A 115,343-nucleotide genomic window follows, 5' to 3' on the forward strand; every position below is an offset into this window, starting at 1 on the left:
GGCGATCGGACCCGCGGGAACGACGATGCCGCCGATCGTCTTCGTCGCCACGTCCGGGCAGGTCGGGGTGGCGTTGGCGGTGACGGACTTCGCGGCGCCCGTCAGGGAGTTCACCGCGATGACGACCACCACGATGACGCCGATGCCGATAGCGACGACGCCAGCACCGAACACCGACGCGAGCGTGATGCCGACGCGGCGCATGGCGGGTCCTTCCGGGCGGGGCGGGTCAGGCGGAGCACGAAGAGGCTACGTGCGCCGCCTGGGAACCGCACCCGCCCGATCGGGGGTGTCGCGGCCCGGTTCAGACGTCCCGGTGCTCGTGGTCGTGCTGCCGCTGCACTTGTGTCGGCTCGGTGACCAGGCCCGTCGGAGCCTTCTCGGCCTGCTTCCGGCCGTGCGTGAACCACGTGACGATCCAGAGCAGGACGCCGAGCGCCAGCAGCGCACCGGCGATCTGGTACTGCTGCGGGTCGCGTCCGGAGGAGAACGGCAGCACGAGCCAGAGGCACGTCACGACCCCGATGACCGGCACGATGACCCCGGCGCGGAAGTGCCGGTGGTCGACCTTGTCCCGGCGCAGGACGAGCACGGCGGCGTTGACGACCGTGAACACCGAGAGCAGCAGGAGCGATGTGGTGCCACCGAGGACCACCACGATCGGGGAGTCGGGGTCGAGCGACACCCACCCGATCAGTGCGAGCGAGATGAGCGTGGTGAAGACGATCGCGGTCGAGGGGGTGCGGCGGGTCGGCGAGACGCGGGCGAGGAACCCGGGCAGGACGCCCTGCTTGCTCATGCCGTAGAGCAGTCGCGACGCCATCATCATGTTGATCAGGGCCGTGTTGGCGACGGCGAACATCGAGATGAACGGCAGCAGGTCGGCGATCGGGAAGTCCGGCGCCGCAGTCTGCACGACCGTGACGAGCGGCGTCTCGTTGCCGGCGAGCTCACCGATCGGGACCACCGCGACGGCGCAGATCGACACGAGCACGTAGATCACGGCGGTGATGCCGAGGCCGGTGAGCATGACCTTCGGGAAGATCCTCGACGGATCCTTGGTCTCCTCGGCCATGTTCACCGAGTCCTCGAAGCCGACCATCGCGAAGAACGCGAGCGAGGTCGCGGTCGACACCGAGAGCAGGAGCGTCTTGTCCTCCGGGGTGTCGAACATCACCACGCGGGAGAAGTCCGCGTTGCCCCCGGCGATCGCCCAGAACCCGATGAGGATCACCATCACGAGCCCGGACAGCTCGACGAGCGTGAGCACGACGTTCGTCTTCACGCTCTCGCTGACGCCCCGGAAGTTGATCGCCATCACGGCGAGCATGAAGCCCATCGCGATGAGCATCACGACGCCGTTCGGCAGCTCCAGTCCGAAGCCCGCGCCGAGGTTCGCCGCGAAGGCCCGGGACGCCGTCGACGCCGACGTGATGCCCGAGCACATGACGATGAACGTCACGATGAAGGTGACGAAGTGGATGCCGAAGGCCTTGTGGACGTAGAGCGCCGCCCCCGCGGTCTGCGGGTACTTCGTGACGAGCTCGAGGTACGAGAACGCGGTGAGCAGGGCGACGGCGAACGCGATGAGGAACGGGAGCCACGCCGCTCCGCCGACCTCGGCCGCGACCTGGCCCGTGAGTGCGTAGACGCCCGTGCCGAGGATGTCCCCGACGATGAACAGCAGCAGCAGTTTCGGACCGATGACGCGCCGGAGTTCGGTCTGCTCCTGCGGCGGGCGCTCAGTGTTGGTGGTGGCCATGCGTCAGCCTCTTCCGGGGGACACCATCCTGTCCGCTTTCACAGGAAGCTCCCCGCTGATCGCAACACGGTCGTGTCCTCCTCGACACGCTGACCCCGGACGTCCTCGGGGTCGGACCGCTACGCTCCGAGCCATGTACGACGAGTCGACCACGACCGAAGAACCCGTCGAGTTCGCGGACTTCAACGCGAAGCTGCTCGTGCTCGACGTCCTCTGCTACGACCTCGACGTCCTCGAGCCCTACGCCGGCGACGACGAGGACGAGACCGACGAGGACCTCGACGTCGAGGGGCAGGACGACCGGGCCCGCGAGTACTACGACGACCTCGAGCTCCTGCCGTCCCAGTTGTCCCTCGTGACCGAACTCACCGTCGACACCGACCTCGAGGTCCTGCAGGACGTCCACCCCGGGTGGGAAGGGTCCGACGACCGCTACGACCCGCAGAACTGGGACGACGTGCTCGACCTGCCGGCCCTGACCACCGTGTACGCCGCCGCACCACTGCCGGCGCACGTCGCCGAGCGTCTCGCCGCCAAGGGCGTCGAGGTCCGCTCCGCCTGACCCCGCCGGTCGCTCGGCGGCCCGGCCCCCGCGCTAGTGGTCGAGCGCCAGCAACTGCTCGGTGAACTGCCGCGCACCGCCCTGCGCCGGGTGCCGCACCGCCACCGCGTCGATGCCCGCGAGCGCGAGCGCCCCCTGCGCCTTCCGCCCCACCGCGACGACCCGCACCGCAGCCGCACCGCCGAGGGCGTCCAGCAGCGCGAGCGCGACGGGCGCCCCGTCCCGCACCTCGGCCGGTCGCGGCGTCCGGTTCGTCAGCCGGTCCGGAGCGGCGAACGGGTGGTGCGGGAAGATCGCCCACGCCAGCGGCAGCGCCCCCTGCCAGGACTCGAGCGCTGCCTGCACGACCCGGGAGGACGCCTCCCACGGCGCGGTCGGAGCGGGCGGTACGAGGTACTCCCGCCCGAGCTCCCGCATGCTCGTGAACGGCACGCCCGTGTTCGTCATGCCGCGCCAGCCAGGGGCCTCGGCGACGAGCAGCGTGTCCGCGCCCTCACCGACGAGCGACAGGTACCGCGACAGGTTCGATCGTCGCAGCCGACCCTCCTCGGACTCGACGTCGTACAGCGCCTCGGCGTCGTCGGCCACGGGCACCGCGTCGAGCGCCCCCCAGAACCCGTCGAAGCGCCCGGTCCCGCTCACGAGCGTCCGAGCACCCGTCGGTACACGCCCTCGAGACCGGCGGCCGAGCGCTCCCAGCTGAGGCGCTCGGCGTGCTCCCGCCCGGCAGCCGCGAGCGAAGCCGAGTACGCCGCATCGGTCAGGATCCGTTCGATCTCCGCCGCCCAGACGCCCGGGTCGCGGGACTCGAGCACGACGCCGGTCTCGCCGTCGACCACGGCCTCCCGCAGGCCACCGGCAGCGGCGGCGACGACGGGCACCCCGGAAGCGGAGCCCTCCAGCGCCACGAGCCCGTACGTCTCGGAGTGCGACGGGACCAGCACGGCTGCCGCGCCGCGGAACAGGAACGCCAGGTCGGCCCGCGACTGCGGACCGACGAACGTCACGCGGTCGGCGATCCCACGCTCGGCGGCGAGCCGACGCAGTTCGTCCACGTAGTCGCCCGCTTCGCTCGAGGCGTCCCCGGCGATGACGAGGGTGGGTCGCGCCTCCTGGCTGATGCCGGCGATCGCCTCGATCGCGAGGTCCAGGCCCTTCAGCGGCTGGACCCGCGCCGCTGCGACGACGTACCGGACGTCCGCACGGCGCGCGCCGGCGGCCGCGGGACGGAAGACGGACCCGTCGACCCCCGGCGGGACGATCCAGATCCGCGCGGCGTCCCCGCCGAGCCGCGTCCGGACGGTGTCCGCCTCGGCCGATGACACGACGACCACCGCGTCGGACTCGCGGGCGAGCAATGCTTCGCCGGCCATGCGACCCGCGGACTCCGGGCGCTCGCCCTCGGACAGCGGGGTGTCGCTGTCGGCCGCGATCGAGTGGAAGGACTGCACGTGCGGGATGCCGCGCTCGCGGGCGACGGGCAGTGCGGCAGCGCCCGAGAACCAGTGGTGCGAGTGCAGGACGTCGAACGCGCCGAGCTCGGCCAGCTCGTGGCGGAACGGCTCGATGAAGGCGTCGTGCTCGCCCTTCGGCACCGTCTCGGCAGGCCCGGCGGACAGGAACCGCAGGCACACGCCGGGTACGAGTGACACCGAGTCGGGCTGGGTCGGGGACGAGCGGCGCGTGATGATGTCGACGTGGTGGCCGCGGTCGGCGAGCGCCTCGGCCTGGTGGCGGACGACGACGTTCATGCCGCCGACCTCGCCCGAACCCGGTTCGTCGCCGGGGGAGGTGTGCAGCGACACCAGCCCGATGTGCAGGGGTTCGGTGGTGGTCGTCACCGGTCAAGACTAGCCGCGGGGGCGCCGCTGGGACGGGCGCGCCGGGGCCACGATGACGGGCCGTCCGCCCGCCTCGTCCAGCGGGTCGGACGGGAGGCTCGGGTCGGCTCCCAGGATCTGCACGCGGTCGTCGCCGTGCCGCTCCCAGAACGCGGCCGTCCAGGCGCACAGGGCACCGTCGAGCAGGTCCTCCCGGTGCTTGTGCGTCGGCCCGTGCAGCACGGAGGCATCGGCGAGCCCGGCGGTGAGCGGGTGCGTGTCGAGGAGCAGCGGCGGGTCGAGCGGCGTCGTCCGGAGCCGGTCGACCAGGTCGTCGAACGCCTCCGCCCGCCGGGCACGGCCCGTCGCCGGTGGCAGCTTCAGGTCGAGTCGCTTGTACCGGGGCCGCTCGACGTCGTAGCCGAGCTCCTCGACGCCCACGAGCGTCGTGTACGGGTAGCACTCGAACACGGTCGGACCGGTGCGCTCTCGCATCGTGGCCGTGCTGTCGGCGTACCCGACGCCGAGCGCGGTCAGGCGCTCGAGCAGGCGGGCGCCGGCGCTCGCCGCCGAGGCGAGGTTGGTCGGGTTCGCCGCGACCTTCCACCGGCCGTAGCGCTGACCGACCTGCCGTTCGGCTTCGCGGATCCCGGTCGGGTTCGTCACGACGAGGGAGGCGTCGACGGCGATCAGGGAGCGCTCGCCGAGGTGCGCTGCGATCCAGGCCGTCACGGCGTCGACTCCGCGGGCCCATCCCGCGTCGGTGATCGTGCCGTCCTCGGCCATCGCCACGAGGCCGGTCTCGTTCGCGGGCTTCCGGTCGGTGCCGAGTCCCCACGCCAGGTCGACTCCGAGGTACGCGCTCACCGGCCCATCGTCTCGCACGGCGGCCGGGCCGGCACGCCGTGGGCGCTCCGTGGGCCGATCCGCCGAGCGGGCGGAACACGCCGCGGGCGTTCCGTGGGCCGATCCGCGAGCGGGCAGAACACGCCGCGGACGTTCCGTGCGCCGATCCGCCGAGCGGGCAGGACACGCCGCGGGCGCTCCGCCGAGCGGGCGGAACCGGCCGCCGCGGTGCGGCGAGCGTGACGTACTTCGCCCGCTCGGGGAGCGGGCGCCCCGCCAGCCGAGCGGGCAGAACACGCCGTAGGTGGACTGCCGAGCGGGCGGAACCGGCCGCCGGGGTGCGGCGAGCGGGACGTACTTCGCCCGCTCGGGGAGCGGGCGGGACCGGGCGGGCCCGGGCGGGCTCGGGCGGCGCCGTGTACGGTCCGCTGCATGGCGAGCGACGCGACGACGCTGACGGTGCCCGGTCCGGACGGCGACCGGGAGGTCCGGATCAGCAGCCCCTCCCGCGTGCTCTGGCCGGAGGCCGGGATCACGAAGCTCGACCTCGCGGAGTACCTCGTCGCCGTCGGCGCCGCGTTCGTCCGGGCGAACGGCGACCGACCGATCTCGCTGCAGCGGTTCCCGGGCGGCGTGGACGGCGAGCAGTTCTTCTCGAAGAACCCGCCGAAGGGCGCACCGGACTACGTCCGCTCCGTCACGGTGACGTACCCGAGCGCACGGTCGCACCCGCAGCTCGTCATCGACGAGCCGGCGGTCGCGGTGTGGGCGGCGCAGATGAACACCGTCGTGTTCCACCCGTGGGCGTCCCGCGCCGAGGACTCCGACCACCCCGACCAGCTCCGCATCGACCTCGACCCGCAGCCGGGCACCGACTTCCGCGACACCGTCCCGATCGCCCACGAGCTGCGGAAGGTCCTCGCCGAGGCCGGGCTGACGGCGTGGATCAAGACGAGCGGCAACCGCGGCCTGCACGTGTTCGCGCCGATCCGGCCGGAGCACGAGTTCCTCGACGTCCGGCACGCGGTGATCGCCGCCGCTCGGGAACTCGAGCGGCGGATGCCGGACCGGGTGACGACGGCGTGGTGGAAGGAGGAGCGCGGGCAGCGCGTCTTCGTGGACTTCAACCAGGCGAACCGGGACCGGACGATGGCGGGTGCCTACAGTCCCCGAGCGCTGGCCCACGCGAGCGTCTCCACCCCGATCGGCTGGGACGAGCTGGACGCGACGGACCCGAAGGCCTTCACCGTGCGGACGGTACCCGAGCGGCTGGTGACGACCGGCGACCCGTGGGAGGACATGCACGCCGAACCGGCGAGCATCGCACCGCTGCTGGAGTGGTGGGAGCGTGACTTGGCCGACGGCGAGGGCGAGCTGCCCTTCCCGCCGGACTTCCCGAAGATGCCGGGCGAGCCGCCGCGTGTGCAGCCGTCCCGCGCGAAGAAGGCCTAGGGGTCAGGCGACGCCGGACTCGTCGCCGAGGAGCTTCGGCTGGAGGACCCGGGTGGTCTGGGTCGGCAGGGCCACACTCGCGGTGTGCAGGCGCGTCAGACGCGACCAGGTCGCGCGGTGAGCGTCGCTGATGCCGTCGATGATCATGTCCCGCTCCCGTCAGTCGTCGCGGTTCGTCCGCGCCCCGAAACTACTAGGCAGCCTAACTAATCCGGACCAGGAGCGTCAATCGGACAGCAGGACATCCCGCAGGTCGTAGGCCGACGGCACCTCGAGCTGCTCGAACCCGCAGGACGAGGCGTCCCGGTCCGGACGCCACCGCTCGAACTGGACGGTGTGCCGGAACCGGTCGCCTTCCATCTGGTCGTACCGGACCTCGAGCACCAGGGACGGCTCCAGCCGGACGAACGACGTGTCGCGCCCCGACGAGAACCGGGACCGTTCGCCTTCGCCGGTGACCGCAGCGCCGTCGTCATCGCGGACGACCACGGGCTCGAGCTCGTCGATCAGCTGCGCCCGACGCTTGTCCGAGAACGCCGAGACGCCGCCGACCTGCCGGAGCTCCCCGTCGTCGCCGTACAGGCCGACGAGCAACGACCCGACCCCGGTCCCGCTCTTGTGCACCCGGTAGCCGATCGCGACGACGTCGGCGGTGCGGTGGTGCTTCACCTTGAGCATCGAGCGCTTGTTCGGTTCGTACGGCTTCGCCCGAGGCTTCGCCACGACGCCGTCGAGCCCGGCGCCCTCGAACGTCGTGAGCCATTCGCGCGCGAGGTCGACGTCGAGCGTGGTGCGGGTGACGAACAGCGGGTCGACGAGGTCGGCGGAAAGTGCCTCGAGCCGCTCCCGGCGCTCGTCGAACGGCCGGTCGAGCAGCTCCGCGCCGTCGACGGCGAGCAGGTCGAACGCGACGAACTGCGCCGGCGTCTCGACGCTGAGCTTCGCGATCCTCGACGCGGCGGGGTGGATCCGCTGCGACAGGGCTTCCCAGTCGAGCCGCTCGGCACCGGGCTCCCCGGAGCGCAGGACCACTTCGCCGTCGAGCACCACCGGGTGGTCCCGGCCGCCGAACTGCGCACGGAACGCCTCGACCAGCTCCGGGAAGTACCGGGTGAGCGGCTTCGCGCCGCGGCTGCCGATCTCGACGTCGTCGCCGTCGATGGTGACGATGCCGCGGAAGCCGTCCCACTTCGGCTCGTACCGCAGGCCCCCGCGGACGCTGTCGGGTTCGGGGACAGTGGCGACGGCCTTCGCGAGCATCGGTGCGATCTCCATGCGCCCTGTCTACACGGCCAGGAGGCGCGGCTCGGCAGATCGCGCCGCCCCTGTGGACGACGTGGTCGGCGAATAGGCTTGTGGAGTGACGACCGTGCCACCGCCGGCAGCCCCGGCACCGGAACCGATCAGCCCCGTACAGGCCGCCGCGCTCCGCGACGGCGTCCTGCCGCCCGTCGAGGAGGTCCGCCCCGGCGTCTGGACCCTGTCCGTGCCGTTCCGGTTCGGCGTGCCCGACGCCACCCTCGTCTACGTCGTCGAGGGGTCGGACGGGTCGCTCGCGCTCATCGACCCGGGCTGGTCGTCCGACGACGGGCTCGAGGGGCTCCGCACCGGCCTCGCGACGATCGGCCGGACGCTCGACGACGTCGCCCTCGTCGTGGTGACGCACCTGCACGCCGACCACCTCGGCGCGGCCGCCGCGATCCGACGGGCGAGTGGCGCCCGCGTCGCGATGCACCGGCTCGAGGTCGAGGCACTCCGTCGGGAGCGGGACGACGCCGCCCGGAACGACGTCGACATCGCCACGTGGGGGCTGCCGGAGGACCTGCGGGCCGGCGTCGTCGAGGCCTGGGGGAGCGGGCGGCGCATCGGGCTGGGGCGCACGTCCGAACCGTTCGCGGACCTCCTGCTCGAGGACGGCGACGAACTCCCGGTGGTGGGCAGGTCGATCCGGACGCTCTGGACGCCGGGCCACACTGCCGGGCACTGCTGCTTCGTGGACGAGGCCGACGAGCTGCTCTTCACCGGCGACCACGTGCTGCCGCGGATCAACTCCGGCATCGGCCTCGGCGGGCGGACGGCGACGAACCCACTCGGTGACTACCTCGCGTCACTCGGACGGCTCGACGGGTACGCCGACCTCGAGGTCTGCCCGGGACACGAGTACCGCTTCCGGGACGTCGTCGGCCGTGCCCGGACGCTCGCCCGGCACCGGGAGGAGCGGTCGCGGCACGTGGCCGAGGCACTGGACGCCCTGCAGGACCCGACGCTCGTCGAGGTCGCCGCGCGCGTGCCGTTCAGCGGCGGCATCGAGTCGATGACCGGGTTCCTGCTCGCCAGCGCGCTGACGCAGACGGCGTTCCACGCGGACCTGCTCGGCCGGGCGGACGAGATCCGCCCCGCCTGACCCGCCCGCCGGAGCCCGCCGGGCCGCCCCGCGCCCGCCCGCGCCCGCGCGGGGTCGAACCACGAACACGACGACGAACCAGCGCGCCGCCGTGGTTCCACGTCGGATCCGTGGTTCGACCCCGGCGACACGACACGACACCACACTGCGCGCATCAGCCGAGCGTCGCCGCGAGCCGCTCCAGCGTCGTCTTCGCGTCCGCGAACTCCGCCGCCGCGTGGTCCGCGAGCGGCGCGAGGTCGGGCAGCCGGTCGGCGAGGGTGGCGCTCACCGTCACCGGGTAGAGCTTCATGCCGAGCGCCGTGCCGAGGATGAGGTGCAGCACGGGTGACCCGTGGTCCCAGCCCTCGGTCGGCGTGCCGGCGTCGTACGTCCCGCCCCGGCTGACGACCGTGACGACGGGACGCCCGGCGACCGGCTGCACGTCGCCGACCAGGACACCGGGGACGTGGACACGGTCGATCCACGCCTTGAGCGTCGACGGCACCGTGTAGTTGTAGAGCGGCGCCCCGACCACGACGACGTCGGCGGCGAGGAGTTCGTCGATGACCTCCTGCCGGAGCGCGTCGGCCTCCGGGGCCACGACCTCGTCGGCGGTGCGGTCGGCCGCGGCCCAGTGCAGCGCCGAGGTCTCGAGGTGCGGGAGCTGGTCGACGTGCAGGTCACGGCGGACCACGGTGTACTCCGGGCCGCGCGCACGCCAGGCGTCCGCGAAGGCCGCGGTCAGTGCGCGGGAGCGGGAGTGCGCGAGGTCGGCCGAGGAGTCGATGTGCAGGAGGGTGGGCATGGCCCCACGCTACCGACCGACGGCCGACGACGAGGACGGCCCCGCCGCGCCGGTGACGGGCGGGGCGGGGCCGGGGTGGGCCTCCCGTCAGCCACGCGGGCACGCGACTGACGGGAGGCGTCCGTGGCGTCAGCGCTGGGCGCGACGGCGGCGCACCGAGCGGGCGCCGATGAGACCGACACCGGCGAGGACGAGTCCGAGGGCCCAGGGGAGGGCGCCCGTCGCGTCGGTGCCCGTGTAGGCGAGCTGCCGACCGGTCGTCCCGGTCGTCCCGGTCGTGACGGTCGGCCCGGTCGCGACCGTGGGGACGGTCGTGGTCGCCGGGGTCGGGACGACCTGCACGCCGAACGACGTGGCGAAGGCTCCGGACGCGACGGTCAGGGTGTGGATCGACGCGTGCGGGAAGCGGACGTCGACGAAGCCGAAGTCACCGAGGTCGGGGTCCGGCGTGATGATGTCCGAGGCCACGTCCGAGGTCACGGTCGGCAGCGCGTACTCGCCGGAGCCGTCGTCGACCGAGTTGCCGTAGCGGTCGACGAGGTCACCGGAGACGAACAGCGACTGGCCCTGCCGCACGGTGGGACGGCCGCCCTCGGTGATCTCCGTGGAGGACCCGTCGTCGGTCTCCTCGGTCGTGAGGGTGTAGATCGAGCCGTCGGTGTCGACGATCCACGCGCGGGAGTCGGTCGGGCCCTCCGAGGTCAGCAGCGACCGGTCGCCCGTGAGGACCTGGATGCCGAGCGGGGCGGCGGCGTCGACAGTGAGCTCGACGTACTGCGTGACGGACTCGGTGCCGCTCGTCGCCGTGATCGCGAAGTCGTAGTACGTGGCCCAGTCCGTGGTGCCGCTGAGGACACCGGTCGTCGGGTCGAACGTGATGCCGTCCGGGAGCTGGTCGGTCGGGGTGCTGTCGTCCTCGGGGTCGGTGTCGTCGGACTCCTCGTCCGGGTAGAACCACGAGAGGGACAGCTTCGGCGTCGGGGAGCCCGTGGCGCGGAAGGTGTACGAGAACGCCTCGCCCGCGGTGCCGCTCAGCGCGAGGGGTTCGTCGGAGGACGCGCCGTCGGTGACGGGCTGGCCGTCCGCGTCGACGAAGACCGGGGTCTGGGTGACCGCGGTGTCGGTGGTGTCGGTCGCGGTCTCGCCCGGGAGCGAGCCCGTGACGAGCACGGTGATCGTCTTGCCGACCTCGGCCGCGCCGATCGTGTAGGTGCCCGAGTGCGACAGGACCGTCGCGTCCTCGTCGGTCCAGAGGTACGTGTAGGACGACCCGTCGTCGAAGCCCGTGACCGTGACACCGAGGGTCTCGCCGACCTTCGGCGTCCCGGTGATCGTCGCGGTGTACGGGGCGGCGGCGACGGAGACGTCCGTGCCTGCGTCCGTGGCGGCGGGTCGGTGCGGCAGCGTGATCGCCCTCGGCGGCGCGGTGACGGTGTCGGTCGGCTGCGTGGCCGATCCGCTCGGGTCGGCGGCGGGCTCGCTCGGGTCAGCGGCGGGAGCGCTCGGGTCAGCAGTGCCGGGGTCGGCGGCGGGCTCGCTCGGGTCGGCTGCAGGTGTGCTCGGCGCGTCCGTCGGCGTCGAGGTGCCGGGCGTGGCCGGAGCCTCGGCGCCGGTGCCCCCGGCGACCGGGTCGAGCCCGTCGGCCGAGGCCGACGTGGCGGTCATGATGCCCAGCCCGGTCGTGAGACCGATGAGCGCGACGGTGGTGCCGACCGCGCACGCGCGGCGGACGGTGGAGGTGCTTCGGCGCACGCGTTCCCCCAGGTGTTCAGGTCCGGTCGGGTGCCGGATCGTAAGAATCTGCCGAGAATCCTCGGCCCTGCTCGGATCGTAGGGCCTGGCGATCCCGACCCCGCCGGTCGCGATCGAAATGTGACCCGGCTTGGGGGTGCAGACGGGAGGCGCGGTGCCAGCTGGCACCGCGCCTCCCGTCCGTCAGGCGGTCACCTCACACGCGACGGCGACGGCCTCGCAGGCGGACCAGCAGGAGCGAGGCGCCGGCGGCGAGGAGCCCGAGGGTCCAGGCCAGCGGGGTCGTCTCGTCGGCGCCGGTGTACGCGAGCGTCGGCGTCGTCCCCGTGCCGGCCGACGTGTGGGTGGTCGTGGTGACCCCCACCGCGACGGTCGTGCTGACCCGGACCAGGAAGGTCGTCGACGCCCCGCCCTGGGTGATCGTGATCCGGTGCTCCGACGCGTGCGGGAACGTGATCCGTGAGACGACGCCGGATGCGTCCCGGACGATCTGGTCGGACGCGACCGAGCTCGTCACGGTCGCCGCTGCCGGGTGTCCCGTCGAGCCGGGTGCGGTCAGGTTGCCGAAGCGATCGACGGCCAGGCCGGACACCTCGAGCGTGCTGCCCGTCGACGCCTCGATCGCAGCGATGGTCCCCAGCGAGTGTCCCTCGGGGTCGAAGGCCGTGATCGTCCCGCCGGGCGCGACGGACCAGAGGACGTGCGACGGTTGCGCGGTGTCGACGATCGCCAGGACCCCGACGGGCGCCGCCGGCAGCACGGTGAGCCGGACGTGCTCCGTCGCGGTCGCCGTGCCGCGGAGGGCGACGACCTCGAAGTCGTACGTGCCCGCCGCGGTCACGGTGCTCGTCAGGACGCCGGTCTCAACGTTGACGGTGAGGTCCTGGGACGGGGAGTCCTGGATCGCGTACGCCAGCGAGCCCGTTCCTCCGGTCGTGCTGAACCTGTGCGTGAACGTGGTGCCGGCCGTGGCGGTGAGGGCGAGGGGCGCGGCCTTCGTCGACGGCTCCGTGAAGACCAGCGGGGAGGGTGCGACGGTGAGCCGGACGTACTCGGTGATCTGGGTCGAGCCGCTGAGGGCGACGACCTCGAAGTCGAACGTCCCGGCGGTGGTCGGGGTGCCGCTCAGTACGCCGGTCTCGACGTTGACGGTGTAGTCGGCGTTCGGGGCGTCCTGGATCGCGTAGGCCACGGTGCCGGTGCCCCCGGTGGTGTGGAACGTGTGGCTGAACGGCGTGCCGACGGTGGCGGTGAGGGCGAGCGGGGCGGCCTCGGTGGACGGCTCGGTGAAGGCGAGGTCGCTGCCGTCGCTCGGGGCCTCCGGGGCGGCTGCGGCGGCTGCGTCTGCGGCGGTCGCGGCTGCGGCGGCGGCGGCGGTGCGGCCGGTCGTTGCGATCGTGCTCGGGCTGGCGGTCGGGCTCGCGGTCGCGGCCGGGCTGGGGCTCGAGGCCGGGGTCCGGCTCGAGGAAGCGGCCGGGGTCCCCGTCGGGGAAGCGGTCGGGGGCGCGCTCGCCGTTGCGGCCGGGCTCGCGGTCGCCGGCGCGGTGGCCACGGGTGCGGCGGACGCCACCGTCCCGACACCGAGCACGGAGGCGACGGCGGTCGCCGCGATCGACACGGCGATCGTGACGGCCCGGCGGACGGGCGGCTTGCTGGACTGGTGCATGGATTCCCCCCTGGGAACGTGATCGGGACTCGCGGACGTGCGTTCCCACCACGGCTGAAGGTAACCCCGTCGCGGGCTGTCCGACCCGGCACGAAGGTTGCAGTTCCATCACGGAACTACCGGCCCTCACCTGGGGTTTTGTACAGAATCGCGCACGTGGAGGACGGGGGGCGCGGTGCGGGCCGGCACCGCGCCTCCCGTCCTCGGCGGTTCGCGTCTCAGGCGCGACGCCGACGCAGACGGTGCACCAGCAGACCGCCGCCCGCGGCGAGCAGGCCGAGCGCCCACGCGAGCGGACCGGACGTGTCCGCACCGGTGTACGCGAGCCTCCCCGAGGACGTGTTCGTCGTTGATCCGGCCGGCGCCGCCACGGGCTGGACGGCGAAGGGGATCGCCTGCGTCCGGTCCTGGTACGCGACCGTCACGATGTGCGGCGAGGCGTGCTCGAACGTGACCCACGTGGCCGCGGTGTCCGGGTCGTACGCGATCCGGTCGGTCGCGACGTCGCTCGTGATGGTGAGGTCGTCGTGGTCCGCGACCGCGTTGCCGTAGGCGTCGATCGGGACGGCGAGGACCAGCATCCGGTCGCCCTGCCGGACCGGGATCGCGTCGACCCGCTCCGGTTCGGCTCCGTCGACGAAGTGGGTGACCGTGTCACCGTCGACACCCCATGACTCCGACCCGGTGCGGTCGGTCGCCATGACGCCCACCGTGAACCCCGCGAAGGCGGCCGGGGAGACGGTCAGCTCGACGTGGGCGACGGCCTCCTGTCCGCCGCTCGTCGCGACGACCTCGAACGGGAAGGAGCCCGCCGTGGTCGCCGTCCCGGTGAGTACGCCCGTCGTCGGGTCGACCGAGACCTCGGGGCCGTCGGGCGCGGACGAGTCGTCGAACGGCTGGCCGCCGGCGCTGCGGAGCTCGTAGCGGACCTCCTCGGCGGCGCCCGAGACCGGGAACGGGCGGGTGAAGGGCTCGCCGGCCGTGGCACCGACGGCGATCGGGTGGTCGGCGGAGGAGCCGTCCTCGAACGCGAGCTGCTGCGCCGTGACGACGGCGGTGAACGAGGTCGAGACCCCGCCCTCGGCGACCGTGATCGTCCGGGTGCCCGGCTCCGTGAAGGTCACGGTGTTCGAGCCCGTGTCGCTCCACACGATCCGGTCCGAGGCGACCGTGCTCGTGGCGATCGACCGGGGGTACGGGTCGTCGTCGCCGCCCGGGGTGGTGCGGTTGCTGAACGCGTCGATCGCGAGACCCGCGAGGGTGAGCGACGAACCGGTGACAGCGGGGACGTCCGGGACGATCCTGACGCGGCCCTGGCCGATCGCCTGCTCCCAGACGACGCCGTCCGCCTCGACCTGCCACATGCCGACGTTGTCCGACGACGAGACCGAGTAGGTGACGCCGACGGGTGCGCCGGGCTTCACCGTGAGCTGGACGTACTCGGTGGCGCGCTCGGAGCCGCTCGTCGCGACGATCCGGAACGAGTACGTCTGCGCGATCCTGGCGGTACCCGAGAGCACGCCGGTCGCCTGGTCCAAGGAGAAGTCGTGGGCGAACGAGCCGTCGCCGACGGTGGTGCCGGTCTTCCCGAGGACCCAGTAGCGCACGGGCTCGCTGCCCCCGGTCGCGGTGAAGGTCCGGCTGACGGTGTCGCCCGCGGTGGCGGTGAGGGCGAGCGGGGCGGCGGCGCTGGTGCCCTCGGGGAACGCGAGTGCCGGGGCGGCGGCGGCCTGCGCGTCGGGGGTGGTGGTGTCGGTGTTGGTGGTGCGCGTGCTCGGGGCTTCCGTCGCGGCGGGTGCGGTGGGCGCGCCGGTGCCGGTGTCGGAGGCGGGCGGCGTGGGCGTCGCGGCCGGGGTGTCGGACGGGTCCGGGGCGGGTGCCGCGGCAGACCCGTCCGCCGGGGCCGCGGGGGGAGTGATGACCGTCTCGTCGGCGGGGGCGGCGGTGTCGACGGAAGCCGCGCCTCCCGGCTGCTCGCTGCTGGTGCTGGTGCTGGAGCCGGTCGTGATGGTCGTGGTGGGTGTGCTGGCCGTGGGGCCGTCGTCGGCGACGGCCGCGGTGGCGCCGATGCCGAACGCGGACGACGCGGCCACGATGGCGACGGCCGCGCCGACGGCGGCGCTCCGCCGGAAGCCGGCGGTGCAGGACTGGTGCATGGGATCCCCCTGGATGCTCGGTGCTGGACGGAGCACCCGGGAGGTGCCCTCACCCAGGAGATGTCGCGCGCCGACGGATCCTGACGGGGGCCGACGTCTCGGTCCGGTAACGGGGCCGCCGGTCAGTCGCCGACGGCCGCCGCCGCTCGCTCGAGCTCCTCGCGCAGGGCGCGCACCGCGGGCGACGACGACCCGGCAGCACGGACGACGGTGAAGATCGTCCGACGAGGGTGCTCCGGCAGCTCGACCAGCCGACACGTCGTCGTCCGCCCGGTCCACATGAGGTCCGGCATGAGGCTCACGGCGTTCCCGGACTCGACGAGCCGGATCTGCGTCTGCAGGTCCGCGGTCTCGTAGCGGACGTCCGGCTCGAAGCCCCACCGTCGGCAGACCTGCTCGGCGAAGTGCCGCGACGCCGTCCCGCGCGGCTCCATCACCCACGGGAGCGCGTGCGCGTCCTCGATCGACGACACCGCCGTGAGCGCGGTGTCCACCGGGGGCAGGGCGAGCCGGACGGCGTCGGTCGTCAGGTCCTCGCGGTGCAGCCCGGGCAACCGCGGGGCAGCGTGCGCGGGGTACTGCTCGGCGATGACCATGTCGAAGTCGCGGGCCCAGGTCTCGTGGAGCGCCGTCTCCGGTTCCCGCTGCACCATCTCGATGCGGACGTCGGGGTGCGCGGTGGCCATCGCGTGCAGGGCGTTCGGCATGAGTGCGAGGGCCGCCGACTGGAACACCGCCACGCGGACGCGGCCCTGCACGGCGGGCATGGAGTCCTCGACCTCCGACTGCGCGCGTTCCAGGACGTCGAGCACGGTGCCGGCGGCCTCGACGAGGACCTCGGCCTGCGGGGTGAGCTGGAGGCGACGGCCGGCCTTGCGGAGCAGGGGGACCCCGGCCTCGCGTTCGAGTGCGGAGAGCTGCTGCGACACGGCCGAGGGGGTGAAGTTCACCGCCTCGGCGACGGCGGCGATCGTGCCGCGGATCGAGAGCTCCCGGAGGAGGACGAGGCGTCGGACGTCGAGCACGGGTACACGGTAGCTCAGCTGACGGGTATCCATCACGAACCGTTGCTTCCGCTTCGCCTTCGTGGCGCAGCACACTGATCGCATGACGAACCTGTCCGAGCAGCCGGTGACCGCCAACGACGCGCACGACGCGCACGACGCACTCGCCGACGAGTCCGTCGCCCTCGTCCGCCAGTGGCTCGCCGAGGCCGAGACGTACCCGGTCGACGGCTCCGCGAAGCAGCTCGCTGGCGTCCTCGCCGACCCCGCCGGTCTCGACTTCGCCGTCGGGTTCGTCGACGGTGTCGTCCGTCCGGAGGACCTCGGCGTCGCCGCCCGCCGACTCAAGCAGATCGCGCCGAACGCCCCCGGCTTCCTGCCCGCCGCGCTCCGCGGCCTCGTCCGCCTCGGCGGCGGCATGGCCCCCGTGCTCCCCGGGGTCGTCGTCCCGATCGCCCGCCGCGTGCTCCGGGACATGGTCGGCCACCTCATCGTCGACGCCACCGACGCCAAGCTCGGCCCGGCCATCGCGAAGATCAAGCGCGACGGAGTCCGCCTCAACGTGAACCTGCTCGGTGAGGCCGTCCTCGGCGAGGGCGAAGCCGCCCGCCGGCTCGAGGGCACCCATGCGCTCCTCGCCCGCGACGACGTCGACTACGTGTCGATCAAGGTCTCGTCGACCGTGCACCCGCACTCGCCGTGGGCGTTCGACCACGCCGTCGACGACATCGTCGAGAAGCTCCGCCCGCTGTTCCAGCGCGCCGCCGCGTCGAGCCCGGCGAAGTTCATCAACCTCGACATGGAGGAGTACAAGGACCTCGACCTCACCATCGCGGTCTTCACGAAGCTCCTCGACGAGCCGGAGTTCCTGCACCTCGAGGCCGGGATCGTGCTGCAGGCGTACCTGCCCGACGCGCTCGCCGCGATGCAACACCTGCAGGAGTGGTCCGCGGCCCGCCGAGCCCGCGGCGGCGCCGGCATCAAGGTCCGGCTCGTCAAGGGCGCGAACCTGCCGATGGAGCAGGTCGAAGCGTCCGTGCACGGCTGGCCGCTCGCCACCTGGCACACCAAGCAGGACTCCGACACGAACTACAAGCGCGTGCTCGACTGGGCGCTCACCCCGTCGCGCGTGGCGAACGTCCGGGTCGGCGTCGCCGGGCACAACCTGTTCGACGTCGCGCACGCCTGGCTGCTCGCCGGGTCGCGGGGTGTGCGGGACGGCATCGAGTTCGAGATGCTCCTCGGCATGGCGCAGGGCCAGGCCGAGGCCGTTCGTCGCACCGTCGGCTCGCTCCTCCTCTACACACCGGTCGTGCATCCGGGGGAGTTCGACGTCGCGATCGCGTACCTCATCCGCCGACTCGAGGAGGGCGCGTCGCAGGACAACTTCATGTCCGCCGTGTTCTCGCTCGCGTCTTCGCCGACGCTCTTCGCCCGCGAGGAGGAGCGGTTCCGGGCGTCCCTGGAACCCCTGTCGCAGCCCGGCGGACTGGATGCCCCGGCAGCCCACCGCGTCGCGGACCGCTACGCGGCCGTCGACCGCCCCGGACCCGGCCACTTCGAGAACACCCCCGACACCGACCCGTCGGTCGCCGCGTTCCGTGAGTGGGGAGCCGCCATCACCGCCCGCGTCGCGTCGTCGTCCTTGGGCGTCACAGCCGTCCAGGAGGCGCGGCTCACCTCCGCCGCGTCGCTCGAGTCGATGCTCGGTCGCGTCCGTGCCGCGGGCGCCGCGTGGGGCGCGTGGTCGGGAGCAGCCCGTGGCGCGGTCCTCCACGCCGTCGGCGACGCGCTCGAGGCGAACCGCGCGGCCCTCGTCGAGGTCATGGCCTCCGAGACCGGCAAGACCATCGACCAGGCCGACCCCGAGGTGTCCGAGGCGATCGACTTCGCGCACTTCTACGGAGAGCTCGCGGCGCAGCTCGACGAGGTCGACGGCGCGACGTTCACACCGGCGGCCCTGACCCTCGTCGCCCCGCCGTGGAACTTTCCCGTCGCGATCCCCGCCGGGTCCACCCTCGCCGCGCTCGCCGCCGGGTCCGCCGTGGTCCTCAAGCCCGCGCCGCCCGCCGAGCGCAGCGGGGCCGTCCTCGCCTCGATCATCGAGACGGCCCTCGACGCGACGGGAGCGCCGGCCGACGTGCTCGCGTTCGTGCAGGTCGCGGAGGACGAGCTCGGGCAGCAGCTCGTCGCGTCGCCGCTCGTCGACCGGGTGATCCTCACCGGCGCGTACGAGACCGCCGAGCTCTTCCGGTCGTTCCGACCCGACCTGCCCCTGCTCGCCGAGACCTCGGGCAAGAACGCCATCATCGTCACGCCGTCGGCCGACCTCGACCTCGCCGTCAAGGACGTCGTGGCCTCGGCCTTCGGGCACGCCGGGCAGAAGTGCTCGGCGGCGTCGCTCGTCGTGCTCGTCGGCTCCGTCGCCAGATCACGCCGGTTCCGGTCGCAGCTCGTCGACGCGGTGTCCTCGCTCACGGTCGGGTACCCGAGCGACCCGACGACGCAGATGGGACCGGTGATCGAGCCCGCCGCCGGCAAGCTCCTCGACGGCCTGACGACGCTCGGCGCGGGGGAGTCGTGGGCCGTGCAGCCCGCCGCGCTCGACGACTCCGGCAAGCTCTGGAGCCCCGGTGTCCGCGAGGGCGTCCGGCGTGGCTCGGCGTTCCACCGGACGGAGTACTTCGGTCCGGTCCTCGGCATCATGACCGCTTCGACGCTGGACGAGGCGATCACGATCGTGAACGAGGTGGACTACGGCCTCACCTCGGGCCTGCACTCGCTCGACACCGCGGAGATCGGCACGTGGCTGTCGACGATCGAGGCCGGCAACCTCTACGTCAACCGCGGGATCACGGGCGCGATCGTCCGCCGGCAGCCGTTCGGCGGGTGGAAGAAGTCGGCCGTCGGCGCGGGGACGAAGGCGGGCGGGCTGAACTACCTGCTCGGGCTGGGGTCGTGGGCGCCGGCCGAGTCGTCGGTCGGTGCCGGTGCGACGGTTTCGGCTCCGGTGTCGGCGTTCGTCCGCGCTTCCGGCGTCTCGTCGCCGTCGCTCGACCGTGCCGTCGCCTCGGACGAGCAGGCCTGGACGTCCCTGTTCGGCACGGCCACCGACGTGTCGGCGCTGACCGCGGAGCGGAACATCGCCCGGTACCTGGCGTACCCGGGAGTGCGGGTGCGCCTGGCGTCTTCGGGTGAGGACGCCGTCGTCGAGCTCGTCCGGGTGGTCGCCGCGTCGCTGCGTGCCGGGACGACGATCGATGTCTCCACCGTGTCGTCACTGCCGTCCGCCGTCGTGTCCGCGGTCCGGGCGCTGCCCAACGTCCGGTCGCTCACGCAGTCGCAGTCGGACGCCGCGTTCGCCTCGGCGGTCCGGAGTGGTCCGTCCGGGCGGGTGCGGCTCATCGGCGGCGACACGTCCGCCCTGTACACGGCGATCGGCGGTCGTCCCGACGTCGCGGTGTACGGCGAGCCGGTGACCGAGGCCGGGCGGCTCGAGGTGCTCCCGTTCCTCCGGGAGCAGGCGGTGTCGATCACGGCGCACCGCTTCGGCACGCCGAACCACCTCACGGACGCGCTGATCTAGCCCGCGCCGGCCCGGGCTGTCCGGTCGCCGCACGGCCGCGGGTGATGATCAGGGGTGCGGAGTTTCGTCGAGGAACACACCCCGACGCACCCGAGGAGCACCACCATGACCGAACCGTTCGCCCGACCCAGCGCGCTGGCCCACGTCCGCGTGACCGTGACCGACATCCACCGCAGCAAGGCGTTCTACCAGCAGCTGCTCGGGACCGACCCGGCCATCGACTTCAGCGACCAGATCGACGAGCCGGGGATCCGTGAGGACCGTGCGCGCTTCTACGGCGGCAGCGTCTTCCGGCTCGGCGACCAGGTGTTCGGACTCCGACCGGTCGCACCGGCCGGTCAGCGCTTCGACCCGGACACGGTGGGGCTCGACCACGTGAGTTTCGTGGTCGGCTCGGTCGACGAGCTGCACCAGGCGGCGGAGCGACTCGACGCCGCTGGTATCGAGCACGGTGCGGTGACCGACCTCGGCGACGCCGGCATGGTGATCCTGTCGGTGCAGGACCCCGACGACATCAACCTCGAGCTGGCGGCGCTGCGGGGCTGACGAGGTCAGTCGGAGACGGCGGGCGCTGCGGTCATCGTCTCGGTGACGAGGGCACGCAGCGACGCCGGCAGGGGGATCGGGCGCCGGGCACCCTCGCGGTCGATGATGACGTGCGCGAACTCGCCCGTCGCCAGGAGCGCCCCGTCGGACTGCCGGAACAGCCCGAACTCCCACGACAGACTCGTGGTGCCGAGGTGCTTCGACCGCATCCCGACCTCGATGACGTCGGGCCACACCGCGGACTCGACGAACCGGCAGCTCGACGACACCAGGACGGCGATCCACTCCGACGAGAACGGGTCGAGATCGGCCTCCTCGCGGAACCAGTACGTCGCGGCGTTGTCCATCGCGGAGTAGTAGATCGTGTTGTTCACGTGGCCGAACATGTCGTTGTCGTTCCACCGGGTGGGGTAGAGGCGTCGGAACGGGTATTCGTCGATGGTCATCGGACTCCAGTCGTGCGGGTGGTGGGCGTGGGGCTGGTCGTGGGGCGCAGCACGTACTCGAACGTCGCCCGTGCGCGGACGGGGTCCGGCGTCTGGCCGGAGATGAGGTCCGCGTAGGTGAAGGACTCGGAGATCCGGACGAGCAGCCGGGCCAGCTCCTCCGAGGACAGCGGGGCGGGGTCGAAGTCGCCGGCGGTCCGTTCCTCGTCGACGAGCGCCGTGACCCGACCGACGAAGCGGCTCTGCACGTCGCTCTCGGTCGTCGTCAGGAGGCGGAGCGCCCGCGCGGGCTCACGGGTGAGGAACGCCCGGAAGTAGGGCGCCTCGATCAGGTCCGCCGTGAAGCGGTCGAGCACGTCGACGATCCGCGCCGCTCCGGACGGGGCAGCCGCGGCGGCAGCCGCGTCGAGCGTCGGGACGGCGAGTGACCAGAGGACCTCGGACAGCAGCCGGTCCCGGTTGCCCACCCACCGGAACAGCGACGTGCGGTCCACGCCGAGCGTGCTGGCGAGGGTGCCCATGTCGATCCGTGAGCCGCCGATGAAGGTGTGGCGCGCCTCCCGGAAGGCGCGGAGCGCTGAATCCGATGTGTACACGCCGTCCTCCCTTGCAACGTTTTCGAGAATGATGCACGATCAACACTATGTCAACGACGGCATCTCCCACCGCGCTCCTCGAGTCCGACTTCTACCGTTTCCAGGAGGGGCTCACCGACCAGGAGCGCGAGTCCCTCGGACGGTTGCGTGCGTACCTCGAGGCCGAGGTGCGTCCCATCGCGGACGAGTACTGGGCCCGCGCCGAGTTCCCGATGCAGGTGATCAAGCCGCTGTCCGAGCTCGGCATGTACGGCGCCGGCGTCCCGCTCGTCCGGCACTTCGAGAACTCCGCCGTCTACCGCGGATGGGCCGCGCTCGAGCTCGGGCGCATCGACGCCAGCGTGGCGACCTTCATCGGTGTGCAGTCCGGGCTCGCGATGAACTCGATCGCGGTGGCGGGGAGCGACGAGCAGCAGCGCGAGTGGCTGCCGCGGATGGCCTCGGGCGAGCTCGTCGGGGCGTTCGGGCTGACCGAACCGCTGTCCGGCAGCGACTCCGCACGCGGGCTCCGGACGACCGCTCGGCGGGACGGCGACACCTGGGTCCTCGACGGTGAGAAGCGCTGGATCGGCAACGCCACCTTCGCGGACGTCGTCGTCATCTGGGCGAAGGACGTCGCCGACGGGCAGGTCAAGGGCTTCCTCGTCACCACGGACACACCGGGCTTCTCGGCGAAGAAGATCGAGGACAAGATCGCCCTCCGCGGGGTGCAGAACGCCGACATCGTGATGGCCGGGGTGCGGGTGCCGGAGTCGCGCCGACTCCAGCGCGCCGACTCGTTCCGGGCGACCGCCGAGGTGCTCCGCCTGACCCGGACCGAGGTCGCGTGGCAGGCCGTCGGCATCGCGGTCGGGGCGTACGAGGCAGCGCTCGACTACGCCCGCAACCGGGTCCAGTTCGGCAAGCCGATCGCGGCGCACCAGCTCGTGCAGGACCTCCTCGTGAAGTCGCTCGCGAACATCACGGCGTCGATCGCCCTGTGCACGCAGGCCTCGGCGATGCAGGACGCCGGGACCGGGGGCGACGAGCACTCGGCGATGGCGAAGGCGTTCGCGACGGCGAAGATGCGCGAGACCGTGGGGTGGTGCCGCGAGGTGCAGGGCGGCAACGGGATCGTGCTCGACAAGGGGGTCGCGCGCTTCTTCGCCGACTCCGAGGCGATCTACTCGTACGAGGGCACGCGCGAGGTGAACACGCTCATCGTCGGGCGGGCGATCACGGGGCAGGCCGCGTTCGTGTGAGGCCGCGGGGCCGCGGCGCGGCGGCCGGGCGGGGCCGGCGCCGGGCGCCGGGCGGGGCCGGGCCGGGTCTCGCGGCCCGGCGAGGGCGCGGGCGCGGCTGCGGGCGTGCGACACCGCACGCGTCGATCGACCGGTGCGGTGTCGCGGACGGGCCGCCGCGGTCCGTGCGTGTGCACCGTGCGACATCGCGCGCGTCGATCGACACGTGCGACGTCGGAGAGCGCGTGCGACCGCCCGACGGCCGGGCCGCGCCGCCCGCGCCCGCGCTACCCCAGCAGCTCCGGCCGCTCCCACTCCTCGCCGAGCACGTGCTGCGCCAGGAACGCGAACACCGTCTCGTACCAGACCACGGCGTGCTGCGGCTTCAGGACCCAGTGGTTCTCGTCCGGGAAGTACAGGAACCGGTGCGGCATCGACCCGTCCTCCGCCGCGTGGTGTTCGGCGAGCTCGGACCACAGTCGCAGCCCCTCGCCGATCGGCACCCGGTAGTCCTTGTCGCCGTGGATGACGAGTACCGGTGACGTGATGTCCGCGACGAACCGGTGCGGGTCGTTCTCGTCGAGGCCGGCCTGGTCGAAGATCGACTGCCAGTACTGCGACATGTCCGTCGTGCCGTTGAACTGGTCGAGCGCCCACAGGCTGGCGTGCGTGACGACGGCCCGGAACCGGTCGGTGTGGCCGGCGACCCAGTTCGCCATGTACCCGCCGAACGAGCCGCCCATCGCAGCGGTCCGGGTCTCGTCGATGTCGTCCCGCGCGACGACCGCGTCGGTGATCGCCATGAGGTCGGTGTACGGCGCCTGTCCCCACGCGTTCCACCCGCGGTTGATGAAGTCGAGGCCGTAGCCCGTCGACAGCGCGGGGTCGGGCAGGAGCACGGCGTACCCGCGGGCGGCGGCGAGCTGCGGGTTCCACCGCCACGACCACTGGTTCCACGAGTTGAGCGGCCCGCCGTGGATCCAGAGCAGCAGCGGGTGCGGCCCGTCGCCGGCCTCGGACGAGGGCAGGACGAGCCAGCCCCGCACGCGGGAGCCGTCGGCAGCCGTGGTCTCCACTTCCTCCAGCCGGCCGGGGACGTCGGGGAGCGCAGCGGGCGTCGCGAGCGGGGTCACCGCCCCGTCGCTCGCGATCTGCACGGGGTGCAGCGGGGCCGCCCAGGAGGCACGGAGCGCCACCACGACGCCCGTCGCTTCCGCCACGCGCAGGCTCGAGTACGCCCAGTCGTCGTCGGTCAGCTGCTCGACGGCGCCGCCGTCGAGGGGGATGCGGAAGACCGGCGCTCGGCCGTCCTGGTCGGCCGTCGCCAGGAGCGCACCGTCGCCGTGTTCGAAGACGAGCTCGTTCGGCCAGCGGTCCCAGTCGGTGGCGATGCGCCGGGCCCCGGACACCGTGGTGCCGTCGAGCGTGGCGACCCAGACCTCCTGCGGCGTCGCACCCTGCGGCGTGAAGCGCGCCGTCCGGACCCACGCGAGCGTCCGGCCGTCGTGGCTGAGGGTGGGCACCTCGTGGTCGACGGCGTCGTCGTCGAACAGCACCGTGCTCTGGCCGGTGGCGACGTCGAAGGCGACGATGGTCGAGCGCGAACCACGCGCCTCCTGGACGGCGACGGTCGCGACGACCACCGAGCCGTCGGGGGTGACCACCCCGTCGACGTGTTCGAGGGAGCGCGCCGGCGCCGGCGTGAGGTCGACGGGCGCGGGGAGGTGCGGCGGGTACGCCGGCTTCGTGTCGCCGTCGGGGCCGTCGTCGGACAGTGCCGGGGTGGTGTCGGCCTCGCGCAGCGTGCCGAGGTCGAGCGCCAGCACGTGCGTCTCGTCGGGGCCGAGGTCGTGGTCCCAGAAGCGGACCGGGTAGGTCTCGTGCAGGATCGCGGCGACCCCGCGGTCCTTCCGACGACCCCGGAGTTCGGCGTCGGCAGCGACGACACCGGTCCGGTCGCTGCCGGCTCCGGGGAGCAGGCCCGCGGTGACCGCGACGGTGTCGGCGGCGGACGCGACCCCGAGGACGCCTCCGACGCCGCCGGCCAGCCGCGTGACCGGGCGGGCTTCGCCACCGCCGGCGGGCAGGACCCAGAGCTGCGGGGCGTCCGTGTCCTTGTCGCCCTCGCCGTCGGGACGACCGGACACGAACAGCAGGTCGCCGCTCCGGGTGAAGGAGACCTCGCCCTCGCCCTTGGCGGATCGGGTGAGCCGGACGGGCGTGCCCGCACCTGCGGCGTCCGCGGCCGACGGCCCGGGCACCGCCCAGATCGACCGGCGGTACCCGGTGCGTTCCGCGTTCAGCACGCTGACCGTGAGCGCGACCCGGGAGCCGTTCGGGCTCACCGCGATCCCGTCGACTCGGGGGAGGGCGGTGTACTGGTCCAGGTCGGAGAACGGCGTCGTCATGCCCCCACGCTATCGGCGCGGTCCACGCTCACGCCCAGAACGCCGCGATGCCGTCCGACAGCGCCGACCCCTGCGCGTGACCGGCTTCGGCCGACGGTCCCTGCGTCGCCAGCGACAGCGAGTTCGTGCCGAACGCCTGCTGCGCGGTGCTGTCCGCCACGACGACCTCGACGGAGCTGCCCCCGGCGCGGAGCCCCTCCACCGCGACGTCGAGCCACGGCCCGAGCGGTGACGGACCCTCGGGTCCGCAGGCGACGACGAGGACGCGTTCGTACCCGGCGGCGATGTCCGCGTTCGTCGCGGAGCGGAGCCCGCCGTCCATGTACGGCCGACCCTCGAGCGTGACGGGCGACCAGACGAGCGGTACCGAGCAGCTCGAGGCGACGGCGCGGGGGAGCGGGATGCCGTCGGCGGCGGTCAGCACCCGGAACGTGCCGTCGGTGGCGTCGATGGTGGTGAGGGCCAGCGGCTTCGCGGGCCACTCGACGGACGGCAGCGTCTCGGTGAAGGTCGCGACGCGCTCGTCGTCCGTCTGCCCCGTGGTGACCTGCTGCGCCGCGTGGCCCAGGCGGGCGCGGGCGTCCTGCTCCGAGGTCGCGCCCTCGAGTGCGGCGCCGAGCCGCGCCTGGAAGTCCTCGGCGTCGATCGCGACGGGCTCCTCGTACGTGGTGGGGACGGGGGCGTGCTGCTGCTCGTACGCCTGCTGCACCCCGCCGGACCGGACGAACGTGCCGACGACACTGCCGGCGCTGGTGCCGACGACGAGGTCGGCGGCGTCGAGGTCGACCCCGGCTTCCTGGAGCGCGGTCAGCACCCCGAGTTCCCACGCGATGCCGGCGACGCCGCCACCTCCGAGGACGAGTGCTCTGGTTCCGGGGGCGGGCGTCGAGACGTCGGTCATGGGACCTGCTTACCAGGCTGCGGTGACGCGGTGGTCGCGACACGTGTCGGACGGGAGGCGCGGTGCGGGCCCGCACCGCGCCTCCCGTCCGACAGGTGGGGACGTTCCGGGCCTGCTCAGGCCGCGCCGTGGCTGGCGCGGCTCCGCCGCGAGAGCGAGTCGATGATGACGGCGAGGAGGAGGACCGCGCCGGTGATCATGTAGCGGATCGAGGAGTCCAGGCTGAGCAGGGTCAACCCGTTCGAGATCGACTGGATGACGATGATCCCGAGCAGTGCCGACCACGCGCTGCCCCGACCGCCGAACAGGCTCGTCCCGCCGATCACGGCCGCGGCGATGGCGTTGAGGTTCGTGTCGCCGGCGCCCGAGGACAGGCTCGCCGAGTTGAGCCGGGCGGCCGCGAGGATGCCGCCGATCGTGGCGAACAGCGAGGTGAGCACGAAGACCGAGATGTAGATCCGGTTCACCCTGATGCCGGAGCGGCGTGCGGCCTCGACGTTGCCGCCGACCGCGAACACCGAGCGCCCCCAGCGGGTGCGCTTCAGCAGGAAGTTCATCAGGACGACGAGCACGACGAAGAACACGAACGAGGTGCCGGTCCCGAAGTCGCGGGACAGGTACCAGACCATCACGCCGAGACCGATGAAGAGGGCGACGGACTTCGCGATCGTGAGGGACATCGCGCCGGTGGACAGGCCGGCCTTGCGGCGTCGGGCAGCTCGACGGACCTCCGTGAAGAAGAGTCCTCCGGCGGCGATGGCGGCGAGCAGGTACGCGAGCCACGGTGGCAGGTACGACGCCGAGGCGAACTGCACGATCAGGGACGAGTACGGCAGGTTGATCGAACCGTTCGGGCCGAGGATGAGCAGCTGGAGGCCGAGGAACCCGAGGAGCCCGGCGAGCGTGATGACGAAGCTCGGGACACCGAAGCGGGTGAACAGCAGCCCGTACAGCAGGCCGGCGGCGGCGCCGACGGCCAGGGCGACGACGAGCACGAGCCAGAGCGGCCAGCCGAGTGTGGTGAGCCCCTGGCCGAGGATCGCCGCCGCCAGGCCGCTGACGCTGCCGACGGACAGGTCGATCTCGCCGAGCAGCAGCACCAGCACGATGCCGATCGCGATGGTGCCGACGGCCGCGCACTGGAGGGCGAGGTTGACGAGGTTGCCCGGGGAGAGGAAGTCGGGGGAGAGCGCCTGGAACACCGCCCAGATGACGATGAGCCCGACCACGACCGGCAGCGAGCCGATGTCGCCGCCGCGGACCCGGCGGACGAACGCCTTCGCGGCGCCGCCGATCCCCTGGTCGCGCAGAAGGCGCTCGTCCTGCAGGTCGGCGGCCGAGGGGGTCGGCGTCGCCGCGGTGAGGGTCTCGTCGGTCTTGCTCATGCGGAGGTCTCCTGCTCGGTCCGGGCGGCCGCGCGTCGCGTGACGGCGTTGTCGGTGGCACCGGTGATCGCTGCGATGATCTCCTCGTAGGAGACGTCGTCGATCCGGAACGTGCCGTTGTTGCGGCCGAGACGGAGGACCGCGACCCGGTCCGCCACCGCCTGCACGTCCGCGAGGTTGTGGCTGATGAGGATGACGCCGAGGCCGCGCTCGCGGAGGCGCTCGACGAGGTTGAGCACCTCGGCGGTCTGCGCGACACCGAGGGCGGCCGTCGGTTCGTCGAGGATGACGACCTGCGGGTCGCCGATGAGCGATCGGGCGATCGCGACGGTCTGCCGCTGGCCGCCGGACAGCGAGGCGATCGGGATGCGCACGGACGGGATGCGTGCTGCGAGCTGCTGCAGGAGCTCCCACGAGCGGCGCTCCATCTCCTCTTCGTCGAGGAGCGGGTGCGCGATCTCGCGTCCGAGGAAGAGGTTCGACACCACGTCGAGGTTGTCGGCGAGGGCGAGGTCCTGGAAGACGGTGGCGATGCCGAGCGACTGCGCAGCCGCGGGGTTCGGGACGCTGACCTCGTCGCCGTTGAAGGTGATCGTGCCGCCGTCCGGCGTGTAGACCCCGGCGAGGATCTTCACGAACGTCGACTTGCCGGCGCCGTTGTCGCCGACGATCGCGACCACCTCGCCCGGGTACACGTCGAAGTCGATCTCGCTGAGGGCCTGGACGGCGCCGAACCGCTTGGTGATCCCACGGAGGGACATCACCGGGTCGGCGGTGGGGTGTGCTGCTGGTGACTCGTTGCTCACGGGTGTCGTGCTCACGGGTGTCGTCCTCCACGAAGGTGGTGCCCGCCCGGTCCGTGTCGGACCGGGCGGGCGTCGTTGTCGGGGCGTGCTGGCCTGGGACCTACTTGACGCCCGCGGCGTCACATGCGGACGCGTACTGCGTGGTGCAGATCTGCGTCACCTTGTAGAGCCCGTCCTTGACCACCGTCGACTCGACGTTCTTCGTGGTCACGGCCACCGGTTCGAGCAGCGTCGACTGGACGCTGTCGCCCTTGGCGGTCTTGACCGTCGTGTCGCCCTTCGGTGACTTGCCCTTCGCGAACTGGATCGCGAGGTCGGCAGCCTTCGAGGCCTCCGGCTTGAAGGCCTTGTAGACCGTCATGTACTGCTCTCCCGCGAGGATCCGCTGGATGCCGGCGAGGGAGGCGTCCTGCCCGGTGACCGGGGGCAGCGTCTTCACGCCGGCCGACTTCAGCGCCGCGATCACGCCACCACCGGTGTCGTCGTTCGCCGCGTAGACGCCCGTGATCTTGTCCGCACCGAGCTTGCTGATCTGTCCGGCGGCCCAGTCCTGCGCCTTGGCGGGGTCCCATCCGGGTGTGTCGTACTCGGCGAGCACCTTGTAGCCGCTCGAGTCGATGACCGAGTGCGCGCCCTTCTTGAACTGCGACGCGTTGTTGTCGGTCGGGGAGCCGTTCACCATGATGATCCCGGAGCCCGACGGCACGTCCTTCGCCTTCAGGGCGTCGACGAGCGCCTGGCCCTGGAGCTCGCCCACCTTCTCGTTGTCGAAGGAGATGTAGTAGCTGAGGTCCGGGCTGTCGATGAGCCGGTCGTAGGAGATGACCGGCACCTTCTTCGCCTTGGCCTGCTGCACGATGGAGGCCGCTGCCTCACCGTCGAACGGGTCGAGGACGAGGACCTTGACGCCCTGCGTGAGCATGGACTGGGCCTGCTGCAGCTGCTTCGACGCGTCGCCGTCGGCGTTCGCGTAGATGACGGAGCAGCCGCTGCACTGCTTCTTCACCTCGGCGGTGAAGAGCGGACGGTCGGCGCTGGCGTAGCGAGCGGTGACGGAGTCGGGGAGGAGCAGACCGATCTTGGCCTTCGAGGCGTCGCCGCCGCCGGACCCGGTGCTCGCGTCGGAGCCGTTGGAACACCCCGCCAGGGTGGTGATCGCGAGCAGCAGGGCGCCGACGCCCAGCATGGCTCGTGTGGTGGATTTCTTCATTGAAACGTCCTCCAACAGGTGGACCGCCCACGGTGGCGGTGACCCGAGTGTGCCAGCGGGCGTTCTTGGCTGCAAGAGTTGAACGCAAGGGTCGCGCTCCGTGACGAGATCGTTATCTGCGGGACCTGTCTCAGCGCGGCCGGGTGACGTCGACCGCCTCGATCGCGAGCGCCAGTGCACCCGTCACCGCCGCCTTCTCGCCGAGCTGTCCCTGCACCACGTCCGGGGTGCCGTCGGCGTCGACGATGAGCATCGACTCGAGGGCGTGCCGCATCGGACCGAGCAGGAGCTCCCCGGCGCGAGCGAACTCCCCGGTGACCACGACGCGCTCCGGGTCCAGCACGTTGCAGAGCCCGACCGCCGCCGTGCCGATCGCGTGCCCGGCGTCCGCCACGGCGCGGATGCAGACCTGGTCGCCGCCCATCGCGCGGAGGATGAGGTCCGCCAGCTTCAGGGTGCCGACCTCGTCGCGGATGCCCTCGAGCACGGCCGGGGCACCCGCCACGGCCTCGAGGCAGCCACGGTTCCCGCAGCGGCAGATCGGCCCGTGCGGCGCGACGGGGGTGTGCCCGAACTCGCCGGCGACGCCGTGGTGCCCGCGGAACAGCCGACCGTCGAGCACGAGCCCGGCGCCGATGCCGTTGCCGACGTCGAGCGTGACGACGGTGTCCCGGCCCCGCGCGGCGCCGCTGCGGTGCTCGGCCAGGGCGGCCAGGTTGGCGGAGTTGTCCACCTGCACGGGCTTGTCCGTGCGGCGCGCGAGCGACTGCCCGAGCGGGATGCCGTCCCACCCGCGGAGGATGCCGCCGCGCGCCGTCATCCCGGTGCGCCGGTCGATCGGTGCCGCGATCGCCAGTCCGATCGAGAGCACCTCGTCCATCGTCGACTCGATCGACTCGACCATGTCCATGATCAGCAGCGCCGTCTTGTCGAGCTCGGCGTCGGCCCGGTGGTCGCGCGCGAGGGGCATGTGCCGCTCGGCCAGGACGGTGCCGCCCAGGTCGGACAGCGCCAAGCGGAGGTGCCGGGGCGAGACGTGCACGCCCGCGACGAGGCCGAGCCCGTGCGGCAGGGTCACGCGGAGCGCTCGACGGCCGCTCGAGGTGCTCGGCGTGGCGTGCAGGGCGCCGGTCGCGACGAGCTCCTTGACGATGTTCGAGACGGTCGCGGGGGAGAGGCCGGTCACGCCGGCGAGTTCGACCTGGGTCAGGCCGCCGTGCCGCTTGACCGCGCTGACGACGCGACCCCGGTTGGCTTCACGCAGTGAAGCTTGGTTCCCCGGACTGCGGCGCGGCTCTGACACGGGGACAGCGTAACCGGCGGCTCGAGAACGCGAGTCGGGACGCGACTGGAGGCGCGTGGCGGCGGTGCCACGCGCCTCCAGTGGCGGAGGTGGGTGCGTCTCGGTCAGACGCCCGCCGTCGACCGGATCCAGCTGGCGCTCTGCGCGAGCACCGCGTAGTTCGACCCGGCGTGCGTGTTCGCGGCCGGGTCGGCCACGTCACCGGTCGAGCAGACGCCGACCACCTTGCCGTTCACGAGCAGGGGGCCGCCCGAGTCGCCGTGGTTCGAGGCGCCGGAGACGCCCGTGACGTGCTGCGCGCGACCGCCGTACGCGTCCGTCGTCGTGCCCGTCAGGTTCACGCTCGCCTGGTAGAGCCCGGTGGTCGGGACGCTGTTCGCCCGGTTGCCGTAGCCCATGATCGTGCCGGTGCCGGAGGACTTCGTCGCGTACGCGAGGTCGAGCGGGGCGTACGAAGCGAGCGACTTCGCGGTGCGGAGGTGCACGAGCGCGATGTCACCGGTCGGCGCCGAGTAGAGGCGGTCCGCGGCGGTCGCGGTGCCCCGGTTCGTCGTGCTGTTCGAGTGGTACACGTTCATCGCGGTCGTCCCGTCGACGCAGTGCTTCGCGGTGAGGACCCACGAGGCGTTCAGCTGCTCGCCCGTGCACCCGTAGGTGTCGGTGCCGCCCTGCTGGAAGATCAGCTGGACCTCCCACGGGGTGCTCGGGGCTTGCGTGCCGCCGATGACCTGTGGTGATGCGGTCGCGGCGTTGGCGGCCGTGGCGCCGAGCGATCCGCCGAGGAGGGCGAGGGCTGCCGTGGTGACGAGGGCGAGCCCCCGGTACTTCGTTCGCTGCTTCATGGGCCGATCGTGCTCGGCCCCCGTTCGGGGGTCAAGTCAGCGTTGCGGAGGACAACACCGTCACCCGGTCCGGCCTGTGGACAACTCCGGCGGCGTCGGTGGCAGGCCCTACCGTCGAGGGATGGGGCAGGAACGGGAACGACGCCGGACGCGTGCCGGACGGGTCGGTGCGGTGGTGTGGCCGATCGTGGTGACCGCTGCGCCCACCGCGGCGTTCCAGCTCCCGAACCTCGTCCAGTCGTCGGCGGTGCGGGCGTCGCTCGTCGTGTTCGGGCTCGTCGTCCTCGTCGGCGCGGTGCTCGTGCAGGTGGTGCGCGCCCGCCGAGCCGAGGCGTCTCGGACCGCTGCGGAAGACGACTACGCGGCCGTCGAGCTCGAGCAGGGGACCGCGGTCCGGTACGCGTTCGGGCAGCTCGCCACCCGGCTCGTGCGGTTCACCGAACTCCGGCGACGTGACCGGCGGAGCGAACTGCCGGCGTTCGCGGACCGGGTCGCGGTGGCCCTCGCCTTCTACCTGCTCCCCAAGGTCCCCGACGTCCGCGCCAACGTGTACCAGCTCTCGGCGGACCTCAACGCCCTCGAACCGATCGGGCACGGCGGGGCGGGTGACACCGCCGGGGTGTTCCGCGCGGGCACGCCGTACGGGGACCGCAACCTCGAGTGGGTGCTCGTCGGCGGTGCACCCCGGATCGTCGGCGACCGTGCGGCGGACGTCGACGTCGACGAGGACCTGCCGGACTTCGAGCCCCGGTACCGGTCGTACGTGTCCGTCGTCATCCGGTCGCACGAGTACTCGTTCGGCATGCTCACCGTCGACTCTCCGGCTGCCGATGCGTTCACCGATCTCGACGCGAAGAACGTCGCCGTGGTCGCGGCGTTCATGGCGGTGGCGTTCTCCCTCACGTACTCGTCCCCGGAACGGGACCGCGACCCTCGGAAAGGCCCGTGATGCTCACACGATTTGTCGGACGCTCGACGTACCATCCCCCCATGACCATCGTGACCCCCGAACCGAGGCCCTTCGGACGTTCACGGGTGTACACCCCGAACTGGACCGACGACACCACCGACGCCGACTACGAAGACCTCGAGGTCATCACGGCCAACATCGAACGGGAACGCGCAGCGGCGCGACGCCGGATCGAAGCTCGGATCGCCGCCCGGCTCGCTCGCTGACCAGGGCGTCGGGTACCGCGGGCGTCATCCGGCACTGACGTCGATGAGCACCTTGCCGACGGTGTCGCCCTCGACGGCGTCGTGCGCCGCGGCGGTGTCCTCGAGCGGGAACCGTACGAGCGGCAGGCCGGCGTCCTCACCGACCGGCAGCGCCCCGTCGCGCAGCGCTGCGGTGACGTCCTCGGCCGCGGCGGAGAGCGCTGCGTCCCCGATCGTGTAGAGCAGCAGGAACTGGTAGCGGGCGTTGATGCTCATGTTCGGCCGGATCGGCAGCACCGCGTCGTCGCCACCGTTGTTCGCGTAGATCGACACGACCCCGTGGTTGGCGAGCACGTCGGCGACGAGTGCGGCGTTGTGCGGGATCGACACCTCCACGACGATGTCGACGCCGTCCGGGGCGATCTCGCGGATGCGGGCGGCGGGGTCGTCGTCGCGGTAGTTGACGACGTGGTGCGCGCCGGCGGCGGTCGCGAGCGCGGCCTTCGCGTCGGAGCTGATCGTGCTGATCACCGTCGCACCGGCCCATCGAGCGAGCTGGATCGCGGCGTGCCCGACGGCTCCGGCGCCGCCGGCGACGAGGACGGTCTTGCCGCTGAGCGCCCCGGGGGCCAGCCGGGCGGGGCCGTCCTCGTGGGTCGTCAGTGCTCGGTGCGCGGTCATCGCGGGCACGCCGAGCGAGGCGCCGACGTCGAACGAGGTCCCGTCGGGCAGGGGAACGGCGCGGGCGGCGGGCACGACCGTGTACTCCTGTGCGGTGCCGGTCGGGCGACTGGCGGCGGACATGTAGAGCCAGACGTGGTCGCCGGGGTGCAGTCCCTCGACGCCGTCGCCGACCGCGTCCACCACTCCGGCGCCGTCCTGGTTCGGGGTGATCTCGGGGAAGGGCAGGCCGTCGCCGTAGGTGCCGCCCTGCCGGGCCTTCCAGTCGGTCGGGTTGACGCCGGAGACGACGACACGGACGCGGACCTCGCCGGGGCCGGGGTCGGTCACCTCCCGCTCGACGAGGTCGAGGACGCTGCTGTCACCGGGCTTCGTGTAGACGACTGATCGCATGCCTCCAGGCAACCACGCGGTGCCGGTCCGGATTCCGGGCGACGCCCAGCGACCGCGCTCCGGGCCGCGTTCAGCGACCGCGCGCGTCGTACTCGTCGCGGGACACCGCGACGTCGTCCATGTGCGAGGTCGCCCAGTCCTCGAGCGGCTCGAGGACCGCGCGCAGGGAACGGCCGCGGTCGGTCAGCTCGTACTCGACGTGCGGCGGGATCTCGGGGTAGACGGTGCGGGTGACGAGTCCGTCGCGCTCGAGCGCCCGCAGCGTCTGCGTGAGCATCTTCTGCGAGACGCCCTGCACGCGCGTCGCGATCGCCGAGTACCGCGCGGGTCCGGCGGCGAGCGTGCCGATCGTGAGGACGCTCCACCGGTCGCCGATCCGGTCGAGCAGCTGGCGGGAGGGGCACTCCGCGCCGTAGGGGCTGTACTCGAGCGCTGTCATGACGACCTCCGTTACGCACTCTCAGGTGCCTACTTACTGAAAGAGAGTAACGCTTGTACGGTGAGTGTCAACGCTCCACGAAAGGAACACCCATGACCAACATCGTCGTCTTCGGTGGCACCGGCTACGCCGGCTCCGCCATCACCCGCGAAGCCCTCTCCCGCGGCATCGCCGTCACCGCCGTCGCCCGCGACACCTCCAAGCTCGACGCAGCCGAGGGCCTGACCCTGGCGCAGGGCGACGCGCTCGACGCCGACTTCGTCACCGAGGTCACGAAGGGCGCCGACGTCATCGTCATCGCCCTGCACGCGGTGCAGGCCGACGGCAGCGAGCTCAAGGACCGGTTCCAGCACTTCGTCGACGCCGCAGCGGCAGCCGGCGCCCGACTCGGCATCGTCGGTGGTGCGGGTTCGCTGCTCGTCGCCGACGGTGGCCCGGCGCTGTTCGACACCGCCGAGTTCCCGGACGCGTTCAAGGGCGAGGCGAAGAGCCACGCGCAGGTCCTCGAGGGGCTCCGCGCGAGCGACACCGAGGTCGACTGGTTCTACGTGAGCCCGGCTGCGGCCTTCGGTGGCTACAACCCCGGCGAGCGTCGCGGCACCTACCGCACCACCGACGAGGTGCTGCTCACCGACGCCGACGGCAACTCGGACATCTCCGGCGAGGACTTCGCGCTCGCGTTCGTCGACGAGATCGCCTCGCCGGCGCACCACCGCGCGCGCTTCGGCGTCGCGTACTGAGCTGCGCCCGGCACGGACGGGAGGCGCGGTGCGGGCCCGCACCGCGCCTCCCGTCCGCCTGCGGTGCGTCCCCCGGCCGGAACCAGGTTCCGGGGGACGGCGGCCGCGCCGCGCGCGGCGCCGCGGCGCGCGCCGCGTCAGCGGTGCCCGACGATCGACGGCACGGGCATGTGGTGCCGCATCCGCACCGCGACGTGCAGGCCACCCCGGCGCGCGAGCACCATGCCGACGACGGCCGCCGCGGCCGCGGGCACCCCGCCGGCGACGACCATGCCGACGTGTGCGCCGAAGTGGTCGACGATCTGCCCCATCAGCGGGCCGCCGATCGCCTGTCCGCCCAGCAGCACGAGGACGTAGAGCGACATCACCCGGCCCCGGATCGCCACGTTCGACGACAGCTGCACGAGTGAGTTCGACGCGGTCTGGAACAGCAGTTGCGACATCCCGACCGCGACCAGCGCCACGGTGAACGGCGCGATCACCGGGATCGACCCCGACACCACGAGCAGGACGCCCGTCCAGAACACCCCGCCGACGATGGTGCGGAGCCGCACGACCGCCCGTCGCGTGGAGAGCAGTGCGCCGACGAGGGCGCCGATCGCCACCGCGGAGTTGAACACGCCGTACCCGCCCGCGCCGACGTCGTACACCTGGGACGCGAAGGCGGAGAGCAGCACCGGCATCGTGAGGGCGAACACCGAGAAGAACGCGACGAGGACCACCGGCACGATGATCGTGGGTTTCCGGACGGCGTAGCGCAGGCCCTCGACGAGCTGTCCCTTGCTGCGCGGTGCCGGCGGGGTGCGGTGGAGCTCGGAGACGCGCAGGAACCCGAGCGTCACGACGACGGCGACGCAGGCGATCGCGTTGACGCCGAACGACCACCCCGCTCCGACCGCGACGAGCAGGGCGCCGGAGAGGGCCGGGCCGATCATGCCGCCGAGCTGGAACACCGACGAGTTCACACTGATGGCGTTCCGCAGGTGCTCGTGCCCGACGATCTCGGTGACGAACACCTGGCGCGCCGGGTTGTCGATCACGGTCACCAGCCCGACCACGAACGCGATCGCCCAGATGTGCCATGCCTGCACCACCGCGGCCAGGGTGAGCACGGCGAGGAGCGCCGAGAGGACCGCGAAGGACCCCTGGGTGATCATCATGAGCGCGCGCTTCGAGAACCGATCGACGATCACGCCGCCGAAGAGCCCGAACAGCAGCATCGGCGCGAACTGGCACGCCACGGTGATGCCGACCTGCGCCACGGACCCGGTCAACTGCAGGACGAGCCAGTCCTGGGCGATGCGCTGCATCCACCCCGCGGTCATGGCGACGAGGTTCGTGGCGGTGAAGAGCCGGAAGTTCGGCACCGACAGGGCGATCAGGGTGTGCCGCCACGGCGGTCGGGTGGCCTGGATCGGGAGCGGTTCGGTGGGCGGGGGGAGGGTCGTCGATGACGCGCTCACGGTGGGGGATCTCCGGACGTCGGCTGCGGAAGTGGTACCCCTACGAAACTAGGTGGTCGGGACCCATTCGATACCCCTATGGTGGCTATCACTCCATTGCGAAGTCGAATGGCCCGCTCCTACGAAGGGGACACCGTGCTCGATCCGGTCCTGCTGCAGACGTTCCTCGCGGTCGCCGAGACCGGCAGCTTCACCCAGGCCGGGTCGCGCCTCGGGATCAGCCAGCCGACGGTGTCCCAGCACGTGCGTCGGCTCGAGACGGCGGTCTCCCGGACCCTCGTCGCGCGGGACACCCGGGGCGTGGCGCTCACCGACAACGGGGACGCGATGGCCGGGTTCGCGCGGACGATCCTCGCGGCGCACGCCACCGCCGACGCGTACTTCTCCGGTGCGGCGACCCGGGGGCGGCTCCGGTTCGGGGCGGCCGACGACCTCGCGATCACCCAGCTGCCGCGGATCCTCCGGGACTTCCGGCGCCTGCACCCGCAGGTCAACCTCGAGCTCACGGTCAACCAGTCGTCGCCGCTGCTCCGCCGGGTGCACGCCGGCCAGCTCGACCTCGTGTTCATCAAGCAGACCGCGGGGGAGTCCGCCGAGGGCACCAGGGTCGCCACCGACCAGATGGTGTGGATGGCGCAGGACGGCATCGCGCTCGAACCCGGGGAGCCGGTGCCCCTCATCGCGTACCAGGCGCCGAGCATCAGCCGGCAGATGGCGATCGACGCGCTCGAGGCCGCTGGCCGCACCTGGCGGATCACCTGCAACACCCGCGACGTGAACGGGGTGCTCGCCGCGGTCCGGGCGGGGATCGGGGTCGCGGTGTTCCCGCACTCGCTCATCCCGGCGGACCTCGTGAAGGTGTCGCAACGCCTGTCGTTGCCCGACCTGCCGGCGGTCGACTACGTCCTCATCGCCAATCCGACGGTCCAGCGGGAGCCGATCGACGCCCTGACGAACGCGATCCTGTCGCGCGGGGTCGTCCGCGCGGTCTGACCCGGCGCGCCGGGACCCGACCCTGGACCCACCCGGACCTGGACCCGGACTCTGGACCTCGACCGAGCGCTACGGGGCGAGCGTCGGGGTCGCCCCCGAGCCGGTGACGTCGGGCAGCGTCACCCCGACGAGCGGCAGCACCGCCGAGGCCACAGCCCAGAGCAGCACGAGCGTTCCCACCCCGCCGAGCACGGCGCCGAGCAGCGCGATCGGCCGCTGCCACGTCGCGGCCGGGTTCCGCAGGATCACGACCGAGAGCGCCACCGCGAGCAGGCCGAGCACCAGCCCGACCCCGTGCACGGTCGCGGGAGCGAGGAACCACCAGGCAGCGAGTCCGAGCGTGCCGAGTCCGGCGATCGCTCCGAGGACGGCTCCCGGGGTCACGCCGACGAGCGCGCTGCGGCCGGCGTCGGCGTGGGCGTCGTCGTCGGCCTGGAGGCGCGCCGCGGCCCCGGCGGACGAACTCGCACCGGTGGTCGGTGCGGGTCCGGCCGCGGGTGCGGCGGACGCGGGTGCGGCGGGCGCAGGCGCGGCGGACGCGGGTGCGGCGGCCGCAGGCGCGGCGGACGCGTGCGCGGCGGGCGTCGGTGCGAGTGCGGCGTGCGCGGCGGATCCTTGCGGGTGCGCCACGGGAGCGATTTCCGGCACGGTGTGCGTCGGCGCGGCGATCACGGCGTCGAACGAGCGGGTCGGCGCGGCTGCCGGTCGCTGGTGCGCGAAGCGGGCGGGGGTCCGGTAGCCGATGGGGCCGGAGGGTTCCGGTTCGGCCCCCTCGACCACGACGTGCTCGAGGCCCGGGACCGAGAACCGGGGCTGCCCGACCACCGGGACCGCGGGGACGGCCGGGACGGCGGGGACGACCGGGACCGCGGGGACCGACCGGGCGGGTGCAGTGCGGGGGGCGACGTCGATCGGCGGGACCGGAGCCGGCGTGGCACCTGCCCGGTCGAACGGCAGGGTGTGCACCGCCGGGGACGTCGGGGCCGGCGGGAGGAGGTCCTCCTGCGGCGGGTAGTCGGGCACCACGACGGCACCGCCGACGAGGGGTGGTGCCGCCAGGGGTGCCGGGACCGTGCCGGCGGAGGCGACCGCCTCGGGGGCGGAGGCCGACACGGTGAGCGGGAACGACTCGGGGACGGGAGCCGGTGCGGCGGGGGCGGGTCGCGCCTCCAGGCCGGCGACCGCGCTCTCCGGAGGGGCGGTGACCCAGGCGGGGACGGCTCGACGCGGCCGGTCTTCGTCCGGCAGGCGGTGCGATGCCACTGCGGTGCTCCCTCCGTGTACTGATCCATCGTCAGTTGTATCGGCAACCGATGCCGTCGACGCAGCCCCAGTTCCGGGGTCGCCGGTACGGTCGACGCATGACCGGAACCGAACACCGCCCGCTCGGCCCCTCGGGGCTCGTCGTCTCCACCGTCGGCATCGGCTGCAACAACTTCGGCCGACCCGGCACGCAGACCGAGACCCAGGAGGGCACCGACGCCGTCGTCAACGCCGCCCTCGACGCCGGGGTCACCCTCTTCGACACGGCCGACGTGTACGGCGGACGTCCCGGGCTGTCCGAGGAACTCCTCGGGAAGTCCATCGCCGGCCGACGCGACGAGATCGTCCTCGCGACGAAGTTCGGCATGGACATGCGCGGCGCGAACGGTCCGGACTGGGGCGTCCGCGGCTCCCGCCGGTACGTGCGACTCGCCGTCGAGTCGTCGCTGAAGCGCCTCGGGACGGACTGGATCGACCTCTACCAGATGCACGGGCCGGACGACGTGACCTCGATCGAGGAGACGCTGTCCGTGCTCGACGACCTCGTCCGCGAGGGCAAGATCCGCTACATCGGGCACTCGAACTTCGCCGGGTGGCAGATCGCCGAGGCCGAGCTCACGGCGTCGATCGCCGGGACGACGGCGTTCGTGTCCGCGCAGAACGAGTACAGCCCGCTCGCCCGCGGCGTCGAGGACGAGGTGCTGCCGGCGGTCCGGGCGTACGCCCTCGGGTTCCTGCCGTACTTCCCGCTCTACAACGGGTTGCTCACCGGCAAGTACACGAAGTCGGGCGGCCCCGCGGACGGCCGTCTGACGAAGGCGAAGCCGCAGCTGCTCGAGAACGCACCGTGGGCGATCGTCGAGGAGTTCCAGCGGTTCTGCGACGACCGCGGCGTCACGATGCTGCAGGCGACCTTCGCGTGGTTGCTGGCGCAGCCTGGGCTGTCGAGCGTGATCGCGGGGGCGACGAAGCCGGAGCAGATCCGGCAGAACGCCGAGGCCGGCACGGCGTGGACGCCGTCCGAGGACGACCTCGCCGAGATGACGGTCATCTTCGACGGCGCCTGAGTGCGCCGGCCGGGCGCTGCGGGGCCGGGCCGGGCGCTGCGGGGCCGAGTCTCGGTGTGAGCGACGGTTCTCGTGCCCGCGGCCCCGAGGACTGTCGCCCAGCCCGAGTCTCGGGCCGGGCGTGCCCGGCCGCGTACCCGGCCGGACGCGCGGGCTACTGGTCGCGGTAGCGCTTCGCCTCGGCCAGCTTGGCGCGCAGCTCGTCGGCCGTGAACCGGGCGACGTACCCGGGGGTGTCCCGCTGGATGCGCCAGCCCTCGGCGAGCGGACCCGCGTCCACCACGTCGAACCCGAACTGGTCGATGAGGTCCGCCACCACGGCCTTCGCCGACTCGTCGTCACCGGCGACTACGAGCGCCCGACGGTCCGGGGTACCGGCGGGGGAGGCGTGGCCGGTGAGGTCCGCCGCGCCGATGTGGTTGAACGCCTTGACGACCCGGGCCCCGGGGAGGTGGTCCTGCAGCAGCTCGGCGGTCGTGGTCGTCTCGTCGTCGAGCGCCGCGATGTGCCCGTCGCGCTGCGGGTAGTAGTTGTTCGTGTCGATCACGACCTTGCCGACGAGGGGCTCGACCGGGATGGTCTCGATCGCGGCGAGCGGGGTCGTCACGACCACGATCTCGCCCGCAGCGGCCGCCTCGTCGCGGGTCGCCGCACGAGCCGCCCCGGGAGCGATGCCGTCGAGCTCGTCCACGAGCCCGGTCAGGGTCTCGGGACCGCGCGAGTTCGCGATCACCACCTGGTGGCCGTGCTGCACCGCGAGCCGTGCGAGCTGGGATCCGATGTTGCCTGCGCCGATGATTCCGATTGTCGTCATGGGGCCCGGCAACGCCGCGGTGCGCGCTCGGCATTCCCAGGCCGTCACCGGAGGTCACCGAGGGTGCATGATGGCGGCATGGACCACGAGTTCAGGAACGAACCGGAGCAGGGCCGCTACGCGATGTACGTCGGCGGCGAACTGGTGAGCGTCCTCGACCACCGGGAGAACGGCGACGCGATCGCCTTCCCGCACACCTACACGGTGCCGAAGCACCGCGGTCACGGCTACGCCGCCGAGCTCGTCGACTTCGCCGTCGCCGACGTCGAGGCGAACACCACGAAGCGCATCGTGCCGATGTGCTGGTTCGTCGGCAAGTGGTTCGACGAACACCCCGAGAAGGCAGACCTGCTCAGCCGCGGCGCTGCGGACTGAGCCGAACCGGAAGGCCGCACATGCCGACGATCACCCCGTTCCTCTGGTACGACGACCAGGCCGAGGAAGCCGCCGAGTACTACGTCGGCCTGTTCCCGGACAGCCGCATCGACAGCGTGAGCAAGACGCCGGACGGCAAGGCCCTCGTCGTGGAGTTCACGCTGCTCGGGCAGCCGTACCGGGCGATGAACGGCGGACCCGGGCACCCGCACTCCGATGCGGTCTCGTTCCAGGTCGACGTCGACACGCAGGACGAGCTCGACCGCATCTGGGACGCCCTCCTCGCCGACGGCGGCGAGCCGAGCCGGTGCGGGTGGCTGTTCGACCGCTGGGGTCTGGCGTGGCAGGTGACCCCGTCGATGATGGGCAAGCTCATGACCGGCTCGGGCGACCCCGAGGCGAACGCCCGCGTCTTCCAGGCCATGATGCAGATGGTCAAGCTCGACATCCCGGCGCTGCAGGCCGCGGCGGCGGGGCGTTGACACGCACGCGAACCGTACCCGCCGGTATGGTTGCGGGACCGTAGACCGCCGGCCGGCGCCGGCGCAGACAGGCTGGAGTGCCCGATGAGTGGATCGAGGCCCGACGTCCGCAACAGCGACATCGACCGCGCCTACACGGAACTCGCCCGGATCACCCGTCGAGCGAGCATCCGCGCCCGTGGTTCGGAGTCGATCCTGAGCGTCGTCGACCAGTCCCTCGTGGACTTCGTCGTGCAGCACCCGGGCTGCATGGCCATCGACATCGCCCGGTACCTGCGCCTCAACCGTTCGACGATCTCCCGGCAGCTGTCCGGGCTCCTCGCGGCCGGGCTGATCCGGACGACCGACGGCGGGACCGGCAACGCGAAGCCCCTCGTGGTCACGGATGCCGGTCGCGCGGCGCTCGAGCGCTCCGTGCAGCTGCACCGCGACGCCCTCGACGAGCGGCTCGCGAGCTGGTCGGACGACGACATCGCGCTGCTCGCCGGGCTCCTCGAGCGGCTCGGCGCGGCGGACGAGGCGGGGCTGCCGATGCCCGGGCGCAGCCCCTCGTGACGACGTCGTTCGTCCTGCTCTCCGACACGCACCTCCCGAAACGCGCGAAGGACCTGCCGGCGGGGCTGTGGGCGGACATCGACGCCGCCGATCTCGTGGTGCACGCCGGCGACTGGGTCGACCTCGCGACCCTCGACGCGATCAAGTCCAGGGCCAGCCGGTTCGAGGGCGTCCGCGGGAACAACGACGGCCCGGAGTTCGACGACCGGCTGCCCCTCGTGGCGCGCTTCGCCGTCGAGGACCTCCGCTTCGCCCTGGTGCACGAGACCGGCGCCTCGACGGGCCGCGAGCGTCGGATGGACGCCGAGTACCCGGACGTCGACGTCCTCGTCTTCGGGCACTCGCACATCCCGTGGGACACCGTGGCGCCGTCGGGCCTGCGGCTGCTCAACCCGGGTTCGCCGACCGATCGTCGCCGCCAGCCGGACCACACCTGGATGCGCGGCACGGTCGACGGCCGTGCGCTCACGGTCGAGCTGGTGCGTCTGCCCCCGACGACCGCCTGACGGACGGGAGGCGCGGTGCGGGCCCGACCCGCGCCTCCCGTCCGGCTGTCCTCACGACCCGGCCGTCGGCATGCGGAAGAACGCGAGCTCCCACTCGGCTGAGCGGCGGAACGCCCGCGTCATCGCGCCGCGCTCCGCGGGCGACGCCGCCGCCGCGTGCCGCTCCACCCACCCGGCTGCCTCCGCCGACGCCGCGGCGAAGCCGGGGTCGCCGTACGCCGCGATCCAGTCGGCGTACGGGTGCTCCGCGGGCACTTGTCCGAGCTGCGTCCCGACCCACGCGTAGACCTGGAAGCACGGCAGCACCGCCGCGGCGAGGACCCCCACCGACCCGGACTCCGCCGCCTCCAGCAGGTGGTCGAGGTAGCCGGCGCACGTCGGGTGGACCGGGTCGTCGGCGTGCGTGTCGGCGAGGCGTCGGTGGTGGAGGTCGCGGGCCTCGACGGCGCACCCTTCGGCGGCGGCCGCCCAGAACGCGGACTCGTCCTCGGCCGTCTGCCGGCCGAGCAGCGCCAGGTGCCGCTCGTACGCCCGGAGGTAGTGCACGTCCTGCGCCAGGTACGCGGCGAACACCCCGGGGTCGAGCGTGCCGTCCCGCATCCCGACGAGGAAGTCGCAGTCGATCGTCTCCTGCAGGACCCCTCGGACGTCCGCCCACCAGCGGTCCGTCCACGAGGGCTCCGGCAGCGCCGCACGGATCGCGGCGCCGTGGTCCACGGGGCCGTTGCCGGTGCCGACTCCGAGCGCGTCGGCACCCCGGAGTGCGTCCGTCAGCCAGGTCTTCGCCGTGCCGATCGCCAGTTCCCAGTCGCCGTCGCGGGCGACGAGGGTCGCGATCGCACTCGAGAGCGAGCAGCCGGTGCCGTGCGTGTTCGTGGTGGCGATCCTCGGCGACGAGAACGTCCGGACGACCCCGGACGCGGAGACGAGCACGTCGTCCGACGTGGCGCCGTCGTCGTGGCCGCCCTTGACCAGGACGAGCACGTCCCACGCGCGGGCGATCGCGACCGCGGCGTCGACCGGCGGGGTGACCCGGTCGGCCGCGCCGTCCGGGCCGTCAGCGCCGTCCGGGTCGCCCGCGCGCCCCGCGAGCCCGGCCAGCACCGCCAGCTCGTCCCGGTTCGGGGTCACCAGGTCCGCGAGCTCCAAGAGCGACGACATCGCCTCCGACGCGTCGTCGTCCAGCAGCCGGTCACCGCTCGTCGCCACCATCACCGGGTCGATCACGACCACGGGCGGCCGGTGCTGCCGGAGCCAGTCCGTCACGACCCGCACGACCGGCGCGGTGCCGAGCATCCCCGTCTTCACCGCGTCGATCGTCACGTCGTCGGACACGGCGTCGAGCTGCTCGCGGAGGAACGCGACGTCGGGCACGTGCACGGATCGGACGCCGTGCGTGTTCTGCGCGACGAGTGCCGTGACGACCCCCATCCCGTACCCGTCATGCGCGGCGATCGACTTGAGGTCCGCCTGCAGCCCGGCACCGCCCGTCGGGTCCGTCCCGGCGATGCTGAGGACCCGGGGGATCCGCGCGCAAGTCACGCGTCCGCCTCGTGGTCCGTGACGACGGCCTGGAGGCGCGGATCACCCTGGCCGGTCCGGCCCCCGTCCCGTGGGCGGTCGGTCCACGCGGCGACGTACGCGGCCGCCGCGACACCGGGGTCGGCAGCGGCGCAGATGCCGGACACGACGGCGACCCCGGCAGCGCCGGCGGCTCCCAGCGGCACGACGTCGTCGAGCGTCACGCCGCCGATCGCCACGCAGGGCACCCCGGTGTCGCGTGCGAGCCGGGCGATCCGCGCGAACCCCTCGTGCCCGAGCGCCGGTGGGTGGTCCGGCTTCGTCGTCGTCGGGTGCACGACCCCCACCCCGAGCAGGTCGACCGTGCCGCGGGGGAGTCGGGCGACCGCCTCCAGGTGTGCCGGTGTGTTCGCGGTCAGCCCGACGTGGGCGTCCGGACCGAGCAGCGCCCGCGCGACCTCGACCGGCAGGTCCGACTGGCCGAGGTGCACACCGGCGACCGCGTGCCCGGCGTGCCGAGCGGCGAGGGCGACGTCGAGCCGGTCGTCCACGACCACCATCGCCCGGTCGCCCACGGCGTCCGCGACGGCCGACGTCAGCGCCAGGAGGTCCCGCGCCGACGCCCGCTTGTCCCGCACCTGGACGATCCGCACCCCGGCCTGCACCGCTGCGCGCACCACCCCGAGGACGCCGATACCGTGCCGGTCCGCGAGCGTGGCGTCCGTGATGAGGTACACGCCGACGTCCGACCCGGCGCTCACGCGGTCACCGGCGACTCGACGGTGATCCGGGCGGTCCGGACGACGTCCTCCGGGCTGAGCGACGCCAGCCGGTCGAGGAACAGCGGTTGGAACGTCCCCGGACCACCGGCGTCCCGCGCGGCGAGCTCGGCCGCGATCGTGTGCACGGCGGTCGCGGCGACCGCTGCGGCGCCGGGGTCCTCCGGCGACACGGCGGTGAACGCGGCGACGACGGCCCCGAGCGCGCAGCCACCGCCGGTGATCCGCGTCAGCAGCTCCGTGCCGTTCGCAACCCGGACCACACCGATCCCAGGGGCGACCAGCAGGTCGACCGGACCCGACACGGCGATCGCGGCCACGCGCCTCCCGGCTGCCGTGCCGGACACGGCGTCGACCGCAGCGTCACGCGCGTCGTCAGCAGCGACCGTGCTGTCGACCCCGCGTCCGCCCGCCGAGGCGCCGAGCACCGCGAGCACCTCGGACGGGTTGCCGCGCAGCACCGTCGGACCGAGCGCCAGCAGGTCCCGCGCCAGGGCGGTCCGGACCGGGAGCGACCCCACCGCGACCGGGTCGAGGACCCACGGCGTCCCGGCGTCGACCGCTGCGGTCGCCGCTTCGAGCGACGCAGCCCGAGGTTCGGCGTGCGGGGTGCCGGTGTTCACCAGGAGGGCGTCGGCGACCCGGGCGAACGGCCCGGCCTCGGTGGCGACGTCGACCATCGCCGCCGAGGCGCCGAGGGCGAGCAGCACGTTCGCGGTGACGTTCTGCACCACCGTGTTCGTGATGCAGTGCACCAGGGGACCGCGGGACCGGACGCTCTCGAGGAGCGTGGCGGTCCGGTCGGCCCAGTCGGTGGGTACGGGCGCAGCAGTGTGCATGGACGATCCCTTCGCGAGTACGAGCTCGAGCAGGTTCGACGGGTGTGATCTCAGCCGCTGGATGCGGCACCCCGTGTCTCGGACGACACCGTACACGACGGCCCGTGACGGGCGGGGTCACACGACGGAGGCGATGTGGGAGGGTTGGTCCGTGCCAGATGCAACGCCTCCCGGGCCCCCGCCGGGCCCCCGCGATCCCGGCGACGCCTGGGCGGTCGGACCCGACGGCACGAAGGCGTGGGGACGCTTCGGCGCCGCCGGACTGCTCGTCGACGACGGCGACGGCCGCGTGCTCCTGCAGCACCGCGTCGAGTGGAGCCACCACGGCGGCACGTGGGGCATCCCCGGCGGCGCCCGACACCTCGGCGAGGACGCCGTCACGGGCGCACTCCGCGAATCCGCCGAAGAGGCGGGCGTGCCCGCCGACGGCGTCGACCTCCGCCACACGGCGGTGCTGGACCTCGGGTTCTGGACCTACACGACGGTGGTGGGTCGCGCCTCCACCCCGTTCGAACCGGTGATCGCGGACCGCGAGAGCCTGGAACTGGCGTGGGTGCCCGTCGCCGACGTCGACGACCTGCCGCTGCACCCCGGGTTCGGGGCGTCCTGGCCGGCGCTGCGGGCGAGGATCGCGACGACGCCGCACGTCGTCGTGGACGCGGCGAACGTCGTCGGCAGCGTGCCGGACGGGTGGTGGAAGGACCGGGCGGGGGCGGCTGTGCGGCTGTTGTCGTCGGTCGAGGCGCTCGCCGGGGTCGGGGTGGTGGCGGCGGTGCTCGCGCTGCCGTTCGACCGGTGGTGGCCGCGGTGGACCGTGGTGCTCGAGGGAGAGGCTGCCCGTGCGGGCGCGGGTGTGGACGGCGTCGCGGTGGTCCGGGCCACTGGCTCGGGCGACGACGCGATCGTCGAGGCCGCGCGTGCCGCGGTGGACGCCGGGCACGCGCCGGTCGTCGTCGTGACGGCCGACCGGGAGTTGCGCTCCCGGGTCGAGGCGCTCGGCGCCACCGTGCACGGCCCGTCCTGGCTGCGCGACCAGTTCTGACCGCGACCGGTGGCCGGGCCCGGGCGTCCTACGCCTGCAGGTACTTGCGCGACGACACGAGCACGGCGACCCACGAGAGCACGCCCAGCCCGACGACCACCCACAGGATGACCGGCACCGCCACGACGTTCGCCACCAGGGCGATCACCGCCGGCGCCAGGAACCCCGCGTACGCTGCCGCGTAGAACACCCCGGTCAGCCCGGCCAGGTCGCGCGACCCGGCGATCCGCTGCACCTCGAGCAACGACGACACGAGCGCCAGGCCGATGCCGAGCCCGATCACCACGTTCGACACCAGCCCGACCACGACCGACTGCAGCTCGATCGCGACGACGACGACGGCGATGCCCGCGGTCGTGAGCGCCACCGCGGTCAACAGCCCTCGGGCCGAGACCAGGGACGTCACCCGCGCGGCGAGTGGTTGCACGGCGCTCGACACCCCGAGCGCCACGACGGTCGCGGCGGTCGCGAACACGAGCCCCCATGCGCCGGTCGCCCCCGCGAGCTTCGTCGGCAGGTACCCGTACCCGATCGCGGCCGACCCGAAGATCCACGGTGCGGCGACGAGCACGACCCGGGTGAACCGACGGTGCCCGGCGCTCGGGACCGCGAGCTGCTTCCACCACGGACCGGGGAGCCCGCCGGTGCGGTTCGTCTCCGGCGTCCGCCAGACCACCACGGCGAAGGGGAGTGCGACCGCGATGTGCACCAGGAACGGCAGCACCTCGGGGATCGGCCCCCACTGGGCGATGAGTCCGGCGACGAGTGCTCCGGTCGCGGACCCGAGCGTGAACGCCAGCGAGGCGCGGCGGGCACCGGACCCGGCATCGGCGGACGGGTCGAACCGGCCCTGCGAGAGCTCCTTCACCCAGCTGTTCCCGACGGCCATCGCGATGCCGACGGTGATGCCGGAGCACAGCCGACCCGCCATCAAGAAGCCGGCGCCGAGCGGGCCGAACGCGAGCAGTCCGCTGCCGACGACCGCGGAGGCGATCCCGACGAGCATGAGCGGCCGCCGTCCGTGCCGGTCGGAGAGCGACCCCGCGACCAGGAGTGCCGGTGCGAGCCCGAGGACGTAGACGCCGAGGAAGACGTTCACGAGGAGCGACGAGTAGTGCGCGCGCTCCTCGTACATGAGCAGCAGCGGTGAGAACTGGTTCCCGCCCCACGAGCAGACGAACACCGCTCCCCAGACCGCCACCCACGGCATGACGCGGGCGACCGGGACGGCGATGTTCCCCGTGCTGGCGCTCACAGCGCGCCCCGGTGCGAGCCGACGTGCGCGGACAGGACGGCGGCATAGCGCTCGGCGTCGCCCGCTTCGAGTGCGGCGGCGAGGGCACGGTGGTCGTCGAGCGACGCCTGCAGCTGCGACGGCTGGAGCCGCATGAGCTGGTGTCGCAGCCGCTGCTGCCGGTCCCGCAGGGTCCGCGCGAAGAGCACCGCGATCGCGTTCCGCGACGCCCCGATGACCGCTCCGTGGAACTCGGCGTCGACCTCGACGAAGCGGTCGACGTCGCCGGTCGCGACCGCCTGCTCCTGCTCCGCGAGCATGGTCTGGAGGATCGGGGCGACGTCCGCCACGCGGCCGTCGGTGACGACGCGGGTCGCCGCGGTCGACTCGATCGCTTCCCGCATCTCGAGCACGTCGGCCGCCTCGTTCGGGGACATCGGCCGCACGACGGCGCCCTTCCGGGACTCGAGGGTGAGCAGGTCCTCGGCGGCGAGACGCAGGAACGCCTCGTGCACGGGTGTCCGCGAAACGCCGATCTCCTGGCAGAGGGCGTTCTCGCTGATGGCCGTGCCGCCGGGCAGGTCGCCACGGATGATCGCGCGCTTGACGTGCTCGTACGCCCGGTCGGACGCGGCCTGGGTCGTCGTGGGAGTGCTCACGGCTCCCGATCGTACTCCTTGCATGCAACGGTGCATGCACTCCGAACGGGATCTGTTGCTGAGTGCAACATGCGGAACTGGCGACACACGGACGGGACCGCCGATACGCTGGGCCACCACGTCAACGGAGACGTACAACAGGAGGTTCCGATGGAGCGGATCACGAAGGCCGACGATCGCGTCCACCGCCCGGCCGGGCCGTGGACACCGACCGTGCACCGGCTGCTCGCGCACCTGCACGAACAGGGGTTCGTCGCAGCACCGGAACCGATCGAGCACGGGGACACGCTCGAGACCGTGTCGTTCGTGCCGGGCACCGCGGGCGAGTACCCGTGGACCGCCGACGTCGCGAGCGAAGCGGCGCTCGTCACGACCGCCCGACTGCTGCGGCACTACCACGACGCCGCAGCGACCTTCCGGCGGGACGACACCCGTGACGTGTGGTGGCAGGCCGACCGCCTGCCCGTCGAGACGATCGTGCACGGCGACTTCGCCCCCTACAACTGCGTCTACGACGGCGTCGCCGCCGTCGGGCTCATCGACTTCGACACCGCCCACCCCGGGCCGCGGGTGTGGGACGTCGCGAGCGCCGTGTACCGGTTCGCGCCGTTCACCACCGGCGCCGTGGAGGGATCGACGGCGCCGTCCCTCGACGAACGACTCGACCGTGCGGCGGAGTTCTGCCGCGCCTACGACCTCGACCAGCAGTCGCGCCACGACCTCGCGGCGACGATGACCGGGTCGCTCGTCGCCCTCGTCACGACGATCGAGACCGAGGCGGCCGCCGGGAACCCGAAGTTCGTCAGCGACCTCCAGCACGGGCACGCGGACCTCTACCGGGCGGACGTCGAGTACATCGAGCAGCACGCCGACGAGATCACCGCGGCCGTCGCCTGACGGTGGTGGCGGGCATGCTGGCCGCATGACGATCACCCCGGCGGTGCTCCGCAGCATGCGCCTCGCCACGCAGGGCATCGCGGTGCCCGGACTCGATCCGACCGCGGCCGTCGAACGGATGACGGCCGTGCAGGGGCAGGACCTCGGTCAGGTGCTCTGGGCGATCGGTGTGCGGTCGCCCGGTTCCACCCGTGACGACGTGCGGGCCGCGTTCGACCGCGGTGAGCTCGTCCGCTCGTGGCCGATGCGCGGCACGCTGCACGCGATGCGGCCGGACGACCTCCGGCTCCTGCTGTCCCTCACCGCCGAGCGCACGATCCGCGCCATCGCTCGACGGGCGGCCGAGCTCGGCATCGACGACGCCGTGCTCGCCCTCGCCCGCGACACGACGGTCGCGGCCCTGGGCGGTGGTCGTGCACTCGCCCGGGACGAACTGTTCGCCGTCTACCGGGACGCCGGCCTCGACCCCGCCGGCGGTCGCGGCTACCACGTGCTGCTCCGCCTCGCGCAGGAAGGGCTCGTCGCCTGGGGACCGACCGCCCGCGTCGGCCAGGGGCTCGTGCTCCTCGACGAGTGGGCGCCGGCGACGTCGGACGTGCCCGACCGTGACGAAGCGCTGCGGCGGGTGCTGATCGGGTTCCTCCGGGGGAGGGGTCCCGCGACCGAGCGCGACGCGGCGAGCTGGACGAAGCTCCCGCTCGGCGACGTCCGACGGGCCATCGCCGCCGCCGGCGACGTCCGACGGGCCATCGCCGCCGCCGGTGACGCCGTCGAGGACCTCGGCGACGGACTCCTCGCCCTCGCCGACCGTCCGGCGACCGGCGGGGTGCCGACGGGGCACCTCCTGCCCGGGTTCGACGAGTACCTGCTCGGCTACGCGGACCGTTCCACCCAGCTCGACCCCGCGCACGCCGACCGCGTCGTGCCGGGCGGCAACGGCATGTTCCTCCCGATGGCCGTGGTCCGCGGTCGGGTCGTGGGGACCTGGACGCGCACCGAGCGCTCCCGGGACGTCGGGGTCACGGTGCAGCCGTTCGTCCCGCTCGACCCCGGAGCCGTGCGCGCACTCGAGGGCGCCGCCGCACGCTACGCCGCCTTCCTCGTCGCACCCGTGACGCTCACGATCGCCTGACACCCGTTCGGCCGCCGTCCGTTCGCCCAGACACCACCCAGCGGCCACGCGGCGGACCCGCACGATCCCTCGGGTAATGTCGCAGGGCCATGACCGACAGCCCGGCCGACGCCACCCCGTACGAAGTCCTCGGCGTCCCCGCCTCCGCCGACGACGACGAACTGCGCCGCGCCTACCGCCGCGCCGCCCGCGAGTCCCACCCCGACCTCGGCGGCGACGCCCGCCGCTTCCGCCAGGTGCAGATCGCCTGGGAGCGCATCGGCACCCCCGCCGCTCGCCGCGCCTACGACGCCGGGTCCCGCGGGTCGGTCCCCGGAGCGTCCGGCGGGTCCGCGGCCTCCGGATCGTCGGTCTGGAGGGACGGTGCGGGTCGCGACGCCTTCGCACCTCCGGCAGCGCGCCGCGACTCCCGACCCCGCGCCCGGTCCCACGGACACCCCGGCGGCCGGTCGCGTGAGGTCTTCCTGCAGGCCGAACGCGAGTGGGTCGGCCTGGGCGACCCCATCGAGGACCCGTACGACCCCGCGCTCATCCGCTCCGCGCCCCGACACATCCGACGGCTGCTCGCCGAGGCCCTGGCAGAAGAGGCCACCGCCTCGATCGTCGCCGAGATGGGCATCGGCGTGACGGTGTGGCACGACCTCGACGCCGGGTCCGAGGGCAAGCTCGACCACGCCGTCCTCACCCCGAGCGGCCTCTGGGCGGTGGAGTCGATCGACTGGGGTGCTCCGGTGCGGATCGAGCACGGCGAGATCGTCGGGGAGACGCTGGCGCCGGGGGAGCGCCCCGTGAAGGAGCTCGTCCGGGCCTCACGGGCCGTGCAGAAGCAGACCAGGGTCCGGTTCACCGGACGGCTGCTCGTGGTGCCGGACTCCGCGGTCGACGAGGACGTGCAGCTCGTCGGGTCCGCACGGAAGCCCACTGCGCTCGTCGTGCGGCGGAGCGCGCTCGGCCAGGTGCTCAACGGCGTCTGGTCGCCCGAGGGCAGCGTCGACGTCTTCGAGGTCCGCGACCGCCTGCAGCAGACCGTCCGCTTCGTCTGATGGCGGAGGCCGTGGTGGTCGTCGTCGGTGGGTGGGAGCACCTGTGTTGCGGTCTGCCCGTCGAGCTGGGCGACCTCGTCGAGTACGGGGTGGTCTCCGCGGACGGTGCTCGCCGGTTCGCGGAGGTCCGGCACGGGACCGTCACCAGCCAGACGATCCGCGGCCGCGTCGTCGAGCTGTACGCGGTCGGTCCGGAAGGACGCGTCGCGATCGATCGGGTCCCGAGCGGTGCGGCGCTCCGAGGCTTCGACGACGACGATGACGGGCACCTCGAGGCCCGGTGGACGGGGCAACCCGTCGAGGTCGAGTGGGACGGTGACCCCGAGTTCGAGGTGGTCGTCGACCCGTTCGGCAAGCGGCAGCGGCGCTAGCAGGCCCGCTCGTCAGTAGCCGCGGAGCTTCTCGAGGTCGCGGCGTTCCCGCTTGCTCGGTCGCCCCGCGCCGCGCTCGCGCATCGGGACGAAGCCGGCCTCCTCCTTCGGCAGGCGCGGCGGGGTCCTGTCCTCGAAGTGCTTCGCGGCCTCGGGGGCGCTCGTCCGCTTGAGGATGATCCCGGTGACGACGACGATCCGGTCGAAGCCGTTCTGCCGGACCCGGACCTCGTCCCCGGGGCCGATCGGCTGCGCGGGCTTCGCGCGCTCCCCGTTCACCCGGACGTGCCCGGCCTTGCACGCGGCGGTCGCAGCCGAGCGGGTCTTCGTGATCCGCACCGCCCAGATCCAGCTGTCCACGCGTGCCTTCGCCATCCCCACACTCTAGGGCGGCGCCGCCGTACGCTGGCGGGGTGACGGACGCGCACGGGCAGGACGCGATCGCGCGGGCCCTCGCGCTCGGGGTGCTCGGCAAGGCTGCCCTCGGCGACCGCCTGGTGGTCCGCGCGCACGACGGCAGCGGGGCCCGCGATGCGCTCGGCGTCCTCGTCGCCCGGACCGCGGACACCGTGACGATCGACACGCGCCGAGGACCCGTGGCGCTCGCGCTCGCCGACGTCGTCGCCGCGAAGCCCGTCCCGCCCCCGCCCGCCCCGCGCCCCCGAGCGCGCTGACCGGGTCGGAGCCGGACGACCAGCGCCAACCCGCGCCACCCCGGCGAGCCGCCACCCCCGCCGCGCGACCCCCGACGTAGCCTCGACCCATGGCCGTCCCCGTCCCACTCGGCACCGAGGACCGCACCGCCCGCCTGACCCTCCACCGCCCCGACGCGTGGCGCCGCGAGGACTCGGCACAGGCGGACCTGCGCGTCACCGGCGACGACGTCGTGCTCACCGTCCGCTCCCGTCCGAGCGACCGGACCATCGCGGAGGAGCACACCAGCCTCCTCGAACGGCTCCCGGGGTCCGTCGACGGGCTCCGGCTCATCGGGTGCGACCCGTGGACCACGGCCGGGGCACCGGCTCGACTCGTCGAGTACGTCCGCCCCGACGAGGACGGCGACGTCGCGGGTGCGCACCTGCTGTTCGTGACCGGGCGGCACCGCGTCGACCTCACCATCGAGCGGCCCCTCGCCCGCATGCTCGACACCGACGACGCGGTGTTCGCCGTGCTCGACAGCGTCCGCGCGACCGAGCCCGCGCCGTCCCGGGTGCAGCGCGAGCTCGAGCCGCTCCCGGACGCGGCGCCGGCACCGGAGCTCGACGGCACCCGGCTCTCGACCGATGCCCTCGCGACGCTCCGGAGCCTCGCGGGCCGACGGTGGAACCCGACCCTGCTCCGGACGACGGCCGGCCGGGAGCTCATCGACTCCGGGCTCGTCGGCCGACTCGGCACGCTGCCCGAGTCCACCCAGACCCTCCTCGGTCCGTGGGAGGGCGACACCCAGCCGGTCACGCTGGAACAGCACTTGCCCGACGGGCGCGCCACGCGCCTCCAGGCCTGGTCGGAGACCGTCGTCGACGGGACGGACGAGGCGGACGGGACGGACGCGGTGATCGCGCAGCTGTCGGCCGAGCACGTGGTGCGGATCATGGCCGGGAGGCTCGGCATCGGTCCGGCGTGGACCTTCTCGTTCCGCACGGGGTCGCTCCGGGCCGACCTGCTCGGTCTTCGCACCGGCGGTGCGACGGACGCCCCCGACCTGCCGGCCGCGATCGCGGCCGCGGACCCGCGTCTCGCGCGATTCTGGGGTGCGCCGTGGACGGTGTCCACGTTGCGCCGGCCCGGCAGGCCGAACCCGATCGTCGTCGTGCACGCCGAGGGGCAGGGCTTCGCCCGCGTCGGACGCACGGAAGCCGGGGAGACCGTCTTCACGACGGACTCCCCGGCCAACGTCTACCGCTCCGTGGTGCGAGCGGTGCTGGGCTGAACCCTCCCGATCAGGCGGCGGGGCCGGCGGTCAGGGTGACCGTCACGGTGTGCGAGGCGCCGGAGGTGTCGGTGTAGGTCACCGTCACCTTGTCGCCGACGGAGTGCGCCTGGATCTCCTGGGTCAGCTGGTCCGAGCTGGAGATCGCGGTGCCGTCGATCGCGGTGATCGTGTCACCCTCGGCGAGGCCGGCGCTCGCGGCGCCGGAGCCCTCGACCGTGCCGGCGACCGCGACACCGCTCGTCGTGGTGGCCGTGCTGCTGACCTCGACCCCGAGGAAGGCGGGGAGTCCGATGGTGATCGTCGACGAGGACTCGCCCGCGAGGATCTTCTCGGCGATCGCCTTCGCCGTGGTGATCGGGATCGCGTACCCGGTGACGTCGGTGGTGCCGGAGGACGCGGCGGTCGCCATGCCGACGACCTCGCCCTCGCTGTCGAGCACCGGACCGCCGGAGTCACCCGAGACCACGTTCGCCGCGATCTCGATGAGCCCCTGCAGCGACTCCGTGCCCGTGCCGGACTCGCTCTGCACCTGGATGTCCTGGTCCGTCGCCGTGACGGAGCCCGCGGCAGCGACGAGGTTGCCGGTGCCCTCCGCGTTGCCGACGTCGGTCACGGTGTCACCGGTGCTCGGCTCGCCGTCGTCGTCGAGCGTCACGGTGGAGAGGCCCGACGCGTTCTCGAGCTTGAGGACCGCGACGTCGTCCGTGGAGTCCGACCCGACGACGTCCGCCTTGTACTCCTTGCCGGTGGTCTCGTCGGTGACGGTGATGCTCGTCGCGCCCTGGATGACGTGGTTGTTCGTGAGGATCGTGCCGTTCGAGCTGAGGATCATGCCGGTGCCGGCCGCCTGCGACGACTCGTCGTAGTTGAGGACGGTGTTGATGGTCACGACGCCCTTCTTCTGCGCGGTCGTCGCTGCCGTCGCGGCGGACTCGGTGCTCGTGCCGCTGCTGCCGCTCGACCCGGTGCCGTCACCCGGGACCGTGAAGCCGTTCGTGCCGCTGCCGCTGTCCGTGCCCGACCCCGAACCGGTGTCCGGCGTCGTCGTGGTGCCCTGCGACTGGCTCGAGGTCGTCGTCGTGCTCTGCGAGGAGAGGCCGAGCGCCGTCCCGCCCGCAGCACCGACGATCGCGAGGGCCGCGATGCCCGAACCGATCATCAGGCCGAGTCGGCGCGGACGCTTCGTGCCGTGGTTCGCCGCGGCCGCGCTGTGCGCCCAGCCGTGCTGGAAGCCGGGGAGGGCCGGGCTCCCGATGAGGAACGGCCCGCGGCCGTCCGGGGCGTAGGCGTACGGGCCGGAACCGTCCGGGCCGTAGAGGTAGGGGCCGCTGCCGTCGAACGCGTACGCCGAGCGGAGGGTCGACGGGTCGGCGTGCGGCGCCTCCCACGTCGCCCCGCCCTGCGGCTGGGCCCCGCCCTGCGGCTGCGCAGCGTCGGTGCGGGCGGTGCCGTTCTCGTCGGCGGCGGGGTTCGGGGTCTCGTTCATCGGTGCTCTCCGGTCGTCCCTCGACGACCCGGTCGGGTGTCGATGGATGCCAGTACAGGCCCGGTTCCCATGACGAACCTATGAACGGACCCTGCGGCCGCTCAGGGCTTGCTCGGGGGTCGCCGAACGGGGCCGTCCGTTAGGGTTGCCTCACTTCCCATGCGTTCGTCGTCGCCCACACCACCCGCCCCCAGCTCCGTGTCCCGCCTCGTCGGCGCGACGGTGCTGGCCGTGGTCGTCCTCGCCGTCGCGGTCGCCCTCTCGGTGGCCTTCGGGTCCCGCCCGATCCCGCTCGGCACGGTGCTCGACACGGTCCTGCACCCCGGACGGAACGACGAGATCAGGCTCATCGTGCTCGGCAACCGCGTGCCCCGGACCGTCGTCGGGCTCCTCGCCGGGTCCGCGCTCGGTGTCGCCGGCGCCGTGATGCAGGGCGTCACCAGGAACCCGCTCGCCGACCCCAGCGTGCTCGGCATCAACTCCGGCGCCGCGCTCGCCGTCGTCGCCGGCATCGCACTCTTTGGCGTCAGCGGCACGGCCGCGTACCTGCCGTTCGCCTTCGTCGGCGCCGCGCTCGCCGCACTCCTGGTCTACGGCATCGCCGCCGTCGCCCGCCGCGGGCTCTCGCCCGTCGGACTCGCCCTCTCCGGAGCGGTCGTCGCCGCCGCACTGTCGTCGATCACGACCGCGGTCCTCGTCTCGAGCCAGAGCCTGCTCGACCAGCTGCGGTTCTGGCAGGTGGGCGCGCTCGCCGGGAAGGACCTCGGGACCGCCGGGGTGATCACCGTCCCCGTGCTCGTCGGGCTCGTGATCGCGTTCGGCCTCGGTCGCTCGCTCAACACGCTGGCGCTGGGCGACGAGCTGGCCGCGTCCCTCGGGCAGCGGGTCGTGCTCGTCCGCGCGGTCGGCGGGCTCGTCACCGTCCTGCTCGCCGGGTCGGCCGTCGCCGCGGCCGGGCCGATCGCGTTCATCGGGCTCGCCGTCCCGCACGCCGTCCGGCGGTTGAGCGGCCCGGACCACCGGTGGACGATCCTGCTCTCGGCGATCGTCGCGCCGGCACTGCTGCTCGTCGCGGACGTCATCGGTCGGGTCGTCGCGTACCCGGGGGAGCTGCAGGTCGGCATCGTCACGGCGCTCATCGGCGCCCCTGTGTTCATCTGGCTCGTGCGGTCGAGGGCGGTGAAGGGGCTGTGACCGCGGTGCGTCGTGAGGGACTCGTGCTCGGCGTCGTCGTCGTCCTGCTCGTCGCCCTCGTGCTCGTCGGGCTCGGGGTGGGGGAGATCCCGCTCTCGCCCGTGCAGGTCGCCAGCGCGCTCGTCGGGCACGGCGACACGGTCTCCGACTTCGTCATCGGGCAACTCCGCGGGCCGCGGGTCGCGGGCGCGGTGCTCGTCGGCGCATCGCTCGGCGTGGCCGGGGGCATCGTGCAGAGCGTCGTGCGGAACCCGATCGCGAGCCCGGACGTCATCGGCATCACCTCGGGCGCGAGCGCTTCGGGGCTGACCGCGATCGTGCTCTTCGGCGCCAGCGGCGGGACCATGTTCTCGGTCGTGCTCGCCGGGGCGGTCGTGGTCTCCCTCGTCGTCGCCGGGCTCGCGTGGCGGCGGGGGATCACCGGCAACCGCGTCGTGCTCGTCGGCATCGGAGTGGCGGCGATCTGCCTCAGCGTCACCGGGTGGATGCTCACCAGCGGCACCGTCACGCAGGCGGGCACTGCGCTCCTCTGGCTCTCGGGCAGCCTCAACGCCGTCGACCGGAACCTCGTCGGGGTGCTCGCGATCGCCTTCGTCGTGCTGATGGTCCTGGCGGTCGTGCAGTCCCCGCGGCTCACCGTCCTGACCCTCGGGGACGAGGTCGCCTCGGCGCTCGGGCTGCGGCCGAACCGGGCGAAGGTGCTGCTGCTCCTCACGGCGGTGTGCCTGACCGCGGCGGCCGTCGCGACCGCGGGGCCGGTGTCGTTCGTCGCGCTCATGGCGGCGCCGATCGCCCGTCGGCTCGTCGGGAGGGGGCGCGTCGCACTCGGCCCGACCGCTGCCGTCGGTGCGGCGATCACGCTCGCGAGCGACCTCATCGCCCAGTTCGCGATCCCGGGCAACGCCTTGCCGGTCGGGGTCGTGACGGGGGTCATCGGCGCCCCGTACCTGCTCTGGCTCCTGGCCCGCGGCCGCTGACCCGCGCGCCCGCCGAACGGGCAACATCCGTCCCGCTCGGCGCTCGCGGGCGTCCGGTTCCGCCCGCTCGCCGAACCCGAGCGGCGTGTCCTGCCCGCTCGGCCCGCCCCGGCCGCACCTCGCCGCACCCGGGCCCCCGGCGCGGGCCGTTCTCGAGCGGGCAACATCCGTCCCGCTCGGCGCTCGCGGGCGTCCGGTTCCGCCCGCTCGGCGGACGTGAGCGGCGTGTTCTGCCCGCTCGGCGCGCCCTGCCCGCCGCGCGCCCCGCGCCAGCGCGCGCGCCCGCGGGACCGGGCCGGCGGGGCGGACCCGCGCCGCGCCTCCCGGCAGACCGCCCCGACCACCCGCACGACCGCACCCGCCCGACGGCCAGCGACACGCGCGAACCGTGCACCACGCAGCTTCGTGCGGTTTCCCGCACCGCAGGCCCAGAACCCCCCTTCCGGGTGTCTGCACCGCTCGGTCTGTCCCCATAGGTTCATGCTCGACCGCACGGACTCCCCGACAGTGCCCGACCCGATGGCGCGCTGGTCCAGCGGAACGAAGGACTGTCATGCCCGATCTGCATGACGGCGCTCCTGCGCGCCGTCGCCAGTGGGGCGCCGAGCGTCGTACCCGCCCGCTCGACACCCTCCACGAACGCCCCTCCGACCGGAAGCTCGTGTCCGGCCGCGTCGCGATCATCCTCACGATCGCGTTCTGGGTCGCCTACGTCGTCTACACCGTGATCCGCCAGTTCCTGGATTCCGGTGCCGAGAGCTTCCGGTTCACCACCGAGGCGGTCTCGTACCTCGTCGTGGTGACGTTCCTGACCTTCTCCGCGCTCATGCACCTGGTCGCCCGCCAGGGTGCGATGGAGCGCTTCGCCACCCACGTCCGGGTCCCGCGCGCCGAGCTCGACCGGCACTTCGCGACCGGTCACGAGTCGCCGATGACGGTCCTCGTGCCGAGCTACGCCGAGGAGCCGGACGTCGTCGCCACCACGCTGTGGTCGGCCGCGCTGCAGGAGTACCCGTCGCTGCGGGTGGTGCTGCTCGTGGACGACGCCCCGTTCCCGACCGACCCGGAGACCCGCGACAAGCTCGAGCGGACCCGTGCCGTCGCGTCGACGATCCAGCGGCAGCTCGCGGCACCGTCGCAGCGGTTCCAGGAGGCGCTGCTCTCGGCCGAGGTCGAGGCGTCGTCCGCACCGATGGCGAGCGTGGACGCCCTCCGCACACTCGTCGAGCACCACCGCTGGGCCGACGCCTGGCTCCGCCGGCACGCCCGCGAGCACGAGGTCCTCGACCACGTCGACCACTTCTTCCACGACCAGGTGCTGGTCGGCCTGGCGGACGAGTTCCGCCTGACCTCCGAGGCGCTCGAGGCCGCGATCGTCGACGCCGTCCACGCCGGGCAGTCCTTCACCGAGATCACCTCGGCGCGGGCGCTCGAGCTGCAGCGCCGCCTGGCGTGGACGTTCACGGCCGAGATCACGACGTTCGAGCGGAAGCGCTTCGCGAACCTGTCGGACGAGGCGAACAAGGCGATGAACCTCAACGCCTACATCGGGCTGCTCGGCGGTGCGTACGCGTTCGAGGAGACCGCGTCCGGCACGATCCTCCGCACGGTGTCCGACCCCGCGACGGCCGATCTCGTCGTCCCGGCGTCGGACTACATCCTCACGCTCGACGCCGACTCGGTGCTGCTGCGCGACTACTGCCTGCGCCTGGTCTACTTCCTCGAGCAGCCGGAGAACGCCCGGGTCGCGGTGACGCAGACGCCGTACTCGTCGTTCCGCGGCGCGGCCACCCGGATCGAGCGGCTCGCCGGTGCGACCACCGACATCCAGCACATCCTCCACCAGGGCATGTCCCGCCACAACGCGACGTTCTGGGTCGGCGCGAACGCGGTCATCCGCACCCGGGCACTCCGTGACATCGAGGAGGTCGAGACCGTCGGCGGCTTCGAGGTGAAGCGCTACGTGCAGGACCGCACGGTCATCGAGGACACCGAGTCGAGCGTGGACCTCGGCATGCACGGCTGGACGCTCGTGAACTACCCGGAGCGCCTGTCCTACAGCGCGACGCCGCCGGACTTCGGGTCGCTCATCGTGCAGCGCCGCCGCTGGGCCAACGGTGGGCTCCTCATCCTGCCGAAGTACATCCGCCAGGTCCGCGAGCGTCGGGCTCGCGGGGAGCGGGTCGGCATCGTCGAGATGTCCCTCCGCGTCAACTACATGGCGTCGATCGCGTGGGCCTCGTTCGGCCTGATCTTCCTGCTGGCCTACCCGTACGACTCCAGGCTCCTCAGCCCGATGGTGCTCCTCGCCGCGCTGCCCTACTTCTGGCTCCTCTCGAGCGACCTGGAGTACTGCGGGTACAAGCGCACGGACGTGTGCCGGATCTACGGGTTCAATCTCATCCTCATGCCGGTGAACGTCGCGGGCGTGCTGAAGAGCATCCAGCAGGCGCTCACGGCGAAGAAGATCCCGTTCGCCCGCACGCCGAAGGTCCGGGACCGCACCGCCTCGCCGGCGCTGTACGTCCTCGCGCCGTACGCGATCGTCGTCTTCTCCGTCTTCACCTTCGCCCGCGACTTCGGCGCGCAGAACTGGGGCAACGCCGTCTTCGCGGCCTTCAACGCCCTGCTCGCGACGTACGCCATCGTCGCCTACATCGGCGTCTGGAACTCGATCGTCGACGTGTGGATCTGGGCGACCGCGTGGATGTACTACGACCCGTCGGCGCGCCGCGCACGTCGGACCGCCCGCCACGCGCGCCGGGTCGCTAGCCACGCGCGCCGGGTCGCCCGGCGCGACCAGCGCAAGGGCCTGGCGCCCGAGCCGGTGCCGGTGCCGGTGAGCGAGGACTGGCGCGCCGTCCTCTACTTCGGCCACCGCGGCGCGGCGATGCCGGTGCGGCACGGCGCCGACGTCGTCGGAGCGACGGTCGTGACGACGTCCGTCCCCACCCTCCCCACCACGAGCACCGACGAGCGGAGCGCCGCCTGATGTCCACCACCAGACGCCTGTCCCCGATCCGGGTCGGCCTCGCGGTCGTGCTGACCGCGGCCGTGGCCGTCGCCGGCTACGCCGGGTTCGACCGCTGGCAGTCCGCCCAGGCCGCCGAGACCGAGAAGTCCTGGTTCGCCGCCTACACGGACGTGACCGTCACCCCGACGTTCGCGTTCGAGGACGTCAAGTCCGCCAAGGGCCGCGACGTCATGCTCTCCTTCGTCGTCGCCGACCACGACGCCGCGTGCACCCCGACGTGGGGCTCGTACTACTCGCTGCAGGGTGCGTCGGACCAGCTCGACCTCGACCGGCGCATCGCCCGGTTGCAGCAGCAGAAGGGTGCGGTCGGCGTGTCCTTCGGCGGCCTCACGAACGACGAGCTCGCCACGACCTGCACGGACACCTCTGATCTGGTGAGCGCGTACGCGAAGGTCGTGGACCGCTACGACGTCAGCACGGTCGACTACGACGTCGAGGGCGACGACCTCACGAACCACGCCGCGGGTCAGCGTCGGGCTGCCGCCGTGAAGGAGCTGCAGGACGAGCGACGTGCCGCGGGGCACCCGCTCGCCGTGTGGCTGACGCTGCCGGCCGCGCCGTCGGGGCTCACGAGCGACGGCACGACCGCGGTCGCGCAGTTCCTCAAGGCCGGGGTCGACCTCGCCGGGGTGAACGCGATGACGATGGACTACGGGGACGGCAAGGGCGCGAGCCAGAGCATGTACTCCGCCTCGGTCCAGACCCTGCAGGAGGTGCACCGTCAGCTCGGCGTCCTGTACCAGCGCGCCGGGACGCCGCTCTCCGATGCGACCCTGTGGCACAAGACCGGCGCGACCCCGATGATCGGCCAGAACGACGTGCAGGACGAGGTCTTCACCCTCGCCGACGCGAAGGAGCTCAACACGTGGGCGCGTGACCGCGGGCTCGGCCGGATGTCGATGTGGTCGCTCAACCGCGACACCACGTGCGGGACGAACTACGTGAACCTGTCCACCGTGTCGGACTCCTGCTCCGGGGTCGACCAGGGCGGGGTGCTGTACGCGGACGTCCTCGGCAAGGGCTTCACCGGAGGCGTCCTCGCCGCCGCGTCGGACGTCACGACCGCGGAGCCGTCCGCGACCGTGCAGCCCACCGACGACCCGAAGACCAGCCCGTACCCGGTCTGGAGCACGGACGCGTCGTACCTCGAGGGCACCAAGATCGTCTGGCACCACAACGTCTACGAGGCGAAGTGGTGGACCTCCGGCGACCTGCCCGACGACCCGGTGCTCAGCGCGTACGAGACGCCGTGGCAGCTCGTCGGTCCTGTACTGAAGGGCGAGAAGCCCGTCGCGCAGCTCACCCTGCCGGCCGGGACGTACGAGGAGTGGTCCGGGACGAAGCAGTACGACACCGGCACGCGGGTCCTGTTCGACGGGGTGCCGTACCGGGCGAAGTGGTGGAACACGGGCGACAGCCCGGAGGCCTCCACCAGCGACCCGGACGGGTCGCCCTGGGTGCGGCTCAAGGACGCCGAGATCAAGCAGATCCTGCAGGACGCGGCCGGGTGACGGACTGGAGGCGCGGTGCCAGCTGGCACCGTGCCTCCAGTCCGTCAGCACCACGTTCGCGACATGTTCCCGGTACGTTCGCTGTACGCGTTCTCCCCGACCCCGTTCGGGGCTCCCGCGGAGTCACTCGTTTCCGATACGCTGGTGCGCCAAGAGGAGGAGGTCCACGATGCCAGATCCAGTGGTCCCGCAGCCGGACGGTCAGAAGACCCCTGAGCAGCGGCTGGTCGACACCACACTGACCTTCAGCATGGACATGGGGGCGGCGCTCACCGCCGAGTCCGGTGTGTCCGCCGAAGAGCGTGAGGCGATCAACGCCCTGCCCTCGGGATCGGCGCTGCTCGTCGTCCGTCGTGGTCCGAACGTCGGGGCGCGGTTCCTGCTCGACTCGGACGTCACCACGGCCGGACGCCACCCCGACGCCGACATCTTCCTCGACGACGTCACGGTCTCGCGGAAGCACGCCGAGTTCCTCCGGCACGGCACGGCCTTCACCGTGAAGGACAACGCGTCGCTGAACGGCACCTACTTCGACGGGGCTCGCATCGACGAAGCCCTGCTCACCGACGGGTCCGAGGTGCAGGTCGGCAAGTTCCGGCTCACCTTCTACGCCTCCCGGGTCGACCTGGCGCGCCTGGCGAACGCGTAGTGGCCGCACGGTCCGCCGCGGCCCGGGCGGGGTCCGCGGTCCCGGACCTGCTCACGATCGGGCAGGTCCTCGCACGCCTCAAACCGGAGTTCCCGGACCTGTCGAGCTCGAAGCTCCGCTTCCTCGAAGAACGCGAGCTCGTCACGCCCGTCCGCACGGCGAGCGGGTACCGCAAGTTCTCGGCGGCGGACCTCGACCGGCTCCGGGTGATCCTCGGACTGCAGCGTGACCACTACCTCCCGCTCAAGGTCATCAAGGACTACCTCGCCGACCTCGACGCCGGGCGCGACCCCGTGCTGCCCGGCGGTGGGGACGCCCCGAAGCCCTCGATCCTCGGGCGTGAACGGCGGTACACCCGCGACGAGACGGTCCGTGCCGCCGGCGCGACGCCGATGCTCCTCGCCGACGCCGTCTCCGCCTCGCTGCTCCCCGCGTCGGACACGTACGGCGACGACGCCGTCGGCGTGCTCAAGGCGCTCGTCGAGCTCCAGCGCACCGGCATCGAGCCGCGCCACCTCCGCACGATGCGCACCGTCGCCGAGCGTGAGGTCGGGCTCATCGAGTCGGCGCTCATGCCCGTCTCGCGGCGCGGTGACGCCACGTCCCGGGCGAAGGCGACGGAGCTCGCGCGGGAGATCGCCGGCCACCTCGAGGTGATCCGGTCGACCCTGATCCGCACGGCGATCGGGCGTCTCGACGCATGATCTCCGTCGTCCATCGGACTGGTGGGGTGTCGGTCCTCGGGCGTATCCTCGACACGCCGGACGCGCCGAGTCGGATGTCCCGCGCCGGAGCGGTCCGAGTCGCTACCGTGGACCTCGGAACAACTCTCAACCCGTCGTTGAACCTTCGGATGAGAGCTCGATCGTCGTGGAAGGCAGCCTGATGAGTGGGAACGACACCCCCGGGACCGAGTCGGAGACGACCCGGTACGACCTCGGGCTGCTCTTCACCGACGGTCTGCCCGAGCACGACGAGCAGAACGGGTACCGCGGCACCGTCGCTGCCCGTGCTGCTGGCATCTCCTACCGCCAGCTCGACTACTGGGCACGCACCGAGCTCGTCCAGCCGACGATCCGTGGCGCTGCCGGGTCCGGGTCGCAGCGGCTGTACGGCTTCCGCGACATCCTCGTGCTCAAGCTCGTCAAGCGGCTCCTCGACACCGGCATCTCGCTGCAGCAGATCCGCACCGCGGTGAACCAGCTGCGTGAGTCCGGGGTGTCCGACCTCGCCCAGACGACGCTGATGTCCGACGGTGCCTCGGTGTACCTCTGCACTTCCGACGACGAGGTCATCGACCTGGTGTCCCGCGGGCAGGGCGTGTTCGGCATCGCGGTGGGGAAGGTCCTGCGGGAGGTCGAGACGTCCCTCGTGGAACTCGACGCGACGCCGGCGGCCGACCCCGACGACGAGCTGGCCGCGCGGCGCGCGACGCGCGCGTCCTAGGGCGCCGGCGCGCCCGCCGGGCGCTGGCGCGCCCGCCCGCCGGGCCGGCCGGCCGTGCCCCCGAGCGGGCGAAATCTGTCACGCTCGGCGCTCCCCGGCGACGACTTCCGCCCGCTCGGCGGCGTGCACGCGGCGTGTCGTGCCCGTTCGCGGCGCCCCGGCGGGGGTGATCACCGCTCCGACGGGGCCCGCTGATCGCCCGGGCTCGACCGAGACTCGGCACACCGGGTCGACGAGCGCCCGTCCGTTCCACCCCGCGGAACGCCTCGTCGTCGCTCACGGTGCGTACTCGGCCTCCACCGCGGAAGCTCTCGGCGCCGAGCGGTCAAGACACGCCGCGTGCGCATCGTCGAGCGGGCGGAACGGGCCGTCCGGCGCGCTCGACCGTGACGGAAAGTGCCCGGTCGGCGAAACGGCGGCGAGCCGCGCTCCTACGCGGCGCCGCCCTCGGCGTACGGGCCGATCTTGCCCGTGCGCATGATCCGCTCGAGCAACTGGTCGAAGTTCTTCGCCATCTCCTGCGCCGACTCACCCGGCCACACGTGCAGGGGCTTCGCCGCACCCTGCGCCTGCTGCAACGACGTGCGCTCGGGCAGCTGCGGCGAGAGCACGAGCGGACCGAACATGTCCCGGAGCTCCTTGATGCGGAACTGGTGCTCGAGCGACTGCACCCGCGCCCGGTTCACGATGATGCCGAGCGGCTGCAGGCGGGGGGAGAGCCCGCGACGGATCTCCTCGATCGCGCGTAGGGCCCGGTCGGCAGCGGCCACGGAGAACAGCCCTGGCTCGGTGACGACGGTCACCCGGTCGGACGCGGCCCAAGCGGTGCGGGTGAGCGCGTTGAGCGACGGCGCGCAGTCGATGAGCACGAGGTCGTAGTCCTGCTCGACGTTGGCCAGGGCCTCCTCGAGCTTCCAGATGTCGCGGATCGAGGGGTGCGGGCCGTCGAAGTTGATGGCCGAGGGGGACCCGACCATGACGTCGATCTTGCCCTGGGAGCCCTTCGTCCACCCGGACGGGGCGATCGCCTGGCGGACGATCTTCTCCTTCGGGTTCTCGAGCACGTCGGCCACGTTGAGGTGGCCGGAGATGTTGATGTCGAGCCCGGTCGAGACGTCCGACTGCGGGTCGAGATCCACCACCAGCGTGCGCAGTCCCTTGGCGAACGCGGCCGAAGTCAGGCCGAGCGTCACCGTCGTCTTGCCGACACCACCCTTGAGGGAGCTCACGCTGAGTACATGCACGGTGAGCCACGTTACCGCCACTAGGGTTGTGTCACCTCAACCCGGGCTGAAAGGGACCTCGTGTTCAACAAGATCCTGGTCGCCAATCGTGGCGAGATCGCGATCCGTGCATTCCGTGCGGCGTACGAACTGGGGGCCCGGACGGTCGCCGTCTACCCGTACGAGGACCGCGGCTCCCTGCACCGGCTCAAGGCGGACGAGGCCTACCTGATCGGGGAGCGGGGGCACCCCGTCCGGGCGTACCTCGACGTCTCGGAGATCGTCCGCGTGGCGAAGGAGTCCGGCGCCGACGCGATCTACCCGGGCTACGGCTTCCTGTCCGAGAACCCGGAGCTCGCCGCCGCTGCCGCCGCTGCCGGGATCACTTTCATCGGGCCGGGCGAGCACGTGCTCGAGATGGCGGGCAACAAGGTCACCGCGAAGGAGCACGCGGTCGCGGCCGGCGTCCCGGTCCTCGCCAGCACCCCGGCGAGCCGGGACATCGACGAGCTCGTCGCCGGCGCGGACGCGGTCGGCTTCCCGGTGTTCGCGAAGGCCGTCGCCGGTGGCGGCGGTCGCGGGATGCGCCGTGTGGAGACGAAGCCGGAGCTGCGCGCCGCGCTGGAAGAGGCGATGCGCGAGGCCGACAGCGCCTTCGGCGACCCGACGATGTTCCTCGAGCAGGCCGTCATCCGGCCGCGCCACATCGAGGTCCAGATCCTCGCCGACGCCACGGGCACGGACGAGGGCACGATCCACCTGTTCGAGCGCGACTGCTCGGTGCAGCGCCGCAACCAGAAGGTCGTCGAGATCGCCCCGGCGCCGAACCTCGACCCGGCCATCGCGGCAGCCCTGCACCGCGACGCCGTCGCCTTCGCCCGCTCGATCGGCTACGTCAACGCCGGCACGGTCGAGTTCCTCCTCGACACCGAGGGCGAACGAGCGGGCCAGCACGTCTTCATCGAGATGAACCCGCGCATCCAGGTCGAGCACACCGTCACCGAGGAAGTGACCGACGTCGACCTCGTGCAGTCGCAGATGCGCATCGCCGCCGGGCAGACCCTCGCCGACCTCGGCCTCTCGCAGGACACCGTCGCGGTGCACGGTGCCGCGCTCCAGACCCGCATCACCACCGAGGACCCGACGCAGGGCTTCCGACCGGACACCGGCCGCATCACGACGTACCGCAGCCCCGGCGGCGCGGGCGTCCGACTCGACGGCGGCACCGTCGCGACCGGCGCGCAGATCAGCCCGCACTTCGACTCGATGCTCGCGAAGATGACCTGCCGCGGCCGGGACTTCCCGGCGGCCGTGGCCCGGGCGAAGCGTGCCCTCGCCGAGTTCCGCATCCGCGGTGTGTCCACGAACATCCCGTTCCTCCAGGCCGTGCTCGAGGACCCCGACTTCGACCGCGGCGACGTCTCGACGAAGTTCATCGAGGAGCGCCCGCAGCTGTTCGGCGGCCACGTCTCGAAGGACCGCGGCACGAAGGTCCTCAACTGGCTCGCCGACGTCACGGTGAACAAGCCGAACGGCGAACGGCGTCCGCAGACCGTCGAGCCGAGTGAGAAGCTCCCGGCAGTGGACCTGACGAGCGGGCCGCCGCTGGGGCAGCGCGACCGGCTGCTCGAGATCGGGCCGGCCGAGTGGGCGAAGGCCCTCCGCGAGCAGACCGCCCTCGCCGTCACCGAGACCACGATGCGCGACGCGCACCAGTCGCTCCTCGCCACCCGCGTCCGCACGAAGGACCTCGTCGCGGTCGCCCCGCACGTCGCCCGGCTCACCCCGCAGCTGCTCAGCATGGAGGCGTGGGGCGGCGCCACCTACGACGTCGCGCTCCGGTTCCTCGGCGAGGACCCGTGGGAGCGCCTGGCGTCCCTGCGCGAGGCGATGCCGAACATCCCGATCCAGATGCTGCTGCGCGGCCGCAACACGGTCGGGTACACCCCGTACCCCACCGAGGTCACGGACGCCTTCGTCGCCGAGGCGGCACAGAGCGGCGTCGACGTCTTCCGCGTGTTCGACGCGCTCAACGACGTCAGCCAGTTGCGGCCGGCCCTGGAGGCGGTGCTCGCGACCGACACGGCCGTCGCCGAAGCGGCGCTCTGCTACACCGCCGACCTCCTCGACCCGTCGGAGCAGCTCTACACGCTCGACTACTACCTCCGCCTCGCGGAGCAGATGGTCGAGGCCGGTGCGCACGTCATCGGCATCAAGGACATGGCCGGGCTCCTCCGCGCCGGCGCGGCCGAGAAGCTGGTCACGGCGCTCCGCGAGCGCTTCGACCAGCCGGTGCACGTGCACACGCACGACACCGGGGGCGGTCAGCTCGCGACGCTCCTCGCCGCCGCACGCGCCGGGGCCGACGCGGTGGACGTCGCCGCGGCACCGATGGCCGGCACCACGAGCCAGCCGAGCATGTCCGCGCTCGTCGCCGCCCTGGCGCACACCGAGCGCGACACCGGCCTCTCGCTGACCGCGGTCGGCGACCTCGAGCCCTACTGGGAGGCCGTCCGCCGCGCCTACGCGCCCTTCGAGTCCGGCCTGCCCGGTCCGACCGGCCGCGTCTACCACCACGAGATCCCGGGCGGGCAGCTGTCGAACCTCCGGCAGCAGGCCATCGCGCTCGGGCTCGGCGACCGCTTCGAGCAGGTCGAGGACTGGTACGCCGAGGCGAACCGGATCCTCGGCCGTCCCACGAAGGTCACGCCGTCCTCGAAGGTGGTCGGCGACCTCGCCCTGCAGCTCGCCGCGGTCGACGCCGACCCGGTGGACTTCGAGCAGAACCCGCAGAAGTACGACATCCCGGACTCCGTGGTCGGCTTCATGGCCGGCGAGCTCGGGGACCTCCCCGGCGGCTGGCCCGAGCCGTTCCGCTCGAAGGTGCTCGAGGGCCGCGACGTCCGGCTCGAGATCACCCCGGTGCCGGACGCCGAACGCGAGCACCTCAGCACGCCCGGCAAGGGGCGGCAACAGGCCCTCAACCGCCTGCTCTTCCCGCAGCCGACGAAGCAGTTCGAGAGCGTCCGTGAGCAGTACGGCGACCTCTCCGTCCTGCCGACGACCGACTACCTCTACGGGCTCCGCCCCGGGCAGGAGCACATCGTGCCGCTCGGCAAGGGCGTCGACCTGTTCGTCGGGCTCGAGGCGATCGGCGAGGTGGACGAGCGCGGCATCCGCACGGTCATGGCGACGATGAACGGCCAGCTCCGCCCGGTCGCCGTCCGCGACCGTTCGGTCGAGGTCGAGACGAAGGCGGCCGAGAAGGCCGACAAGACCGACCCGAAGCACGTCGCCGCGCCGTTCTCCGGCGTCGTGACGCTCAAGGTCGCCGTCGGTGACGTCGTCGAGGCCGGAGCGGCCGTGGCGAGCATCGAGGCGATGAAGATGGAAGCGGCCATCACGGCGCCCGTGTCGGGCACCGTCGGCCGTCTCGCGATCCCGGTGACCCAGCAGGTGGACGCCGGCGACCTCCTGGTGGTGCTGCAGTAACGTGACCGTCCGTCCCATCCGCCTGTTCGGCGACCCCGTCCTCCGGTCGCCCGCCGACCCGATCCGCCCCGAGGCGCTGGGGAGCCAGGGTGTCCGCGACCTCGTCCAGGACCTCGTCGACACCGTCAAGGAGCCCGGTCGCGCCGGCGTCGCCGCTCCCCAGATCGGCGTCGGCCTCCGCGCGTTCTCGTACAACGTCGACGGCGAGGTCGGCTACGTCCTCAACCCGGAGGTCGTCGAGGTCTCGGGGGAGCCGGAGCTGATGGACGAGGGCTGCCTCTCGGTCCCCGGTCTCGCCTACCCCACCCGCCGCTCCCCGTACGCCAAGGTGCGCGGTGTCGACGTCGACGGGAACGAGGTCGTCCTCGAGGGAACAGGACTCATGGCCGAGGCGTTGCAGCACGAGGTCGACCACCTCGACGGCACCGTCTACGTCATGACGCTCGACCCCGAGATCCGCCGGCAGGCCCTCCGGGACATCCGCGCCCAGGACTGGTTCCACTGACACCCCCACGGGGGATTGTCGCTTTGTCCTGACGAAGAGGTACCGTACAGCCGTCGGTTTCCCACCGACGCCGTCTCCCACACCCCAGGACACCCAGCATGACCCCTCAGAACGACGAGCTCAGCTCGCATCGCACCCGCACGAACCGGCGTCCCGCCGAGGCCCCCGTCACGACCGGCGCGACCGCCGCCCTCGACGCCCCGGACGCGCAGCAGACACCGGAGCGCTGACCCGACAGCGGGTCGCGCCCCGCGCGCAGCCGCAACCGCCTGGAGGCCCGGATCACGTCCCTGGGACGTGATCCGGGCCTCCAGGCGGTCGCCTCTCCTGACGGACGTCAGCCGCGTCGTCGGCGCCCCTCCACGACGGGCGTCGCGGTGGTCTGGACCTTCGAGCCCGAGTAGATGTGCTCCACGTCCGCGGCGAAGTCCCGCATGATCACCGGGCGCTTGATCGTGAGCTTCGGCGTGAGGTGCCCCGACGCCTCGGTGAACTCCGTGTCGATGATCGTGAACGACCGCACCGACTCGGCGCGGGAGACGCGCTGGTTGGCGGCGTCGATGGCCTCCTGCACGGCCTGGTGGACGCGCTCGTCGTACGCGGCCTCGTGCGCGGAGAGCGCCGGGGTGATGCCGCGGGTCTCGCACCAGCCGGCGAGCATCTCGCGGTCGAGCGTGACGAGTGCGGCGACGAACGGCTTGCCCTCGCCGACGACGACGACCTGGCCGACGAGCGGGTGCTCGCGGATGCCGTCCTCGAGCGGGGCCGGGGCGACGTTCTTGCCGCTCGCGGTGACGATGAGCTCCTTCGCGCGCCCCGTGACGGTGAGGACCCCGTCCGCGTCGAGCCGACCGAGGTCGCCGGTGTGGAACCAGCCGTCGACCTGCGCCTTCTCGGTCGCGGCGTCGTTCCGCCAGTACCGGTCGAAGACGTCCACGCCGCGGATGAGGATCTCGTCGTCGTCCGCGATCCGGATCTCGACACCGGGCAGGGCCCGACCGACGCTGCCGATGCGGAGTTCGCCCGCACGGTTCACGGTCGCGGGGGCGGTGGTCTCGGTGAGGCCGTAGCCCTCGAGGATGAGCACGCCGACCGAGCGGAAGAAGTGCGACAAGCGCGGGGAGAGCGGCGCCGACCCGCTGACGGCGTAGCGGACCCGGCCGCCCATCGCGTCGCGCAGCTTGGCGTAGACGAGCCGGTCGAAGAGCTTGAAGCGCAGCGCGAGCCCGAGCGGCACCTTGCCGGCCGCCAGCGCCTCGGAGTGCGCGACCGCCGTCCGGGCGGCGGCGCGGAAGATCCGGCCCCGTCCGCCGAGGTCGGCCTTCTGCTCCGCCGAGTTGTAGATCTTCTCGAACACCCGCGGGACGGCGAGGAGGAACGACGGCTTGAACGTCGACACCGCGTGCATGAGGTCCTTGGTGTCCGGCTCGTGCCCGACGAGGACCCCGGCGGAGATCGACATCACCGCGATGAACCGCGCGAAGACGTGCGCCATCGGGATGAACAGCAGCGTCGAGGCGTCGTCCGCGACGACCTCGGGCATCGCCTCCGAGGCACCCTCGACCGTGCCGGTGAAGTTGTCGTGCCGGAGCACGCACCCCTTCGGGCGACCGGTGGTGCCCGAGGTGTAGATGATCGTCGCGTCGTCGTGGCCGTGCACCTCGGCGGTGCGGGCGTCGAGCTCGGCGTCCGTGACGTCCTCGCCGAGCCGGGTGAGGTCGTCGAGGCCACCGCCGTCGATGGTCCAGTGCTGGCCGAGGTGGGGCAGGTCCGGGGCGATGCTCGCGACCCGGCGGGCGTGCTCCTCCTGCTCGACGACGATGGCGACCGCCTCCGAGTCGGACAGGATCCAGCGCACCTGGTCGGCCGAGCTGGTCTCGTACACCGGGATCGACACGAGGCCGGCGGTCCACACCGCGAAGTCGACGAGCGTCCACTCCAGGCGCGTGCGGGACAGGATCGCGACGTGCGCCCCCGGTTCGAGGCCGGCGGCGACGAAGCCCTTCGCGATGCCGCGGACCCGCGCCAGCGTGTCGGCGGCCGTGATCGGCGTCCAGGTCTCGCCGTGGCGCTCGGCCAGGACGGGGCGGTCCGGGGTCAGCCGGGCCCGCTCGGCGAGCAGTCGCGCGGCTGAGCCGTGGTCGGGTGCGGTGATCGGGGTTGGGTGCCGCTGATCGTTCACGGTGACTCCCTTGTCGGCCGGTTCGATTCGAGTGTGCCTCATCGTCGAGGCGACACCGCCAGCATAGGACGTGGTCACGTGCGTTCCGTGTGCGCGCGTCGAACCGGTAGGCTCGACCCTCGTGCACGCCATCGGAATCGACATCGGGGGCACCAAGATCGCGGGTGCGGTCGTCACGGAACTGGGCGAGATCCTCGCCGAGGACCGGGTGGCCACCAACGCTGCGGACCCGGACGCCATGCTCGACGACGTGGTCGCGATGGTGTCGCGGCTGCGGAGCGCCTACGACGTGAGCGCGGTCGGCGTCGCCGCCCCCGGCTTCATCGACGCCTCGCAGTCGATCGTCTACTACACGCCGAACATCCGCTGGCGGAACGAACCGCTGCGCCAGAAGCTGCAGCAGCGCATCGGCGACCTGCACATCACCGTCGACAACGACGCCAACGCCGCGGGCTGGGCCGAGTTCCGCTTCGGCGCAGGCCGGCTCGTGTCCGACATGACCATGCTGACGATCGGCACCGGGGTCGGTGGCGCGATCGTGACCGAGGACCGCCTGTTCCGCGGTGGCTTCGGCACCGGCGGCGAGATCGGGCACCTCCGGATCGTCCCGAACGGCCTGCCGTGCGGCTGCGGCGCCCGTGGCTGCATCGAGCAGTACGGCTCCGGCCGCGCCCTGCAGCGGATGGCGAACGACGTCGCCGACGCCGGCGGCATCGGCCAGGCGCTGGCCGACGCCCGTGCGGCGAACGGCGGCGAGCTCGACGGCCACATCGTCGGGGACCTCATCCTCGCCGACGACCCCGGTGCCCTCGCGGCCCTCCGCCGGCTCGGTCGCCACCTCGGCGAGGCCTGCGCCTCCCTGTCCGCGGTGCTCGACCCGCAGCTGTTCGTCTTCGGCGGCGGCGTCGCGAGCGCGGGGGACCGGCTGCTCGACCCGATCAAGCAGGCGTACCTGTCGAACCTGCCGGCCCGGGGCTACCACCCGGAACCCGACTTCGTGATCGCGGAGCTCGTCAACGACGCCGGCGTCGTCGGCGCGGCCGACCTCGCCCGGATCCACGCCCGCACGGCGTAGGTCCGTCCCGGAGCACTGAGGAGTCGACGATGACCTACTGGCTGCTGAAGAACTTCCTGCTCGGCCCGCTCATCCTCACCCTCTTCCGGCCGTGGGTCGTGGGTCGCGAACACGTCCCCGCCAAGGGGCCGGTGATCTTCGCGTCGAACCACATCTCGTTCATCGACTCGGTGATCCTGCCGGCCGTGCTCGACCGGCGGGTGTCGTTCCTGGCGAAGAGCGACTACTTCACGGGCCGCGGGCTCAAGGGCTGGGCGACGAAGACCTTCTTCAACGCGATCGGGCAGCTCCCGATCGACCGCTCCGGCGGCAAGGCGTCCGAGGCGTCCCTGCGTGCCGGCCTGCAGGTCCTCGCGCGCGGCGAGCAGCTCGGCATCTACCCGGAGGGCACCCGCAGCCCGGACGGCAAGCTCTACCGCGGCCGCACCGGCATCGCCCGGATGATCCTCGAGGGCCGGGTCACCGTGGTCCCCGTCGCCATGGTCGGCACGCGCGAGGTGCAGCAGATCGGGCAGCGCATCCCGAAGTTCAAGCGCGTCGGGGTCGTGTTCGGCAAGCCGCTCGACTTCTCGCGCTTCGAGGGGCTCGAGACCGACCGGTTCATCCTCCGCAGCGTCACCGACGAGGTCATGCACGAGCTCGCCGGGCTGAGCCGCCAGGAGTACGAGGACGTCTACGCGACGAGCGTCAAGGACCGCGCGAGTTCGGCGCGCGAGCAGGTCCTCAAGGGCAAGGTCACACGGAATGGGCGCGGCACCGCCGCACGTTAGGATTCGAAGGTCCCGCGTCCGCGGGACGGCCACCCCTTCGAGAGGTACCACCCTTGTTCGAGTCGACCGACTTCGTCGCCCTGCAGGATCCGGACGCGATCGAGGGGCTCGACTATTGGCGGACGCTCCCGATCAAGCAGCAGCCCTCGTGGCCGGACCCGGCCGCCGCCGAAGCGGCCTCGGCCGAGATCGCCACGCTGCCGCCGCTCGTCTTCGCGGGCGAGGTCGACAAGCTCCGCGAACGGCTCGCCGCCGCCGCGCAGGGCCGGGCGTTCCTGCTGCAGGGCGGTGACTGCGCCGAGACCTTCGCCGGCGCCACCGCGGACTCCATCCGCGACCGCGTGAAGACGATCCTGCAGATGGCGGTCGTGCTCACGTACGGCGCGTCGATGCCCGTCATCAAGATGGGCCGGATGGCCGGGCAGTTCGCCAAGCCGCGCTCGAGCGACTTCGAGACCCGCGGCGACGTCACGCTGCCCGCCTACCGCGGCGACATCGTGAACGGCTACGACTTCACGCCGGAGTCCCGCCAGGCCGACCCCCGCCGGCTCGTGCAGGGGTACCACACGGCCGCGTCGACCCTCAACCTCGTCCGCGCCTTCACCCAGGGGGGCTTCGCCGACCTGCGCCAGGTGCACTCGTGGAACAAGGGGTTCGCGTCGAACCCGGCGAACGCCCGGTACGAGCACCTCGCGCAGGAGATCGACCGCGCCATCCGGTTCATGGACGCCTGCGGTGCGGACTTCGACGAGCTCAAGCACGTCGAGTTCTACGCCTCGCACGAGGGGCTCCTCATGGACTACGAGCGCCCGATGACCCGCATCGACTCGCGCTCGGGCCAGGCGTACGACACCTCCGGGCACTTCATCTGGATCGGTGAGCGCACGCGTGACATCGACGGCGCCCACGTCGACTTCCTGTCGCGCGTGCGGAACCCGATCGGCGTCAAGCTCGGCCCGACCACGAGCGTCGACGACATGAAGGCCCTGGTCGACAAGCTCGACCCGAACCGCGAGCCCGGCCGCCTGACGTTCATCACCCGCATGGGCGCCGGCAAGATCCGCGACGAGCTGCCCAAGCTGCTCGAGGCGATCAAGGGCATGGACGCCAACCCGCTGTGGGTGACGGACCCGATGCACGGCAACGGCCTGACCACCCCGACCGGGTACAAGACGCGGCGCTTCGACGACGTCGTGGACGAGGTCCTCGGGTTCTTCGAGGCCCACCGCGAGGTCGGGACCTACCCGGGCGGCATGCACGTCGAGCTCACCGGTGACGACGTCACGGAGTGCCTCGGCGGGTCGGAGCACATCGACGAGGCCACCCTCGCGACGCGCTACGAGTCGCTGTGCGACCCGCGGCTGAACCACATGCAGTCGCTCGAGCTGGCGTTCCTCGTGGCCGAGGAGCTCGGCGCGCACCCGCACGTGCGCGCGTAGCGCGCCGCGCCCCCGAGTCTCGGGGCGTCGGCCCCGAGTCTCGGGCTCAGCGACCGATCACGTGGCCGCGGCCCCGAGAAGTGTCGCCCAGCGCGAGACTCGGCTCCGCACCGACGGACGGGAGGCGCGGTGCCAGCCCGCACCGCGCCTCCCGTCCGCCGTTCGCGCACCCCCACGGCGCGGGCCGAGTCTCGGGGTAGGCGACAGTTCTCGCCCGCCGGACCGCGAGAGACGTCGCCCAGCCCGAGACTCGGCTCCGCACCGACGGAGGCGCGCGCCTACTGCTTGTAGGCCAGCGTGACCGTGTCGCCGCGGTGCACCGTGGTGTTCGGCGCCGGGTCCGTGCCGGACACGGGGAGCGAGGCCTTCCAGTCGTAGAAGCCGCACAGGATGTTCGTGCAGTCCGGGACGGAGACCTTGAGCCCGAGGGCCTCGAGCGTCGACGTGGCGTCGTTGATCGTCTTCCCCTGGACGTCCGGCAGCGAGATCGGCGCCGGCCCCTTCGACACGACGACGTCGATCGCCGTGCCCTTCACGACGGGGTCGTCGTGCGGCTTCGCGGAGATGATCTGCCCCTCGGGGACGTCGTCGCTGAACCGGCCGTCCTGCGTGCCGACGGTGAGGTCCACCGCGCCGAGGTCCGCGGTGGCCTGGTCGACGGTCTTCCCGACGACGTCCGGCACCGGGCCGAGCGAGACCGTGAGCGTCACGGGCCCGCGTTCGCCGTAGGTGTCGACGGTGGTGAGGTCGATGGTCTTCCCGTCGGTGCCGAGACCCGTGGCGGCGATGACGGTGTCCTTCGCGGCGTCGGCGGAGAACTGGTACTGGTCGTCCTGCAGCTCGAAGTCGTCGTCGAGCGCCGCGGTGACCGTCGAGATCGGCTGCCCGACGATCGCGGGCAGCGGGATCATCTTCGGGCCGTTCGAGACGACGATCTGGACGGACGTGCCCTTCTGGACCTCTCGCCGCGCGGCCGGCCTCGTCGTCGAGACCTGGCCCTTCGCGACCACGGCGTCGAACCGGGCGGCGGTCGTGGACGCGGTGTGCAGGCCCTGCGCCTCGAGCAGCTGCCGTGCCTGCGAGACGGACTTCCCGGTGACCTCGGGGATCCGCACGTTGCCCCACGGCCCGGGGCCGAACGCCCAGCCGATCGTCCCCCCGATGGCCATGATCACGAGGACGACGACGAGGGCGATCCACCCGCGCTTCCGGCGCTTGGCGGACTTGTCGGCGAGACGCTGCCCGGCGGGGGAGAGCGCACCCGGCTGCGACCCGGTGCGCCGCGGGCCGGGGGCGTTGCGACCCGGCCGGCCGGCGGGCTGCTGCCCGGACGACCGCTGCCCGGCGGGCTCGAGGATCGTGGTCGCGTCGCCCGAGTCCGCGGAGGACGGCGACGAACCACCGGCCGGGAGGATCGCGGTCGCGTTCTCGGGGCGCAGCACGGCCGTCCGGTACTGGCCGGTCGCGCGCTGCTGGTTGCCCGCCATGTGGTCGAGCATCTCGCGGGCGTCGCTCGGCCGGTCGTCGGGGTTGCGTGCGGTGGCCCAGGCCACGAGGTCGTCGAGCTCCGGCGGGACACCGGGTACGGCGTCGCTCGGCGCGGGGACGGTGTCGTTCGCGTGCTGGTACGCGATCTGCATCGGCTGCTCGCCCTTGTACGGCTGCTCGCCGGTGAGCATCTCGTAGAGCATGATGCCGAGCGCGTAGATGTCGCTGCGCGAGTCGGCGGCGCCGCGAGTGACGAGCTCGGGAGAGAGGTACGCGATCGTGCCGAGGAGCGCCGCCCCGGTCGCGGTGTTCGCGGTGGTCGCCCGCGCGAGGCCGAAGTCGCCGAGCTTGATGCGGCCGTCGTCGGCGAGCAGGACGTTCTCGGGCTTGAGGTCGCGGTGCACGATGCCGGCACGGTGGGCCGACGCGAGTCCGGCGAGGACGGCGCGGAGGATGTCGGTGGCCTGCTCCGGCGTGAGCGCGTGGTGCTCCTGGAGGAGGTCCCGGAGCGTGATGCCCGGGATGTACTCCATGACGATGTAGGCGGTGTCGTCCTCGGCGCCCTGGTCGTACACGCCGACGAGGTTCGGGTGGGAGAGCCGGGCGGCGGAACGGGCCTCCTGGATGAAGCGCTCCCGGAAGGCCTGGTCGTCGGCCAGGTGCCCGTGCATGATCTTGATCGCGACCCGGCGCTCGAGGCGCACGTCGGTGGCGAGGTACACCGTCGCCATGCCGCCCCGGGCGATGCGCGAGCGCACGCGGTAGCGGTGATCGATCATGCGACCGATCATCGGGTCCGTGGCGGCGTTCGTGGTCATCGGCGGCATTCTACGAATCGGGACTGCACGGACCCGCACCGGCGCACCGGTCGTGTCCGAATCTCGATCTTGCGGATGACTCGCTTCCGCAGGGCGACCAGGTTCAGAGCGACGCGAGCAGGTTCTTCGCGGTCTGCTCCCACTGCGCGTAGGCCTTCGGGTACGCGGAGACCTGGACGGCCTGCGCCGCCGTGGTCACGTTCATCGTCGACCAGCCCGGGACGTCGAGCAGGCCCCTGGTGTGGCCCGGGTTGCCGGTGAAGAACCGCTTCGCTGCCGTCGTCGGGTCCTGCAGCGCCGCCGCGGACCCCCAGCCCTGGCTCGGGCGCTGCTGGAAGAGGCCGACCGAGTCGCGGTCGCCGTACGGGAGGTTGCGGAGGCTCGACTCCTGGATCGCGGCCGCCAGGGCGATGACGATGCCGTGGTCGGACACCCCGAGGGACCGGCCGACCGACACGATCGTGGCGGCGTTGCCCCGCTGCTCCGCGGAGAGGGACGGTCCGGACGACGGGAGGACGAGTGTCTTGCCGGCGTAGATCGTGCTCGTGTACGTGAGGCCGTTCGCCGAGAGGAGCGACGACACCGACACGCCGTGCGCCGAGGCGATCGACGCGATCGTGTCGCCCGCCCCGATCTTCACGCTGCCGGCACGAGCCGACGAGGCCGACGACCCGGCCGACGACGACCCGGTCGACGTCGCGGCGACCGGTGCCGCCGCAGCGGAGCCCGCGGACGGCACGCGCAGCGTCTGCCCGGGGTAGATCACCGAGCGCTGCGACAGCTTGTTGGCGCTGAGCAGCGCCGTGGTGGACACGCCGACCCGGGCCGCGATGCCCGACACGGTGTCGCCCTGCTTGACGTGGTAGCTCCCCGTGCTGGACGCCCCCGAGGTCGCGGACGCCGTGGTCACCGACGGGGTGGACGCGAGGTGCAGTGTCTGCCCGGGGTGGATGATCGTGTTCCAGCCGAGGCCGTTGCGGACGAGCACCTCCTGCGCGGACAGACCGTAGCGGGCGGCGATGCCCGACACGGTGTCGCCCTGACGGACGGTGTAGTTCGTGGGCACAGTCGTGGTGGACGCCGTCGAGACCGCGGCGACCGTCGTGACCGTGGTCTGCGACGGGCGCGCCACGGCGGTGCCGAAGACCGGTCGGTCGCCGACGTTGCGGTCCTCGTCGACGTGCCGCTTGTTCGCGTTGTCGTCGTGCTGGGGTTCGGCGTGGGCGACCGGTCCGGTGAGTCCGGCGGTCACCGCGATCGTCCCGGCGAGGACGATGGGCATGGTGGCGAACCTGGCGGATCGTGCGCGCCGGGCGGCTTCGTCTGCAGAGTTGTCCACGGGTTTCTCCTGTCCTAGCGGTGAGCCGTGCGCGTGCGTGCGCACTCACAGGTGGCTCCACGCTGGCATGGCGTGATTTACAAGTCAACCAGAGAGCCTGATGTTGCGCATGTGACCAATGTGACGAACGAGTCGGTGTGCGGCTCGCGGTGGACCTGGCAACATGGGGCGCGTGAGTGCTGCACCCGACGACGACCTGAACCTCTCCGAGCGCTGGCTGACCGTCCCCGAGCTGGTGGACCTCTTCAGCACCAGCCCCGGCCGGATCCACCGCCTGTTCGAGGACAAGACCCTCCTGGCGGCCCGGATCGGCGGAGTCCTCCGCGTGCCGAGCGAGTTCATCGAGGACCGCGAGCCGCTGCCCGAACTGCGCGGGACGCTCACCGTCCTCGGCGACAACGGCTTCACCGACGACGAGGCCGTGCGCTGGATGCTCACCGTCGACGACGCCATCGGCACCTCGCCGATCGCCGCGCTGCGCGCGGGCCGCAAGGCCGAGGTACGTCGCATCGCCCAGTCGCTGCTCTAGACGTCCCCACCGACGGACGGGAGGCGCGGTGCCAGCTGGCGCCGCGCCTCCCGTCGGTCAGGCGGTTGCGTCTCCTGCTGTCCGCGTCTACGCGACGCGGCGGCTGACCGTGTCGGCCAGCGCGATGAGCTGCTCGCGCGCGGACGGCGTCAGTGGAGCCGCCTCGATCGCGGCCTTCGCGCGCTGCACGTGCCGCTCGATCGATCGCTCGACCGCGGCCACCGCACCGGACTCGGTGAGGGTCGCGCGGAGCATCTGGACCTGCGCCTCGTCGAGGTCGGGGTCGCCGAGGAGCTCGTCGAGGAGCTGTCGGGGGCCGCTCGCGAGGGTCTTCCGCGCGGAGGCGATGAGCACGGTGCGCTTGCCCTCGCGCAGGTCGTCGCCGGCGGGCTTGCCGGTGACCTCGGGGTCGCCGAAGACGCCGAGCATGTCGTCGCGGAGCTGGTAGGCGACGCCGAGGGGGAGCCCGAACGCCCGGAGCCCCTCGAGCTGCGCCTCGCTCGCGCCGGCGACGAGGGCGCCGATCACGAGGGGCGCTTCGATCGAGTACTTCGCCGACTTGAAGACGATGACGCGCTGGGCACGGACGAGGTGCTCGGCCTCGTCGATCGTCGGCCACGCCGTCTCTTCGTGCACGTCGAGGTACTGCCCGGCCGTGACGTCGAGCCGCATGGTGTGGAACTCCTGGCGGACGATCCGTCCTCGCGCGGGGTCGAGGAGCGCGAGCCCCTCGTCGAAGACGGCGTCGCTCAGGGAGAGCAGGAGATCGCCCAGCAGCAGTGCCGAGTTCGTGCCGTACTGCCCGCGGTCGCCCGCCCAGCCGGACCGCTCGTGCAGGGACTCGAAGCGCCGGTGCGCGGCCGGACGCCCGCGACGGGTGTCCGAGCGGTCCATGATGTCGTCGTGCACCAGGGCCGCGGCGTGGAAGATCTCGAGCGCGGCGGCGACGGTGACGATCGCTTCCGCCGTGGTCTGGCGCGAGCCCTCGGCCAGGGGGTCGAACGACCCCGAACGCCCCGCCACCGACTGCCAGCCCCAGTAGCAGAACAGCGCCCGGAAGCGCTTGCCCCCGGAGAGCAGATCGCGGGCGTACTCGTCGAACGGCGCGAGGTCCGGACTGATCGCGGCGAGCCGTTCGCGTTGGTCGTCCAGCGCCCGGTCGATCCGCGCCGACACGAGGTCCACTAATCGCGTACTCTCAGCCACACTCCCTACCCTAGTGGAGCGGTCGAGTCGTAGACTCGGTGCACCTCAACCACGCGTCGATCCCAAGAACAAGAGGGAACACAGATGCCACTCTCGGAGCAAGAGCAGCGACTCCTCGAAGAGATGGAGCGGAGCCTCTACCAGAACGACTCCGACTTCGTGGCGCGTGTCACGCGCCGCCAGGGCCGTCCGACCTACACCGCCATCACGCTCGGGGTGCTCGGCGCCCTCGTCGGTGTCGCGGTCGTCATCCTCGGGCTCGTCTTCAAGGCGCCGGTCATCGGGATCCTCGGGTTCGTCGTGATGCTCGCCGGTGTCCTGTTCGCACTGCGTCCCGGCATGCGGGTCCCCAAGGCGAAGGCGCCTCGGGCCGGCAAGTCCTCCACGGGCGGGGCGTCCCGTCCGAGCACCGGCGGCGGCGGGTCCTTCATGGACCGGATGAACGACCGCTGGGACAAGCGGAACGACCAGAGCTAGGCGGCTCTCCACTCTCCTCCACGGGGTCGGTCCTTCGGGACCGGCCCCGTTTCGTGTGCCCGGGGCCGGGGCCGGCCGGGCCCGCCCGGCGTCCGCCGAGCGGGCACTTTCCGTCACGCTCGGCACGCCCGCCCGGCCGATCCCGCCCGCTCGGCGCCCGGCGCGCGGCGTGTCCCGCCCGCTCGGCGCCGTGCGGCGGGCAGTGCTGGTTGCCCGGCCGAGTGCCGCTCTGGGCTGGCCCGTGTTCGCCGAGCGGGCACTATCCGTCACTCTCGGCACCCCCGCCCGGCCGGTTTCGCCCGCTCGGCGGTGGGCGCGCGGCGAGTCGTGCCCGTTCGGCGCCAGGCGGCGGGCGGGCGCGCGGGTGGCCCCGGTGACCGAGGCGAGTGTTGCCCGCGTCGGCGGGGGTTCGGCGAGCGGGCGATATCTGTCACGGTCGCCGTTCCCGCGCGGCCGGTTTCGCCCGCTCGGTGATGGGCGTGCGGCGAGTCGTGCCCGTTCGGCGCCGTGCGGCGGGCCGACGCGCGCGCAGGTCCGGGCGCTCGGGTGGGTGCGGCCCGGCCGGCGGGGGTTCGGCGAGCGGGCGGTATCCGTCACGCTCGGCGCGGCCACGCGGCCGGTTTCGCCCGCTCGGCGGCAGGCGTGCGGCGGGTCGTGCCCGTTCGGTGGGTGGGGGCGGGGCCCGCGGGGGAGGGGGGGGCGGAGCGCGCGGGGCGGGGGCGCGCCCGGATGAGGGGGTGGGGGCGCGAAGGCCCTCCACTTCGCTCCACCTGCTCCACATCCCTCCACCGGGGCGTTCTGGCCCGGAACGACGGCCTTCTCTGCGCCGCGATCGTCGGCCGAGCGACCCCAGTACGGGGCACGGAGGCGATTCGCAGCCCGTTTTCCTGGGCAGGGGGAGGGGAGTGGAGTAAAGTGGTGCACACAACGGTCCGGTGGAGCGGAGGGGAGGCCCGACGTGCTGCTCGGTACCCATGCCCCGAAGCTCGACGAGAAGGGTCGCGTGATCCTCCCCGCCAAGTTCCGGGACGAATTGTCCGGGGGGCTCGTCATGACCCGCGGGCAGGAGCGCTGCGTCGTCGTCTACAGCGCGGACACGTTCGAGCAACTGCACGAGCGCATCCGCACCGCACCGATGACCTCGAAGCGCACTCGGGACTACATGCGTCTGTTCCTCTCCGGGGCCAGCGCAGAACAGCCCGACAAGCAGAACCGCGTCACCATCCCGCAGAACCTCCGCGAGTACGCGGGGCTCGAGCGGGACCTGACGGTCATCGGCAGCGGTGACCGTGCCGAGATCTGGTCGACCCCCGCGTGGGAGGCCTACTACGCCGAGGTCGAAGAGGGCTTCGCCGACAACGACGAGGAGGTGATCCCGGGGATCTTCTGATCCGTGGATCGGGACTCCCAGCCGTGGAGCCCTGACACCCCTTCCCCGGTGTCAGGTCGCATGGATGGGGATCCGGACCCGCGGCCCGGAAGACGAGGGGCTGCACATGGCAGACGATGAGGACCAGCGCTTCCCGCACACTCCGGTGATGCTCGAGCGCATCGTCGACCTCTTCACGCCGACCCTGGAGGGCCCCGGCAAGGTCGTCGTGGACGCGACGCTCGGCATGGGCGGCCACTCCGAGGGCCTGCTCGAGCGGTTCCCGGAGCTCACGCTGATCGGGCTCGACCGCGACACGGACGCGCTCGGCATCGCGGGGGACCGCCTCGCTCGGTTCGGTGACCGCGTCCGGCTCGTGCACACGGTCTACGACGGCATCGCCGAGGCGATCGAGGGCGAGGGCTTCCGGTCGGTCGACGGCGTGCTGTTCGACCTCGGGGTGAGCTCGCTGCAGCTCGACCGCGCCGAACGGGGCTTCGCCTACAGCCAGGACGCACCGCTCGACATGCGGATGGACCGGACCGAGGGGCAGACCGCGGCCGACGTCCTCGCGACCTACGACGAAGGCGAGCTGCGGCGGATCTTCCAGCGCTACGGCGAGGAGAAGCTGGCCGGCCGCTACGCCCGGGCGATCGTCGAGCGCCGGACGACCAAGCCGTTCGAGATGTCCGGCGACCTCGTGCAGGTCCTGCACGACGCGACCCCGGTGGCGATCCAACGCCAGGGGCACCCGGCCAAGCGGGTGTTCCAGGCTCTCCGCATCGAGGTGAACGCCGAACTCAGCGTCCTCGAGCGGGCCATCCCGGCAGCACTCGACGCCATCGCGGTCGGTGGCCGCATCGTCGTCGAGTCCTACCAGTCCCTCGAGGACCGCATCGTCAAGCGGGCACTCACCGCCCGGACGAAGTCGAGCGCCCCCGCCGGACTCCCGGTGGAGCTCCCCGAACACGCCCCGACCTTCTCCCTGGTCGTCAAGGGCGCCGAACTGGCCGACGAGGCCGAACGCGCCGCCAACCCACGAGCAACCCCCGTGCGCCTGCGCGCGGCCGAGCGGATCCGGAAGTGACATGAGCACGAACCTCGCACTCGTCGACCCCGCCGTCGTCCCGTCCCGTGCACCGCGCCCGGCCCGGCGCGACCGCCCGGAGCTCGTCGAGGTCACGCCGACGAAGGCCCAGCGCCGCGCACGCCCCCGCATCGCCTACGCGGTGGTGGCGGTGGGCGCCCTCGGCCTCCTGCTCCTCGCGCAGCTCGGCATCAGCATGGTCCTCAGCCAGGGCGCCTACACGCTGAGTTCGCTCGGCACCGAGCAGACGAACCTGGCCCGCACGCAGCAGTCGCTCTCCGAGGAGCTCCGGGTCCTCGACTCGCCGCAGAACCTGGCGCGCAACGCCCAGGCCCTCGGGATGATCGCGAACTCGACGCCGGTGTACCTCGACCCGAAGACCGGCCGAGTGTACGGCACGCCCACGCCGGCGGTCGCCGACCAGGCCACGGCCAGCACCGAGAACCAGGTGCCGAACTCGCTGCTCAACGACGTGCCACTCGCCGCCAAGCAGGGCGACACGTCGACGAGCAAGGAGAGCGGGTCGACCACCGGCAGCGACGCGAAGAGCGGCGACGCGAAGACCGACACGAAGACCGACACGACCACCGACGCTGGGAAGACCACAGGCTCCAGCGCGTCGGCCGGGGCTTCCTCGACCACCGACGTAGAGTCCGACGCGAACCAGCTCCAGGCGCCGTCCACCCGGTGACCCGGAGGTCGGGACCGGCACGTCGGGACCCGCACGTCGGGCCCCGTCAGTCGGGACACCACCGACGCACCACCGCTCCACCCGGGAAGGACCGCACCGCGTGACGAAGACGATCCGAAGCCGACGACTGCGCTACAGCGTCGTGATGATCGCCGTGATCGCCCTCGTGGCAGTCTTCGTGATCCGTCTCGTCGACATCCAGGTGGTCCAGGCCGCCTCGCTCAACGAGCTCTCGAAGGAGAAGCGGAGCATCCCGGTCACGATCTACGGCACCCGCGGCTCGATCGTCGACCGCGACGGCGCGGAGTTGGCCGACAGCGTCACGCGGTACAACATCACCACCGCGCCGCGTCTGGTGAAGAAGTTCCAGGGCAAGCTCGGCGGGACCCGCATCAAGGACGTCAGCGTCAACGCTGCGCTGACGGCACTGGCGAAGGCGTCCGGCGGCGACCTCGCGACGATGCGGAAGAACATCGCCGCCGACCCCGACTCGGACTTCGCGTACCTGGTCAAGGGCCTCGACGTGAAGCACTACGAGGCGGTGACGGCACTCGGCATCCCGTGGATCTACAAGGAGCAGCAGGCCTCCCGCGTGTACCCGACCGGAGCGACGACCGGCAACATCACCGGCTTCATGGGCACCGACGGCGCCCAGGCGGGCCTGGAGTACGCGTACGACAAGTGCCTCGCCGGCTCGAACGGCTCCGAGACCTACGAGCGCGGGTCCGACGGGGTGCAGCTCCCCGGCAGCACCGTGACGACCAAGGAAGCCAAGGACGGCGGGACGCTCGAGACCACCATCGACAGCGACCTGCAGTACATGGCGGAGCAGACCATCGCCTCGGCCGCGAAGCAGCTGCAGGCCGAGTCGGCGACCGCGACGGTCACGAGCGTGAAGACGGGCGAGCTCCTCGCCGTGGCGGACTACCCGACCGTGGACCCGAACGACGTCGACGCGACCACGGACAAGGGTGCCTTCAGTTCGCGTGCGCTGACGGCCACGTACGAGCCGGGTTCGACGATCAAGGCCGCGATCGCCGCTGCGCTGATCGACCAGGGCAAGTCGAGCCCGACCGATCAGGCGGTCGTGCCGTACTCGCGGACGTTCCCCTGGGGCGGCACGATCCACGACTCCGAGTTCCACCAGACCGAGAACCTGACCCTCACGGGCATCCTCCGCGACTCGTCGAACGTCGGCATCACCGAGCTCGGCGAGCGGCTCACCGCGCAGCAGCGGTACGACTACATGCAGAAGTTCGGGCTGTTCGAGCCGGAGTCGGCGATCGAGTACCCGGGCCAGCCGTCGATGGACTACGGCACGAGCCCGAACTGGGACCAGCAGACGAACATCAACTCGATGTTCGGCCAGGGCATCTCGACGACCGCGGTCCAGGTCGCGAGCATCTTCCAGACCATCGCCAACGACGGTGTCCGCATCCCGCTGCACTTCGTCAAGGGGTGCGAGACGGCCGACGGCAAGACGATCGACGCGCCCGACGTGCAGGGGACGCGCGTCGTGTCCGCGAGCGCCGCGACGCAGGTCACCGACATGCTGCAGAGCGTGGTCACCGGCGGCACGCTCGTCGGCATGAAGCCGATCTCGGGCTACAACATCGCCGCGAAGACCGGAACGGCCGAGGTCGCCGAGGGGTCGAAGGGCTACGGCTCGCAGCGCATCACGTCGGTGGCCGGAATGGCACCCGCCGAGGACCCCCAGTATGTTGTCACGGTGACGTTCACGAAGCCGCAGGCCAACAAGTGGTCCAGCGGAGCGGCTCCGGCGTTCCGCACTCTCATGTCCCAGGTGCTCGAGAAGTACCGAGTAGCCCCCTCCACGACGCAGGCGAAGACCTACCCGTCCACGTGGTGAGGAAGAAGGAGCACTTGTCCGCACGGATCCCCCCGGTCCTCCGACCCGAACACCCGACCCCGAGGGCCGTGGCCGAACTCGCGAACGCGTTCGGTCTGCGTGTCGTCGGCTCGGTCGATGCCGTCGAGACGACCGGTGTCACCCTGAGCGCCTCCGAGGTGCAGCCGGGTGACCTCTTCGTCGGCGTGCACGGTGCGAACCGGCACGGCGCGGAGTTCTCCGCCGAAGCCGCCGAGCGCGGTGCCGTCGCGGTGCTGACCGACGCTGCGGGCGTCCCGCACGCCCAGGCCGCCGGCCTCCCCGTGCTCGTCGTCGACGACCCCCGAGCGGCCCTCGGCGACGTCGCGGCGTGGGTCTACCGGACCCACGCGGAGGGAGCCACCGACCTGCCGCAGCTGTTCGCCGTCACCGGCACGAACGGCAAGACGAGCACGTCGTACATCCTCGAGGGGATCCTCAAGCAGCTCGGGCTCGTCACGGGCCTCAGCTCCACCGCCGAGCGCCACATCGGCACGCTCAGCGTCACGAGCCGGCTCACCACGCCCGAGGCCAGCGAGATGCACGCCCTCCTCGCCCGGATGCGCGAGAGCGAGGTCCGCGCGGTGGCCGTCGAGGTGAGCGCGCAGGCCCTCAGCCGGCACCGGGTCGACGGCATCGTCTTCGACGTCGCGGCCTTCACGAACCTGTCGCACGACCACCTCGACGACTACGCCGACATGGAGGAGTACTACCAGGCGAAGCTCCCGCTGTTCCAGCCCGAGCACGCCCGCCGCGGCGTCGTCTCCCTGGACACGGACTGGGGCCACCGCGTGGTGCAGGACTCCCGGATCCCGGTCACGACCATCACGGTGCACTCCGACGTCGAGGCCGAGTGGCACGTCGACATCGTCGAGGCCCACGCCGCCTACACCGAGTTCCGCCTGACCGGTCCCGAGGGCCGCGAACTCACCACACGTGTGCCCCTCATCGGCTGGCACATGGCGGCGAACGCGGCACTCGCGATCGTCATGCTCGTCGAGGGCGGCTTCGAGCTGGGCGCGATCGCCCAGGCGCTCCAGAGCAACCACCGGCAGTACGCGGACCAGACCGCGGAACACCCCGTGTCCGCGATCGAGTGCTACCTCCCCGGCCGCACCGAGCGGGTCTCCGGCGACACCGGACCCAGCGTGTACGTCGACTTCGGGCACAGCCCCGACGCGTTCGAGAACACCCTCGCGGCGGTCCGACAGTTCACGTCCGGCCGGGTCCTCATGCTGTTCGGCGCCGACGGCGACCGCGACAAGACCAAGCGCGCCGACATGGCCCGCATCGCCGCCGCCGGGTCGGACATCCTCGTCGTCACCGACCACCACCCCCGCTTCGAGGACGCCGCGTCGATCCGGAAGACCCTGGTCGACGCCGCGCGCGAGGCGTTCCCCGACCACGAGCTCTACGAGGTCAGCCCGCCGGAAGCCGCGATCCGCAAGGCCGTGAGCCTCCTCGGCGACGGCGACTCGATCCTCTGGGCCGGCCCCGGTCACCAGGACTACCGCGACATCCAGGGCGTCCGCACCCCGTACTCGGCACGCGACGAGGCCCGGCAGGCCCTCCGCGAAGCCGGATGGGAGCCGAACGCCGGCCCAGCCGACGGCACCCGCGCCGAGGGCACCCGATGATCGCGCTCACCCTCGCCGAGATCGCCACCGCGGTCGGCGGCGAGCTGATCGCCGGTGCCCAGGCGACCGACGTGGCGGACCAGGGCGACCTGGTCGTGGAGGGCACGGTCGAGACCGACTCCCGGCTCGTCCGTCCCGGCAGCGTGTTCTTCGCGCTCCCGGGCGAGGTCACCGACGGGCGCCGCTTCGTGCCCGCCGCGACCGAGGCCGGTGCCGCGCTCGTCATCACGCCCGAACGGGTCGAGACGACCGCGCCGCAGATCGTCGTCCAGGACGGCTACGAGGCCCTCGCCGCGCTCGCGCACGAGGTCGTCACCCGCGTCCGGACGGCCAGCGCCGACCGCGTCGACACCGAGGGCCGCCCGGCGCCGCTCCGGGTCGTCGGCATCACGGGATCGAACGGCAAGACGAGCACGAAGAACATGCTCCGCACGATCCTCGAGCAGCACGGCGAGACCGTCGCACCGCAGGGGTCGTTCAACAACCACGTCGGCGCCCCGATCTCGATGCTCCGGATCACCCACGACACCCGCTACCTGGTCGTCGAGATGGGCGCGAGCGGCGTCGGCCACATCGCGAAGCTCGTCTCGATCGCCGAACCGGACACCGGTGTCGTCCTCAAGGTGGGCCTTGCGCACGCCGGCGAGTTCGGCGGGATCGAGGCGACGCAGCGCGCCAAGTCGGAGATGGTCACCGACCTCCCGGCCACCGCGACCGCACTGCTCAACGTGGACGACGACCGCGTCGCGTCGATGCGCGCGCTGACGGCTGCCCACGTGGTCGGCTTCGGCACGTCGGCGGAAGCCGACTACCGCATCTCCGGCATCGAGACGGACCGCAGCGGCACCCGCTTCACCCTCACCGCGCCTCCCGTCCGCCAGGGAGGCGACCGTCCGACGGACGCGACCCAGCCTGGAGGCGCGGATCGCCTCCCCGAGACCGTCGACGTCCGCCTCGCCATCCTGGGTGAGCACCACGCCATGAACGCGTCAGCCGCGCTCACGGTGGCGCACCTCTGGGGCGTCCCCCTCGCCACCGGCGCCGAGGCGCTCGCGTCGATGACGCGAGCCGAGCGCTGGCGCATGGAGCTCCTCCAGGGCGGCGCGGAGGGCGTGACGGTCATCAACGACGCGTACAACGCGTCCCCCGACTCGACCGCAGCGGCGCTGCGGACCCTGGCGCAGATCGTGCGTCCGGGGGAGCGGACCGTCGCCGTGCTCGGCGAGATGGCCGAGCTCGGCGAGTTCTCCGTCGAGGAGCACGACCGCATCGGTCGACTCGTCGTCCGTCTCGGTATCGGGCAGCTCGTGGTCGTCGGCCGCGGCGCCCTGCCGATCCACCAGGCCGCCACCCTCGAGGGATCGTGGGACGGCGAGTCCGTGTTCATCGAGGACGTCGACGACGCCGTCCACTCCCTGCAGGACATGCTCCGCCCCGGCGACGTCGTCCTCGTCAAGTCCTCGAAGTCCGCCGAACTGCGATTCCTCGGCGACCGCCTCGGAGGTGTCACCGAATGATCGCCCTCCTGATCGCCGGCGCCGTGTCGCTGGTGTTCACACTGCTGCTCACGCCGTTCTTCATCAAGCTGTTCCACCGCCTCGGCTGGGGACAGTTCATCCGTGACGACGGCCCGCAGTCGCACCACACCAAGCGCGGGACCGCGACGATGGGCGGCATCGTCCTCATCATCGGCGCGGTGCTCGGGTACTTCGTCGGACATCTGGTCGGTCGCGACTCCGTGACGCTGTCGGGCCTCCTCGTGCTGTTCCTCATGGTGGGCCTCGGGTTCGTCGGGTTCATCGACGACTTCCTCAAGGTCCGCAGGCAGCGGAGTCTCGGCCTCGGCGGCTGGGCGAAGATCCTCGGTCAGGTCATCGTCGGCGTGATCTTCGCGACGGTCGCCCTCGTGGTGCCGGCGTCGAACGGCAAGCCGCCGGCGTCCACGATGATCTCGGCGATCCGGGACGTCCCGTGGCTCGACTTCATGGCGCTCGGCACGGTGATCGGCACCATCCTGTTCCTCGCGTGGATCGTCCTGCTGACGGTCTCGACGTCGAACGGCGTGAACGTGGCCGACGGACTCGACGGGCTGGCCACCGGCTCGAGCATCCTCGCGATCGGGTCGTACGTCATCATCGGCTTCTGGCAGTCGAACCAGCTGTGCGGTGGTGCCCGGCTCGACGCCAGCACCGAGCACGCCTGCTACACCGTGACCAACCCGCTCGACCTCGCGGTCGTCGCGGCCGCGGTCTGCGGCGGGCTGATCGGGTTCCTCTGGTACAACACCTCGCCGGCGCAGATCTTCCTCGGCGACACCGGCTCGCTCGGCCTCGGCGGCGCCCTGGCCGGCCTGGCGATCCTCAGCCGGACCGAGCTCCTGCTCGTCCTCATCGGTGGTCTGTTCTTCATCGTCACCGGCTCGGTCATCCTGCAGCGGGCCTACTTCAAGATCACCCACGGCAAGCGGATCTTCCGGATGAGTCCGCTGCACCACCACTTCGAGCTGAAGGGGTGGGCCGAGGTGACCGTCGTCGTCCGGTTCTGGATCATCGCGGGGCTCTGCGTCGCCGCGGGGGTCGGACTCTTCTACCTGGAATGGATCGCACGAGTTGGTTGACGCCCGCCTGGAAGGTCTCGACAGCTGGTACGCGGAGGGCTGGAAGGGGCTGAACGTCGCCGTCCTCGGGCTCGGTGCCACCGGGTTCTCGGTCGCCGACACCCTCGTCGAGGTCGGCAGCGACGTGACGGTCTACTCGACCGACGCGCCCTCCGACAGCGTCGAGCTGCTCGACGTCATCGGCGCGCGGTTCGTGCAGACGCCGCTGGACTCGGTGCCCGACGCCCTCGAGGCGCAGGCGCCGGACGTCGTCATCGTGTCGCCGGGCCTGCCGCCGCACAACGCCACCGTGCAGTGGTCCGTCGCGAACAGCACCGTCTGGGGTGACATCGAGCTCGCCTGGCGCGTGCGCGACAAGGTCGTCCGCGGGCCGGTCGCCGCCCCGTGGGTGACGATCACCGGGACGAACGGCAAGACCACCACCACGCAGCTCGCGACCGCGATGTTCACGGCCGGCGGCCTGCGGGCGGTGGCGTGCGGCAACATCGGCGTGCCCGTGCTCGACGTCGTCCGCGACCCGGACGGTTACGACGTGCTCGTCGTCGAACTCTCCAGCCACCAGCTGCACTACATGCCGACGACCGGCGACGGCGCCGTGGTGCCGCTCGCGAGCACCTGCCTCAACATCGCCGACGACCACCTCGAGTGGCACGGTTCCGCCGAGGCGTACCGCGCGGCGAAGGCCAAGGTCTACGAGCGCACCGTCATGGCGTGCGTGTACAACACGACCGACGAGGTCACCCGGCACATGGTCGAGGACGCCGACGTCGTCGAGGGCTGCCGCGCCGTCGGGTTCGGGCCCGGTGTCCCCGCGCCCGGTGACGTCGGGATCGTCGAGGACGTCCTGTGCGACCGCGCCTTCGCCGAGAACCGGCAGAGCAGCGCACTCGAGCTCGCGACGGTCGCCGACCTCGAGCAGGCCGGGCTCGCCAGCCCGCACATGACGATGAACGTCCTCGCCGCCGCGGCCCTCGCCCGCGCGGCTGCCGTGCAGCCCAGTGCGATCCGCGCCGCCGTGCAGGGGTTCCGGGCGGACCACCACCGCACCGAGCTCGTGGCGACCGCCGACGGCATCACCTGGGTGGACGACTCGAAGGCGACGAACCCGCACGCGGCGACCGCGTCGCTGGCGTCGTTCGACACCGTGGTGTGGATCGTCGGTGGGCTGTTCAAGGGCGTCGACATCGACGGACTCGTCGAGCGGTTCGGCCCGGACGTGCGCGCCGTCGTGGTGATCGGGACCGACCGCGGGCCCGTGCTCGAGGCATTCGCACGACACGCGCCCGGGGTGCCCGTCCTGCAGGTCGAAGCAGCGGACACTGATCAGGTCATGCCCGAGGCGGTCCGGCATGCCGCATCGGTCGCGAGACCGGGCGACACGGTCCTCCTCGCCCCGGCCGCGGCGTCGTTCGACCAGTTCGGCTCCTACGCGGACCGGGGGCGTCGATTCGCGGCGGCGGTCCACGAGCACCTGGGAGGAAACGCCGATGGCGACGACGGATCTTCCGAGCGGCCGTAGCGGGTCGGAAACGACGCGTCCCCGAGCGGCGACGACGGATCTTCCGAGCAGCAGTAACCGCTCCGAGACGACACAGGCGCGCCCGGCCGGTCGGTCCGCCACGGGCCGCCGCACCAACGGCGCGGTCATCGCCGTCAAGAACGTCTTCGTCGCCGAGTCGAGCACCTTCTACACGATCCTCGGCGTCACCCTCTTCCTCGTCGTCTTCGGCGTCGTCATGGTGCTGTCGTCCTCGAGCGTGGAGCAGTACGCCGCGACGCACGACTTCTTCGGCGCAGCGTCCCGCCAGGGCCTCTACGCCGTCCTCGGCGTCCCCCTGATGCTCATCGCGTCCCGCCTGCCCGCCCGCTTCTGGCGGAAGTGGGCGATGTGGATCGTCGGGGTCGGCCTCGTCGTCCAGGCGCTCGTCGTGCTCACCCCGCTCGGCTACTCGATCCAGGGCAACCGGAACTGGATCCGGGTCGGGTCCTTCACCGCCCAGCCGTCCGAGATCCTCAAGCTCGCGCTCGTCCTCGGCATCGGCGCGATCCTGTACGTCAAGCGCGAGAAGCTCGACGACTGGAAAGAGGTCTTCATCCCGATCGGGATCGCCTCGCTCGGCTCCATCGGGCTCGTCCTCGTCGGCGGCGACCAGGGCACGGCGATGATCATGCTCATCCTCGTGTTCGGCGCGCTCTACGTCGGCGGGGCCCGCGCGCGGCACCTGCTCGTCGGGGTCGTCGCGATCGCCGTCCTGCTGCCGTTCGTCACGATGGCGTCCAGCTCCCGCCAGTCCCGCATCGGCGCCTGGCTGTCCGGCTGCACCGACACGAGCCAGTACCAGGACCTGTGCTGGCAGCCGACCCACGGCATGTGGGCGCTCGCGTCCGGCGGCGTGTTCGGCGTGGGCCTCGGCAACTCGAAGGCGAAGTGGTCGTGGCTGCCCGAGGCGGACAACGACTACATCTTCGCGATCATCGGCGAGGAGCTCGGGCTCGTCGGCGCCGTCGTCGTGCTCGCCCTGTTCGTGGTGCTCGCGGTCGGCATGATCAAGGTCATCCGGCAGTCGAACGACCCGTTCGTGAAGACCGTCACCGGCGGCGTCCTCGCCTGGATCATCGGCCAGGCGCTCGTGAACATCGCCGTGGTGCTCGGCCTGCTGCCGGTCCTCGGCGTCCCGCTCCCACTCATCTCGGCCGGTGGCTCGGCGCTCATCATGACCTTGGTCGCGATCGGTGTCGTGCTCTCCTTCGCCCGCGACCTGCCCGGCAAGAACAGCCAGGTCGGCGCACCCACCCGCACCACCCTGAACGGAACACTCCGGTGAGCACCTACCTCTTCGCCGGCGGTGGCACCGCCGGGCACGTCAACCCGCTGCTCGCGGTCGCCGACCGGCTGACCGAACGCGCGCCCGACGCCGAGGTCCTCGTCCTCGGCACCGCCGAGGGCCTCGAGTCCCGACTCGTCCCGATGCGCGGCTACGACCTGCTGACGATCCCGCGCCTGCCCTTCCCGCGGAAGCCGAACGCCGCCGCCCTCCGGTTCCCCGGAGCCTTCTGGCGTGCGGTCAAGCGCACCGAACAGCTCATCCGCGAGCACGACGTCGAGGTCGTCCTCGGCGTCGGCGGCTACGCGGCCGCCCCGGCGTACATCGCCGCCCGGCGCACGGGCACCCCGCTCGTGGTGCACGAGCAGAACGCCAAGCCCGGGCTCGCGAACCGGCTCGCGGCGTTCCTCACCGACCACGTCGGCGTCACCTTCTCGAACACGCGCCTGCGGCACGGCCGGGTCGTCGGGATGCCGCTCCGCCGCGAGATCGAGTCGCTCGACCGCCGCGCGAGCCGCGCCGAGGGCCTGGCGGAGTTCGGCCTCGACGCCGACCGCCCGGTGCTGCTCGTGACGGGCGGTTCCTCGGGAGCGCGGAGCATCAACCGCACCGTGAACCGTGCCGCGGCGACGATCGTCGGTGCCGGGTGGCAGGTGCTGCACGTCGTCGGCGGGAAGTCGGACATCGGCCCGAGCGACCTCGACGGGTACCACGTGCTGCCGTACTGCGACCGGATGGATCTCGCGTACGCCGCGAGCGACTTCGTGGTGTCGCGGTCCGGCGCCGGCATGGTGTGCGAGCTCACCGCCGTCGGGCTGCCGAGCGTCCTGGTGCCGTACCCTGTCGGCAACGGCGAGCAGCGGCACAACGCGAAGGACGTCGTCGACGCCGGGGGAGCGGTGCTCGTGGCGGACGCGGAATTCGACGAGGACTGGGTGACGTTCCAGCTCCTGGACATCCTGCAGGACCGTGCCCGGATCGCGGACATGACCGTGCGGGCGGGCAGCGTCGGACACCGCGACGGCGCCGACCGGATGACCGACCTCGTGCTCGACGCGGCGAGGACCGCGACGAAGAACACCGGCACCACGAACACCGGCACCACGAACACCGGCACCACCACCGGCACCACGGAGGAACCATGACCATCAAGCCGGACCTGACCCAGCCGATCCCCGACGACCTCGGCACGGTCCACTTCGTCGGCATCGGCGGCTCCGGCATGAGCGGCATCGCCCGGCTCTTCCTCGCCGCCGGCCACCGCGTGACGGGCAGCGACTCCAGCGAGACCGCCACCACCGGCACCATGCGCGACCTCGGCGCCGAGGTCCACATCGGCCACGACGCCGCGAACGTCGGCGACGCGGACACCATCGTCGTGACGAGCGCCCTCTGGCCGGACAACCCCGAACTGCTCGAGGCCCAGCGCCGCGGCCTGCCCGTCCTGCACCGCTCCCAGGCCCTCGCCGCCCTGATCGCCGAGCACCGGCTCGTCGCGGTGGCCGGAGCGCACGGCAAGACCACCTCGACGGGCATGATCGTCACCGCGCTGGTCGAGCTCGGGCTCGACCCGAGCTTCGTCAACGGCGGCGTCATCCAGTCGCTCGGCACGAGCTCCGCACCAGGTGGCAGCGACCTGTTCGTGGTCGAGGCCGACGAGTCCGACGGCTCCTTCCTGCTGTACGACGTCGCCGTGGCCCTCGTCACGAACGTCGACGCCGACCACCTCGACCACTACGGCAGCGAGGACGCCTTCATCGAGGCGTTCGTCGAGTTCACGGCCAAGGCGTCCGAGCGGGTCGTCATCTCGAGCGACGACGCCGGGGCGAAGACCGTCACGGCCGGGCTCCGGGCCCGCGCCGACGCGCCGGAGATCGTCACGTTCGGTGAGGCGGTCGACGCCGACGTCCGGATCGAGGGCATCACCGAGTCCGCCGGGGTCGAGGTCGACTTCCGCGTCGGCGGCACCGCGTACCACCTGACCCTCCGCGTGCCCGGTCGCCACAACGCGATCAACGCCGTCGGTGCCTTCGCCGTCCTGACCGGACTCGGCGTCGCGCCAGAGGACGCCGTCCGCGGCATCGAGGCCTTCGGCGGGACCCAGCGCCGGTTCGAGCTGCACGGCGTCGAGCGTGGCGTGTCGGTGTACGACGACTACGCGCACCACCCCACCGAGGTCGCCGCGGCACTCCGGGCCGCGCGCAACGTCGTCGGCGACGGCCGGATCATCGCGATCCACCAGCCGCACCTGTACTCGCGCACCCGCATGATGGCCGGCGACTTCGCCAAGGTCTACGAGGAGCTCGCGGACCACACCGTCGTCCTCGACGTCTACGGCGCCCGCGAGGACCCCGAGCCCGGCGTCACCGGCGCCCTCGTGCAGGAACGCTTCACCGACCAGTCCCTGGTGGAGTTCCTGCCCGACTGGGACGACGCCGCGAAGCGCGCTGCGGAGGTGGCCCGCGACGGCGACATCATCATGACCCTCAGCTGCGGCGACGTGTACCGGATCATCCCGCAGGTGCTCGGCGCGCTCCACGACGACCCGGTCCTGTCCCGGTGAAGCGCCCAGAGGGGTTCGACGAGCGTTCGGTCCAGCCGGACGCTCCCGCCACGGGCGCCGACGCGCCCCGGCAGCGTCGCGCCCCCCGGTCGCCCCGACGTCCGTCCCGCGGTGCGCCGGTGGACGTCCAGGAGGCGCGGCCCGACCCCGCTCCGTCGGCCCCGGTCGACGAGACGGACGACGTCACGGCCCTGCTCGCCTCCGACACCCCGGTCGCGTCTCAGGAGCCGTCGACCCGCGACCGCGCGAGCGCGTTCGCGGGAGCTGCGGGCCGTCGTCTCGGCGCCGGTCTCTCCACCGTGGCGGGCCGGCTCCGCGAGTACACGCCGGACGAGGACCACCACGATCCGGAGGCCGAGCGCCGGGACGCGGCCACGCGCCCTGGAGCCGACCCGGACGCGACGGTCACCGACGTCATCGACCCGCACCGCGCCTCCAGTCCGACGGGTGGCGACGCCGGGCCGACGGCTCCGATCGGTGCCGGCGTCCGCGCTGCGGAGACCGCGCGGGAAGCCCGCGTCGCGAAGCGTCGCCGTCGGCTGCTCGAACGGGCCGAGGTGCGGCGCTTCACCCGGCGCAGCCGGCACCGTCGTGCGGCGTGGATCACCGCGGCGAGCATCGTGCTGGTGTTCGGCGTCTCGATCCTCGTGGCGGTCTTCTCGCCGCTGATGGCGCTGCAGACCATCGAGATCAAGGGCACGAACCGCGTCGACGAGACCCAGCTCCGGCAGGCGCTCTCCGACCAGGTCGGGACGCCGCTCGCCCGGTTGGACTTCGGCGCGATCAAGCGGGACATCGCCGGGTTCCCGCTCATCGAGAGCTACGTCACCGAAGAGGCGCCGCCGCACACGCTCGTGATCACCGTCACCGAGCGGACGCCGGTCGTCGCCGTGCGGTCGGGGAAGTCCTTCGACCTGGTCGACCCGGCCGGCATCGTCGTGCAGTCCTCGCCGAAGCAGCCCGCGAACATGCCGCTCGCGGACGTCGGGGGAGCGAAGCTCGGGTCGTCGGTGTTCCGGACCATGACCGAGGTGGTCCTCGCGCTGCCGTCGACGGTCCGGGCACAGGTGACGAGCGTCAAGGCGACGACGGCGGACGACGTGACGCTGAGCCTCAAGGACGGGTCGACCGTCGTCTGGGGCAACCCGGAGCAGTCAGACGCCAAGGCGGCGCTGCTCGCGGCGCTCGTGAAGGACCACGCTGCGCGGAACCCGGGTGTGGTCGTCGAGTACGACGTCAGCGCACCGGACAACGGGATCATCCGGGCGAAGCCGTAGCGGTCGCGCCAGAATTGCGGCACGCGATCGACGACACGCGGCGTGGCGGGGCGACAGTGCCCGGACGGCACCCGTAGCGTCGATGCGAGCACCACATCTACCAGCAATACCCCTGAACTTCAAGTAGAGGTTGAGGGTTCGACCGGAGGCCCGACTGACGTGACCACGAACCACAACTACCTCGCCGTCATCAAGGTCGTCGGTGTCGGCGGCGGCGGCGTGAACGCCGTGAACCGCATGATCGAGCTCGGCCTCCGCGGCGTCGAGTTCATCGCCATCAACACCGACGCGCAGGCCCTGCTGCTCAGCGACGCCGACGTCAAGCTCGACGTCGGCCGCGAGATCACGCGCGGCCTCGGCGCCGGCGCAGACCCCGAGGTCGGCCGTCGTGCCGCCGAGGACCATGCCGAGGAGATCGAGGAAGCCCTCGCGGGCGCCGACATGGTCTTCGTCACCGCCGGTGAGGGCGGTGGCACCGGGACCGGTGGCGCGCCCGTCGTGGCCCGGATCGCGAAGTCGATCGGTGCGCTCACGATCGGTGTGGTCACGAAGCCGTTCAGCTTCGAGGGCAAGCGTCGCCAGTCGCAGGCCGAGAACGGTGTCGCCGGCCTCAAGGACGAGGTCGACACGCTCATCGTCGTGCCGAACGACCGACTGCTCGAGATCTCCGACCGCGGCATCTCGATGGTCGAGGCCTTCGCGACCGCCGACCAGGTGCTCCTCGCCGGCGTGCAGGGCATCACCGACCTCATCACGACCCCGGGTCTCATCAACCTCGACTTCGCCGACGTCAAGAGCGTCATGCAGGGTGCCGGTTCGGCCCTCATGGGCATCGGGTCGTCCCGCGGGGCCGACCGTGCGATCAAGGCGGCGGAGCTCGCGGTCGCGTCGCCGCTCCTCGAGGCCTCGATCGACGGCGCGCACGGCGTGCTGCTCTCGATCCAGGGCGGGTCGAACCTCGGCATCTTCGAGATCAACGACGCCGCCCGCCTGGTGCAGGAGGCCGTCCACCCCGAGGCGAACATCATCTTCGGTGCGGTCATCGACGACACCCTCGGCGACGAGGTCCGCGTGACCGTCATCGCCGCGGGCTTCGACGGTGGCGAGCCGACGTCGCAGCAGAAGGAGCGTCGCTCCAGCTGGGTCGACCCGGACGCCGGCGCGACGGTGCCGGTGGCGTCCTCCAGCGCGATCGAGGACTCCTCGTCGCACGCTCCCTCGTGGGCGTCGCAGGAGCACGAGGCGCCGGCGCAGCGCGCCGCCGACCCGGCCTTCGACGATGACGACGACGAGCTCGACGTCCCCGACTTCCTGAAGTAAGCAGCGTTGTCAGACGACCCGCGCCTCCAGACCGACCCGTCACCAGACGGCGGACTGGAGGCGCGTCTCGCGTCCGTCAGGTCCGGCATCTCCGACGCGGCGCGCGCCGCAGGGCGTCCGGCCGACGACCTGACGCTGGTGGTCGTCACGAAGTTCCACCCGGCGTCCCTCGTCCGCGAACTCGCCGCGCTCGGCGTCACCGACGTGGGGGAGAACCGCCACCAGGAGGCGCAGGCGAAGGCGGCGGAGCTCGCCGACCTGCCGCTGACCTGGCACTTCGTCGGCCAGCTGCAGTCGAAGAAGGCGCGGCAGGTGCGGCGCTACGCGCACGTGGTGCAGTCGCTCGACCGCGGGTCCGTCGTCGACGCGTTCGCCCCCACCGAGGCGGAGCCCGCACCGCGTGTGGTCGACGGGTTCGTGCAGGTCAACCTCACGGACGACCCCGGCCGCGGCGGCGTGCAGCCCGACGACGTCGAGGCGATGGTCGACCGTGTGCTGGCGACCGGGACGATCCGGCTGCGCGGCGTGATGGCGGTCGCACCCCTCGACGAGGAACCCCGTGCGGCGTTCGCCCGGCTGCGGACGATCTCGGAGCGGGTGGTGGCGCTCGCCCCCGACGCCACGGACATCTCCGCCGGCATGAGCGGCGACTACGCCGAGGCCGTGCTGGAAGGCGCGACACACCTCCGGATCGGGACCGCAATCACGGGAAACCGGCCGGTCGCGCCCTAGCCTCGTTGCAAGGGCACCCACGAGCACGACCTCCGGAGGAACCATGGCCAACCCGCTCAAGAAGACGATGGTCTACCTCGGCCTCGCCGACGAGGAACTCGAGTACGAGGACGAGCAGCCGCAGGAACCTGCGCGCCAGCAGGCTCCTCGTCAGCAGCCCGCACCGGCGCCGGCCCCCGCGGCCGCACCGGTCGCGCAGGAGGCCCCCGCGCCCGCCGCCGCCCCGGTGGCGACCGCGGTCCCGGAGACCAAGCACACCCACCAGCGCGGCGCCCAGGTCACCCCGCTCCGCCGCTCGCACACGACCGCACAGAAGGCAGCACCGGTCCAGGAAATGAACGAGATCCTCACCGTCCACCCGCGCGAGTACAAGGACGCCCAGTCCATCGCCGAGAGCTTCCGCGACGGCATCCCCGTCATCATCAACCTCTCGCAGATGACCGAGGCCGACGCGCGCCGCATGATCGACTTCGCGTCGGGGCTGTCCCTCGGGCTCTACGGCAAGATCGAGCGCGTCACGAACAAGGTCTTCCTCCTCTCGCCCGCCCACGTCGCGGTGAGCGGTGAGGCGCCTGAGGTAGAGTCCGACATCGAGGCGTCCTTCTTCGCCCAGTCCTGAGTTCCTCAGGCCCACCAGCCCCGTGAGCGTCGTCACGTGACGAAGCGCACCCGAGCCGAGCGAGCCCCATCGTGTCCGCGATCTTCACGATCCTGTACTTCCTCCTCCTGCTCTACTTCTTCGTGATGTGGGGGCGCTTCGCCCTCGACATCGTGCAGGCGTACAACCGGTCCTGGCGTCCGCGCGGCGGGCTCCTCGTGGCCTCCGAGGTCGTGTACACCCTGACCGACCCGCCCATCCGGACCGTCCGCAAGGCGTTGCCGCCGCTGCGGATGGGGCCGGTGGCGCTCGACTTCGGCTGGACGATCGTCATGCTCGTCGTGATCATCGCGATGACGGTCGTCCGCTACTTCATCTAGTCCGATCCGCGCCGGTCATCCGGCGCGACACGCGCCACGCCCACGAGGTGGGCACGGTTCCCAGCCGCTGTCGGTGTACGGTGGTCGGGATCGATGCTCGCTCCGGCGCGGCATCCGCACCGCACGACCCGACTGGTACATTCGGTCGGACCGAAGCGGTTCCACACGTTCAGCAGTTCTATTGAGGTGACGGCAATGGCTTTGACGCCGGAAGACGTAGTCAACAAGCGGTTCCAGCCGACGAAGTTCCGCGAGGGCTACGACCAGGACGAGGTCGACGACTTCCTCGACGAGGTCGTGGTCGAGCTGCGTCGCCTGACCGCGGAGAACGACGAGCTCCGTCAGCGCCTGCAGGCCGCGGAGTCCGCTCCGAAGCCGGCCCAGGCCGAGCAGCCCGCCCCGACCCCCGAGCCCGAGCCGGAGCCCGCCCCCGTGGCCGCCGCTCCGGAGCCGGCTCCGGTCGCCGCCGCCGCGCCCGCCGCGTCGACGGTCCCCGCGGACGAGGACACCGAGGGCACCACGAACCTCCTCACGCTCGCACGTCGTCTCCACGAGGAGCACGTCCGTGAGGGCATCGAGAAGCGCGACGCGCTCATCGCCGAGGGCACCGCGCAGGCCGCGCGTCTCGTCTCCGAGGCCGAGGCCAAGCAGCGCCAGATCATCGCCGACACCGAGAACACGAACCGTCAGCGTGTCGCCGTGCTCGAGCAGGAGCAGCGTCAGCTCGAGGGCAAGATCGACGAGCTCCGGACCTTCGAGCGCGACTACCGTGCGCAGCTCAAGAGCTACATCCAGGGGCAGCTCGCCGAGCTGGACGGCTCGGGCACCGAGCAGTCCGGTCTCACCCCCGCGCCGGCGTCGGCGCAGGGCTTCGGCAACTGACGTTGTCCCGACCAGCACCACGAGCGAAGGTCAGTGTCCGCGCGATCGCGGCACTGGCCTTCGCCGCTGTCGTCGTGGTGGCGCTCGACCAGGGCGTGAAGGCGCTCGTCGTCGCCAACCTGCCCTACGGCACGGTCGTCCCGGTCCTCGGCAACGCCCTGCAGCTGCTCTACGTGCGGAACCCCGGCGCGGCGTTCTCGTTCGCGGTCAACATGACGTGGGTGTTCTCGATCGTCTCGACCGCCGTCGTCGTCGCGATCATCGTGTTCGCCCGGCGGATCCGCTCGATGTGGTGGGCGCTCGTGCTCGGCATGCTCCTCGGGGGCGCGCTCGGCAACCTGCTCGACCGGCTCTTCCGTGAGCCCGGCTTCGGTCGCGGGCACGTGGTGGACTTCATCTCGACGCCGTGGATGATGCCGGCGATCTACAACATCGCCGACTCGTTCATCTGCATCAGCATGGTGGTCTTCGTGCTGCTCGTGATCCTCGGGGTGAACCTCGACGGGTCGCGGGCGCTGTCCGCGAAGCAGCAGCGGGCGGCGGACGCAGCGGCGACCACGACGGCGACAGACGGGCGCCCTGCGGACGCCCCCCGCGCCTCCAGTCAGGTCGCAGTGACCGACGACCCGCGTGCTCCGCGCGACTCCCGCGACGCCCTCGGGCACGACGCGACGTGACCGAGAGTCGTTCGCTGCCCGTCCCGGACGGGCTCGCCGGTGAGCGGGTCGACGCCGCCATCGCGAAGCTCCTCGGGTTCAGCCGCTCCTTCGCGGCCGACGTCGTCGCCGCCGGCGGGGTCCGTGTCGACGGCGCCGTCGTCGACAAGTCCGACCGGTTGCACGCCGACTCCTGGCTCGAGGTCGAGTGGACCCCGAAGGAAGCGCCGCGGATCATCCCGGTCGAGGTCCCCGGCATGACGGTCGTGCACGACGACGAGGACATCGTCGTCGTCGACAAGCCGATCGGCGTCGCGGCGCACCCGTCACCCGGCTGGGACGGTCCGACCGTGCCCGGTGGGCTGGCCGCGGCCGGCTTCACCATCGCGACCTCCGGTGCCGCCGAGCGCGCGGGCATCGTGCACCGGCTCGACGTCGGCACCTCGGGGCTGATGGTCGTCGCCAAGACCGAGCTGGCCTACACCCACCTCAAGCGTGCGTTCAAGGAGCGCACGGTCGAGAAGGTCTACCACGCCCTCGCGCAGGGCCACCCGGACCCCACGTCCGGCACGATCGACGCACCGATCGGGCGGCACCCGTCGAGCGACTGGAAGTTCGCCGTCACGGCCGACGGCAAGCCGAGCGTGACGCACTACGCCACGCTCGAGGCGTTCCGGTCGGCGACGCTGCTCGAGGTGCACCTCGAGACCGGGCGGACGCACCAGATCCGGGTGCACATGGCGGCGACCCGGCACCCCCTCGTCGGGGACACGATGTACGGAGCCGATCCGGTGCTGGCAGAGGAGCTCGGGCTCACGCGGCAGTGGCTCGACGCGGTGCGGCTCGGGTTCGAGCACCCGCGGTCCGGGCAGTGGGTGGAGTACGAGGCCCCGTACCCGGCCGACCTGCAGCTGGCGCTGGAGCGGATCCGCGCCGCGTAGGGCGCGGGCGGGCCCGCGCCCGCCGAGCGGGCACTTTCCGTCCCGCTCGCCGCGCGCCGGCGGCGCTTCGCGCCCGCTCGGCGCGCCGCGCGCGGCGCGTCCCGCCCGCTCGCCGCCCGGCGGCCCGGCTGCGCCGGCGCGGCCGGCCGCCGCCCGCTCCGCGCGAGCGGGCACTTTCCGTCCCGCTCGCCGCGCGCGAGCGGCGCTTCGCGCCCGCTCGGTGACGCGCGTGCGGCGCGTCCCGCCCGCTCGCGGCGCGGCCGCGCCGGCGGCGGTGGCCGCCGCTTGCTCTGCGCGAGCGGGCACTTTCCGTCCCAGTCGGGGCGAGCGGGCGGCATGTTGCGCCCGCTCGGCGACGCGCGTGTGGCGTGTCCCGCCCGCTCGGCGACGCGCGTGCGGCGTGTTACGCCCGCTCGCGGGGCGGCCGCGCCGGCGGCGTGGCCGCCGCCCGTGCCGCGCGAGCGGGCACTTTGTGGCCCGGTCGGGGTGTGCGGGCGGCACGTTCCGCCCGCTCGGCGGTGGGCGTGCGGCGTGTTGCGCCCGCTCGCGGGGCGGGCGGGGCGGGCGGGGCGGGCGGGGGCGGACGGGAGGCGCGGGGCGGGGGTGACCCGCGCCTCCCGTCCGACAAGGGGTGGCGCAGGACGCGTCAGGACCTGGCCGAGGCGGGCTGCTGCGCAGGCGCGGCCGGCGCGGCCGGCGCGGCGGGCTGGCGACCCGGCAGGAGGACGGCCATCGCGGTGGCGAACGCCGTCACACCGATCGCCCACCAGAACGCCTGCTGGAACGCCCCCGCGACGTCGCCGCCGGCGGCAGCTCCGGCCAGGACGACCGCGAGCACGGCGGTCCCGAACGCGCCGCCGAGCTGCTGTGCCAGGCGGGTGATCGTGCTGGCGTGGGGCATCTCCGGCCGTGCGAGTCCGACGAACCCGACGGCCATGATCGGGATCATCACCGCGCCGAGTCCGATGCCGCGCACCACGAGGACGAGTCCGATCCACCACGGGCTCGTGGAGCCGTCGGCGAAGGCGAAGGGGATCGTCGCGAGCAGCACGATGGCGAACCCGACGATCGCGACCGTGCGGGCTCCGATCCGATCGGTGAGGCGGCCGGCGAGCGAGCGGCTGAGCAGTGAGCCGACGCCCTGCGGGATGAGGAGGAGCCCGGCGCCGAGTGCGTCGGCGCCGCGGAGCTCCTGGAACGACAGGGGGAGGAGGAGCATGCCGCCGTAGAGCGCGGCACCCATCAGGAACATCAGGGTCGCCGCAGCCGCGAGCGGGCGGTGGCGGAGTAGTGCCAGGTCCACGAGGGCCGACTCCCGGCGACGGGTCGCCCAGAGGACGAACGCGGCGAGGAGCACGACGCCGGCACCGAGCGGACCCCAGACGTCGAAGCGTGCGAACCCGTCGGCCCGACTGGCGTTGCTGAGGCCGTACAGGACACCGACCACGGCGGGGGAGAGCAGCACGAGCCCCACCGTGTCGAGTCGCGCCTTGCCGGTGGGGCCGTCCGTGGGGATGAACCGCCACGCGAGGACGAGTCCGACGGCCGCGAACGGGACGTTCACCCAGAACAGCCACGGCCAGCTGCCGGCGCCGAGGATCAGGCCGCCGATGACCGGACCGAGGATCGGGCCGAGCGCGGTCGGCAGCGACACGACGGACATGAGCTTGCCGACGCTCCTGCCACCCGCAGCCTGCATGAGCAGCGTGGTGAGCAGCGGCATCATGGCGCCGGCGCCGATCCCCTGGACGACCCGGAACACGATGAGGCTCGAGACGTCCCAGGCCAGCGAACACAGGATGCTGCCGACCAGGAACACGACGAGCGACGCCATCCAGAGGCGTCTCCCACCGACCCGGTTCTGCAGCCAGCCGACGAGCGGCACGGTGACGCCCATCGCGAGCAGGTAGCTCGTGCTCACCCACTGGATGGTGTCGACGCTCGCTCCGAGGTCACGGCTCAGGGTGTGGAGGGCGACGCTGACGATGGTCGAGTCGAACAGCGGGGCCATCGCGCCGACGACGAGGGCGATGGCGAGCCGGGAGAGGTTCCGGTCCATGGTGCTCCTTGGATACTCTGTCGTTTCTTAATGAGCACGACGCTAGCCCCCGCTGTTAAGATACGCAAGTGGATCTTGTGAAGACGCGCCGCCGCGGGGCGGAACTCGAGGAGGCGCTGCTCGACGCCGCCTGGACGGAGCTCCAAGCGGTGGGGTACGCCGCGCTGACGTTCGACGGCGTGGCCGCACGGGCCGGCACGTCGAAGCCCGTCCTCTACCGGCGCTGGCCGGGGAAGGTGGACCTCGTGCTCGCGGCGCTGCAGCACGGCGGCCTGTTCTCACGGCGGGAGCTGGTCGACACCGGGTCGCTCCGCGGGGACGTGCTCCGGGCGCTCCGGGACTTCAACGCGTACCGCTCGGGCTTCATGGCGGCGATCAGCGTCTACATGGCGAGCATCAACGTCGAGACGGGCCTGTCGCCGGCCGACCTCCGCGAACGGCTGCTCGGCGGCCGGTCGACCATCGGCCGGGTGATGCTCGAACGGGCGGCCGCGCGCGGGGAGATCCCGGCACGGGACTGGCCCGACGGGATCGCGTCGCTGCCGTCCGACCTGGTCCGGCACGACCTCGTGATGTCGCTGAAGCCCCTGCCCGACCGTCGGATCGTCGAGATCGTCGACGACATCTGGCTCCCGCTGGTCAGTTGACCGGAGTGCACGACGACGGCGCGCCGGACGCGCCCGGGAATGTGGGCGGTCGAGGTTAGGCTGTCAACGCCCCGCAGCAGCTCCTTCGAACCGGAGGTTCCGTGTCGGATTCCGACTCCTTCGTCCACCTGCACGTGCACAGCGAGTACTCGATGCTCGACGGTGCCGCCAGGCTCTCCGACCTCGTGGCCGAGACCGCCGCGCAGGGCATGCCCGCCGTGGCGGTGACCGACCACGGCAACATGTTCGGCGCGTTCGAGTTCTGGAAGGCCGCCAAGGCCGGCGGCGTCAAACCGATCATCGGCACCGAGGCGTACATCACGCCCCGCACCCACCGGTCCGACAAGACCCGTGTCCGCTGGGGCGACGGGGGCGGCGACGACGTGTCCGGTTCCGGCTCGTACACGCACATGACGATGTTCGCCGAGAACACGACCGGCATGCACAACCTGTTCCGGCTGTCGTCGAAGGCCTCGCTCGAGGGGTACTACTTCAAGCCCCGCATGGACATCGAGCTGCTGCAGGAGTACCACGAGGGCATCATCGCCACGACCGGCTGCCCCTCCGGCGAGATCCAGACGCGCCTGCGGCTCGGGCAGTACGACGAAGCGCTCAAGGCCGCGGCGGACTACCGCGACATCTTCGGCAAGGAGAACTACTTCGCCGAGGTGATGGACCACGGGCTCGAGATCGAGCGTCGGATCATGAGCGACCTCATCCGGCTCGCGAAGGACCTCGACATCCCGCTCGTCGGCACCAACGACCTGCACTACACGCACTCGCACGACGCCAAGTCGCACGCGGCGCTCCTCTGCGTGCAGTCCGGCTCGACGCTGAACGACCCGAACCGGTTCAAGTTCGACGCCGACGAGTTCTACCTCAAGACGCCGGCACAGATGCGGCACATCTTCCGCGACAACCCCGAGGCCGCCGACAACACGCTGCTCATCGCCGAGCGGTGCAACGTCGAGTTCGACACCGCGGCCAACTACATGCCGAAGTTCCCGGTGCCCGAGGGCGAGACCGAGCACTCCTGGTTCGAGAAGGAGGTCGCTGCCGGCCTCCAGTACCGGTACCCGGGCGGCATCTCGAAGGAAGTCCAGGACCGCGCCGACTACGAGGTCGGGATCATCAACCAGATGGGCTTCCCGGGGTACTTCCTCGTCGTCGCCGACTTCATCAACTGGTCGAAGAACAACGGCATCCGGGTCGGTCCGGGTCGTGGTTCCGGTGCCGGTTCGATGGTGGCGTACGCGATGCGCATCACCGACCTCGACCCGATCCGGCACGGCTTGATCTTCGAGCGGTTCCTCAACCCGGACCGCGTCTCGATGCCCGACTTCGACGTCGACTTCGACGACCGGCGCCGCGGTGAGGCGATCAAGTACGTCACCGAGAAGTACGGGTCCGAGCGCGTCGCGCAGATCGTCACGTACGGGACGATCAAGGCGAAGCAGGCCCTCAAGGACTCGTCCCGCGTCCTCGGCTTCCCGTTCGGCATGGGCGAGAAGCTCACCAAGGCGATGCCGCCGCCCGTGATGGGCAAGGACATCCCGCTCACCGGGATCTTCGACAAGGACCACCCCCGCTACAAGGAAGCCGTCGACGTCCGCACGGTGGTCGAGACCGACCCGGAAGCGAAGACGGTGTTCGACACCGCGCTCGGCCTCGAAGGGCTGAAGCGCCAGTGGGGCGTGCACGCTGCCGGCGTCATCATGTCGAGCGACCCGCTGATCGACATCATCCCGATCATGAAGCGGGAGCAGGACGGCCAGATCGTCACGCAGTTCGACTACCCGGCAGCGGAGTCGCTCGGCCTGATCAAGATGGACTTCCTGGGGCTGCGGAACCTCACGATCATCAGTGACGCCCTCGACAACATCAAGACGAACCGCGGGATCGAGCTCGACCTCGAGACCATGGGGCTCGAGGACCCCGAGGCGTACGCGCTCCTGCAGCGTGGCGACACCCTCGGCGTGTTCCAGCTCGACGGCGGCCCGATGCGCGGGCTCCTCCGCCTCATGAAGCCGGACAACTTCGAGGACATCTCCGCGCTCATCGCCCTGTACCGTCCGGGGCCGATGGGTGCGAACTCGCACACGAACTACGCGCTCCGCAAGAACGGCGAGCAGGCGATCACGCCGATCCACCCGGAGCTCGCCGAGCCCCTGGCCGACATCCTGGACCAGACCTACGGTCTGATCATCTACCAGGAGCAGGTCATGGCCATCGCGCAGCGCGTCGCGGGCTTCTCGCTCGGACAGGCGGACATCCTCCGCCGCGCGATGGGCAAGAAGAAGAAGTCGGAGCTGGACAAGCAGTACGCCGGCTTCGAGAAGGGCATGCAGGACAACGGCTACTCGGCCGCAGCGATCAAGATGCTGTGGGACATCTTGCTGCCGTTCTCCGACTACGCGTTCAACAAGGCGCACTCCGCCGCGTACGGCGTGGTCTCCTTCTGGACCGCGTACCTCAAGGCGCACTACCCGGCCGAGTACATGGCCGCGCTGCTAACCTCCGTCGGCGACGCCCGCGACAAGCTCGCGCTGTACCTCAACGAGTGCCGTCGGATGGGCATCAAGGTCATGCCGCCGGACGTCAACGAGTCGATCGGCTTCTTCGCGGCCGTCGGCGACGACATCCGCTTCGGCATGGGCGCGATCCGCAACGTCGGCTTCAACGTGGTCGACGACATCGTCAAGGCCCGCACCGAGAAGGGGGCGTTCGAGTCCTTCCACGACTTCCTCCGGAAGATCCCGATCTCGTCCGCGAACAAGCGCACGGTCGAGTCGCTGATCAAGGCCGGCGCCTTCGACGAGTTCGGTGACAGTCGCCGGGCCCTGGTCGAGATCCACGAGGCCGCGGTCGAGGGTGCGGTCAAGGTCAAGCGCGACGAGGCCCACGGCAACGTCGGGTTCGACTTCGACTCCCTGTTCGCCGAGGTCGCCGAGGAGCAGCCGGAGTCGGCCGCCGTCTCGCAGGTCCCGGACCGCCCGGAGTGGTCCAAGCGGGACAAGCTCGCGTTCGAGCGCGACATGCTCGGGCTGTACGTGTCCGACCACCCGCTCGCCGGACTGGAGATCGAGCTCGCGAAGCACCAGTCGATCACCATCGCGGACCTCATCGGCGCCGACGACTCGGTCGAAGGCGAGACCGTCACGGTCGCGGGGCTCCTGACGAGCGTGCAGCACCGTGTGGCGAAGACGAGCGGCAACCCGTACGGCATCGTCCAGATCGAGGACTTCGGCGGCGAGATCGGCGTCATGTTCCTCGGGAAGACGTACCAGGAGTTCGGACCGTCGCTCGTCGCGGACTCGATCGTGGTCCTCCGCGGCCGGGTGAACGTGCGCGACGACGGCAAGGCGCTGCACGCGGTGAGCATGTTCCAGCCGAACGTCGGGGACGCGATGGGGTCCGGGCCGCTGACGCTCAGCGTGCCGGAACGCCAGGCGACGACCTCGACCGTGACGGAACTGGCCGCGGTGCTCAGCCGGCACAGCGGCGAGACCGAGGTCCGGCTCAAGCTCATCAAGGACGACGTCGCCCGCACGTTCGAGCTGCCGTTCCCGGTGAACCTGACCCCGGACCTGTTCGGCGAGCTGAAGAGCCTGCTCGGGCCGCGCTGCCTGGTGTAGGGGCGCGGGTGGCCGTCGGCGCTCCGGGCCCGGAGGTCCTGGCCGCGTTCGGCGTGCCCGGCGAGCCGCTCGAACGGCTCGCCGGCGGACGTGGTCTGACCTGGCGGGCCGGGGCCGTGGTGCTGCGGCCGCACGACGGCGCGGCGGTGACGGACTGGCGGGCCGAGGTCCTCGCGACGCTCGACCACAGCGCGGCGTTCCGGACGCCGCGCCCGGTCGCGGCCCGGGCCCGCGGCACATTCGCCGTGGACGCGGGCGTGCGCACGCCCGGCAGGAGCTGGCGCGTGGGGGAGTGGGAAGCGTGGGAGTGGCTCCCCGGGCGGGCCGACGAGACCCGTGTCGACGAGGTCATCCGCGCCGGCCAGGCCTTCCACCAGGCCATCGCCCACCTCGACCGACCGGCGTTCCTCGCCTCGAGGGACGGTACGACCGACGACCACGCCGCGAACGCGGTCGCCGCTGGGAACGCCTGGGACCGCGCCGACCGGATGGCCTGGGGCGAGGAGCCCCTCCTGCCCGGCCCGGCCCTCGACCGCCTCGGGACGGCGTTCCGCCCCGTGCACGCACCGTCGCAGCTCGTCCATGGCGACCTGCTCGGCAACGTCCTCTTCGCCGACGGTCACCCGCCCGCCGTCATCGACTGGCCGCCGTACTGGCGCCCGGCGGGCCTCGGCGCGGCGATCGCGGCCGTCGACGCCGTCTGCTGGCACGGCATCCCGCTCGCTCGGCTCGACGCGCTCGGCCACGGGATCCCGGAATGGGGTCAGCTCCTCGTCCGCGCCCTCACGTTCCGCATCGCCACGCTGCACCTGCTCGGCGTCTGGGACGCCGACGCAGCAGCGCAGCACCGGCCCGTCGTCGACGCGCTGGTCTGACGGACTGGAGGCGCGGTGCGGGCCCGCACCGCGCCTCCAGTCCGCCCTGGGGTCGCGTCAGACCCCGCGGCTGGTGAACGCGCGGATCCGCGCCACGAGACGTGGGCTGCGGGCGCCGAACGTGAGTGCCGTGAGGCGGCGGAACGAGACCGTGGCGCGGTGCACGAGCAGCCCGGTCGCCTCCGCGATGTCGGAGACGGCGTGCCACCGGGCCCGGAGCGCCGCGGGATCGATGTCGCTCGCGGCTGCCATGCGCACCAGCTGGACGAGGCTCGCGCCGTCCTTCCACGTGGTGCTCTGGTTCTCGAAGCGGCGCAGGATGCGGTCGATCGCCGTCGCCCGGTGGTTCGTCACCGCGTGCGACCACCGACGTTCCTGCGCCACCGGGTCGACCAGGATCCACCGGGGTGCGTTGGCGTTGAGGGTCGAGAGCTGCGCGAAGGTCTCCAGTGCTCCGAGGGCGACCGCGACGTCGAAGATCTGTCGTGGGCGTCCGCCGACCGCGATGGCGGCGCCGGGGAAGGACTGTCGGGCCACCCGGACCTGGGCCTTCGGCACGATGATGGTCACGACCGTGTCGTCGGAGGCCGCCGCCAGCGTCTCGCGGACGCGCGACACCACTTCGTCGGTGATGACCGTGGGCAGGTGGAGCGCGACCCGGACCACGTCGTCGTCGGGCAGGAAGGCGTCCGCGAAGACGTCCACGGCGTCGCGGTAGCGAGCGAGGAACAGTGCGATCGCGCCCGCGTAGAACGGGTAGCGCTCGAGCAGGATGCGCTCGTGCTCGAGGCGGAGCGACGGGCCGCGGTCACCGCTGAAGCTCGTCGACCCGGTGTGCAGGACGAGCGCCCGGTTCGCGAGCACCGAGGTGTACCCGTGCTCGTTGATGCGCAGGCAGAAGTCGTTCTCCTCGCCGTAGCCGGGGGAGAACACCTCGTCGAACAGTCCGAAGCGGTCGACCATCTCGCGGCGGACGAGGAAGCAGAAGCCCATCGCCACCGGCGACACCGTCGAGCGGGGGAGCAGGTACTTCGTCCGACCGTGGAGTTCACGGGTGCGGCGCGGTGCGAGGTTCGCCCGAGGGTTCCGGCGGGCGTAGGGGAACGACGCGATCGTCGCGTTGTCGCTGCGCGCGCAGACCACGCCGATCGAGTCGTCCGACGCGAGGACCGCCGTCATCTCGTCGAGGAACCCGGGCATCGGGACGGTGTCGCTGTTGAGGAGCAAGACGTCGTTGCCGGTCCGGTCGAGCTCGAGGACGGCGCGGTTGCAGTTGCCGACGAACCCGAGGTTCTTCTCGTTGCGGGTGTACTCGAAGCCGTCGTGGTCGCCGACGAGCTCGAGGACACGGGCTTCGATCGTGTCGACGCGCGGGCCGACGTCGTTCGCGAGCAGGACCCGGTCGACCGAGAAGTCGACGGTCTCGAGGAGCGCCTCGATGCAGCGTTCGAGACCCGGGAGGTCGTCGTAGATCGGGACGACGATCGTGACCGGGCGGCGGTCGCGGGTCACCGGCGCGCCAGCTTCCGGACGACGACGCCGGGCCGGGCGAGGAGCCGTCCGACGGTGCCCGAGCGGGACCGCACGCGGTTCGCCAGCAGGCCCACCGCCGCGCGGGCGCTCGTCGCGCCGAGCGACGCGTAGGCGCCGGGCAGCTCGAACCAGTACCGGGCGGCCTGGGGGAGTCGGTAGCCCTCCGTGCCGACCAGCGCGACCAGGCGCTCGATCGCCGCGGCGTTGTCGTGACCGGCGCCCATGACGGCGGCGAGCCGGTCCGGGGCAGCCGCACCGTGCCTCCTGGCAGTGGCCGGGTCGGCCGCGTACGCGGCGAGGGCGTCGGCGAGGGCCGCGGTGTCGTCCGCGTCGACCAGGGTGCCGGTGACGCCGGGGTCGACGAGTTCCGCGCTACCGCCCTGACGGGTGGCGACGACGGCCTTGCCGAGCGTCATGTACTCCGCCGTCGTGCGGCCGAACGCCTCGATCGTCGAGGGGGTGATGCAGACGTCGGCGGCCTCGATGAACGGGGCGGGGGTGTGCTGCTCGCCGGCGAACACGACGTGCTCGGCGACGCCGAGGGCGCGCGCCCGTTCCGTGAGGCGTTGGTCTTCGCCCGGGTGCTTCCAGCTGCCCACGAAGCAGACGCTCGCGGTCACGCCGCGCTCACACAGGGCACCGAGGGCGTCGATGACGCGGTGCTGGCCCTTGGACTCCTCGACCCGACCGAGCACGGTGATCCGGAGGCCGGGGTCGGACCGCGGGAACGGCAGGACGGCCGGCGCTTCGTCCTTGGTCGCCAGGAGGCGCTCGGTGTCGACCGTCGGGTAGGCGACGGACAGCTTGTCGGCGGGCACGTACTGCGCGAGGTGGGCGCGCATCGCCTCGGAGTTCGTGATGACCGCACCTGACAGGAGGCCGATGTCACCGAGGGTGCCGGCGCGGCCGGTCTGGAACTGCAGGCCGTGGTCGAGGTCGCCGTACTCGCGGACGAACCAGGCCTGCGGGATGCCGAGGACGGCGGCGGCGAACGACGCCCACGGGGCGACGAGGGTGTTCGTCACGACGAGGTCGGGGCGCTGGCGCTCGTACTTCCGGATGATCGCGTTCACCGCGGCGTAGTCGACCGTGGCGAACGCGGCGCGCTCGGCGGCCGGGGCCGGCTGCGGACTCGGCAGGGCCCACCCGCGGAACCGGAGGGCGTCGTACGCCCAACCGCGTTCTTCGAGGGCGTCGATGAACTTGCCGCGAGGGGCCTTCGTGACGAAGGTCGGCGTGAGCGTCGGGTCTTGTGCCTGCCAGTCCTCCACGAAGCGGAGGAGAGACCGCTCAGCTCCACCGAGGTTCACCGGTGCGGTGGAGTGGTTGGCGAAACTGACGATCACCTTGTCACTCTACAAAGGAATCGGCGAGTCTTCGTCACGTCGAGCCCCTCTGGGGACAACTCGCGCCCACGATCCGTGCATCATGCAACTCGTGTGCGAGAATGTCTCGTCCCCGAAAACCCTGTGAGGAGCGCTCCGTTGCGCCCCGGAGGAGTCAGCACCCGAAGCATGACGTACCTGAACGAGCTCATGTCTTCGCGCGAGCTACTGGCGAACCTGACCGCACGCGAAGTCAAGGGCAAGTACCGCCGCACGGTCTTCGGGCAGCTGTGGTCCCTCATCAACCCGCTCGCGACGATGCTGATCTACACGATCGTGTACTCGTTCATCTTCCGGGCACGGCTCGAGGTCGGGAACCCGAGCGGGCTGAACATCTACCCGCTGTGGCTGATGTGCGGGCTGCTGCCGTGGATCTTCGCCCGCAACGTGATCAACTCGGGCATGACCTCGATCGTGTCGAACGGGTCGCTGATCAAGAAGGTGTACTTCCCGCGGATGACGCTGCCGCTCGCGGCAGTCGGGTCGTTCGGGTTCACCTGGCTGGTCGAGATGGGCGTTCTGCTGATCGCGCTCGCCATCGCCGGCTCGAAGTGGTACCTCTTCCTGCCGGTCATCGCGCTCACGATGGTGTTCCTGGCGATGTTCGCCGCCGGCCTCGGGCTGATCCTGTCGATCATCAACGTGCACTTCCGCGACATGCAGCACCTCGTCGGCATCGCCCTGCAGATGTGGATGTACCTGTCCCCGATCATCTACCCCCTGTCGCTCGTCGAGGACGCCGCGAACAAGGCCGGGCACCCCTGGATCCTCCACCTGTACAAGCTCAACCCCATCGAGCGGTTCTCCGTGGTCTTCCGTGACCTCATGTACGACAACCGTCTCCCGAACTGGACCGACCTGGTCGGGTGTGCCATCGCCGGATGTGCGTCGCTCGCACTCGGCTACGTCGTGTTCTCCCGCAACGAGAAGAAGCTGGCAGAACTGCTGTGAACGATCCCGCTGTCTCCGTCGAGCACGTTTCGAAGCGATTCCGCATGTACCACGAGCGGAACGACTCGCTGAAGAGCATGGTCATGCGCGGGAAGAAGTCCGTGCACGAGGACTTCTGGGCGCTCAAGGACGTGTCGTTCGAGGTTCCACAAGGGTCCACCTTCGGGCTCATCGGCAAGAACGGCTCGGGCAAGTCGACGCTGCTCAAGTGCCTGGCGAAGATCCTGTGGCCGGAAGCGGGCTCGATCACCGCCCGCGGCAAGCAGGCGTCGCTGCTCGAGGTCGGATCCGGGTTCCACCCCGAGCTCTCCGGCCGTGAGAACGTGTTCCTCAACGGGTCGATCCTCGGGATGAGCCGCAAGGAGGTTGCGCGGAAGTTCGACGAGATCGTGTCGTTCTCCGGGGTTGGGAACTTCATCGACCAGCCCGTGAAGAACTACTCGTCGGGCATGTACGTGCGACTCGGGTTCTCTGTCGCCGTTGCGGTCACACCCGAGATCTTGGTCGTCGACGAGGTGCTCGCCGTCGGCGACGCGACGTTCCGCAAGCGCTGCCAGACGAAGTTCAAGGAGATGCGGGACGACGGCCGGACCGTCATCTTGGTCTCTCACTCGATGGGCACAGTGAAGGACATGTGCGACCAGGTCGCGTGGCTCAGCGAAGGCGAGCTGAAGATGATCGGTGAGACAAAGAAGGTCGTTGCTGCGTACGAGGCCACCGTCTGAGGCAAAGCTCCGCATAGGGTTGACGCGTGCAAACGGACCTTGAGCAGCTGGCACCCTATTCCGACGAGCGCGGGAACCGGATCGAGTACACCGGTCCGGTACGTCGGAACGTACGCATCACCTTCCGGGGTTCGAACAACGTCGTTCGGGTCGACGAACGTGCTCGCCTGGGACGTCTGGTCCTCAACCTCGACTGCGACAACGGACTGTTCGAGATCGGACCGAACGCGGGCGCACCGTCGTTCGACGCCAACATCAGGATCGGTCAGGATTCCGCCGTGGTGGTGGGGGCGAACACATCGACCACGGCGAACTGCGTCATCTCGGCGACTGAGGGAACGACGGTGAAGATCGGTGACGACGTGATGATCGCGTCCCATGTTCAGATCCGAGCGGACGATGCGCACCCCATCTTCGACGTCCGAACGGGCAAGCGGGTCAATGTCTCGCGATCGATCGACATCGGTCACCACGTGTGGCTCGCCCTCGGGGTGACCGTCCTCGGCGGGGCGAGGATCGGACGCGGGTCCGTCATCGGAACAGGATCAATCCTCACGGGGACCGTGCCAAACAACTGCATCGCGGTGGGCACACCCGCCCGAGTGGTGCGCAGGGACATCGCCTGGGAACGACCGCACCTGTCGCTCAAGGCTCCTTTCTACAAGCCAGACGCCTCGACTGTCGAGCGATCGCCGTTCTGGGAGCTCACCGACGAGGAGAGCGCCTGATCCTCCGGCTGGGCCGTTCCGGTGGGCTCAGTGTGGCGTGGCCCGCCGGTGAGCCACTCCATCGCCGTGACGACTCGCTCAGAGTTGCGACCGTCGCGGGTCACGAACGTCGCGGCGGCGCGCTTTCGGAACGCTGCTGACGGGCGGAAGCCCTGTTCGGCGATCTGCTTCACTGCGCGTTCGACTGCCTCCACGGAACTCGTGACCTCACCGAACCCGTCACGGTCGTAGTCGAAGTACCCGCGGCGGCCGCTGTGTGAGCCGCCGAAGAACTCCTTCATGTCGAAGTGGAAGTACACGACGGGGACGTCGATGAAGGCGGCATCGAACGCGAGGGACGAGAAGTCCGTGACGAAGGCAGCGGTACGAGCGAGAACGTCCTGGATCCCGGTGGTTGCGAAGTCGAGGACCTCGACGTCAGCAGGGAGATCGAAGTCGGAGAGGTACGGGCGGAGCAGCGGATGCGGCATGAGCGCGAGCCGCTTGCCCGTGCGGGTGGCGAGTTCACGCAACGCCGGCGAGGACATCAGCGCGGTGTACTCCTTGGCGAATCGACTCTCCATGAAGCGGTCGTCGCGTTCCCAAGCGCCGGAGCCTGCGACTTGAGCACCTACGAGGTAGTGGCGCCATGTCGGCATGACGAGAATGAGGTCGCGACCTTCCTGG

General features: G+C 72.0%; 104 protein-coding genes and 1 riboswitch (2 of these 105 running past the window's edge). Of the genes, 62 read left to right on the forward strand and 42 right to left on the reverse strand.

What is annotated here, in order from left to right:
* Together FS825_RS14670 and FS825_RS14675 are read right to left on the reverse strand one after the other, a co-directional pair.
* On the reverse strand, positions 1–204 hold the beginning of the coding sequence (locus FS825_RS14670; protein ID WP_144714314.1) for a hypothetical protein. It extends 417 nt beyond the left edge of the window; the window shows 204 of its 621 coding nt (coding positions 1–204); its start codon is at positions 202–204; the stop codon falls past the left edge of the window.
* 100 nt (positions 205–304) lie between these two features.
* Positions 305–1,762, reverse strand: coding sequence for an APC family permease (locus FS825_RS14675; RefSeq protein WP_144714316.1), 1,458 nt, complete (start codon positions 1,760–1,762; stop codon positions 305–307).
* A 133-nt stretch (positions 1,763–1,895) separates the two neighbouring features.
* On the opposite strand from FS825_RS14675, the gene FS825_RS14680 reads away from it, so the two are divergent.
* On the forward strand, positions 1,896–2,324 hold the full coding sequence (locus FS825_RS14680; protein WP_144714318.1) for a DUF6892 domain-containing protein: 429 nt from the start codon (positions 1,896–1,898) through the stop codon (positions 2,322–2,324).
* Positions 2,325–2,357: 33 nt separating this feature from the next.
* On the opposite strand, the gene FS825_RS14685 is transcribed toward FS825_RS14680, so the two are convergent.
* The 3 genes from FS825_RS14685 to FS825_RS14695 are packed head-to-tail and all read right to left on the reverse strand — an operon-like array spanning position 2,358 to position 5,011.
* The gene (locus tag FS825_RS14685) at positions 2,358–2,966 is read right to left on the reverse strand and encodes a uracil-DNA glycosylase family protein (protein WP_144714320.1); all 609 of its coding nucleotides are present in this window, start codon (positions 2,964–2,966) and stop codon (positions 2,358–2,360) included.
* On the reverse strand, positions 2,963–4,165 hold the full coding sequence (locus FS825_RS14690) for a glycosyltransferase (protein WP_144714322.1): 1,203 nt from the start codon (positions 4,163–4,165) through the stop codon (positions 2,963–2,965). Before FS825_RS14690 ends, FS825_RS14685 begins: the two co-directional genes overlap by 4 nt.
* A gap of 9 nt (positions 4,166–4,174) precedes the next feature.
* On the reverse strand, positions 4,175–5,011 hold the full coding sequence (locus FS825_RS14695) for a DUF429 domain-containing protein (protein ID WP_144714324.1): 837 nt from the start codon (positions 5,009–5,011) through the stop codon (positions 4,175–4,177).
* Positions 5,012–5,422: 411 nt separating this feature from the next.
* Between FS825_RS14695 and ligD the strand changes: the two genes are divergently transcribed.
* Positions 5,423–6,442: a non-homologous end-joining DNA ligase gene (gene ligD, locus FS825_RS14700; RefSeq protein WP_144714326.1), complete on the forward strand. Its 1,020-nt coding sequence runs from the start codon at positions 5,423–5,425 to the stop codon at positions 6,440–6,442.
* A gap of 3 nt (positions 6,443–6,445) precedes the next feature.
* On the opposite strand, the gene FS825_RS18725 is transcribed toward ligD, so the two are convergent.
* Complete coding sequence (locus tag FS825_RS18725; RefSeq protein WP_186377267.1) at positions 6,446–6,589, reverse strand: hypothetical protein; 144 nt, start codon at positions 6,587–6,589, stop codon at positions 6,446–6,448.
* A 78-nt stretch (positions 6,590–6,667) separates the two neighbouring features.
* Complete coding sequence (locus FS825_RS14705; RefSeq protein WP_144714328.1) at positions 6,668–7,717, reverse strand: ATP-dependent DNA ligase; 1,050 nt, start codon at positions 7,715–7,717, stop codon at positions 6,668–6,670.
* 85 nt (positions 7,718–7,802) lie between these two features.
* Here FS825_RS14705 and FS825_RS14710 point away from each other — a divergent pair, with 85 nt between their 5' ends.
* Positions 7,803–8,846, forward strand: a complete 1,044-nt coding sequence (locus FS825_RS14710) for an MBL fold metallo-hydrolase (protein ID WP_144714330.1) — start codon at positions 7,803–7,805, stop codon at positions 8,844–8,846.
* 154 nt (positions 8,847–9,000) lie between these two features.
* Here the strand turns inward: FS825_RS14710 and FS825_RS14715 are convergent, their stop codons facing one another.
* The 5 genes from FS825_RS14715 to FS825_RS14735 form a co-directional block, all read right to left on the reverse strand.
* The gene (locus FS825_RS14715; protein ID WP_144714332.1) at positions 9,001–9,633 is read right to left on the reverse strand and encodes an FMN-dependent NADH-azoreductase; all 633 of its coding nucleotides are present in this window, start codon (positions 9,631–9,633) and stop codon (positions 9,001–9,003) included.
* Positions 9,634–9,762: 129 nt separating this feature from the next.
* Entirely contained in the window at positions 9,763–11,385 is a 1,623-nt protein-coding gene (locus FS825_RS14720) for a putative Ig domain-containing protein (protein WP_144714334.1), read from the reverse strand.
* Positions 11,386–11,581: 196 nt separating this feature from the next.
* Positions 11,582–13,051, reverse strand: a complete 1,470-nt coding sequence (locus tag FS825_RS14725) for a hypothetical protein (protein ID WP_144714336.1) — start codon at positions 13,049–13,051, stop codon at positions 11,582–11,584.
* Between the two features lie 218 nt (positions 13,052–13,269).
* The gene (locus tag FS825_RS14730; protein WP_144714338.1) at positions 13,270–15,207 is read right to left on the reverse strand and encodes a hypothetical protein; all 1,938 of its coding nucleotides are present in this window, start codon (positions 15,205–15,207) and stop codon (positions 13,270–13,272) included.
* A 122-nt stretch (positions 15,208–15,329) separates the two neighbouring features.
* Positions 15,330–16,232, reverse strand: coding sequence for a LysR family transcriptional regulator (locus FS825_RS14735; protein WP_144714341.1), 903 nt, complete (start codon positions 16,230–16,232; stop codon positions 15,330–15,332).
* Positions 16,233–16,314: 82 nt separating this feature from the next.
* Between FS825_RS14735 and FS825_RS14740 the strand changes: the two genes are divergently transcribed.
* Together FS825_RS14740 and FS825_RS14745 are read left to right on the forward strand one after the other, a co-directional pair.
* Positions 16,315–19,797 (forward strand): proline dehydrogenase family protein, encoded by a 3,483-nt coding sequence (locus FS825_RS14740; protein ID WP_144714344.1) that lies wholly within the window; start codon positions 16,315–16,317, stop codon positions 19,795–19,797.
* Between the two features lie 105 nt (positions 19,798–19,902).
* On the forward strand, positions 19,903–20,343 hold the full coding sequence (locus FS825_RS14745) for a VOC family protein (protein WP_144714347.1): 441 nt from the start codon (positions 19,903–19,905) through the stop codon (positions 20,341–20,343).
* Between the two features lie 5 nt (positions 20,344–20,348).
* Here FS825_RS14745 and FS825_RS14750 read toward each other — a convergent pair whose 3' ends face one another.
* Positions 20,349–20,789, reverse strand: a complete 441-nt coding sequence (locus tag FS825_RS14750; protein ID WP_144714349.1) for an acyl-CoA thioesterase — start codon at positions 20,787–20,789, stop codon at positions 20,349–20,351.
* The gene (locus FS825_RS14755; RefSeq protein ID WP_144714351.1) at positions 20,786–21,385 is read right to left on the reverse strand and encodes a QsdR family transcriptional regulator; all 600 of its coding nucleotides are present in this window, start codon (positions 21,383–21,385) and stop codon (positions 20,786–20,788) included. The genes FS825_RS14750 and FS825_RS14755 overlap by 4 nt, the downstream gene beginning before the upstream one ends.
* A gap of 47 nt (positions 21,386–21,432) precedes the next feature.
* Between FS825_RS14755 and FS825_RS14760 the strand changes: the two genes are divergently transcribed.
* Positions 21,433–22,626 (forward strand): acyl-CoA dehydrogenase family protein, encoded by a 1,194-nt coding sequence (locus tag FS825_RS14760; protein WP_144714353.1) that lies wholly within the window; start codon positions 21,433–21,435, stop codon positions 22,624–22,626.
* A 266-nt stretch (positions 22,627–22,892) separates the two neighbouring features.
* Here FS825_RS14760 and FS825_RS14765 read toward each other — a convergent pair whose 3' ends face one another.
* From FS825_RS14765 to FS825_RS14795, 7 genes are all read right to left on the reverse strand, one after another.
* Positions 22,893–25,013: a S9 family peptidase gene (locus tag FS825_RS14765; protein WP_144714355.1), complete on the reverse strand. Its 2,121-nt coding sequence runs from the start codon at positions 25,011–25,013 to the stop codon at positions 22,893–22,895.
* Between the two features lie 28 nt (positions 25,014–25,041).
* On the reverse strand, positions 25,042–25,914 hold the full coding sequence (locus FS825_RS14770) for a patatin-like phospholipase family protein (RefSeq protein WP_144714357.1): 873 nt from the start codon (positions 25,912–25,914) through the stop codon (positions 25,042–25,044).
* A 116-nt stretch (positions 25,915–26,030) separates the two neighbouring features.
* The gene (locus FS825_RS14775) at positions 26,031–27,299 is read right to left on the reverse strand and encodes a sugar ABC transporter permease (protein WP_144714359.1); all 1,269 of its coding nucleotides are present in this window, start codon (positions 27,297–27,299) and stop codon (positions 26,031–26,033) included.
* Positions 27,296–28,060 (reverse strand): ATP-binding cassette domain-containing protein, encoded by a 765-nt coding sequence (locus FS825_RS14780; protein ID WP_144714614.1) that lies wholly within the window; start codon positions 28,058–28,060, stop codon positions 27,296–27,298. The genes FS825_RS14775 and FS825_RS14780 overlap by 4 nt, the downstream gene beginning before the upstream one ends.
* Before the next feature lie 145 nt (positions 28,061–28,205).
* Positions 28,206–29,315, reverse strand: coding sequence for an ABC transporter substrate-binding protein (locus tag FS825_RS14785; RefSeq protein ID WP_144714361.1), 1,110 nt, complete (start codon positions 29,313–29,315; stop codon positions 28,206–28,208).
* Between the two features lie 130 nt (positions 29,316–29,445).
* Complete coding sequence (locus FS825_RS14790) at positions 29,446–30,618, reverse strand: ROK family transcriptional regulator (protein WP_144714363.1); 1,173 nt, start codon at positions 30,616–30,618, stop codon at positions 29,446–29,448.
* A 104-nt stretch (positions 30,619–30,722) separates the two neighbouring features.
* A complete protein-coding gene (locus tag FS825_RS14795) occupies positions 30,723–31,460 on the reverse strand; it encodes a S1 family peptidase (protein ID WP_144714365.1) in 738 nt (245 codons plus the stop codon).
* 121 nt (positions 31,461–31,581) lie between these two features.
* Between FS825_RS14795 and FS825_RS14800 the strand changes: the two genes are divergently transcribed.
* Together FS825_RS14800 and FS825_RS14805 are read left to right on the forward strand one after the other, a co-directional pair.
* On the forward strand, positions 31,582–32,409 hold the full coding sequence (locus FS825_RS14800) for a GAF domain-containing protein (RefSeq protein ID WP_144714367.1): 828 nt from the start codon (positions 31,582–31,584) through the stop codon (positions 32,407–32,409).
* Positions 32,410–32,450: 41 nt separating this feature from the next.
* On the forward strand, positions 32,451–32,636 hold the full coding sequence (locus FS825_RS14805; protein WP_144714369.1) for a hypothetical protein: 186 nt from the start codon (positions 32,451–32,453) through the stop codon (positions 32,634–32,636).
* Between the two features lie 24 nt (positions 32,637–32,660).
* Here the strand turns inward: FS825_RS14805 and FS825_RS14810 are convergent, their stop codons facing one another.
* Together FS825_RS14810 and FS825_RS14815 are read right to left on the reverse strand one after the other, a co-directional pair.
* Entirely contained in the window at positions 32,661–33,689 is a 1,029-nt protein-coding gene (locus FS825_RS14810) for an NADPH:quinone reductase (protein WP_144714371.1), read from the reverse strand.
* A gap of 70 nt (positions 33,690–33,759) precedes the next feature.
* Positions 33,760–34,128 (reverse strand): winged helix-turn-helix transcriptional regulator, encoded by a 369-nt coding sequence (locus FS825_RS14815; RefSeq protein ID WP_144714373.1) that lies wholly within the window; start codon positions 34,126–34,128, stop codon positions 33,760–33,762.
* 92 nt (positions 34,129–34,220) lie between these two features.
* On the opposite strand from FS825_RS14815, the gene FS825_RS14820 reads away from it, so the two are divergent.
* Entirely contained in the window at positions 34,221–34,868 is a 648-nt protein-coding gene (locus FS825_RS14820; RefSeq protein WP_144714376.1) for an NAD(P)-dependent oxidoreductase, read from the forward strand.
* A gap of 137 nt (positions 34,869–35,005) precedes the next feature.
* Here the strand turns inward: FS825_RS14820 and FS825_RS14825 are convergent, their stop codons facing one another.
* Entirely contained in the window at positions 35,006–36,331 is a 1,326-nt protein-coding gene (locus FS825_RS14825) for an MFS transporter (protein ID WP_144714379.1), read from the reverse strand.
* Between the two features lie 135 nt (positions 36,332–36,466).
* On the opposite strand from FS825_RS14825, the gene FS825_RS14830 reads away from it, so the two are divergent.
* Positions 36,467–37,324, forward strand: coding sequence for a LysR substrate-binding domain-containing protein (locus FS825_RS14830; protein ID WP_144714617.1), 858 nt, complete (start codon positions 36,467–36,469; stop codon positions 37,322–37,324).
* Positions 37,325–37,393: 69 nt separating this feature from the next.
* On the opposite strand, the gene FS825_RS14835 is transcribed toward FS825_RS14830, so the two are convergent.
* A complete protein-coding gene (locus FS825_RS14835) occupies positions 37,394–38,587 on the reverse strand; it encodes a hypothetical protein (protein WP_144714381.1) in 1,194 nt (397 codons plus the stop codon).
* Between the two features lie 98 nt (positions 38,588–38,685).
* On the opposite strand from FS825_RS14835, the gene FS825_RS14840 reads away from it, so the two are divergent.
* Positions 38,686–39,654, forward strand: a complete 969-nt coding sequence (locus FS825_RS14840) for an aldo/keto reductase (RefSeq protein WP_144714384.1) — start codon at positions 38,686–38,688, stop codon at positions 39,652–39,654.
* A 154-nt stretch (positions 39,655–39,808) separates the two neighbouring features.
* Here the strand turns inward: FS825_RS14840 and FS825_RS14845 are convergent, their stop codons facing one another.
* A complete protein-coding gene (locus FS825_RS14845) occupies positions 39,809–40,468 on the reverse strand; it encodes an NADPH-dependent F420 reductase (protein ID WP_144714387.1) in 660 nt (219 codons plus the stop codon).
* Between the two features lie 78 nt (positions 40,469–40,546).
* Here FS825_RS14845 and FS825_RS14850 point away from each other — a divergent pair, with 78 nt between their 5' ends.
* The 4 genes from FS825_RS14850 (at position 40,547) to FS825_RS14865 (ending at position 42,386) form a co-directional block, all read left to right on the forward strand.
* Positions 40,547–40,843 carry a GNAT family N-acetyltransferase gene (locus FS825_RS14850; RefSeq protein WP_144714390.1) on the forward strand — a complete coding sequence of 99 codons (297 nt, stop codon included), beginning with the start codon at positions 40,547–40,549 and terminating at the stop codon, positions 40,841–40,843.
* Positions 40,844–40,863: 20 nt separating this feature from the next.
* Positions 40,864–41,325, forward strand: coding sequence for a VOC family protein (locus tag FS825_RS14855; RefSeq protein WP_144714393.1), 462 nt, complete (start codon positions 40,864–40,866; stop codon positions 41,323–41,325).
* 84 nt (positions 41,326–41,409) lie between these two features.
* The gene (locus FS825_RS14860; protein ID WP_144714397.1) at positions 41,410–41,880 is read left to right on the forward strand and encodes a MarR family winged helix-turn-helix transcriptional regulator; all 471 of its coding nucleotides are present in this window, start codon (positions 41,410–41,412) and stop codon (positions 41,878–41,880) included.
* Positions 41,877–42,386: a metallophosphoesterase family protein gene (locus FS825_RS14865; protein WP_144714400.1), complete on the forward strand. Its 510-nt coding sequence runs from the start codon at positions 41,877–41,879 to the stop codon at positions 42,384–42,386. Before FS825_RS14860 ends, FS825_RS14865 begins: the two co-directional genes overlap by 4 nt.
* Positions 42,387–42,437: 51 nt before the next feature.
* Here FS825_RS14865 and thiD read toward each other — a convergent pair whose 3' ends face one another.
* From thiD to thiM, 3 genes are all read right to left on the reverse strand, one after another.
* Complete coding sequence (gene thiD, locus FS825_RS14870) at positions 42,438–43,928, reverse strand: bifunctional hydroxymethylpyrimidine kinase/phosphomethylpyrimidine kinase (RefSeq protein ID WP_260981215.1); 1,491 nt, start codon at positions 43,926–43,928, stop codon at positions 42,438–42,440.
* Positions 43,925–44,668 carry a thiamine phosphate synthase gene (gene thiE / locus FS825_RS14875; RefSeq protein ID WP_144714403.1) on the reverse strand — a complete coding sequence of 248 codons (744 nt, stop codon included), beginning with the start codon at positions 44,666–44,668 and terminating at the stop codon, positions 43,925–43,927. Before thiE ends, thiD begins: the two co-directional genes overlap by 4 nt.
* On the reverse strand, positions 44,665–45,525 hold the full coding sequence (thiM, locus tag FS825_RS14880; protein WP_144714405.1) for a hydroxyethylthiazole kinase: 861 nt from the start codon (positions 45,523–45,525) through the stop codon (positions 44,665–44,667). The genes thiE and thiM overlap by 4 nt, the downstream gene beginning before the upstream one ends.
* Positions 45,514–45,609: riboswitch (TPP riboswitch) on the reverse strand. (Overlaps the previous gene by 12 nt.)
* A gap of 67 nt (positions 45,610–45,676) precedes the next feature.
* On the opposite strand from thiM, the gene FS825_RS14885 reads away from it, so the two are divergent.
* On the forward strand, positions 45,677–46,567 hold the full coding sequence (locus tag FS825_RS14885; RefSeq protein ID WP_260981217.1) for an NUDIX domain-containing protein: 891 nt from the start codon (positions 45,677–45,679) through the stop codon (positions 46,565–46,567).
* A gap of 28 nt (positions 46,568–46,595) precedes the next feature.
* Here FS825_RS14885 and FS825_RS14890 read toward each other — a convergent pair whose 3' ends face one another.
* On the reverse strand, positions 46,596–47,822 hold the full coding sequence (locus FS825_RS14890; RefSeq protein ID WP_222126944.1) for an MFS transporter: 1,227 nt from the start codon (positions 47,820–47,822) through the stop codon (positions 46,596–46,598).
* Positions 47,819–48,460 (reverse strand): GntR family transcriptional regulator, encoded by a 642-nt coding sequence (locus FS825_RS14895; protein WP_222126945.1) that lies wholly within the window; start codon positions 48,458–48,460, stop codon positions 47,819–47,821. Before FS825_RS14895 ends, FS825_RS14890 begins: the two co-directional genes overlap by 4 nt.
* Positions 48,461–48,610: 150 nt before the next feature.
* Between FS825_RS14895 and FS825_RS14900 the strand changes: the two genes are divergently transcribed.
* From FS825_RS14900 to FS825_RS14915, 4 genes are all read left to right on the forward strand, one after another.
* Positions 48,611–49,357, forward strand: coding sequence for a phosphotransferase enzyme family protein (locus tag FS825_RS14900; RefSeq protein WP_144714411.1), 747 nt, complete (start codon positions 48,611–48,613; stop codon positions 49,355–49,357).
* A gap of 25 nt (positions 49,358–49,382) precedes the next feature.
* Positions 49,383–50,489 carry a winged helix DNA-binding domain-containing protein gene (locus tag FS825_RS14905; protein WP_144714414.1) on the forward strand — a complete coding sequence of 369 codons (1,107 nt, stop codon included), beginning with the start codon at positions 49,383–49,385 and terminating at the stop codon, positions 50,487–50,489.
* 89 nt (positions 50,490–50,578) lie between these two features.
* Complete coding sequence (locus FS825_RS14910; protein ID WP_144714417.1) at positions 50,579–51,532, forward strand: J domain-containing protein; 954 nt, start codon at positions 50,579–50,581, stop codon at positions 51,530–51,532.
* Positions 51,532–51,903 carry a hypothetical protein gene (locus FS825_RS14915; RefSeq protein WP_186377268.1) on the forward strand — a complete coding sequence of 124 codons (372 nt, stop codon included), beginning with the start codon at positions 51,532–51,534 and terminating at the stop codon, positions 51,901–51,903. The genes FS825_RS14910 and FS825_RS14915 overlap by 1 nt, the downstream gene beginning before the upstream one ends.
* A gap of 12 nt (positions 51,904–51,915) precedes the next feature.
* On the opposite strand, the gene FS825_RS14920 is transcribed toward FS825_RS14915, so the two are convergent.
* Positions 51,916–52,278, reverse strand: coding sequence for an RNA-binding S4 domain-containing protein (locus FS825_RS14920; RefSeq protein WP_133520299.1), 363 nt, complete (start codon positions 52,276–52,278; stop codon positions 51,916–51,918).
* 38 nt (positions 52,279–52,316) lie between these two features.
* Here FS825_RS14920 and FS825_RS14925 point away from each other — a divergent pair, with 38 nt between their 5' ends.
* Together FS825_RS14925 and FS825_RS14930 are read left to right on the forward strand one after the other, a co-directional pair.
* On the forward strand, positions 52,317–52,577 hold the full coding sequence (locus FS825_RS14925) for a hypothetical protein (RefSeq protein ID WP_260981235.1): 261 nt from the start codon (positions 52,317–52,319) through the stop codon (positions 52,575–52,577).
* An 89-nt stretch (positions 52,578–52,666) separates the two neighbouring features.
* Positions 52,667–53,833 (forward strand): hypothetical protein, encoded by a 1,167-nt coding sequence (locus FS825_RS14930; RefSeq protein ID WP_144714420.1) that lies wholly within the window; start codon positions 52,667–52,669, stop codon positions 53,831–53,833.
* A gap of 10 nt (positions 53,834–53,843) precedes the next feature.
* Here the strand turns inward: FS825_RS14930 and FS825_RS14935 are convergent, their stop codons facing one another.
* Entirely contained in the window at positions 53,844–55,322 is a 1,479-nt protein-coding gene (locus tag FS825_RS14935) for a trypsin-like peptidase domain-containing protein (RefSeq protein ID WP_260981238.1), read from the reverse strand.
* Positions 55,323–55,481: 159 nt separating this feature from the next.
* Here FS825_RS14935 and FS825_RS14940 point away from each other — a divergent pair, with 159 nt between their 5' ends.
* The 7 genes from FS825_RS14940 to FS825_RS14970 all read left to right on the forward strand — a co-directional run bounded on the left by FS825_RS14940 (position 55,482) and on the right by FS825_RS14970 (position 64,133).
* Entirely contained in the window at positions 55,482–56,516 is a 1,035-nt protein-coding gene (locus tag FS825_RS14940) for a FecCD family ABC transporter permease (RefSeq protein WP_144714423.1), read from the forward strand.
* Entirely contained in the window at positions 56,513–57,493 is a 981-nt protein-coding gene (locus FS825_RS14945) for a FecCD family ABC transporter permease (RefSeq protein ID WP_144714426.1), read from the forward strand. The genes FS825_RS14940 and FS825_RS14945 overlap by 4 nt, the downstream gene beginning before the upstream one ends.
* A gap of 553 nt (positions 57,494–58,046) precedes the next feature.
* Positions 58,047–60,485 carry a glycosyltransferase family 2 protein gene (locus FS825_RS14950; RefSeq protein ID WP_144714429.1) on the forward strand — a complete coding sequence of 813 codons (2,439 nt, stop codon included), beginning with the start codon at positions 58,047–58,049 and terminating at the stop codon, positions 60,483–60,485.
* Entirely contained in the window at positions 60,485–62,038 is a 1,554-nt protein-coding gene (locus FS825_RS14955; protein WP_144714432.1) for a chitinase, read from the forward strand. The genes FS825_RS14950 and FS825_RS14955 overlap by 1 nt, the downstream gene beginning before the upstream one ends.
* Positions 62,039–62,207: 169 nt before the next feature.
* Positions 62,208–62,687, forward strand: coding sequence for an FHA domain-containing protein (locus FS825_RS14960; protein ID WP_144714435.1), 480 nt, complete (start codon positions 62,208–62,210; stop codon positions 62,685–62,687).
* Positions 62,687–63,391, forward strand: a complete 705-nt coding sequence (gene ftsR / locus FS825_RS14965; RefSeq protein ID WP_144714438.1) for a transcriptional regulator FtsR — start codon at positions 62,687–62,689, stop codon at positions 63,389–63,391. The genes FS825_RS14960 and ftsR overlap by 1 nt, the downstream gene beginning before the upstream one ends.
* Before the next feature lie 181 nt (positions 63,392–63,572).
* Positions 63,573–64,133, forward strand: a complete 561-nt coding sequence (locus tag FS825_RS14970) for a MerR family transcriptional regulator (RefSeq protein WP_144714441.1) — start codon at positions 63,573–63,575, stop codon at positions 64,131–64,133.
* A gap of 431 nt (positions 64,134–64,564) precedes the next feature.
* Here FS825_RS14970 and FS825_RS14975 read toward each other — a convergent pair whose 3' ends face one another.
* Entirely contained in the window at positions 64,565–65,377 is an 813-nt protein-coding gene (locus FS825_RS14975) for a ParA family protein (protein ID WP_070418636.1), read from the reverse strand.
* 60 nt (positions 65,378–65,437) lie between these two features.
* On the opposite strand from FS825_RS14975, the gene FS825_RS14980 reads away from it, so the two are divergent.
* The 3 genes from FS825_RS14980 (at position 65,438) to FS825_RS19015 (ending at position 69,583) form a co-directional block, all read left to right on the forward strand.
* Entirely contained in the window at positions 65,438–68,848 is a 3,411-nt protein-coding gene (locus tag FS825_RS14980) for a pyruvate carboxylase (RefSeq protein WP_144714444.1), read from the forward strand.
* A gap of 1 nt (position 68,849) precedes the next feature.
* A complete protein-coding gene (locus FS825_RS14985; RefSeq protein WP_144714447.1) occupies positions 68,850–69,353 on the forward strand; it encodes a peptide deformylase in 504 nt (167 codons plus the stop codon).
* Between the two features lie 98 nt (positions 69,354–69,451).
* On the forward strand, positions 69,452–69,583 hold the full coding sequence (locus tag FS825_RS19015; protein ID WP_260981244.1) for a hypothetical protein: 132 nt from the start codon (positions 69,452–69,454) through the stop codon (positions 69,581–69,583).
* Positions 69,584–69,690: 107 nt separating this feature from the next.
* Here the strand turns inward: FS825_RS19015 and FS825_RS14990 are convergent, their stop codons facing one another.
* Positions 69,691–71,577, reverse strand: a complete 1,887-nt coding sequence (locus FS825_RS14990) for an AMP-dependent synthetase/ligase (RefSeq protein WP_395886328.1) — start codon at positions 71,575–71,577, stop codon at positions 69,691–69,693.
* A gap of 79 nt (positions 71,578–71,656) precedes the next feature.
* Here FS825_RS14990 and FS825_RS14995 point away from each other — a divergent pair, with 79 nt between their 5' ends.
* The 3 genes from FS825_RS14995 to FS825_RS15005 are packed head-to-tail and all read left to right on the forward strand — an operon-like array spanning position 71,657 to position 74,819.
* The gene (locus FS825_RS14995) at positions 71,657–72,610 is read left to right on the forward strand and encodes an ROK family glucokinase (protein ID WP_144714450.1); all 954 of its coding nucleotides are present in this window, start codon (positions 71,657–71,659) and stop codon (positions 72,608–72,610) included.
* A 29-nt stretch (positions 72,611–72,639) separates the two neighbouring features.
* Complete coding sequence (locus FS825_RS15000) at positions 72,640–73,380, forward strand: lysophospholipid acyltransferase family protein (protein WP_144714453.1); 741 nt, start codon at positions 72,640–72,642, stop codon at positions 73,378–73,380.
* A gap of 53 nt (positions 73,381–73,433) precedes the next feature.
* Positions 73,434–74,819 carry a class II 3-deoxy-7-phosphoheptulonate synthase gene (locus FS825_RS15005; protein ID WP_144714456.1) on the forward strand — a complete coding sequence of 462 codons (1,386 nt, stop codon included), beginning with the start codon at positions 73,434–73,436 and terminating at the stop codon, positions 74,817–74,819.
* A 278-nt stretch (positions 74,820–75,097) separates the two neighbouring features.
* Here FS825_RS15005 and pknB read toward each other — a convergent pair whose 3' ends face one another.
* Together pknB and FS825_RS15015 are read right to left on the reverse strand one after the other, a co-directional pair.
* A complete protein-coding gene (gene pknB / locus FS825_RS15010) occupies positions 75,098–77,125 on the reverse strand; it encodes a Stk1 family PASTA domain-containing Ser/Thr kinase (protein WP_144714459.1) in 2,028 nt (675 codons plus the stop codon).
* 103 nt (positions 77,126–77,228) lie between these two features.
* Positions 77,229–78,407 (reverse strand): LysM peptidoglycan-binding domain-containing protein, encoded by a 1,179-nt coding sequence (locus FS825_RS15015; protein ID WP_144714461.1) that lies wholly within the window; start codon positions 78,405–78,407, stop codon positions 77,229–77,231.
* A gap of 220 nt (positions 78,408–78,627) precedes the next feature.
* Here FS825_RS15015 and FS825_RS15020 point away from each other — a divergent pair, with 220 nt between their 5' ends.
* Positions 78,628–78,993: an Rv2175c family DNA-binding protein gene (locus FS825_RS15020; RefSeq protein WP_144714463.1), complete on the forward strand. Its 366-nt coding sequence runs from the start codon at positions 78,628–78,630 to the stop codon at positions 78,991–78,993.
* Between the two features lie 87 nt (positions 78,994–79,080).
* Here the strand turns inward: FS825_RS15020 and FS825_RS15025 are convergent, their stop codons facing one another.
* Positions 79,081–80,199, reverse strand: coding sequence for a polyprenyl synthetase family protein (locus FS825_RS15025; protein WP_144714466.1), 1,119 nt, complete (start codon positions 80,197–80,199; stop codon positions 79,081–79,083).
* A gap of 84 nt (positions 80,200–80,283) precedes the next feature.
* Here FS825_RS15025 and FS825_RS15030 point away from each other — a divergent pair, with 84 nt between their 5' ends.
* The 20 genes from FS825_RS15030 to FS825_RS15125 all read left to right on the forward strand — a co-directional run bounded on the left by FS825_RS15030 (position 80,284) and on the right by FS825_RS15125 (position 102,139).
* Positions 80,284–80,676: a DUF3040 domain-containing protein gene (locus FS825_RS15030; RefSeq protein WP_144714469.1), complete on the forward strand. Its 393-nt coding sequence runs from the start codon at positions 80,284–80,286 to the stop codon at positions 80,674–80,676.
* A 958-nt stretch (positions 80,677–81,634) separates the two neighbouring features.
* Positions 81,635–82,066 (forward strand): division/cell wall cluster transcriptional repressor MraZ, encoded by a 432-nt coding sequence (gene mraZ / locus FS825_RS15035; protein ID WP_092097065.1) that lies wholly within the window; start codon positions 81,635–81,637, stop codon positions 82,064–82,066.
* Positions 82,067–82,172: 106 nt separating this feature from the next.
* A complete protein-coding gene (rsmH, locus tag FS825_RS15040) occupies positions 82,173–83,132 on the forward strand; it encodes a 16S rRNA (cytosine(1402)-N(4))-methyltransferase RsmH (RefSeq protein WP_144714472.1) in 960 nt (319 codons plus the stop codon).
* A gap of 1 nt (position 83,133) precedes the next feature.
* The gene (gene ftsL / locus FS825_RS15045) at positions 83,134–83,823 is read left to right on the forward strand and encodes a cell division protein FtsL (protein WP_144714474.1); all 690 of its coding nucleotides are present in this window, start codon (positions 83,134–83,136) and stop codon (positions 83,821–83,823) included.
* Between the two features lie 100 nt (positions 83,824–83,923).
* Complete coding sequence (locus FS825_RS15050; protein WP_144714478.1) at positions 83,924–85,693, forward strand: peptidoglycan D,D-transpeptidase FtsI family protein; 1,770 nt, start codon at positions 83,924–83,926, stop codon at positions 85,691–85,693.
* A 14-nt stretch (positions 85,694–85,707) separates the two neighbouring features.
* Entirely contained in the window at positions 85,708–87,348 is a 1,641-nt protein-coding gene (locus FS825_RS15055) for a Mur ligase family protein (protein WP_144714482.1), read from the forward strand.
* Entirely contained in the window at positions 87,345–88,865 is a 1,521-nt protein-coding gene (locus tag FS825_RS15060) for a UDP-N-acetylmuramoyl-tripeptide--D-alanyl-D-alanine ligase (RefSeq protein ID WP_144714485.1), read from the forward strand. The genes FS825_RS15055 and FS825_RS15060 overlap by 4 nt, the downstream gene beginning before the upstream one ends.
* Positions 88,862–89,965 (forward strand): phospho-N-acetylmuramoyl-pentapeptide-transferase, encoded by a 1,104-nt coding sequence (mraY, locus tag FS825_RS15065; protein ID WP_144714488.1) that lies wholly within the window; start codon positions 88,862–88,864, stop codon positions 89,963–89,965. Before FS825_RS15060 ends, mraY begins: the two co-directional genes overlap by 4 nt.
* The gene (murD, locus tag FS825_RS15070; protein ID WP_144714491.1) at positions 89,958–91,484 is read left to right on the forward strand and encodes a UDP-N-acetylmuramoyl-L-alanine--D-glutamate ligase; all 1,527 of its coding nucleotides are present in this window, start codon (positions 89,958–89,960) and stop codon (positions 91,482–91,484) included. Before mraY ends, murD begins: the two co-directional genes overlap by 8 nt.
* On the forward strand, positions 91,453–92,790 hold the full coding sequence (ftsW, locus tag FS825_RS15075) for a putative lipid II flippase FtsW (protein ID WP_144714495.1): 1,338 nt from the start codon (positions 91,453–91,455) through the stop codon (positions 92,788–92,790). Before murD ends, ftsW begins: the two co-directional genes overlap by 32 nt.
* Positions 92,787–93,935: an undecaprenyldiphospho-muramoylpentapeptide beta-N-acetylglucosaminyltransferase gene (gene murG, locus FS825_RS15080; protein ID WP_260981251.1), complete on the forward strand. Its 1,149-nt coding sequence runs from the start codon at positions 92,787–92,789 to the stop codon at positions 93,933–93,935. The genes ftsW and murG overlap by 4 nt, the downstream gene beginning before the upstream one ends.
* The gene (gene murC / locus FS825_RS15085; protein WP_144714498.1) at positions 93,932–95,353 is read left to right on the forward strand and encodes a UDP-N-acetylmuramate--L-alanine ligase; all 1,422 of its coding nucleotides are present in this window, start codon (positions 93,932–93,934) and stop codon (positions 95,351–95,353) included. The genes murG and murC overlap by 4 nt, the downstream gene beginning before the upstream one ends.
* Positions 95,354–95,472: 119 nt before the next feature.
* Complete coding sequence (locus tag FS825_RS15090; RefSeq protein WP_144714501.1) at positions 95,473–96,630, forward strand: cell division protein FtsQ/DivIB; 1,158 nt, start codon at positions 95,473–95,475, stop codon at positions 96,628–96,630.
* Between the two features lie 159 nt (positions 96,631–96,789).
* Positions 96,790–97,950, forward strand: coding sequence for a cell division protein FtsZ (gene ftsZ / locus FS825_RS15095; protein ID WP_144714504.1), 1,161 nt, complete (start codon positions 96,790–96,792; stop codon positions 97,948–97,950).
* 6 nt (positions 97,951–97,956) lie between these two features.
* Positions 97,957–98,682: a YggS family pyridoxal phosphate-dependent enzyme gene (locus tag FS825_RS15100; RefSeq protein ID WP_144714507.1), complete on the forward strand. Its 726-nt coding sequence runs from the start codon at positions 97,957–97,959 to the stop codon at positions 98,680–98,682.
* A 43-nt stretch (positions 98,683–98,725) separates the two neighbouring features.
* Positions 98,726–99,301 carry a cell division protein SepF gene (locus FS825_RS15105; RefSeq protein ID WP_144714510.1) on the forward strand — a complete coding sequence of 192 codons (576 nt, stop codon included), beginning with the start codon at positions 98,726–98,728 and terminating at the stop codon, positions 99,299–99,301.
* 71 nt (positions 99,302–99,372) lie between these two features.
* Positions 99,373–99,660, forward strand: a complete 288-nt coding sequence (locus tag FS825_RS15110) for a YggT family protein (RefSeq protein WP_395886340.1) — start codon at positions 99,373–99,375, stop codon at positions 99,658–99,660.
* Between the two features lie 195 nt (positions 99,661–99,855).
* Entirely contained in the window at positions 99,856–100,542 is a 687-nt protein-coding gene (locus FS825_RS15115) for a DivIVA domain-containing protein (protein WP_186377269.1), read from the forward strand.
* A gap of 2 nt (positions 100,543–100,544) precedes the next feature.
* Positions 100,545–101,219 (forward strand): signal peptidase II, encoded by a 675-nt coding sequence (gene lspA / locus FS825_RS15120; protein ID WP_260981253.1) that lies wholly within the window; start codon positions 100,545–100,547, stop codon positions 101,217–101,219.
* Entirely contained in the window at positions 101,216–102,139 is a 924-nt protein-coding gene (locus FS825_RS15125; RefSeq protein WP_144714513.1) for an RluA family pseudouridine synthase, read from the forward strand. Before lspA ends, FS825_RS15125 begins: the two co-directional genes overlap by 4 nt.
* Positions 102,140–102,785: 646 nt before the next feature.
* On the opposite strand, the gene FS825_RS15130 is transcribed toward FS825_RS15125, so the two are convergent.
* A complete protein-coding gene (locus FS825_RS15130; RefSeq protein WP_144714516.1) occupies positions 102,786–104,198 on the reverse strand; it encodes a DHA2 family efflux MFS transporter permease subunit in 1,413 nt (470 codons plus the stop codon).
* A gap of 68 nt (positions 104,199–104,266) precedes the next feature.
* Between FS825_RS15130 and FS825_RS15135 the strand changes: the two genes are divergently transcribed.
* From FS825_RS15135 to FS825_RS15145, 3 genes are all read left to right on the forward strand, one after another.
* Positions 104,267–104,845 carry a TetR/AcrR family transcriptional regulator gene (locus FS825_RS15135; protein WP_222126946.1) on the forward strand — a complete coding sequence of 193 codons (579 nt, stop codon included), beginning with the start codon at positions 104,267–104,269 and terminating at the stop codon, positions 104,843–104,845.
* 152 nt (positions 104,846–104,997) lie between these two features.
* Complete coding sequence (gene dnaE / locus FS825_RS15140; RefSeq protein ID WP_395886362.1) at positions 104,998–108,480, forward strand: DNA polymerase III subunit alpha; 3,483 nt, start codon at positions 104,998–105,000, stop codon at positions 108,478–108,480.
* A gap of 8 nt (positions 108,481–108,488) precedes the next feature.
* On the forward strand, positions 108,489–109,355 hold the full coding sequence (locus tag FS825_RS15145) for a hypothetical protein (protein WP_144714522.1): 867 nt from the start codon (positions 108,489–108,491) through the stop codon (positions 109,353–109,355).
* 57 nt (positions 109,356–109,412) lie between these two features.
* On the opposite strand, the gene FS825_RS15150 is transcribed toward FS825_RS15145, so the two are convergent.
* Positions 109,413–110,867: a glycosyltransferase family 2 protein gene (locus tag FS825_RS15150; RefSeq protein ID WP_186377270.1), complete on the reverse strand. Its 1,455-nt coding sequence runs from the start codon at positions 110,865–110,867 to the stop codon at positions 109,413–109,415.
* Positions 110,864–112,234, reverse strand: coding sequence for a glycosyltransferase family 4 protein (locus FS825_RS18860; protein ID WP_144714529.1), 1,371 nt, complete (start codon positions 112,232–112,234; stop codon positions 110,864–110,866). The genes FS825_RS15150 and FS825_RS18860 overlap by 4 nt, the downstream gene beginning before the upstream one ends.
* 168 nt (positions 112,235–112,402) lie before the next feature.
* Between FS825_RS18860 and FS825_RS15160 the strand changes: the two genes are divergently transcribed.
* From FS825_RS15160 to FS825_RS15170, 3 genes are read left to right on the forward strand one after another with little or no spacing between them, the layout of a single operon-like run.
* Positions 112,403–113,224 (forward strand): ABC transporter permease, encoded by an 822-nt coding sequence (locus tag FS825_RS15160; RefSeq protein WP_144714532.1) that lies wholly within the window; start codon positions 112,403–112,405, stop codon positions 113,222–113,224.
* Positions 113,225–113,268: 44 nt separating this feature from the next.
* The gene (locus FS825_RS15165; protein WP_260981256.1) at positions 113,269–113,949 is read left to right on the forward strand and encodes an ABC transporter ATP-binding protein; all 681 of its coding nucleotides are present in this window, start codon (positions 113,269–113,271) and stop codon (positions 113,947–113,949) included.
* 26 nt (positions 113,950–113,975) lie between these two features.
* Complete coding sequence (locus tag FS825_RS15170) at positions 113,976–114,677, forward strand: acyltransferase (protein ID WP_260981257.1); 702 nt, start codon at positions 113,976–113,978, stop codon at positions 114,675–114,677.
* On the opposite strand, the gene FS825_RS15175 is transcribed toward FS825_RS15170, so the two are convergent.
* On the reverse strand, positions 114,608–115,343 hold the end of the coding sequence (locus FS825_RS15175; protein WP_144714538.1) for a bifunctional glycosyltransferase/CDP-glycerol:glycerophosphate glycerophosphotransferase. The gene runs 1,997 nt beyond the window's last position; only the last 736 of its 2,733 coding nucleotides appear in the window; its start codon lies beyond the right edge, outside the window — the gene reads right to left on this strand; the stop codon is at positions 114,608–114,610. The genes FS825_RS15170 and FS825_RS15175 overlap by 70 nt on opposite strands.

Origin of the sequence: Curtobacterium pusillum, assembly GCF_007680845.1 — a bacterium.
GTDB classification, from domain to species: domain Bacteria; phylum Actinomycetota; class Actinomycetes; order Actinomycetales; family Microbacteriaceae; genus Curtobacterium; species Curtobacterium pusillum_B.

What these genes read in the sequence shown, in the direction of transcription:
- FS825_RS14675 (WP_144714316.1), bottom strand. Translation starts at nt 1,762, where the DNA reads ATGGCCACCACCAACACTGAGCGCCCGCCGCAGGAGCAGACCGAACTC.
- FS825_RS14680 (WP_144714318.1), top strand. Translation starts at nt 1,896, where the DNA reads ATGTACGACGAGTCGACCACGACCGAAGAACCCGTCGAGTTCGCGGAC.
- ligD (WP_144714326.1), top strand. Translation starts at nt 5,423, where the DNA reads ATGGCGAGCGACGCGACGACGCTGACGGTGCCCGGTCCGGACGGCGAC.
- FS825_RS18725 (WP_186377267.1), bottom strand. Translation starts at nt 6,589, where the DNA reads ATGATCATCGACGGCATCAGCGACGCTCACCGCGCGACCTGGTCGCGT.
- FS825_RS14705 (WP_144714328.1), bottom strand. Translation starts at nt 7,717, where the DNA reads ATGGAGATCGCACCGATGCTCGCGAAGGCCGTCGCCACTGTCCCCGAA.
- FS825_RS14715 (WP_144714332.1), bottom strand. Translation starts at nt 9,633, where the DNA reads ATGCCCACCCTCCTGCACATCGACTCCTCGGCCGACCTCGCGCACTCC.
- FS825_RS14725 (WP_144714336.1), bottom strand. Translation starts at nt 13,051, where the DNA reads ATGCACCAGTCCAGCAAGCCGCCCGTCCGCCGGGCCGTCACGATCGCC.
- FS825_RS14730 (WP_144714338.1), bottom strand. Translation starts at nt 15,207, where the DNA reads ATGCACCAGTCCTGCACCGCCGGCTTCCGGCGGAGCGCCGCCGTCGGC.
- FS825_RS14740 (WP_144714344.1), top strand. Translation starts at nt 16,315, where the DNA reads ATGACGAACCTGTCCGAGCAGCCGGTGACCGCCAACGACGCGCACGAC.
- FS825_RS14745 (WP_144714347.1), top strand. Translation starts at nt 19,903, where the DNA reads ATGACCGAACCGTTCGCCCGACCCAGCGCGCTGGCCCACGTCCGCGTG.
- FS825_RS14750 (WP_144714349.1), bottom strand. Translation starts at nt 20,789, where the DNA reads ATGACCATCGACGAATACCCGTTCCGACGCCTCTACCCCACCCGGTGG.
- FS825_RS14760 (WP_144714353.1), top strand. Translation starts at nt 21,433, where the DNA reads ATGTCAACGACGGCATCTCCCACCGCGCTCCTCGAGTCCGACTTCTAC.
- FS825_RS14765 (WP_144714355.1), bottom strand. Translation starts at nt 25,013, where the DNA reads ATGACGACGCCGTTCTCCGACCTGGACCAGTACACCGCCCTCCCCCGA.
- FS825_RS14770 (WP_144714357.1), bottom strand. Translation starts at nt 25,914, where the DNA reads ATGACCGACGTCTCGACGCCCGCCCCCGGAACCAGAGCACTCGTCCTC.
- FS825_RS14775 (WP_144714359.1), bottom strand. Translation starts at nt 27,299, where the DNA reads ATGAGCAAGACCGACGAGACCCTCACCGCGGCGACGCCGACCCCCTCG.
- FS825_RS14780 (WP_144714614.1), bottom strand. Translation starts at nt 28,060, where the DNA reads ATGTCCCTCCGTGGGATCACCAAGCGGTTCGGCGCCGTCCAGGCCCTC.
- FS825_RS14785 (WP_144714361.1), bottom strand. Translation starts at nt 29,315, where the DNA reads ATGAAGAAATCCACCACACGAGCCATGCTGGGCGTCGGCGCCCTGCTG.
- FS825_RS14795 (WP_144714365.1), bottom strand. Translation starts at nt 31,460, where the DNA reads ATGAAGCAGCGAACGAAGTACCGGGGGCTCGCCCTCGTCACCACGGCA.
- FS825_RS14800 (WP_144714367.1), top strand. Translation starts at nt 31,582, where the DNA reads ATGGGGCAGGAACGGGAACGACGCCGGACGCGTGCCGGACGGGTCGGT.
- FS825_RS14805 (WP_144714369.1), top strand. Translation starts at nt 32,451, where the DNA reads ATGACCATCGTGACCCCCGAACCGAGGCCCTTCGGACGTTCACGGGTG.
- FS825_RS14810 (WP_144714371.1), bottom strand. Translation starts at nt 33,689, where the DNA reads ATGCGATCAGTCGTCTACACGAAGCCCGGTGACAGCAGCGTCCTCGAC.
- FS825_RS14815 (WP_144714373.1), bottom strand. Translation starts at nt 34,128, where the DNA reads ATGACAGCGCTCGAGTACAGCCCCTACGGCGCGGAGTGCCCCTCCCGC.
- FS825_RS14820 (WP_144714376.1), top strand. Translation starts at nt 34,221, where the DNA reads ATGACCAACATCGTCGTCTTCGGTGGCACCGGCTACGCCGGCTCCGCC.
- FS825_RS14840 (WP_144714384.1), top strand. Translation starts at nt 38,686, where the DNA reads ATGACCGGAACCGAACACCGCCCGCTCGGCCCCTCGGGGCTCGTCGTC.
- FS825_RS14845 (WP_144714387.1), bottom strand. Translation starts at nt 40,468, where the DNA reads ATGACGACAATCGGAATCATCGGCGCAGGCAACATCGGATCCCAGCTC.
- FS825_RS14850 (WP_144714390.1), top strand. Translation starts at nt 40,547, where the DNA reads ATGGACCACGAGTTCAGGAACGAACCGGAGCAGGGCCGCTACGCGATG.
- FS825_RS14855 (WP_144714393.1), top strand. Translation starts at nt 40,864, where the DNA reads ATGCCGACGATCACCCCGTTCCTCTGGTACGACGACCAGGCCGAGGAA.
- FS825_RS14860 (WP_144714397.1), top strand. Translation starts at nt 41,410, where the DNA reads ATGAGTGGATCGAGGCCCGACGTCCGCAACAGCGACATCGACCGCGCC.
- thiM (WP_144714405.1), bottom strand. Translation starts at nt 45,525, where the DNA reads ATGCACACTGCTGCGCCCGTACCCACCGACTGGGCCGACCGGACCGCC.
- FS825_RS14900 (WP_144714411.1), top strand. Translation starts at nt 48,611, where the DNA reads ATGGAGCGGATCACGAAGGCCGACGATCGCGTCCACCGCCCGGCCGGG.
- FS825_RS14905 (WP_144714414.1), top strand. Translation starts at nt 49,383, where the DNA reads ATGACGATCACCCCGGCGGTGCTCCGCAGCATGCGCCTCGCCACGCAG.
- FS825_RS14910 (WP_144714417.1), top strand. Translation starts at nt 50,579, where the DNA reads ATGACCGACAGCCCGGCCGACGCCACCCCGTACGAAGTCCTCGGCGTC.
- FS825_RS14915 (WP_186377268.1), top strand. Translation starts at nt 51,532, where the DNA reads ATGGCGGAGGCCGTGGTGGTCGTCGTCGGTGGGTGGGAGCACCTGTGT.
- FS825_RS14920 (WP_133520299.1), bottom strand. Translation starts at nt 52,278, where the DNA reads ATGGCGAAGGCACGCGTGGACAGCTGGATCTGGGCGGTGCGGATCACG.
- FS825_RS14930 (WP_144714420.1), top strand. Translation starts at nt 52,667, where the DNA reads ATGGCCGTCCCCGTCCCACTCGGCACCGAGGACCGCACCGCCCGCCTG.
- FS825_RS14935 (WP_260981238.1), bottom strand. Translation starts at nt 55,322, where the DNA reads ATGAACGAGACCCCGAACCCCGCCGCCGACGAGAACGGCACCGCCCGC.
- FS825_RS14940 (WP_144714423.1), top strand. Translation starts at nt 55,482, where the DNA reads ATGCGTTCGTCGTCGCCCACACCACCCGCCCCCAGCTCCGTGTCCCGC.
- FS825_RS14950 (WP_144714429.1), top strand. Translation starts at nt 58,047, where the DNA reads ATGCCCGATCTGCATGACGGCGCTCCTGCGCGCCGTCGCCAGTGGGGC.
- FS825_RS14955 (WP_144714432.1), top strand. Translation starts at nt 60,485, where the DNA reads ATGTCCACCACCAGACGCCTGTCCCCGATCCGGGTCGGCCTCGCGGTC.
- FS825_RS14960 (WP_144714435.1), top strand. Translation starts at nt 62,208, where the DNA reads ATGCCAGATCCAGTGGTCCCGCAGCCGGACGGTCAGAAGACCCCTGAG.
- FS825_RS14970 (WP_144714441.1), top strand. Translation starts at nt 63,573, where the DNA reads ATGAGTGGGAACGACACCCCCGGGACCGAGTCGGAGACGACCCGGTAC.
- FS825_RS19015 (WP_260981244.1), top strand. Translation starts at nt 69,452, where the DNA reads ATGACCCCTCAGAACGACGAGCTCAGCTCGCATCGCACCCGCACGAAC.
- FS825_RS14990 (WP_395886328.1), bottom strand. Translation starts at nt 71,577, where the DNA reads ATGAGGCACACTCGAATCGAACCGGCCGACAAGGGAGTCACCGTGAAC.
- FS825_RS15000 (WP_144714453.1), top strand. Translation starts at nt 72,640, where the DNA reads ATGACCTACTGGCTGCTGAAGAACTTCCTGCTCGGCCCGCTCATCCTC.
- pknB (WP_144714459.1), bottom strand. Translation starts at nt 77,125, where the DNA reads ATGACCACGAACGCCGCCACGGACCCGATGATCGGTCGCATGATCGAT.
- FS825_RS15015 (WP_144714461.1), bottom strand. Translation starts at nt 78,407, where the DNA reads ATGCCCATCGTCCTCGCCGGGACGATCGCGGTGACCGCCGGACTCACC.
- FS825_RS15020 (WP_144714463.1), top strand. Translation starts at nt 78,628, where the DNA reads ATGGGGCGCGTGAGTGCTGCACCCGACGACGACCTGAACCTCTCCGAG.
- FS825_RS15030 (WP_144714469.1), top strand. Translation starts at nt 80,284, where the DNA reads ATGCCACTCTCGGAGCAAGAGCAGCGACTCCTCGAAGAGATGGAGCGG.
- rsmH (WP_144714472.1), top strand. Translation starts at nt 82,173, where the DNA reads ATGGCAGACGATGAGGACCAGCGCTTCCCGCACACTCCGGTGATGCTC.
- ftsL (WP_144714474.1), top strand. Translation starts at nt 83,134, where the DNA reads ATGAGCACGAACCTCGCACTCGTCGACCCCGCCGTCGTCCCGTCCCGT.
- FS825_RS15060 (WP_144714485.1), top strand. Translation starts at nt 87,345, where the DNA reads ATGATCGCGCTCACCCTCGCCGAGATCGCCACCGCGGTCGGCGGCGAG.
- mraY (WP_144714488.1), top strand. Translation starts at nt 88,862, where the DNA reads ATGATCGCCCTCCTGATCGCCGGCGCCGTGTCGCTGGTGTTCACACTG.
- ftsW (WP_144714495.1), top strand. Translation starts at nt 91,453, where the DNA reads ATGGCGACGACGGATCTTCCGAGCGGCCGTAGCGGGTCGGAAACGACG.
- murC (WP_144714498.1), top strand. Translation starts at nt 93,932, where the DNA reads ATGACCATCAAGCCGGACCTGACCCAGCCGATCCCCGACGACCTCGGC.
- FS825_RS15105 (WP_144714510.1), top strand. Translation starts at nt 98,726, where the DNA reads ATGGCCAACCCGCTCAAGAAGACGATGGTCTACCTCGGCCTCGCCGAC.
- FS825_RS15115 (WP_186377269.1), top strand. Translation starts at nt 99,856, where the DNA reads ATGGCTTTGACGCCGGAAGACGTAGTCAACAAGCGGTTCCAGCCGACG.
- FS825_RS15130 (WP_144714516.1), bottom strand. Translation starts at nt 104,198, where the DNA reads ATGGACCGGAACCTCTCCCGGCTCGCCATCGCCCTCGTCGTCGGCGCG.
- dnaE (WP_395886362.1), top strand. Translation starts at nt 104,998, where the DNA reads ATGCTCGACGGTGCCGCCAGGCTCTCCGACCTCGTGGCCGAGACCGCC.
- FS825_RS15160 (WP_144714532.1), top strand. Translation starts at nt 112,403, where the DNA reads ATGACGTACCTGAACGAGCTCATGTCTTCGCGCGAGCTACTGGCGAAC.
- FS825_RS15165 (WP_260981256.1), top strand. Translation starts at nt 113,269, where the DNA reads ATGTACCACGAGCGGAACGACTCGCTGAAGAGCATGGTCATGCGCGGG.